The organism is Curtobacterium sp. WHRI 8282 (assembly GCF_040223925.2).
GTDB lineage: Bacteria > Actinomycetota > Actinomycetes > Actinomycetales > Microbacteriaceae > Curtobacterium > Curtobacterium flaccumfaciens.
Window position 1 is genome coordinate 1,180,905 of sequence record NZ_JBEHCD020000001.1, and the last position, 106,579, is coordinate 1,287,483.

Here is a 106,579-nt window from a genome sequence, read left to right on the forward strand (position 1 = left end):
TGGAGCGCGACGCCCAGGGCGAACCGCGTCACGGGCACTGACCGGGGACGCGTAGTCTTGTCGGATCGAGCTCGGATCGAGCTCTCGGACCGAGTCCTGGGAGGCGCATCATGACGGACACCCGCGAAGAGCCGTCCGCGCCGAGCCGCCCGGGTTCCGCTCCGCGGCCCTCGAGCCCGATCGGTCCGAACACCACCGGCAACCTCGGTTCCCTCCGCTCGCTGCTGCCGCGCCTGTTCTCGCGCGCCCAACCGGCCGGCGCGGTGGACACGCTGATCCGCACGGTCCGCTCGCACCATCCCAAGGCCGACGTGACGCTCATCGAGCGTGCGTACTCGGTCGCCGAGCGCGCGCACGACGGTCAGAAGCGCAAGTCCGGTGAGCCGTACATCACGCACCCGGTCGCGGTCGCGCAGATCCTGGCCGACCTCGGCATCGGCACGATCACGATCGCGGCGGCGCTCCTGCACGACACCGTCGAGGACACCGACTACCAGCTCGACCAGCTGCGGGCCGACTTCGGCGACGAGATCGCGATGCTCGTCGACGGCGTCACCAAGCTCGACAAGGTCAAGTACGGCGACAGCGCGCAGGCCGAGACCGTCCGCAAGATGGTCATCGCCATGTCGAAGGACATCCGTGTCCTCGTCATCAAGCTCGCCGACCGCCTGCACAACGCCCGCACGTGGGGCTTCGTCGAGTCCGCCTCCGCCACGCGCAAGGCGAAGGAGACGCTCGAGATCTACGCGCCGCTCGCGCACCGGCTCGGCATCCAGATGATCAAGCTCGAGCTCGAGGACCTGTCGTTCGCGGTCCTGCACCCGAAGCTCTACGTCGAGATCGACAGCCTGGTCAAGGAACGCCAGCCGAAGCGCGAGCAGTTCGTCCAGAACGTCATCGGCACCCTGAAGAAGGACCTGAAGGCCGCCAAGGTCCGCGGCGACGTCATGGGCCGGCCGAAGCAGTACTACTCGATCTACCAGAAGATGATCGTGCGGGGTCGTGAGTTCGACGAGATCTACGACCTCGTCGGCATCCGCGTCCTCGTGCCGACCGTCCGCGACTGCTACGCCATGCTCGGCTCGGTGCACGCCCGCTGGACCCCGCTGCCCGGTCGCTTCAAGGACTACATCGCGACCCCCAAGTTCAACCTGTACCAGTCGCTGCACACCACGGTGCTCGGACCGCAGGGTCGTGCGGTCGAGATCCAGATCCGCACGCACGAGATGCACCAGCGCGCCGAGTTCGGTGTCGCCGCCCACTGGAAGTACAAGCAGCGGGCTGCCGGCCGTGACGCCGGGACCTCGTCGACCACGGACGACCAGGACATGGCGTGGCTCGCCCACATCACCGACTGGCAGGCCGAGACCAGCGACCCGGGCGAGTTCCTCGACTCGCTGCGCTACGAGATCGGCGCCAAGGAGACCTACGTCTTCACGCCGCAGGGCAAGGTCATCGGTCTCCCCGCCGGAGCCACCCCGGTCGACTTCGCCTACGCGGTGCACACCGAGATCGGCCACCGCACGATGGGTGCGAAGGTCAACGGCCGCCTCGTCCCGCTCGAGAGCCAGCTGTCCAGCGGCGACGTCGTCGAGATCTTCACGTCGAAGAACCCCGACTCCGGCCCCTCGCAGGACTGGCTGCAGTTCGTCCGCAGTCCCCGCGCGCGCAACAAGATCAAGCAGTGGTTCACCAAGGAGCGCCGCGAAGAGGCGATCGAGCAGGGGCGTGACGCCATCGCCCGGGCGATGCGCAAGCAGAACCTGCCGCTCCAGCGCATCATGAGCCAGGACAGCATCGCCGAGGTCGCCTCGTCGATGCGGTACGAGGACGTCTCCGCCCTGTACGCCGCCATCGGCGAAGGCCACGTGTCGACGCAGTCGGTCATCGAGAAGGTCCTCGGGAACGTCCAGACCGAAACCGAGACGGACGAGCCCGAACTCGCGTTCCCGCGCCAGGTCACCAGTCGTCAGCTGCGCACGAGCGACAGCGGCGTGCTGGTCCGCGGTGCGCCCGACATCCTCGTGAAGCTCGCGAAGTGCTGCACGCCGGTGCCGGGCGACCAGATCGTGGGCTTCATCACCCGTGGCCAGGGCGTGTCCGTGCACCAGTCGTCGTGCACCAACGTGAAGTCCCTCATGAACGAACCCGACCGGATGATCGAGGTCGAGTGGGCCCCGTCGTCGAAGTCGGTGTTCCTGGTGCAGATCCAGATCGAGGCGCTCGATCGGTCGGGCCTGCTCAGCGACGTCACCCGGGTGCTGACCGACCACCACGTGAACATCCTGTCCGCGACGGTGTCGACCTCGTCCGACCGTCTCGCGCTCAGCCGGTTCGTGTTCGAGATGGGCGACACCATCCACCTCGACCGCGTGCTGAACGCGGTGCGACGCATCGACGCCGTCTACGACGTCTACCGCGTCAGCGCCGGCTAGCGGCAGGGCCCCGCGCGGCTCGTCCGTCGACCGGTCGCTGACCGTCGGCCGCGGCCCGGCCAACCGACAGTTCGTGACCACTCGCCGAACGCGAGCGGGGTGTCCTGACCGCCCGCACGCGCCGGACCGCAGGCCCGTGGCAGCCCCGCCCGCGCCTCCCGTGCCTCCAGCCCGTCCACCGGTCACGACTCGTCGAACCGGCACCGTCGACCGGTCACGAACCGTCGGCCGCGGCCCGGCCAACCGACAGTCCGCGACCACTCGGCGGACGCGAGCGGGGTGTCTTGACCGCCGCTACGCCCGCACGCGCCGGACCGGAGGCCCGTGGCAGCCCCGCCCCGCGCCGACCTGCGCCTCCAGCCCGTCCACAGGTCAGGACTCGTCGCACGAGCACCGCCGACAGGTCACGAACCGTCGGCCGCGGCCCTGCCAACCGGCAGTTCGCGACCACTCGGCGGACGCGAGCGGGGTGTCCTGACCGCCCCCACGCGCCCGACCGGAGGCCCACGGCAGCCCCGCCCCGCGCCTCCCGTGCCTCAGCCCCGTCCACCGGTCACGACTCGTCGCACGGGCACCGCCGACCGGTCACGAACCGTCGGCCGCGGCCCTGCGAACCGACAGTCCGCGACCACTCGGCGGAAGCGAGCGGGGTGTCCTGACCGCTCGGCGAACACGCCGGCGACGCCCTAGCGGACAGCGCCCGCAGCGCCCCCAGCCGCATCCGGCAATTCAGGCAACCCCGGCAGCCCCCACAACCGCCGCTCGGCCTGCCGCACCATGGGGATCGTCCCGAGCGACCTCAGCCGCGCCTGCAGCTCGGCAGCCGTGACCGCCCCGATCGCGAGCAGCCCGTGCACGGCCGTCGCCTCGGCAGCCCCGAACGCACCGGCCGTCGGCCCCGGCGTCCGGAGCAGGTCGACCGCGGTCCGCGCCGGCAGCGTGACCCGCAGCCGCGAGAGCTCGACGGTGTCGGCGACGTCGATCCGGACCTCTCGCAAGCGGACGTCCGGCCCGACGTGCACCCGCACCTGCGGCGGGATGCAGGCCTCGAGCGGCGCCGGCGGCCGGGACACCGCACCCCAGATCCACGCGGCGGTCAGGGTACAGGCGATCAGGCGCGCGTCCCGCAGGACCCAGGCTGCAGCGGCGGCGCGCAACCACGGCGTCTGCGGTTCGGCGGGGGAGGCCCAGCAGGGACCGACGGCGACCAGCTCGCCGGCCAGGACCGCCGCACGCAGCTCGGGTTCCGGCCAGTCGTCACTGGTCAGCAGTCGCGGGCGGGGCACCCGCACATCCTGCCCGACCTGCGCGGGCGACCGACAGGCCTGTGGACAAGCCACCGACCGGCCGGGAGGCTCGTAGCGGGCCCGCACCGCGCCTCCAGGCCGTCGCCGGTCACGTCCACGGCGTGGGCCGCGTCGACGACGCGACCAGCCGCGCCCACGCGCCGGATCGGGCCCGGACGGAGGGGACGCGCGCGCTCAGCGCAGGACGTCGGCGCGGTGCACGAGCGCAGCGGCACCGATGAGCGGACCGTCCTGGGACAACCCGGTCGGCACGATCTGCACCTTCGTGACGAACCCGAACTCGACACGCTCCGCCACGGCCTGACGGGCGTACTCGAACAGGTCCGGCGTGACGTGCGAGAACCCGCCGCCGATGGCGACGATCTCGAGGTCGACCAGGCTCGTGGCGGCGGCGATGGCCTGCCCGAGGGCGTGGCCGCTCCGCTGGACCGCGGCGACGGCGATCTCGTCGCCGGCGGCGTAGGCGGCCGAGAGCTCCTCGCCCGTCGTGCCCGCGAAACCCTGACGACGTGCCCAGGCCACGGTCTTCGGGCCGCTGGCGATCGCCTCGAGGCAACCGGTGCCCCCGCAGGCGCAGGGGTCGTCGTAACCGCCGCACTCGACATGCCCGATGTGGCCGGCGTTGCCCGTCGGTCCGCTGACGGTGCGACCGTGCAGGATGAGCCCGCCGCCGACGCCGGTGGAGACGATCATGCCCATGACGTGTTCGTACCCCTGGGCCGCGCCGACCCAGTGCTCGGCAAGGGTGATCGCCAGGCCGTCCATCCGGAGCGTCACCGGGACGTCGCCCGGCACGAGCGCCGCGATCCGGTCGCGCAGCGGGTGGCCACGCCAGACCGGCATGTTGAGCGGCGAGACGAGGCCGTGCTCCTCGTCGACGGGCCCGGCGGAACCGACGCCGACACCCACGAGCGTCGCGTCGGCCGGCAGCGCGCCGAGCGCGGCCGTGACGACCTCGTCGACGGCGGCCTGCAGCTCGTCCGAGGTGCGCTGCGGCCCCGTGGGGCTGCGGAACCGGGTCGCCGGCAGCACGACGCCCTGGTCGGTGACGAGCGCGGCCTCGACCTTCGTGCCGCCGAGGTCGACGGCCAGGGCGAGGGCGGGGGACTGGGGTGCGGTGCTGGACATGCGCGCTCCGATGCGGCGGTCTGGAGGCACGGTGCGGGTCGCCGACGCGTCGTCGCGTCCGGTGGGCACCGGCCTCGTCGTGGTGGGTCGTGCTGGGCGCGTGGGCTCAGCCCGGTGGGCTCAGCCAGGTCGGCTCAGCCCGTGGGTTCAGTAGGACGTCGTGTCGTCGCCGAGCGCCGAGGCGGCACCCGTCTCGGCGCGGTGCGCGACCTCGTCGAGGATGCGGGCCGAGGCGCTCGTGCCGATGCGGTTCGCGCCCGCCTGGACCATCTCGAGCAGGGTGTCGAGCCCGCGGACGCCGCCGGAGGCCTTCACGCCGGTGTCGGCACCGACCGTGCGGCGCATGAGGGCGATGTGCTCGGCCGTCGCGCCGCCGCCGGCGAACCCGGTCGAGGTCTTCACGAAGGCCGCGCCGGCGGTCTGTGCCGCACGCGAGGCCGCGACGATTTCGTCGTCGGTCAGGAACGCGGTCTCGAGGATCACCTTGACGACGGTGTCGCCGGCGGCGTCGACGACCGCGCGGACGTCCTGCTCGACGCGCTGCCAGTCGCCCGACTTCGCGGCGCCGATGTTCTGCACCATGTCGAGCTCGAACGCGCCGTCGGCCAGGGCCTGCAGCGACTCGGCGACCTTCGCCGCGGTGGACGTGGTGCCGTGCGGGAAGCCGATCACGGTGCCGACGCCGACACCGGTGCCCGTGAGGCGCTCGACGGCGTGGGCGACGTCGCTCGGACGGACGCAGACGCTGAAGACGCGGTGGGCGGCGGCTTCGTCGAGCTGGGCGTCGACGTCCGCACGGGTGAGTTCGGGCTTCAGGATCGCGTGGTCGATGAGGCCGCGGACGGCATCGACGGTGACGGGGAAGGCTGCGTTGTCCACCCGGCAAGCCTACCCGTCAGGCGTGCCGCGTAGCGTGCAGGGCATGCAGGTCCTCGTCACCGGCGCCACCGGGTACATCGGTGGTCGTCTCGTCCCTCGTCTCCTCGAAGCCGGCCACTCCGTCCGGGTGTTCGTACGCAACCCCCGGAAGCTCCAGGACGTCCCGTGGAGCAGTGAGGTCGACGTCGCGGAGGGCGACCTCCAGGTCGCCGAGGCGGTGCGCGCCGCGGTCGACGGGGTCGAGGCGGTCTACTACCTGGCCCACGCGATGGGGGCCGACGGCGACTTCGAGTCGGCCGAGCGCGAGGCCGCCGAGACCATGGCGCGCGAGGCGAAGGCGGCCGGGGTCAGCCGGTTCGTCTACCTGGGCGGGCTGCACCCGGACGGCGAGCTGTCGAAGCACCTCCGCAGCCGCAAGGAGGTGGGGGAGATCCTCCTCGGCTCGGGCGTGCCGACGGTGGCGTACCAGGCCGGGGTCGTGATCGGCTCGGGCAGCACCTCGTTCGAGATGATCCGGCACCTGACCGACGTCCTGCCGTGGATGCCCGCGCCCCGCTGGGTCCGCAACCACATCCAGCCGATCGCGGTCCGCGACGTCCTGTACTACCTGGTGGCCGCGCTCGACGTCCCCGCCGACGTCAACCGCACCTTCGACATCGGCGGGCCCGACGTCCTGCGGTACGGCCAGATGCTGAACGGCTACGCGGTCGAGGCGAAGCTGCCCCAGCGCCCGATCACGGTCCTGCCGGTGCTCACCCCGCGCCTCGCCGCACACTGGTTCAACGCCGTCACCCCGATCCCACGCAAGCTCGCGACGCCGATCATCGAGTCGCTGCAGTTCGAGTGCGTGCAGCGCGAGCACGACATCGACGACGTCGTGCCGCAGCCCGAGGGCGGGCTCACCTCGTACCGTCGGGCCGTCCGCCTCGCGCTGAACAAGATGCGCAGCGGTCAGGTCCAGACGAGCTGGCGGAGCGCGACGCTCTCGAGCGCCTCGGCCGACCCGATGCCGAACGACCCCGACTGGGCCGGGCACACGGTCTACGTCGACGACCGGAAGCGGCACTCCAGTGCCTCCGCCGAGGACGTCTGGCGCGTCGTCGAGTCGATCGGCGGCGACAACGGCTGGTACTCGTTCCCGCTCGCCTGGGTCGCCCGCGGCTGGATGGACAAGATCGCCGGCGGCGTCGGCCTGAACCGCGGGCGTCGTGACCAGCAGCGCCTGGAGCAGGGCGACGCGCTCGACTGGTGGCGCGTCGAACGGCTGGAGCGCGGCCGGTACCTGCGGCTCCGCGCCGAGTTCAAGTCGCCCGGTCGTGCGTGGCTCGAGATGACCGTCACACCGAACCCCGACGGCGGCAGCGACTACCACCAGCGGGCGATCTACTTCCCGCAGGGACTCGCCGGCCGGCTGTACTGGTACGGCATCCTCCCGTTCCACGGCATCATCTTCCCCGGTATGGTCGAGCGCATCACCGCCGCCGCCGAGCGGGAGTCCGACCACACCGGGTCCACGCAGCGCAACCGGACGCAGCAGACCGAGACCCCCGAGCCGGCGCACGAGGAGGCAGCATGACCGACGACCGCAGCCCCGTCCTCTTCCTGGGGGACAGCATCACCGAACAGGGTGACTGGGACACGTGGCTCCCCGACGAGCACACCCTGAACCAGGGCATCGGCGGCGACACGACCGACGGCGTGCTGACGCGCCTCGACGCCGTCGTCGCCGAGCAGCCCGAGGTGATCGTGCTGCTCATCGGCACGAACGACTTCGGCAACCACCGCGCCAGCGCCGAGCACGTGGTCCGCAACGTCGAGACCATCCTCGTCACCCTCCGCCGCGAGCTGCCGGGCGTACGTCTGCTGCTCGTGTCGATCCTGCCCCGGCAGGCCGAGTACGCCACGAAGATCGAGCAGGCCAACCGGCACCTCCGGCAGTTCGTCGCCACCTGCCACGCGCAGTACCTCGACGCCTGGCCCGCCCTGGCCGACGGCGACCACCTGGACGCGCGCTTCACCGAGGACGGCCTGCACCTGACCGAAGAGGGCTACCGCGCGCTGGTCGGTGAACTGGTGCCGGCGCTCGAGCGCGTCCGCGACCTGCCGCCGATGTCGCGGTCGATCCAGGCGATCGACCTCGACGGTTCCTCGGACTGATGGCCGCACGCAAGGGGCGGCCCCCGGTGGGGTCGTCCCAGCACGGCGTGCCCGCAGGGGCCCCTCGACCCGCACCGGCCGCACCGGCCAGCGGTGCCCGTGCCACGCCGCCCTTCACCCGCCCCGCACTGGCACCGTCGATGATCGCGGCGATCGTGCTGCTGGCCTGCGTCGCCATCGTCGACTCGTCGGGCTTCGTCTTCGCCCGCTGGGGCGTCACGGTGCTCGCGCTGATCGTGCTCGTCTTCAGCGTGCGCGGGAAGGTCTGGTGGGCAGCCCTCCTCATGGCCGCCGTCGCCGTCTGCTGGAACCCGCTCGTCACGGTGCCGATCCCCGGACAGGTGTGGGCGGCCCTGCAGCTGGTCGCCGCCGCGCTCTTCATCGTGGTGGGCATCGTCGTCAAGGTGCCCCGCGAGTCGGACGGACGGTAGGATCGGCAGGTCGGGTACAGGACCCGACCGCACGACCCGAAGGGCATGGATGAACGACGAGACCGAGCCGGTGACCGAGAGTCCTCTGCTGAACCCTCGACCGTCCTCCGGCGGTCTCGACCGATCCGACGTCGTCGTCCGCAAGGGGCGACTGACCCTGATCAACGGACACCTCACGCCGCAGCAGTCGATGATCGAGGACCTGCTGTTCCTCGACGACGCGCTCACTGCGGCTGACGTCGACCACCTGCTCATCCGCGGCAACGACCAGCGCCCGGTGATCGCCCTCGACGAGCGGGACCGCCAGCGCGCGGAGAGCGCCGTGATGTCCGCGGCCGTCAACGAGCCCTTCTACGCAAAGCCCCCGGGCAAGCCGGCGGTGCTGGTGCAGGACGACGGACTCGGCTCCGTCGAGGAACCGGTGCTCCGCGTGTTCCGCCCGCGGCTCGAGCCGCTCGGACGCCTGCGCTACGGCGCCGAGACGAGCGTCCAGCTCGAGTTCTGGCGCGTCACCGACATCGAGGTCCTCGCTCCCGTCGAGAACGCCCTGATGCGTCGCAGCCTGCCGATCGACGAGTTCGTGCTCGTCGACATCGAACGCTACGGCCGCACCTGGCGAACCGTCGAGCACATGTTCGACGACCACGTCTCGGATATCCGGTTCCCGATCGACATCGTCTTCTCGTGGGTCGACGGCAACGCCATCGAGTACCAGCGCGCTCGCCAGGCCGCACAGTCGAACGCCGTCCTGGGCGAGGGCGACGACGCCCCGGCCCGGTTCCGCCAGATCGACGAGCTGAAGTACGCGCTCCGCTCGGTGCACACCTTCGCGCCGTGGATCCGCAAGATCTACATCGCGACGGACTCCCCGGCACCGCACTGGCTCGCCGAGCACCCGAAGGTCCGGATCGTCCGCAGCGAGGAGTTCTTCGCCGACCCGTCCGTGCTGCCGACCCACAACTCGCAAGCCGTCGAGTCGCAGCTGCACCACATCCCGGGCATCAGCGAGCACTTCATCTACTCGAACGACGACATGTTCTTCGGGCGCCTCGTCGACCCCTCGGCGTTCTACAGCCCGGGATCGGTCACGAAGTTCATTCTCGCGTCGACCCGGATCGGCCTCGGCTCCAACAACCCGGCACGCAGCGGTTTCGAGAACTCCGCCCGGGTCAACCGCAAGCTGCTGCAGCAGCGCTTCGGTGCGGTGACGACCCGGCACCTCGAGCACGCCCCGACGCCCCTGCGCGCCTCGATCATGACCGAGATGGAGCACGAGTTCGCCGACGAGTTCGCGGCCACTGCGGCGTCACGCTTTCGCGCCGCCGACAACATCTCGGTGACGAACTCGCTGTACCACTACTACTCGCTGCTCACCGGTCGGGCGATCATCCAGGAGAACGCGGCCGTCGGGTACATCGACACGACCATGGTCTCCGGACTCAAGGCCCTCGACGAGCTGCTGAAGAAGCGGAACGTGGACTTCTTCTGCCTCAACGACGGCAGCTTCCCGGAGGTCAGCGACGAGGAGCGCACGCAGCGCGTGACGGACTTCCTCGAGCGCTACTTCCCGTTCCCCGCGCCGTGGGAGCGTCCCAGCGCATAGGACGCGCCAGCGGCCTGCTGGGGCGCTCCGGGCGAGCCTGCGAGCCCGGTCCCACGGGGCGCTTAGCACGCGCCAGCGGCCTGCTGGGGCGCTCCGGGCGAGCCTGCGAGCCCGGCGCCACGGGGCGCCTAGGACGCGCCAGCGGCCTGCTGGGGCGCTCCGGGCGAGCCTGCGAGCCCGGTCCCGGAACCCAGCCCCCGGTTCGGACCCTCCACCGGTCACGACTCCCCGCCAGCCACACACCGAGCGGTCGCAGCCCGTCGGCTGCGCCGCCCGCAAACGACGGAACACGACCACGCGACGCAGCACCGGCGGTGTGTCGCGACCACTCCGCGGGCCGGGAGGCGCGAGTCGGGCCCGCCACGGGCCTCCCGGCCGTCGGGCCGACCGTCGGGCGTACCGTCGGGACGTACACGACGCCGCTCGGTCACGACACCCCGTTGGCTGCCCGCCGAGCGGTCACGAACTGTTGATTGCCGAGCCGCCAGCCGACGGAACGTGACCACTCGCCGCGCACTGACGGGGAGTCGCGACCGCACGCGCCAACACCACTTGGTGAGCAGAAGAGGTCGGGTCCGCATGTCGGACCCGACCTCTTCTGCACGCGAAGTGCGCGGCGCTACCGGTGGACGGGGGAGACGGGCACCGAGTCGAGCGTGAACACCGGGATGCTCGAGGTGACCGGTGCCGGCTCGACGGCCGCGGGGATCGTCACGCCGTGTGCGGCGAGCTTCGCCTCGGTCTCGAGCGCGGAGACGGGCTGCCCGACGGTGGCGTAGTGCCCGATCGGCACCACCGAGTGGACGACGTTGTGGCCGTAGACGTGCACGAGGTTGAACGACTGCGCACCGTCACGGCCGCGGGTGCCGCCCTGGTACTCGGTGAGGTCCTGGGTGTAGCAGGTGGCGCTGGCGACGGACACCGGGATGCCGGCGAACACGGCACTGGTCGAGTAGTGCAGGTGACCGGCGATGATGGCGAGGACGTCGCTGCCCTCGACGACCTCGGCCAGGGCCTGCTGGTCGCGCAGCTCGACGAGGACGGTGAGGTCCTGGACGCTCGGCACGGGCGGGTGGTGCATCGCCAGGATGGTGCCGTGCGGAGCCGCCTCGGAGAGAACCTCGGCGAGCCAGTCGAGCTGCTCGGGGGAGACCTCGCCGTGGTGGTGCCCTGGCACGCTGGTGTCGAGGGTGATCACGCGGAGACCGTTGACGTCGTAGACGAAGTCGACCGGGCGATCGGTGGGCTGCAGGCCGAAGAGCTCCTGGCGGAAGGCGCCGCGCTCGTCGTGGTTGCCCATCGCCCAGATGACCTGCGCGCCGATGCGCTGCGCGGCCGGCTCGAGGATCTCGCGGACACGGGCGTACGCGCCCGGCTCGCCCTTGTCGGCCACGTCGCCGGTGACGACGATCGCTTCGGGACGGGTGCCCGAGGCTTCGATGTCAGCGACGATCTGCGAGAGCCGAGCGGCGGAGTCGACATCGCCGTACAGGTCGCGGTCCCCGGAGACGAGGTGCGTGTCGCTGAGGTGGAGGAGGAAGTGGTTCGGCCTGGGGTGTTCGGCCGTCCGGCTGTCCATCGGGGTCTCATTCCGTTGGCGGATGCGTGGTGCAACACGTTGCCACACCGTCCTGGACGAGTCCAGCACGCGGGAGTGAACCAGCCGTGAACTGGGGGCGGCGTGTTGCCCCTCACACGAAGAAACCCCCGCCACATCGTGACGGGGGTTGCTTCGTGCTACCGATCAGTGATCGCCGGGGCCGACCTGGGGAGCCTGGTGGCCACCCTCGACGTTCGGGCCGTGGTGCGCGGCGTGCGCTGCCTCGAGCTCTGCCTTCGAAACCGGCTCGATGCGGTCCTCGAAGAAGAAGCGGGAGACGCCGGCGCGGACCTTCTGCAGACCCGTGATCTTCCCCTTGGCGTTCGGGCGGATCATCAGCGGCTTGTACTCGTTGAACTGCAGGAGCTTCCAGCGCTCGTACTCGTCGAGCTGCTCGTGCACCTCGATGTACTCGCCGTGGGGGAGTCGGACGATGCGACCCGACTCGTAGCCGTGCAGGACGATCTCGCGGTCCTTCTTCTGGAGGGCGAGGCAGACACGCTTCGTGATCCAGAAGGCGATGAACGGACCGAGGACCGTCGTCGCCTGGATCACGTGGATCACGTGTTCGATCGACACCAGGAAGTGCGTCGCGATGATGTCCGACGAAGCTGCCGCCCAGAGGCTGGCGTAGAGCGTGATGCCAGCGGCACCGAACGCCGTGCGCGTCGGGGCGTTGCGCGGACGGTCGAGGATGTGGTGCTCACGCTTGTCGCCCGTGACCCACGCCTCAATGAAGGGGTAGAGCAGAATCGCCAGGATGAGCAGCACCAGGACCGCGATCGGCGCCAGGATGTTGAACGACACCGTGTAGCCGAACCACACGACCTCCCAGTGCGGCGGGACCAGTCGGAGGGCGCCGTCGGCGAAGCCGATGTACCAGTCGGGCTGGGTACCGGCGGACACCGGGGAGGGGTCGTACGGGCCGTAGTTCCAGATCGGGTTGATCGTGAACAGCGACGCGATGAGGGCCAGGATGCCGGCGACGATGAAGAAGAACCCACCGGCCTTCGCGGCGAACGCCGGGAGGATCGGGACACCGACGACGTTCTCGTTGGTCTTGCCCGGACCGGCGAACTGCGTGTGCTTGTTGATCACGACGAGCACGAGGTGGACACCGAGCACCGCGACGAGGATCGCCGGCAGCAGCAGGATGTGCAGCGTGTACAGGCGGCCGACGATGTCGGTCCCCGGGAACTCGCCACCGAACAGCAGGTAGGCGATCCAGACACCGATGACCGGGACACCCTCGATCATGCCGACGATGATCCGCAGACCGTTTCCGGAGAGCAGGTCGTCGGGGAGCGAGTAGCCGGTGAAGCCCTCGGCCATGGCGAGGACCCAGAGCAGGAAGCCGAAGACCCAGTTGAGCTCACGCGGCTTGCGGAAGGCACCGGTGAAGAACACGCGGGCCATGTGCAGCATGATCGACGCCACGAACAGCAGGGCCGCCCAGTGGTGGACCTGACGGACGAAGAGCCCGCCGCGGATGTCGAACGAGATGTCGAGCGTGGACTGCAGGGCCGTCGACATCGCCACGCCCTTGAGCGGGACGTACGAGCCGTTGTAGACGACCTCGGTCATGGACGCCTGGAAGAAGAACGTCAGGAAGGTCCCGGAGAGCAGCACGACGACGAAGCTGTACAGCGCCACCTCGCCGAGCATGAAGCTCCAGTGGTCCGGGAAGATCTTCCGGCCGACTTCCTTGACGAGGCCCGAGATGCTGGTGCGCTCGTCGATGTAGTTGGCGACCCCGCCGATGATGCGGGATCCGCGCTCCGGCGCCGGCTTGTTCGTCGACGTGTTCGGTGCGGTGGTGGTGGTGCTGGTCATCAGCGTTCACGCTCCCAGAAGGACGGTCCGACCGGCTCGTGGAAGTCGCTCTGGGCAACCAGGTAGCCGTCGTCGTCGATCGCGATCGGAAGTTGGGGGAGGGGGCGTGCGGCCGGACCGAAGATGACCTCGCAGTTGTTCGAGACATCGAAGGTGGACTGGTGGCACGGGCACAGCAGGTGGTGCGTCTGCTGTTCGTAGAGCGCGACGGGGCAACCGACGTGGGTGCAGATCTTGGAGTACGCGACGATGCCGTCGTAGCCCCAGTTCTCGTGGCCCTTGGACGGGTTGAGGTCCTTCGGGTCCAGACGCATCAGGAGGACGGAGGCCTTCGCCTTCTCCTCCAGCATGTGCTCGGACTCGAGCATGCCCTCGGGGATGACGTGGAACACCGAACCGATGGTGACGTCAGAGGCCTTGATCGGCAGACCCGTCGGGTCCTTCGTCAGGCGCAGGCCCTGCTTCCAGAAGGTGTGGCGGAGCAGCTCGTTGGGGTCCTCGGCCGGAGCGAGGTCACGGACCAGGACGATGCCGGGGAGCGGGAACGCGGCCAGGGCACCGATCATCGAGTTGCGGATCAGCTTGCGACGGCTGAAGCCGGACTCCTTGTCGGCGAGCTGGAACGCCTCGACCGCCTTGGCACGGGTCGCGTCGGTGCCGCGGGTGCCGTGGCGGAGCTCGGTGATCTCGCGGTCGACGACGAGCGACTTCGACCAGTAGACGGCACCGAGGCCGAGGGCGAGGAGCGCGAGGGCGATCGACAGGCCCAGGAAGAGGTTCGCGGTGCGGACCGTCCCGAAGTCGCTCGGGTCGATCGGGAAGGCGACGTACGCCGCGATCGACAGGACGCTGCCGACGATCGACAGGTAGAAGTAGGCGGCGACCTGGCGCTCGGCCAGACGCTGCTTCTTCGGGTCGACATCGGTGCGACGCGGGCGGTGCGGCGGCTCGCCCGGGTTCTCGAACGGGTCGACGGGGAGGACCGCGATCCCGGGGGAGGTGGTCGTACCGTGCTTCTCGACAGCCGAGGACGAGTTCAGCGTCTCGTCGTCGTGCTCTGCCATGGTGTTCCCTTCAGTGTCGTTCGACACGGACGATCAGTTGGACTTCGCGGTCAGCCAGACGGTCATCGCGACGACCGCGCCGAGTCCGAAGATCCAGATGAACAGACCCTCGGCGACCGGCCCCAGGGAGCCGAGTGCGAAGCCACCGGGGGACTTGTTGTCCTGCACGTACTTGAGGTACGTGATGATGTCGGCCTTCTGCTCCGGCGTCAGGTTCAGGTCGTTGAAGACCGGCATGTTCTGCGGGCCGGTGAGCATGGCCTCGTAGATGTGCTTGCCGGAGACCGTCTCGAGGCTCGGGGCGTACTTGCCCTCGGTCAGTGCACCACCGGCGCCGGCCACGTTGTGGCACATGGCGCAGTTGATGCGGAACAGCTCGGCGCCTTCGGCAGCGTCGCCGTCCTCACCGTTGGTGAGCTCGGTGGACGGGACCGACGGGCCGGGGCCGAGGGAGGCGACGTACTGCGCGAGTGCGTCGACCTGCTCGTCCGTGAACTGCGCGGGCTTCTCTTCGGCCTGGGGGCCCTGGGCAGCCATCGGCATGCGGCCGGTGCCGACCTGGAAGTCGACCGACGCGGCACCGACACCGATGAGGGACGGGCCCTCGCTCGTGCCCTGCGCGGAGAGACCGTGGCAGGTGGCGCAGTTTGAGGCGAAGAGCTTCTCGCCCTCGTTCACCTGCGACTGGCTCGAGGCGGCGACGGTGTTCGTGCTGTCGTCGGCGTTCGCCGTGGAGCTGAACAGTGCGTACGCGCCACCGGTGGTCATGAGACCCACGACGATGAGCGACACGGTCGCCATCGGTGAACGGCGGCCCTTCTTGGACTTGGTTCTGTTGAACATGTGCTGGGGGGTGTCCAGTTCCTACTTGAGAAGGTAGATGACGGCGAAGAGGAAGATCCACACGACGTCAACGAAGTGCCAGTAGTACGACACGACGATGGCGGTGGTCGCTTCCTTGTGGCCGAAGTTCTTGGCGGCGAAACCGCGGCCGAGCGTCAGCAGGAAGGCGATGAGGCCACCGGTCACGTGGAGCCCGTGGAACCCGGTGGTCATGTAGAACGCCGAGCCGTAGGCGCTGGAGGAGAGCGTCACGCCCTCGTGCCAGAGGTTGGCGTACTCGAAGATCTGGCCGCAGACGAAGATCGCACCCATCGCGTAGGTGACGAAGAACCACTCCGTCATGCCCCAGTGGCGCGGGTTCCAGCTCGTCCGGTGCACCTGGAAGCGCTCCGCAGCGAACACGGCGAACTGGCAGGCGAAGCTGGACAGCACCAGGATGATCGTGTTCACGGAGGCGAAGGGCACCTCGAGCTTCGCGGTCTCGGTCGCCCAGAGCTCAGGGGACGTGCTGCGGAGCGTGAAGTAGATCGCGAACAGGCCGGCGAAGAACATGACCTCGCTGCCCAGCCACACGATCGTCCCCACGGCCACGGCGTTCGGCCTGTTGAGGGCCGGACCGCTGGCTGATCTGGAGAGAGAGGTGCTAGTCACGTCCTCCATTATGGCCGAAACCCCCGACAGTGTTTTCGCAGGAGACTGGCGGGTCTCTCGAATTCACTACGATCGAGCCATGCCTGACGCACTTTCTTGGCCAGCGGTGATCAGCGCGCTCATGGCGCGCGAGGACCTGACGATCAGGCAATCCACATGGGCCATGGAGGAGATCGTGCACGGGCGCGCCACCCAGGCACAGATCGCAGCCTTCGCCGTGACGCTCCGCGCGAAGGGCGAGACGGTCGACGAGGTCGTCGGGTTCCGCGACGCGATCCTGGACGCCGCGGTTCCGCTCGACGTCGACCCGATGGCGCTCGACATCGTCGGGACCGGCGGCGACGTGGTCGGCACCGTGAACATCTCGACCATGGCGGCCATCGTGATCGCGGCCGCCGGTGTCCCCGTCGTGAAGCACGGCAACAAGGCCAGCTCGTCGAAGTCCGGGTCGAGCGACGTGCTCGCCGCCCTCGGACTCGATCTCGCGATGGACGCCGCGCGTGTCGCGGACACCTTCCGGCGTGTCGGGCTGACCTTCGCCTTCGCCAACGCGTTCCACCCCGGTTTCGCCCACGCTGGCCCGGTCCGGCGCGAGATCGGCGTGCCGACGGTGTTCAACTTCCTCGGCCCGCTCGTCAACCCCGCGCGGTGCGAGGCGAACGCCGTGGGTGTCGCCCAGCTCGAGCTCGTCCCGATCATCACGGGCGTGTTCCAGACGCGCGGCGCGACGGCGCTCGTGTTCCGCGGCGACGACGGACTCGACGAGCTGACCACCACCGGGCACAGTCACATCTGGGAGGTCACCGGCGGCCGCGTGACCGAGCACGACCTCGACCCGCGGGACCTCGGCATCGCCCGGGCACGCACGGACGACCTGCTCGGCGGCGACCCCGAGCACAACGCCGGCGTCGTCCACCGGGTGCTCGCGGGGGAGACCGGACCCGTCCGCGACATCGTCCTGCTGAACGCCGCGGCCGGCCTCGTCTCGTTCCGCCTGGCGCAGGACCCGAACGAGTCCGACCGGCCGATCCTGCAGCGCTTCCGCGAGCAGCTGGTCGTCGCCGCCGAGGCGATCGACTCCGGCGCCGGTGCGCGCAAACTGGCTGATTGGGTCGGCGCAGCTCCCGCTGTGTAGTCCACGCCGCTTCCGCTCGAGCCGGACCGTGCCGGCAACCAGCCGACCACCCGACGACCCGACGACTGGCCGCGCCCGACGCGCAGGAGACGCAACGCACAGGAGGCCCGGTGCCGGTTCCTGGAACCGGCACCGGGCCTCCCGTCGGTGCGTTCAGTGCACGCGGTCAGCGTGCGCGTGCTTCGTTACTGCACGTCGTCGTCGACCCAGTCGAAGGTCTTCGTGACGGCCTTCTTCCACAGGCGGAGCGTGCGCTCGCGCTCGGCGGCGTCGAGCTGGGGCTCCCAGCGCTTGTCCTCCTGCCAGTTGGCACGGAGCTCGTCGAGGTTGGCCCAGAAGCCGACCGCGAGACCAGCGGCGTAGGCCGCACCGAGCGCCGTCGTCTCCGCGACGACCGGCCGGACGACCGGCACGTTGAGCATGTCGGCCTGGAACTGCATGAGCTCGCTGTTCGCGGTCATGCCACCGTCGACCTTGAGCTCGGTCAGGTCCACGCCGGAGTCGGCGTTGACCGCGTCGAGGACCTCGCGGGTCTGCAGCGCCGTCGCCTCGAGGGCGGCACGCGCGATGTGCCCCTTGTTGACGAAGCGGGTGAGGCCGACGATCGCACCGCGGGCGTCCGGACGCCAGTACGGCGCGAAGAGCCCGGAGAACGCCGGCACGAAGTACACGCCACCGTTGTCCTCGACGGTCTTGGCCAGGGCCTCGACCTCCGGGGCGCTGCCGATCAGACCGAGGTTGTCGCGGAGCCACTGGATGAGCGAGCCCGTGACGGCGATCGAACCTTCGAGGGCGTAGTGCGTCTCCTGGTCGCCGAGCTTGTAGCCGACGGTGGTGAGCAGGCCGTTCTCGGAGCGGACGATCTCGGTACCGGTGTTGAAGATCAGGAAGTTGCCGGTGCCGTAGGTGTTCTTCGACTCGCCCTGGTCGAACGCGGCCTGACCGAAGGTCGCGGCCTGCTGGTCACCGAGGATGCCTGCGATCGGGACCTCGCGCAGCAGGCTCGAGGACTCGACGTGGCCGTAGACCTCGGAGGAGCTGACGATCTCGGGGAGCATCGACTTCGGGACGCCGAAGTCGGCGAGGATGTCGTCGCGCCACTGCAGCGTCTCGAGGTCCATGAACAGCGTGCGGGACGCGTTCGTGACGTCGGTCTTGTGGACGCCGCCGTCGACGCCACCGGTCAGGTTCCAGAGGACCCAGGTGTCGGTGGTGCCGAAGAGCAGGTCGCCCGCCTCGGCCTTCTCACGAGCACCCTCGACGTTCTCGAGGATCCACATGATCTTGGTCCCGGCGAAGTACGTCGCGAGCGGCAGGCCGACGATGGCCTTGTACTTGTCGGTGTCGCCGTCGGCGAGCTTGTCGACGAGTGCCTGCGTGCGGGTGTCCTGCCAGACGATGGCGTTGTAGATCGGCTTACCGGTGGTCTTGTCCCAGACGACGGCGGTCTCGCGCTGGTTGGTGATGCCGACGGCTGCGACGTCGTGGCGCGTGATGTCGGCACGCGACAGTGCCTGACCGATCACCTCGCGGGTGTTGTCCCAGATCTCGGCGGGGTCGTGCTCGACCCACCCGGCGCGCGGGAAGATCTGCTCGTGTTCCTTCTGCCCGGTCGAGATGATCGAACCGGAGTGGTCGAACACGATTGCTCGGGTCGAGGTCGTGCCCTGGTCGATGGCGACGATGTAGTCGGCCATTGGTGCTCCTTACGGGTGTTCGGTGCGGTGCGTGGTCGGTCGTGCGGAACGGCCGGTCACGCCTTCGGGGTGGGGTGGGTCAGCTGACGATGGGCAGCAGGGCGACGGACAGGCCGGCGGCGAGGGCGCCACCGATCAGCGGTCCGACGACCGGCACCCAGGCGTAGGCCCAGTCGCTCGAGCCCTTGCCCTTGATGGGCAGGATGGCGTGCGCGATGCGGGGGCCGAGGTCACGGGCGGGGTTGATGGCGTAGCCGGTGGGGCCACCGAGGCTGACACCGATCGCGATCACGAGGAAGGCGACGGGGATCGCGCCGAGCGATGCCGGCGTCTGACCGTTCGAGAACGCGATGACGACGAAGACCAGCACGAAGGTGCCGATGATCTCCGTGACGAGGTTCCAGCCGTACGACCGGATCGCGGGGCCGGTCGAGAAGACGCCGAGCTTGGCGGCCGCGTCGGGCTCCTCGTCGAAGTGCTGCTTGTAGGCGAGCCAGACGATGACCGCGCCGATGATCGCGCCGATGAGCTGGGCGAGCCAGTAGAGGAACATCTCGCCGACGGTGATCTTGCCGAGCAGGGCGAGCCCGAGGCTGACCGCGGGGTTGAGCTGACCGCCCGAGCTGTACGAGACGGTGACACCGGCGAAGACCGCGAAGCCCCAGCCGATGGTGACCATCAGGAACCCGGCTCCGAAGCCCTTGGACTTCGCGAGCGAGACAGCGGCGACGACGCCGCCACCCAGGATGATGAGCATCGCCGTACCGACGAGCTCGGACAGGAAATTGACGCCGATGCCGTCCATCGGTGACCTCCAGTGCGTGAGGGTGGGGGTCCGGCCGTGCTGCGCCGCACTCCCCGTTGAGTGATTGAGGCCAACCATAGTGATGCGGTTGACGGCCCGGCGATGAATTCGTGAGCGAAGTGCGGCATCGTGCACGAACGTGCAGGACGAGTGTCCCCTGCACGATCCTGAGCCGGTGACGCGTCCTCGGCGCACTGCACGAACGTGCATCGGGAGCGGACGGCTGCCCGTGCCGTCGATGTAGATTGGGCGCACTCCGGTCGACGACGCGCGGTGTGACCGCCACGGTTCGACCCCGTACCCGTGGAGGCACCGCATGAAGAAGCTCATCAACGACCCGCAGGCCGTGGTCGAGGAGACCGTCCGGGGCTTCGCCCGGGCACACGCCGGACACGTCGTCCTGGTCGAGGACCCGATCCACCTGCACCGCGCTGACGCACCCGTCGCCGGCAAGGTCGGGATCGTCAGCGGCGGTGGCAGCGGCCACGAACCGCTGCACGCCGGTTTCGTCGGGTACGGCATGCTCGACGCCGCGGTGCCCGGCCCGGTGTTCACGAGCCCGACGCCCGACCCGATCGTCGCCGCGACGAAGGCCGTCGACGGCGGTGCGGGCGTGCTGCACATCGTGAAGAACTACACCGGCGACGTGCTCAACTTCGAGACGGCGGCCGAGCTCGCGGCGATGGACGACGTCCGCGTCGAGTCCGTCGTGGTGGACGACGACGTCGCGGTGCAGGACTCCCTGTTCACCGCCGGCCGTCGCGGTGTCGCCGGGACCGTCGTGGTGGAGAAGTGCGCCGGCGCCGCCGCCGAGCGCGGGGACGACCTGGACGCCGTCGCCGCCGTGGCCCGGCACGTCAACGACGTCACGCGGTCGATGGGGCTCGCGCTGGCGTCGGGCACCGTCCCGCACGCCGGGGAGCCGTCGTTCGTGCTGGCCGACGACGAGGTCGAGCTCGGCATCGGCATCCACGGCGAGCCGGGCCGTGAGCGGATCGCGATGGCACCGGCGGACGAGCTGGTCGACCGCGTGCTCGAGCCGATCCTGACCGACCTCAACGCCCCGGCCGGTTCGTCGCTGCTGCTCCTGGTGAACGGCATGGGCGGCACCCCGCTGTCCGAGCTCTACATCGCGTACCGACGCGCCGCCGAGGTCCTCTCCGACCGCGGCTACCAGGTCACGCGTAGTTTGGTCGGCGACTACGTCACGTCCCTCGAGATGCAGGGGTTCTCGCTCACCGTCACGGTGCTCGACGACGAACTGACTGCCCTCTGGGACGCCCCGGTGGAGACCCCGGCCCTGCGCTGGGGACGCTGAGCGACCGCAACCGCGACCGCAACCGCGGCTGCAACCGCGACCGCAACCGCGGCTGCAACCGCGACCGCAACCGACCACGACCGCTCGACCACCGGACCACGACACCGGGCCCACCGGGCCGGACACACGAAGGGAACCGCATTGGCGCTCGACACCGCATGGGCCATCGACTGGGTCCGTCGCACCGCCGCGACGATCGACGAACACCGCGCCGAGCTCGTCACGCTCGACCGTGAGATCGGGGACGGCGACCACGGCGAGAACCTCGACCGCGGGTTCCGGGCCGTGCTCGAGGCCGTCGACTCCGGGTCCTTCGACACCCCGGGTGCCGTGCTCAAGACGGTTGCGACGAAGCTCATCTCGACCGTGGGCGGAGCGGCCGGGCCGCTCTTCGGCACCGCCTACCTGAAGGCGGCGCAGGCTGCCGGTGACGCGGCCGAACTCGACGCGGACACCCTCGTCGCCGTCCTCACCGCCGCCCGCGACGGGGTCGTCTCCCGCGGCAAGGCCGCGGTCGGCGACAAGACGATGGTCGACGCGTGGAGCCCCGCGGTCGACGCCGCAGCAGCGGCTGCCGGTGCCGGCGACGACCCGAAGGCCGTGCTCACCGCAGCAGCCGACGCCGCCGCGCAGGGTGCGGCCGACACCGAGCCGCTCGTCGCCCACAAGGGCCGCGCGAGCTACCTCGGCGACCGCGCGATCGGGTACCGCGACCCGGGTGCGCAGTCGACCGCGTACATCCTGCGCGCAGCGGTGGACGCAGCGTGACCGTCGGCATCCTGGTCGTCTCGCACAGCGCGGCGATCGCGACGGGCACCGTCGAGCTGGCACGGCAGATGGCTGCGGACGTTCCGCTCGTCGCCGCGGGCGGCACGGACGACGGCGGCATCGGCACGTCGTTCGAGGCGATCACCGCCGGCATCGAGGAACTCGCCCAGGCGGATGCCGTCGTGGTCCTGTGCGACCTCGGCTCCGCCTACCTGACGACCGACACCGCGCTCGACTTCCTGGACGACGACGTCCGAGCCCGCGTCCACGTGTCGCAGGCCCCGTTGGTCGAGGGCACGGTGGCGGCTGCGGTCGCCGCCCAGACGGGCGGTGACGCCGACGCGGTCCTGGCTGCCGCGGCATCGGCCGTGGGTTCCGAGGCGGACGCGAGCAGCGCCTCCCGTCCGTCCGGTGACCAGCCTGGAGGCACGGGGCCGGCCGACGGGGCTGCCCCCGTCGACGACGCGGCCGGGTCCGACCGCGTCAGCGCGTCGGTCGAGCTGGTCAACGAGACCGGGCTGCACGCTCGGCCCGCCGCGGAGTTCGTGAAGACGGCGGCGAAGTACGACGCGAGCGTGCACGTCAACGGCGTGGACGCGAAGAGCCTGCTGGCGATCATGGCCCTGGCGCTGCCGAAGGGTGCGACGGTGTCGATCGACGCGACCGGGCAGGACGCGCAGGCCGCAGTCGACGCCCTGGTGGAACTGGTCCGGTCCGGCTTCGGCGAGTGACACCGCTGCCGGGGGAGCCCCCGGCGGCGGTGCCCGCTCCGGTCAACGGATCGAGATCGTCCCAGCCAGGTCGAGGTCCGAGGGGCCTCCGGTGACCCCGGCGTCCGCGAGCAGGGTGGCACCGAACACGGCGCTCCAGAACGTGCGGGCGTCCCGGGCGACACCGCTGGGGCTCGTCCAGCCCTGGTCGCCGACGACGCGCTCCAGATAGCGCTCGGACTGCCGGAACAGCACGGCGAGCAGCAGCCGCACGCGCTCACGCTGCGCCGGGTCGTCCCCGGCTGCCCCGAGCGCGCGGACCACGAGCGGGGTCGACGGCATCGCGAGGGCGGTGCGGGCGAGGACCTGTCGGAACGACTCCGGCGAGCGGGCGCGCCGGCCGGCCGCCTGCAGTCGCGTGGTGTCGCGGAGGAACAGCGCGAACGCGGCGTCGAGCACCAGGCGGTCCTTCGAGCCGTAGTGGTGCGTGATCTGGTTCGGGTAGACACCCGCGGCCCGGGCGACCTCGCTGACGGTGACGCTCCGAGCACCCGCGCTGAGCAGTCCGGCCGTCGCGGCGAGGATCTTCGCCCGTGTCGCCGCGCCGCGAGCCGTGCCGGAGCCGTCCACCGTGGTTGCCATGTCGGAATTGTACGTGGTACAACTCAACTTGTTCAACGTACAAGAGGAGTTCCCGTGGACATCGTCATCACCGGCTACGGCGCGGTCTCACCCTTCGGTCACGGCGTCACGCCGCTCTGGGACGCCCTGGTGGCCGGTCGCTCCGGCGTCCGAGCCCTGCACCGCGACGGACCGCTCTGGGAACAGGTGCCGATCCGGGTCGGCGCCGATGCCGCGCTCGACGCCGAGGGGTCGCTCGGGCGGGTCCGTGCGAACCGTCTCGACCGCAGTCAGCAGCTGGCACTCGTCGCCGCGGACGAGGCCTGGGCCGACGCCGGTGCCCCCGCGGTGGAGGGCGACCGCCTCGCCGTGGTGATCGGCACCGGGATCGGGGGAGTGGAGACACTCCTCGACGCCCATGACGTGCTCGGTGCGTCCGGTGCTCGACGGGTCTCACCGCGCACGGTGCCGATGCTCATGGCGAACGGTGCCGCCGCGCAGATCAGCATCGCGTACGGGGCGCGGGGCGGTGCGTACACGACGGTGTCGGCCTGCGCCTCGGGCGCCGAGGCCGTCGCCACCGCCGCGCGGCTCATCGCCACCGGTGAGGCCGACGTCGTCATCACCGGCGGGACCGAGGCCGCGGTCACCCCGGTGACGATGGCGTCGTTCGCCCAGTCGCAGGCCCTCGCGAATCCCGACGGCGACGACCCGACGACCCTGTCCCGTCCGTTCGACGCCGACCGCCGCGGCTTCGTCCTCGGCGAGGGCGCCGGCATCGTCGTGCTCGAGCGCGCCGACCACGCCGCCGCCCGAGGGCAGCGGTCGCACGGCACGCTCGCCGGGTGGGGGATCACCTCGGACGCGCACCACATCACCGCACCGCTGGCGGACGGCAGCGAGCAGGAGCGGGCGATGCGCGCCGCGATCCGGATGGCGGGCCTCACCGGTGCGGACGTCGACCACGTGAACGCGCACGCAACGGGTACGCCGGTCGGCGACGTCGGCGAGGCAGCAGCCATCAGCCGTGCGGTGGGGACCGGAGCGCTGGTCACCGCTCCGAAGAGCGCCATCGGGCACATGTTCGGCGCTGCCGGCGCGGTCGAGGCGATCCTGACCCTGCGGGCGCTGGAGACCGGGACCGTGCCACCGACCCTGAACCTCGACCGGCTCGACCCCACGGTGGACCTCGACGTCGTCTCCGGCACCGCCCGGACCGCGCAGCTCCGTGCCGCGTTGAACAACTCGTTCGGGTTCGGCGGTCAGAACGCGTCGCTGGTGTTCACCGCGGCGTGAGCTCCTGCAGACCGGTGACCCGGAGCAGGTCGAGCTTCGCGGCGTCCTCGGAACCCGGCGCGACCGTGTAGACGACGATCCGCAGGTCACCGCCGGGGACGCTCAGCACGTCGCAGTCGATCTCCACCGGCCCGACGGGCGTGTGCACGACCTTGCGGCTCGCACGGTGCTCGGCGATCCGGCCGGTCTCCCAGCGGCGGGCGAACTCGGGGGACTCCCGCAGCAGCCGTTCGACCAGGTCCGCCAGGTCACGGTCCGCCGGGTAGCGGCCGTAGGCCTGCCGCAGGTCGGCGGCGAGGTCGCTCGAGAACTCCTCCTGGTGCTCGTCGTCCCAGTCCACCCCGTCGCGCTCCTGCGTGAAGTGCCGCCAGACCAGGTTGCGATCGAGCCCGACGTACCGCGAGGGGTCGCCGTTCACCGCGGCCCACAGCTCGTTCCAGAGCACGATGTCGTGGGTCGCCGTGAACACCGCGAGCGGCACGTCGCCGAGCCGGTCGACCAGCCGTTGCACGCCGGGCGTGATGTGCCGCGGCACCACCTGACGCGACGGCGGGGCGACGCCGGCCACCCGGCACAGGTGGTCCCGCTCCTCGGACGACAGCCGGAGCGCCGTCGCGAGGGCCGCGAGCAGCTGCGGCGACGGGTTCGTCGCCCGGCCCTGCTCGAGGCGGACGACGTAGTCGACGCTCACGCCCGCCAGCGCGGCGAGCTCCTCGCGGCGGAGGCCCGGGGTCCGTCTGCCGGGACCGGCCGGCAGGCCGACCGCCTCGGGACGCACCCGGTCACGCCAGGAACGCAACACGTTCGCGAACTCGCTCATGTCCACCATCATCGCCCCGCGCCTCCTGTCCGTCCTGGTACTGCCGGTCCCACCGTCGCACCGTGCCTGGGGGAGCCGGGCCGGCGGGGGCAGGCTGGGCACATGACAACGACACTGATCACCGGGGCCAACCGCAGCCTCGGACTCGAGACCGCACGCCGACTGATCGAAGCCGGCCACGCCGTCCACGCCGGCATGCGCGACCCGGCCAGCGGCGACGACGCCCGCGCACTCGGCGCCCACGTCGTGCGGCTGGACGTCACCGACCAGGCCAGCATCGACGCGGCGATCGCGACGATCCCCGAACTCGACGTCCTCGTCAACAACGCCGGGATCCTCGGCACCTCGTTCGGGGTCGACGACCTCGACGCGAGCGCGATGGCGACCGTGCTCGACACCAACGTCACCGGCATCGTCCGGGTGACCCAGGCCGCGCTGCCACTGCTGCGACGCTCGGCAGCACCCGTCATCGTGAACGTCTCGTCGGGGGTGGGCTTCCCGCGCTGGCTGACGACGCCGGGGCACGACGAGTACGGGGTGCCGGCGGTGCCGTACGCGGCGTCGAAGGCGGCCGTGATCGCGTTGACCGTGCAGTACGCGAAGAACCTGCCGGGGTTCCGGGTGAACGCGAGCGACCCGGGCTACACCGCGACGGAGTTCAACGGGTTCGGCGGACACCAGACCATCACCGAGGGCACCGACGCCACGGTCATGCTCGCGACGATCGGCACCGACGGGCCGACGGGGGAGTTCCACAACCGCGAGGGCCGCATCGAGTACTGAGGGGCAACGCTCCGTCAGTCGTGCACGTCGGCACCGAACCCCGGCCCGGGGCGCATCATCCAGCCGTCCGGGTCGGGCAGCGGGCGGAACCCGAACCGCTCGTACAGCCCGTGGGCGTCCGCGGTGAACAGGGCGAAGCGCTTCAGGCCGAGCGGCTCGACCGCCTCGGTCACGCCGCGCACGAGTGCGACCCCGACACCGCGGCCCCGGGCGTCTGGGTCCACGAACACGTCGGCGAGCCACCCGAACGTCACGCCGTCGGTGATCACCCGCGCGTAGCCGAGCTGCGCGCCGGTCGTCGCGTCGTACACGCCGAAGTTCCGGGAGCCGGCGATGATCGCCTCCTGCGTCGCCCGGTCACGCCCGCGGGCCCAGTACGACTCCTCGCTCAGCCAGCGGTGCACGCGGTCGACGTCGAGGTCGGCGGGGTCGGCGGAGAAGCGCAGATCGGTCACGTGACGAGTCAACCGGCGGACGCGCCTGCGGCGCAACGGCCGATCGGGTCGCGGTGGACCGCTCCCGTGGTCGGGTGGCCGGGTGGCCGTCCGCCTGGAGGCCCGTGGGGACCCCGACGCGCGGGTCGCGTCTGTCAGGATGGCCGCATGCGCGCCGTCCAGTACTCCCAGTTCGGTTCCGTCCCCTCGATCGTCGACCTGCCGGAACCGGTCGCGCCCGAGCACGGCGTCGTCGTCCGGGTGGCTGCCACCGGTGTCTGCCGCAGCGACTGGCACGCGTGGAAGGGGCACGACGACTCCGTCCGGCTGCCGCACGTGCCCGGCCACGAGTTCGCCGGCGTCGTCGCGGCGATCGGAGCGGGCGTCCAGCGCTTCGCCGTCGGCGACCGGGTCACGGCCCCGTTCGTGTTCGCCTGCGGGACCTGCGCCGAATGCCTCGACGGCGCCACCCAGGTGTGCACCGCCCAGCAGCAGCCCGGGTTCGACCTGCAGGGCTCGTACGCGGACTCCCTGGTCGTCCCGCACGCCGACCTCAACCTCGTCGCACTGCCGGACGCCGTGGACTTCGCGGTGGCGGCAGCACTGGGCTGCCGGTTCGGCACCGCGTTCCACGCCCTGCACGCCCGGGGGCGCGTCGCAGCAGGGGAGTGGGTCGTGGTCTACGGCTGCGGCGGAGTCGGGCTCTCCGCGGTCATGGTCGCCGTGGCCGCCGGCGCGCACGTCGTCGCCGTCGACGTCTCCACGGCCGCACTCGAGCGCGCCGCCGCCCTGGGCGCCGACACCGTGCTGATGGACGCCGATGCCGTCACGACGGTCCGATCCCGCACGGGTGGCGGAGCGCACGTCTCGCTCGACGCCTACGGCAGCCGTGCCACCTCCGTCGCCGCCGTGGCGTCCCTGCGTCCGCGCGGCCGGCACGTGCAGGTCGGGCTGCTCCTCGACGACGAAGCCACTCCGGCGATCCCGATGGGCCGGGTCATCGCCGACGAACTCGAACTGCTCGGCAGCCACGGCGCAGCGGTCGGGGAGTACGGCGCGATGCTCGACGCCGTCGTGGCGGGGCGACTGCGTCCGGAGCAGACGATCGGCAGCACGATCGGCTTCGACGACCTGCCCGAGGCGCTCGTCGCGATGGACCGACCCGCGACGTCGTCGGGCATGACCGTCGCGGTGTTCTGAGGCTCGGGCGTTCCCGTCAGCCCTCGGTCCGCGCGTCCGCGCCTCGGCGGATGCGCAGCACGACCGCGCCGATGACCAGCACCGCCAGTATCCCGACGACCCCGAACAGGAGCGTCTGGCCGCCGTGCCCGTGCGCGTGCGTACCGTCGCCCGCGCTCGATGCGGCTGCCGCTGCGGTGGGATCCGCGGACGCCGTGGCCGCGGCCGTCGGGCTCGTCGTGGGCGGGGGAACGGACTGCGATGCGGCCGGTTCCACCGTGAACGCGAGCTGCCCCTCGATGGGATGGCCGTCGGGGGAGACGTAGCGCCAGACGACGGTGTGCGGGCCGGGGGAGAGCGACACCGCCTTCGACATCGAGGTGTCCTCGACGGTCACCGCTCCCGAGGACTCGTCGGTGCCGCCGTCGTCGCGGACCTCGACGCGCAGACCGGCTTCGAGCCCGGCCAGCGGTGCCTCGCTGAAGGTGAGGTTCACTCGCTCAAGGTCGGCAGTCACCGTGGCGCCGTCCGCCGGATCACTCGAGGTCAGTGCCGCGTGCGCCGATGCGGGTGTCGTGCCGATCAGCACGAGGAACGCGGACAGGGCGACGGCAAACAGGACCCGGGGTGTCACGGTTCGGGAGCGGCGTTGGGCATCTCGGTGATCGTGCACACGTCCACGCTAGGGAAGCGATGTCGAGCGTGCCGGCAGCCGAGCGGACCGGGTGGTAACACCTGAGTCGACATGAGCCTGAGTTGACATAATATGCATTATCGGCGCTTGGTGAGGAGTCCGGCGTGAGCGCTTCGTGAGCAGAAGAGGTCGAGTCCGTACTCCAGACTCGACCTCTTCTGCTCACTGGATGACGACGGCGTCAGTCGGCGGGCTTCGTCGGGACGTCGTCGGCGTCGATCTCGAGCGCTGCCGGCTCGCCGCCCTGTTCCTCCAGGGTGTCCTGGTCGGTGTCGGGCTGCTCCGGCGACTCGCTCTGGGTGGTCTCTTCGGCTGGGTCAGGCTGGCTGTAGCTCATGCGCCGGACGGTACGCCCGGGTTCCTGAACAGCTGCAAGCTCGGCGCCGGAGACACCTGGTGAGCAGCATTGGTCGAGTCCATCCGCAGGACTCGACCATTGCTGCTCACGATGCGAAGCGCACCACTCACATGTTCCCCCGGCTCAGTCTCCGACGTACGCCGCCAGGTGCTGCCCGGTCAGCGTCGACCGTGCCGCCACGAGCTCGGCGGGCGTCCCCTCGAACACGATCCGCCCGCCGTCGTGACCGGCACCCGGCCCGAGGTCGATGATCCAGTCGGCGTGCGCCATCACGGCCTGGTGGTGCTCGATCACGACGACCGTCCGACCGGCGTCGACGAGCCGGTCGAGCAGGCCGAGCAGCTGGTCGACGTCGGCCAGGTGCAGGCCGGTGGTCGGCTCGTCGAGCACCACGACGCCGCCGCGGTCGCCGAGGTGCGTCGCGAGCTTGAGCCGCTGCCGCTCTCCCCCGGACAACGTGGTGAGCGGCTGTCCGATCGTCAGGTACCCGAGCCCCACGTCGGCGAGCCGGGCGAGGATCGTGTGGGCCGCCGGCAGTGCGGACTCCCCCGCCGCGAAGAACGCCAGCGCGTCGGCGACGGACATGCCGAGCACCTCGCTGATGTCCTTCCCGCCCAGGTGGTACACGAGCACGGACTGGTCGAACCGCTTGCCGTCGCACTCGACGCAGGGGCTCGCGACGCCCGCCATCATGCCGAGGTCGGTGTACACGACACCGGCACCGTTGCACGCCGGGCAGGCGCCCTCGGAGTTGGCGCTGAACAGTGCGGGCTTCACGCCGTTGGCCTTCGCGAAGGCCTTCCGGATCGGCTCGAGCAGGCCGGTGTACGTCGCCGGGTTGCTCCGCCGTGAGCCACGGATCCCGCTCTGGTCGATGGCGACCACGTCGTCGCGCCGGGCCAGCGACCCGTGGATGAGCGTGCTCTTGCCCGAGCCGGCGACCCCCGTGACGACGGTGAGCACCCCCGTGGGGACGTCCACGTCGACGTCGTGCAGGTTGTGGGCCGAGGCGCCGCGGATCGCGATCGCCCCGTCCGGACGACGCACCGCGGACTTCACGGTGACGCGGTCGTCCAGGTGCCGACCGGTCACGGTCCCGCTGGCACGCAGCCCGTCGACGGGCCCCTGGTAGCAGAGCGTCCCACCGCCGGATCCGGCACCGGGCCCGAGGTCGACGACGTGGTCGGCGATCGCGACGACCTCGGGCTTGTGCTCGACGACGAGGACGGTGTTGCCCTTGTCGCGCAACCGGACGAGCAGTTCGTTCATCCGCTCGATGTCGTGCGGGTGCAGCCCCGTGCTCGGCTCGTCGAAGACGTAGGTGACGTCGCTGAGCGAGGAGCCGAGGTGCTTCACCATCTTCACGCGCTGGCCCTCTCCCCCGGACAACGTGCCGGTGGGGCGGTCGAGCGACAGGTACCCGAGTCCGATCTCGACGAAGGACTCGAGCAGGTCGCGGAGCCCCTCGAGCAACGGCCCGGCCCCGGGGTCGTCGAGCCCCCGCAGCCAGGTGACGGCATCGGTGACCTGCATCGCGCAGACGTCGGCGATGCTGCGGCCCGCGATCTTGGACGAGCGGGCGGTGTCGTTCAACCGGGTGCCGTCGCAGGCCGGACACGTCGTGAAGGTCACCGCACGGTCGACGAAGGCCCGGATGTGCGGCTGCATCGCCTCGCGGTCCTTCTGCAGGAACGAGCGCCGGACCCGGTGTACGAGCCCCTCGTAGGTCATGTTGATGCCTGCGATCTTCTGCTTCGTCGGCTCGCGGTACAGGAAGTCCTGCCGCTCCTGCTCGGTGAAGTCACGGATCGGGGTGTCCCGGTCGAAGTAGCCCGACTCGGCGTACAGCCGCACGTTCCACCCGTCGGTCCCGTACCCGGGGATCGTGAGCGCGCCGTCCCCGAGCGACTTCGTGTCGTCGAACAGCTGCGTCAGGTCGATGTCGTTGACCAGCCCCCGACCCTCGCAGTCGGCGCACATGCCGCCGAGCCGGGTGAACGAGACCTTCTGGGCCTTCGCGTCCGCACCCTTCTGCACCGTGATCGCTCCCCCGGCCGTCACGGTGGCGAGGTTGAACGAGAACGCGTTCGGCCCCCCGATGTGCGGTCGACCGAGTCTGCTGAACAGCACGCGCAGCATCGCCTTCGCGTCCGTCGCGGTACCGACGGTGGAGCGCGGGTCGGCACCGATGCGCTCCTGGTCGACGACGATCGCGGTGGTCAGGCCGTCGAGCAGGTCGACGTCCGGACGTGCGAGCGAGGGCATGAACCCCTGCACGAACGCGCTGTAGGTCTCGTTGATCATCCGCTGCGACTCGGCGGCGACGGTGCCGAACACGAGCGAGCTCTTGCCCGAGCCGGAGACCCCGGTGAACACCGTGAGCCGCCGCTTCGGCAGGTCCACGTCGACGTCGCGCAGGTTGTTCGCGCGGGCACCGCGCACCCGGATCCGGTCGTGCCGGTCGGCAGGGTGCGCGTCGGCGCCGGTGGGGTCGTCGTCGACCGGATCGGTGTGCATGCGGGTCAGCGTACCGACGGGAGGCCCGCGGCGGGGCCGCCACGGGCCTCCTGTCCGGTCCTGGGTCGGCCCTCAGGCCGTGGTGCGGTACTCAGGCGCCGTGACGGCGCACCAGGTCCGGCAGCTCGGCGGGTTCGAACTCCTCGTCGGTCGCCTCGAGTTCGTCGGCGGTCCACCACCGCGAGGCGAGGATGTCGACGCGCTCGTCGTCGGTCCACTCGGCGTCGGACAGCTCGAAGCCCGGCGTGCGGACGACGTAGAACTCGGCGTGCCCGCGGTCGTGGTCGGCGAGGTCCCACTCGACCGTGAAGTCCCAGGACCACACCGGCTCGCCGGGTTCGTCGATGACGATCCCGGTCTCCTCGCGCAGCTCGCGGATCGCGGCGTCGCGGTGGGACTCCCCCGGGTCGACCCCGCCACCCGGCGTGATCCAGCGGTGGGCACCGTCCGACGAAGGCGACTTCGTGTCCATCAGGAACACGCGGCCCTCGGGGTCGAGCAGCAGGATGCGGGAAGTGCGGCGCAGGCCGGGCTTGGCGGTCACCCGCCCGACGTTAGCCGACGAAGCCGCTGACGTCGCCGACCAGCTTGGTGTGGTCGGCGGGGATCGGCTCGACGGCGGCCAGGGCGATCTCGGCCGCGAACTCGGACACGCTGTAGAGCTTGCCGACCTCCTGCCGACGACCCTCGATCGCGCCGGGGTTCAGGCGGTTCAGCAGCGTCGCGGTGATCGTGCCCTCGATCATGTCGCCGGAGACGACGACGAACTCGATGCCGGCGGCCTCGAGCTGCGGGATGAGCTCACGGAGGGCGAGTTCTCCGGCGCGCTTGCTCTTGGCGACCGGGACGTACTCGTCCATCGTCTCGGCGGTCTCGACGAAGTGGGCCTGGTGGCTCGTGACGAACACCACGCGGGACCCGGCGGGCATGTGCGGCACGGCCGTCTGCAGCATGTCGACCTGCGCGTCGCGGTTCAGGCGGAGCGCGTAGTCCTCGCCGACGCCCGATTCCATGCCGCCGGAGGCGTTGAGCACGAGCAGGTCGATGCCGCCCCACTCCTGGACGACGGTGTCGACGAGGGCCTGCACGGAGGCGTGCTCGGTGAGGTCGGCGCCGACGGCCAGGGCGGAACCGCCTGCCTCGACGATCTTCTCGGCGATCTGCTCCGCGCGCTTGGCCTTGTTGCGGTAGTTCACGACGACCTTCGCACCGGCCTCGGCGAGGTACCCGACGGTGTCGGCGCCGATGCCACGGGACGAACCGGTGACGACGGCGCGCTTGTCGGTGAGGGATCCGGGGGCGAGGGGGTTGCTCACAGTCGTGTTCTCCAGGTCTGGTTCCGGCCGGTCGGGCGCACCGAGCCTACCAATCGCCTGCACGGCCGTCGGACGGCCCTGATATGTTGAACGGAGTTGTACCGGCTGTCGCGACGCAGCGAGCCGCCGCGCGCGACCGAGGGAGGGAGATCGCGTGAACGGAATCGATTGGATCCAGAGCACCGTCTGGATCGGCCTGGTGTTGCTCCTGGGCGTGGTCGAGATCTTCACCCTCGACTTCATCTTCATCATGCTCGCGGCGGGTGCCGCCGGCGGGTTGATCGCCGCGTTGCTCGGCGCCCCGTGGTGGCTGTCCGCCATCGTCGCCGCGGTCGCCGCCCTCGTGCTGCTGTCGCTCGTCCGGCCGCGCCTGCTCGTGGCGCTCGGCCGCGGTGCCGACCCGCACCGCACCAACGTCGAGGGGCTCATCGGGCTCGCCGGCACGGTCGCGGTCGCCTTCACCTCCTCCAGTCCTGGTCAGGTGCGCCTGGCCAACGGCGAGACCTGGAGTGCGCGGTTCGCCGCGGACTCCGTCGACCGCACACCGCCACTCGGGACCCCCGTGGTCGTCGAGTCGATCGAGGGGTCGACCGCGGTCGTGCGCCTCGCAGAAAGGGCCACCTCGTGACCAGCATCTCCCCGGGGACGATCGCACTGCTCGTGCTCATCCTCGTCGTCGTCATCTTCGTGATCGTCGTCCTGGCGAAGGCGATCCGGATCGTTCCCCAGGCCACCGCGGGGATCGTCGAGCGACTCGGCAAGTACCACAAGACCCTCAACCCGGGCCTGAACCTCCTGGTGCCGTTCATCGACCGCCTGCGGCCGCTGCTCGACATGCGTGAGCAGGTCGTCTCGTTCCCGCCGCAGCCCGTGATCACCGAGGACAACCTGGTGGTCTCGATCGACACCGTCGTCTACTTCCAGGTGACCGACGCCCGTGCCGCGACGTACGAGATCGCGAACTACCTCGGCGCCGTCGAGCAGCTCACCACCACCACGCTCCGCAACGTCGTCGGTGGCCTGAACCTCGAAGAGGCGCTGACCAGCCGCGACAACATCAACGGCCAGCTCCGCGTCGTCCTCGACGAGGCGACGGGCAAGTGGGGCATCCGTGTCGGCCGAGTCGAGCTCAAGGCGATCGAGCCGCCCGTGTCCATCCAGGACGCCATGGAACAGCAGCTCCGTGCCGAGCGCAGCCGTCGTGCCGCGATCCTGCAGGCCGAGGGCACCAAGCAGTCCCAGATCCTCGAGGCCGAGGGGCAGCGGCAGGCCGCGATCCTGGCCGCCGAGGGTGACGCCAAGGCACAGGTGCTCCGCGCCGAGGGTGAAGCCCAGGCCATCGCGACCGTGTTCGAGGCCATCCACACCGGTGACCCGGACGAGAAGCTGCTCTCCTACCAGTACCTGCAGACCCTGCCGAAGATCGCCGAGGGCACGTCGAACAAGCTCTGGATGATCCCGAGCGAGTTCACCGAGGCCCTGTCCGGCATCGCGAAGGGCTTCAGTGCCAGCCGCGGTGGCGGTGGTGCCGGTCCGATCGGCGGCGCTGCCGGCGGGACGGACTTCCTGTCCCGGATCTCGAAGCTCGCGAACGAGAGCCTGGCGAACACCGCAGCCGCGGACACCACGATGCCGCGCGCGGATGCCACCGCCGCGGACATCGTCCCCGAGTCCGACCTCGACGCACGCCTGGCCGAGTCGAACCGCAGTGTCGACGCACACCTGGCGGCCGCCGACGACGCGACCGCCGAGCAGGTCGAGGAGACTCCGCCCACGCCGGGCGACGACGCCTCCGGTCACCGGACCAGCGACGGCTCCGGTCGGCGCTGACGCTCCGGGCACGGACGAACGACGACGCCCGCCCCGGGGAACCGGGGCGGGCGTCGTCGTGTGTTCGGTGGGGTCAGGCGCCGCGTCGTGCGCGGAGGACCTGCAGGCGCTCTTCGAGGAGCTCCTCGAGTTCCTCGCGCGAGCGGCGCTCGAGCAGCATGTCCCAGTGGGTGCGGGGTGCCTTCACGTCCTCTTCGGCAACCTCGACGGGGATCCCGTCGTCACCGAGCAGCCGGCCCTCACGGCCGGAGCGGGGCTCGGACCACGTCTGGGGGACGTCCGCGTCAGCGGAGAAGACGATGTCGAACGTCTCACCCGAATCCGTCTGGTAGACCGCACGCTTGCGATCCGAGAGCTCGACGCCCTCTTCGCTCTGGAGACTCTGGCTCCCGAGCCGCATGCCGCGGAGACTCCGATCAGCCATGTGTGTGCTCCTCTCGCTCGTCTGCCCTCCACAACACTGTCCCACGCCCCATCAATCCCGTACCGGCGCATTCACAGTCCGTTCCCAGTGGCTGGGCGCGGCGAGTCCGATCAGGAGCGGGTTCGACGACCCCAGGGAGCGCAGGCGAGGAGCACGAGGAGTCCGCCGAGGGAGAGCAGGAGCGTGATCGAGCCGGACAGGATCGACGCGGGCGTGGTGGAGGTGCCGAGCGGCACATCGGTCACCATCGAGGTCGCGGTGTACTCCGGCACCCGGTCGATCGTGCGGCCGCTCGGGTCGATGACCTGCGACGCTCCCACGGTCGAGATGTTCACGAGCGACCGACCGGTCTCGATGGCCCGCATCCGTGCGATCTCGAGCTGCTGCAGGTTCTCGTCGGTGCCGGAGAAGTCGGCGTTGTTCGTCTGCGCCAGGATCACCTGCGCTCCCCCGCGCACCATGTCGGCGGTCAGCCCGTCGTCGACGATGTCGAAGCAGATCGAGATGCCGGCACGGATCCCCGCGACCGACAGGACGTTCGGCTTCGTCCCCGGCGTGTAGTCGCGCTGCAGCAGTCCGATCAGGGACGGCGCGAGCTTGGAGAAGAACCAGCGGTCGGGCACGTACTCACCGAACGGCACCGGGCGCTTCTTGTCGTACGACGACTGCCAGCCGTCGGCGGTCCACACGAACGACGTGTTGTGCAACACCCCCGACGGGGTCTGCGTGATGGCACCCGCCACGATCGGGGCGTCGAGCGAGTCGACGACCGAGTCGAGGGCGGACGCGATGACCGGCTGCTGACGCGGGTCGTACTCCGCACCGGCCTCGGGCCACACGACCAGGTCGACACCCTTCGCGTCCACGTCCGTCGCCGCGACCTGCGCGGCCAGGACGTCGCCGGGCTCCGCACGGTCGAAGTACCCCGCGGGACCGTTGCCCTGTACCGACTCGACGCGGATCGTGCCGTTCGTCGCGGTCGGCCACGCCGGCACGGCCAGGACCGCAGCGATGAGCAGCCCCGCCGTGGCCACCCGCACGGGCAGCCGGAGCGTGACGCCCGGCTCACGGGGTGCCACGAGCGCGAGCGACACCACGACCGCGACGCAGTACACGACGACGAACGTCAGGCCGAGGACACCGACGTACGCGGCCAGGTGTGTGAACGGCCCCTGCGACTGCGACAGGCCGACGCGCCCCCAGGCGAAACCACCGTACGGCCAGCTCCCCGAGAACCACTCGCGTCCGGTCCAGAGTGCGGCGACGACGGCCGGGAGGCCCCACACGCGTCCGGCGGTCGAGGGTACGACGCGCGCGACCCAGCGGTACGCCAGGGCGATGGCGACGCTGCCGAGTGCGAAGAACGCGGCTTCGAGCAGGGCGAGAGCGAACCACGGGACCGGGCCCAGGTAACGACCGGCCCACGAGATGGCCGGGATCCAGAACGCCGCGCCGGCGAGGTAGCCGATCCACGCCGCGCGCCGCGCCCGCTGTCCCATCACCGCGAGCAGCATGCAGGCGAGTGCCGGGTAGGCGAGGAACCACCACCCGGGCGACGGGAACGCGAGGGCGAAGAGGATCCCGCCGATGACGGCCAACGGCAGCGCGGTGCCGAGCGGCAACGCGGCGAACGGGCCGGTCGCGACCGCCCCGCGGCCGACGCGCGCGGGCAGCCCGCGCACACTGGTCTCCGGAACCCGCACCGTGCCTCCTGTCAGACCGCCGCGTAGGCGACGATGCCGCGGCGAACCGCGTCCGTCGCCCGTCGGGCGGTCTGGGCGAGCTCGTCGTCGCCGGCGTTCCGGATCTGGTCGAGCAGGTCGATGACCTGCTTCGACCAGCGCACGAAGTCGCCGGCCGGCAGGTCGAGGGTGCGGAGGACGTCGTCGAGAGCCGAGCCCGAGGCCCAGCGGAACATGCCGACCGCCATCGCCGGGGTCGGCGGCTGTGAACCGGCCAGACGCGCCGCACGCTCGATGTCGTCGAGGCGCGACCAGATGGTCAGTGTCTCGTCGAGCGCGGGGCGGAACGCGCCGCGGGGCAGGGCGTGCTCCGTGCCGGGAGCGTCCTCGCGGCGGGGCTGGTAGATGATCGTCGCGGCCATGGCGGCGAGCTGTGCCGGGGTGAGGTCCTTCCAGACCCCCGCCTCGAGGCACTCGGCGACGAGCAGGTCGCGGTCACCGTAGATGCGCTGCAGGCGACGGCCACCCGCGGCCACCGTGGCTTCGCCGTTGCCGGCGTCCACCAGGTAGCCGAGCTCGAGCAGGACCTCGGTGACGCGGTCGAACGTCGTCGCGACGGCACCCGTGCGGGACCGGATCTGCTGGACGAGCTTGTCGTTGGCGCGCTTGAGCTTCCACCAGCGCTCGGACCAGCGGGCGTGCGCCTCGCGTTCGGGGCAGGCGTGGCAGGGGTGGCGCTGCAGCTGGCGGCGGACCGCCGTGATCGCGGCCTGGCGTTCCTGGCGGGCGCCGTGCGACGCCTCGCGACCGCCGGGCACGTTCGTGCGCTCGAGGTCGGAGAGCTCACGACGGAGCGCCGAGTACTCGGTGAAGTCGCCGAGGTGGCACTGCATCGCCTCACGGTAGCCGTCGAGGGACTCCTGCTGCGAGCGGACCTTGCGGGCGAGGTCGACCACCGACCGGTCGGCCTGGAACTGGGCGAACGACGTCTCGAGGACCTCGCGCGTGCGCTGCCGACCGAACTGGTCGATCAGGTTGACGGCCATGTTGTAGGTCGGCTTGAACGACGAGTTGAGCGGGTACGTTCGACGGCTGGCCAGCGACGCGACGGCCTGCGGGTCGAGCCCGTCGGTCCACTGGATGACCGAGTGCCCCTCGACGTCGATGCCACGACGACCGGCACGACCGGTGAGCTGCGTGTACTCCCCCGGGGTGATCGGCACACGGGCTTCGCCGTTGAACTTCTCGAGCTTCTCGAGCACGACGGTGCGCGCCGGCATGTTCACCCCGAGCGCCAGGGTCTCGGTGGCGAAGACGACCTTGAGGAGCTTGCGCTGGAAGAGGTTCTCGACGACCTCCTTGAAGGCAGGGAGCAGGCCGGCGTGGTGCGCCGCGACCCCGCGCTCGAGCCCTTCGAGCCACTCCCAGTAGCCGAGGACGGCCAGGTCTTCGTCGAGCAGGGTGCGGCAGTGGTACTCCGCCGTCTCGCGGATCTCGTTGCGCTCCTGCACCGTCGTCAGGGACAGGCCCGAGCGCAGGACGTTGCGGACGCCCTGGTCGCAGCCGTTGCGGCTGAACACGAAGAAGATCGCGGGCAGCAGCATCCGCTCGTCGAGCATGTGCGCGATCTGTTCGCGGTGCACCTTCTCGGTGCGGGGCCCGCGACGCTCGGGGTAGCCACCACGACCGCGCCGACCGCGGTGGCCGCCGCCGTTCCGCTCGCTCCGGGAACCGCCGCCGACCATGCGGAGCAGTTCCGGGTTCACGCGGTTCGTCGCCGCGGCACCGCTCGAGTCGAACAGGTCGACCATCTTCGAACCGACCAGGACGTGCTGCTCGAGCGGCACCGGGCGGTCTTCGGAGACGATGACGTCGGTGTCGCCGCGGACGGTCTGCAGCCAGTCGCCGAACTCCTCGGCGTTGGACACCGTCGCGCTGAGCGAGACCAGGCGGACCTCGGTCGGCAGGTGCAGGATGACCTCTTCCCACACGGCACCGCGGAACCGGTCGGCGAGGTAGTGCACCTCGTCGAGGACCACCCAGGCGAGGTCGTCGAGCAGGTCCGAGTCGGCGTAGATCATGTTCCGGAGCACCTCGGTCGTCATCACGACGACGCGGGCGCGGGGGTTCACGTTCGTGTCGCCGGTGAGCAGCCCGACCTCGGACTCGCCGTAGACGTCGACGAGCTCGGCGTACTTCTGGTTGCTGAGCGCCTTCATCGGCGTCGTGTAGAAGACCTTCGCCGTCGGCTGGCGCATGGCGAGCCAGATGGCGAACTCGGCCACGATGGTCTTGCCGGCTCCGGTCGGGGCGGCGACCAGGACGCTGCGCCCCTGGTCGAGCGAGTCGCATGCGGCGAACTGGAACGGGTCGAGGTCGAACCGCAGGTCCGTCCGGAAGAGCTCGAGGTTTCGCGACCGGTTGCGCACCTTTGCCGCGGCGAACCGCTCGGCCGCACTCGTGCCGCTCACAAGCCGTACTCCTCGTCGAGCTTCGCCTGGCGCTTGGCCACACGGCGGTCGTGGAGCCACGCGATGAAGCAGGCCGCGATGTAGAGAACCACCATCGGGACGGCGAGCAGGAACATCGAGATGACGTCGGCGCTCGGGGTCACGATGGCGCAGAAGACGAGGATGCAGAGGATCGCGACGCGCCAGCTCTTGATGATCGCGGACGCCGACAGGACGCCGACGAAGTTCAGCAGGACGAGGAAGACCGGCAGGACGAAGGCGATGCCCACCGCGACGATGAGCTTGATGACGAAGTCGTAGTACGCCTTCGCATCGACGATCGAGGTGTCCTGGCTCGACACGAAGCTGCCGAGGATGCCGACCACGTGCGGCAGGATGTACCACCCGAAGTAGCACCCGGCGAAGAACAGCGGGATCGCGGTGCCGAGGAAGCCCCAGACGTACTGCCGCTCACGCCGGACGAGCGCGGGCACGATGAACGCCCAGATCTGGTACAGCCAGACGGGGCTGGCGATGACGATGCCGATGGTGATCGCGATCTGCAGCTTGAGGTCGAACGCCCCGGTGATCATCGGGAAGTTCAGCTCGGCCGTGTGTCCGCCGACCTTGGCGAGCTCGGTCACCGGTGCCCGCAGCGAGTCGAGCACCCACGGGGTGAGGAACCAGCCGCCGATCGCGCCGACGACGATCGCCACGACTGCGCGGAAGAGCCGGTTGCGCAGCTCGATGAGGTGCTGCCCGAGCGACATGCGGCCTTCGGCGTCGGTCTTCTGGCGCCCCTGCCGCTTCGCTCGCCCGCGCGCGGTCGTCGAAGCCATGTGGTCGATCTTACGGGGTCGGGACCGACAGTCCGCCGGGGGTCGGCGCGGCCGCGTGGCGGGTGGGCGGGGGTGGGCGGGGGTGGGCGGGGTTGGGCGGGGTTGGGCGGTGCCTCGGGATGTCCCTGGCGAGTTCGGGCGTACCTGGCGGGATCGGGCATACCGGGTCGAATCAACACACCAGGTACGCCCGGAACAACCAGGTACCCGAAGTCCACCGTGCGAGGTCGGGTGTGCCAGGCGGAAGCGGGCGTATCGGGTGAGATCGGGCGTACCTGGCGAGATCGGGCATACCTGGTCAGAGCAACACACCAGGTACGCCCGGAACGACCAGGTACCCGAAGCCCACCGTCCATGATCGGGCGTACCCGGCGGGATCGGGCATACATGGCGAGATCGGGCATACCTGGCGGGATCGGGCATACCTGGCGAGATCGGGCATACCTGGCGAGATCAGGCATACCTGGTCAGAGCAAAACACCAGGTACGCCCGGAACGACCAGGTACCCCAGCCCCACCGTGCGGGAGCGGGCGTACCCGGCGAGATCGGGCGTACCTAGCGAGATCGGGCATACCTGGTCAGAGCAACACACCAGGGACGCCCGGAACGACCAGGTACCCGAAGCCCACCGTGCAGGATCGGGCGTACCTGGTCGGAACGTGCAGCGCTCGGACGGGCCGCAGCGGCAGACCTCAGCCCGCAGCGAGGGCCGCGGCTGCGAAGTCGCGCACGGCGTCACGGGCCGCGGGCGGGTCGAGCACCACGGCACGACCCGGCAACCCCGCGACGAGCCGGACCACGCCGTCGAACCCGTGCGACGCCGCGAGCCGGATGCGCACACGACCGTCACCGTCGGGCGCGTCGGCGGTGTCGGACAGGAAGTCGGCGACCAGGGGCAGCGACGTCGAATCGAGTTCCACCGTGACGATGACGTCGTCGGCGGCCTGCTGGAACAGCGTGTCCGGGATCACGACCTGGTCGATGGTCTTCTCGGCCGGGCGGTCGTCGACGCGCGCCTCCGACATCCGGTCGAGCCGGAACGTCCGGAGCGCCTGCCGGTCGAGGTCCCACGCGCGCAGGTACCAGTCGGTGTCGATGGACTCGACCCGGAGCGGATCGACCCGTCGGGTGCCGCCCTGGGTCCGCGGTCCGGCGTACTCGAAGACCAGGCCGCGGCCGTCGGACATCGCCCGGCGGATGGTGGCGAGGGCGACGTCGTGCAGGTCCTGCCCGACGGCGACGGTCGACGCCGCTCCCCCGGCACCGCGGGACAGCTTGGCCATGAGCGCGCGGATGGCGTCACGGTCGGCGGCCTCGGGCAGCGCGGACAGGTACTGCAGGCCGGCGATGAGCGCCGATGCCTCACGAGCCGACAGGCGCGGTGAGTCGTCGATCGCCACCAGGTTGGTCAGCACGATCATGTCGTTCTGGTCGAAGTCGTCCCAGGCGATGTCGAACAGGTCGCCGTGCTGGTACTGCATCGTCTCGCCGGGCACCCCGGACACCGCGATGAGTTCGACGGCGCGCCGGATCCGGGCCTCGGGCACACCGAAGTGCCGAGCGGCCTCGGCCACCGAGACCCGCTCGCGGTCGATCAGGTACGGCACCAGGGCGAGCAGGAACGCGAGCTTGTCCTGCGCCTGCAGGGGTTGGGCGTCAGCCACGAACGGGGTCCTCTCCGGGGGCTGCGGCACGATCGTCGTCGGTGTGGTCGCGCACGAGTGCACGGAGGCGCTCGTCGACCCGTGCCCGCAGGTCGTCGGGCTCGAGCACCCGGACCTCGGGCCCGAAGGCGGCGAGTTCCTCGGCGAGGATCTGCGGGTCGACGTGGTGCAGCACGAGCGCGCCGTCGGCGTCGGTCTCGGTGTCGCGGCGACGGGTCAGTCGGCGTTCGGCGTCGGAACCCGGCGTCACGGCGATGCGCGCGGTGCGCTCGGCCCAGATCCGCTCGAGCTCGGCGAGGGTGCGCTCCCCCGCGCCGACGGGAGCGGTGTGCTGCCCGACCTCGTACTGGGTGACGGGTCCGACGATGCGGGCCAGCAGGTAGTTCTTGTCCGAGTCCGTCGCGAACTCGTGGGCGGCGAGCATCCACCGGCCGCCGTGCTGCACCAGGGCGAGTGGAGCCACTTCGCGCCGACGGGCGTCGTGCTGCCCCGGCGTGATGTAGTCGAAGCGGACGGCAGCACCGCGGTCGAGCGCGGAACGGAGCGGCTCGAACGAGGCATCACGGGCGCGGAGCCGCGGAGCGTACGCGTCGACCCCGAGTTGCAGGGCACCGTCGTCGTCCTCGGCACCGGCCGAGCGGACCTTCAGCAGGCCACGACGGGAGTCGGCGGACAGTGCGCCTTCGCGCCAGGCCATCGCGGCCAGGGAGAGCAACGCGGATTCGTCCGGGGTGAAGCGGACGTCGACGGGCAGGTCGTACTCGCCCTTCGGGATCCGGTACCGGAGCGTCTGGTTGTTGCCCGCGGCACCCGGGGTCTCGATGGTCTCGAGGGGGATGCCGAGCTCGCGGACGTCGTCCTTGTCGCGTTCGAACTGGCGCTCGAGCGAGGCGTTGTCGCCACCGGTCGAGAACCGCTGCCGGTACCCCTGCACGTTGGCCAGGATCTCGGCCTTGGTCAGCCCGGACTCCGTCGAGAGCAGCGCGAGCACGAGGCTGAACAGCCGCTCCTCGGCGGGCACACGGGGCACACGGGTCGCTGGCACGAGCCGATCCTACGGCAGCGCGGGTGCACCGGAGTGCACCCGCGCCGCGGTCCGTGGACGGTCCGCCCGGGTCAGTTCGAGATCGCCCCGAGGACGTCGATCACGTACGCGTACGCGGTCCCCTGCTGGTTGACGATGGCCAGGACCTGGTCGCCGACGTGGTGCCCGACGATCGCGGTCCGGACGCCTTCGTCGACCTGGCCCTTGGTGAGCGGGATGGCCTGCGCGCCGGAACCGTCGGTCCAGCTGGAGCCGGCGACGGACGGGTCGGCACCCCAGGTGACGGCGGTGTACTTGATGACCGCGGTGTCCTTCGCGGTGAGCTCGCGACCGTCGCCCTTGCGGAGCAGGTGCGTCTCGTTCGACTTCGGCGCGCTCCACGACGGGATCGTGATGCCGGGGGCGCCGGAGGGTGCGAGCACCACGGCCGGCATCTTGTCGCCGGCGAGCTGCGGGGTGCCGGTGGCGCGGGCGTCGAACGCGCGCTTGACGTCGATGACGGCGATCACAGCGTCCTCGGTCTTCTTCGACGAGGAGCTGCCGCCGGTTCCGTCGGTGCTGCTCAGGGCGCTCTTTGGCAGGGCCACCGCCAGGCGGTCGCCCACGTGGGCGCACTGCAGCGAGGCACCGAGGGCCCCGTAGTTGCTCGCACCGGCGGTGATCGGTGCCGTCTGGCCCGAGTAGCCGCTCGTCTGGGCGACCTCGCCCGTGGAGCCGTCGACCAGGGTGTACTCGACCAGGACGGGGGTGCCGTCGTCGATCGTGCGACCGCTGCCCTGCTTCAGCACGGACACCTGCGTGCCCTTGGTGGTCAGGCCCTTCGGCACGTTGACCTTCGGCTCCGAGCCGAACTTGCCGGTGGCGGTCACCGCTTCGGACGCGGCGCCGGGAGCGGCACAGCTCGAGGGCGTGGTGCCGGCACCGTTCGAGGCGCAGGCGGTGAGCGACACCGCGAGACCGATGGTGACCAGGAGTGCGGGGATGGTGCGCACGGACCCTCTTTCCGTTCGATGCAGGACGGGCACGCCGTCAGCCTACCGTTCGTCCTCGACGGCCCCGGACGGAGCTGCAGCGGCATCCGACGGAGCCGCAGCAGCGCCCGACGGAGCCGCAGCAGCGTCCGACGGAGCCTCGACGGCCCCGGACGGCGCCGCAGCACCATCCACCGCCGACGACGCCTCGGCCGCTGCGACCTTGCGCGCCTGCGCCGCCGACTGCCGAGCCACCTTGCGGAGCTTCTTGTCACTCGTCGCCCGCTCGCCCACGGCGCCCGGGGTCCAGGCCTCGATGTCCTCGTCCGAGAACTCCGCCTTGCCCGCGCGGCGCTTCAGGTTCGGCAGCACGGTGCCGTCCGCCAGGCGTCGTGCCGTGATGAGGAACCCGGTGTGCCCGACCATGCGGTGGTCCGGGCGGACGGCGAGGCCCTCGACGTGCCAGGTGCGCACCAGGGTCTCGCTCGGCATCGGGTCGGTGAAGCGTCCGGTGTCACGCAGGGCCTCGGCCGTGCGGGACAGCTGCGTGACGGTCGCGACGTAGCAGACGATGAGCCCGCCGGGCACGAGGGCGTCGGCGGCGGCGTCCACGCACTCCCACGGCGCGAGCATGTCGAGCACGACGCGGTCGACGCTCTGCGGCTCGGTCGCGTCGGGCAGCGACTCGACGAGGTCACCGACGGTGACGGCCCAGTTGTCCGGGACGGCGCCGAGGAACGTGCCGACGTTGCCCTTCGCGATCGCCGCGAACTCCTCGCGGCGCTCGAACGACTGCAGCTGCCCGGTCGGGCCGATCGCGCGGAGCAGGAACAGCGACAGCGCCCCCGAGCCGACGCCGGCCTCGACCACGCGGGCCCCGGGGAAGACGTCCGCGAAGGCCACGATCTGCGCCGCGTCCTTCGGGTAGACGATCGCGGCGCCACGCGGCATCGACATCACGTAGTCGTTGAGCAGCGGGCGGAGTGCGAGGTACTCGTCACCGGTGCTCGCCCGGATGACCGAGCCGTCGGGCTGCCCGATGACGTCGTCGTGCCGGAGCACCCCGCGGTGCGTGTGGTACTCACCCGCGGTCTCGAGCGACAGCGTCGTGAGCTTGCCCTTGGGACCGGTCAGCTGGACGCGGTCGCCGGCCCGGAACGGGCCGCGCGGCGGCGTGTGCGGTGCGCCGCCCGCGGTGTGCGGGAGCGCTGCGGTCGGGTCCGCGGTCGGACTGGAGGCGCGGCCCGCGTCCGCCTCGTCGCGTGCGTCGTCGGTGTGGCTCATCGGGTGACCCCTTCGGTGTCCGCAGCGTGCGCCGGGTCCGGCACCGCGCCTCCAGTCCGTGCGGCCAGTGCCGGCGTCGTCAACTCGACCAGCCGGTCGACATCGACCCCCGCCAGGGTGGTCAGGTGCACGTCGCCGCCGGCGATCTCGGACAGCGGGACGATGTGCTCGACGGCGACCGTGACGGCGCCGGACGCGACGGCCGACGCGACGCCGGTGGCGGAGTCCTCGATCGCGACGCACGCGGTGGGCTCGACGCCGAGCTGCGCGGCGGCGGACAGGTACGCGTCCGGGAACGGCTTCGGGCGGTCGACGTCGTCGCCGGCCACGACGACGCGGAAGCCGCGCTCGCCCAGGGCCTCGGCGGCGACGAGCGCCATCTTGCGACGGGACATGGTGACCAGGGCGGTCGGGATGCCGCGGGCGTGGAGCTCCTCGACGAGCTCACGGGCACCCGGCCGCCACGGCAGTTCACCGGCGCGCAGGTGCTCCATCACGTAGTCGGTCATCCACTGGATGATCTCCTCGACCTCCATGTCGACGCCCTTGGCACGCAGGAGCTCACCGGAGCGCTCGAGACCGCTGCCCACCAGGGACAGCCCGTCCTCGTGGGTCCACTCGGCGCCGTAGCGGTTCGTCAGGTAGACCTGGGACCGCTGCCAGATCGGCTCGGTGTCGATGATCGTGCCGTCCATGTCCCACAGCACGGCTGCGGGCGGGACGAGGGCAGGAGGATGCGCGGTCACGGGCGACGAGTCTACCGGGGCCGTTCCGCTGGGCGCGGACGCGCACGTGCGCCGACACCCCCTGGGCCTACAGTGGATGCCTGAATCGTGTCCGGCCGGGGGCATCGCTCCCGCCCCGCTCCGCTCCACCACCAGGAGGTCCGCTCCGTGCCACAGCACTCCCCCTTCAGCGACGGTCGCTTGCTCGTCGTCGCCTTCGAGGGCTGGAACGACGCCGGCGAGGCCGCGAGCGGTCTGGCGCGTCGCATCGTCGAGTCCCTCGGGCTCGACGAGCTGCGCGAACTCGACGGCGAGCGGTACGTCGACTACCAGTTCAACCGGCCCACCGTCGGCACCGACGACAACGGCGACCGCGGCGTGCAGTGGCCCCGGATCGTGCTGCACGGCCCCGGAGCCGAGGGGCGTCCGGTCATCGGTGCCACCGGCTCCCCCACCGACCGTGACGTCTTCGTGCTCGTCGGTCCGGAACCCTCGCGCACCTGGCGGGGCTTCTGCTCGGAGATCATCGACCTGGCGGACGTCTACTCGATCGACGCAGTCGTCTTCGTCGGCGCCATGCTCGCCGACGTCCCGCACACCCGACCGATCTCGGTCTTCGTGTCGAGCGAGAACGCCGGGGTCCGCGCCGCGTTCGACGTCGACAAGTCCTCGTACGAGGGCCCGACCGGCATCCTCGGGGTCCTCGCCGACGCGATGGACAAGGCCGGGCTGACCACGCTGTCCCTGTGGGCCTCGGTGCCGCACTACGTGCACAACTCGCCCTCGCCGAAGGCCACGCTGTCGCTGCTCGACAAGATCGAGGAGCTCACGGACGTCACGGTGCCGCGCGGGTCGCTGCTCGACGACGCCACCGAGTGGGAAGAGGGCATCGACGCCCTCGCCGCCGACGACGAGGACATGGCGTCCTACATCGGGCAGCTCGAGCAGGCGCGCGACACGGTCGATTCCCCCGAGGCCTCGGGCGACGCCATCGCGCAGGAGTTCGAGCAGTACCTCCGTCGCCGTGAGCGCAAGGACGGCAAGGACGGCGGCACCGCCGGTGGCGAGGGCCCGTGGCGGCCCCAGCAGTAGCCGTCACCCACTGACGGCCTCCCGTCCGTGGGGGCGTGCGGTCAAGACGCCCCGCTCACGTCCGGCGAGTGGTCACGAACTGTCGGCTGCGGCCCGCCCGAGCGACAGTTCCTGACCCCTCGGCCGCACGCACGCGACGCGTCGCGACCACTCCGCGGACGGGAGGCACGGGGCAGGACCGCCACGGGCCTCCTGTCCGGCCAACGCGAACGGTCAAGACGCCCCGCTCACGTCCGGCGAGTGGTCACGAACTGTCGGCTGCAGCCCGCCCAGGCGACAGTTCCTGACCCGTCGGCAGCGTGCACGCGGCGTGTCGCGGCCACTCGCCGCGCGGCCAGGACACCCCGCTCACCTCCGGCAAGTGGTCACGAACTGTCGGCTGCGGCCCGGCCGGACGACAGTTCTTGACCCCTCGGCGGCACGCACGCGACGTGTCGCGACCACTCCGCGGACGGGAGGCGCGGGGCCGGCCTGCCTCGGGCCTCCCGTCCGGCGGACGCGAACGGTCACGACACACCGGTCACCTCCGGCGAGTGGTCGCGAACTGTCGGCTGCGGCCCGCCCGGACGACAGTTCCTGACCCCTGGGCAGCACGCACGCGACGTGTCACGACCACTCCGCGGACGGTCGCAGCACAGGCGCGACGGCCGGTGCACCGAGGTCAGGCCAGGCGGATGCCGAGCAGCGCGTCGATCAGGTCGAGGAGCTCCGCCGTGCACGCCGTACCGCCCGCGATCGCCGTGTCGACGGCGGCGACGGCACCGGGGGTGTCGAGGTCGTCGGAGACCCGTGCGCGGATTCGTGCCGCGACGTCCGCTGCGTCGTCGGCGTGCCCGGCGGAGGCTCCCGAGGCCCAGGCATCCCAGCCGGCGAGCCGTGTCTGGGCACTCGTCAGCTCGGTGTCGAACCATTCCCAGTCGTCGGAGTACTTGTGCGACAGCAGTGCGAGCCGGATCGCCCGGGGGTCGGCGCCGTCGTCGAGCAGCCCGCGCACGGTGACGAGGTTGCCGAGCGACTTCGAGATCTTCGTGCCCTGGTAGGCGATCATCCCGGTGTGCACGAAGGCGTTCGCGAGGGGCTGGTGCGCGAGGGCGGCTGCGTGCCCGGCGCTCATCTCGTGGTGCGGGAAGACCAGGTCGCTCCCGCCGCCCTGCACGCTGATCGGCAGCCCGAGACGGTCACCGGCGATGACGCTGCACTCGATGTGCCAGCCGGGGCGACCGGGGCCGATCTCGGTGTCCCAGGCCGGTTCGCCGTCGCGCGCGGCGCGCCACAGCAGCGGGTCGAGCGGATCCCGCTTGCCCGGACGTCCCGGGTCGCCGCCGCGTTCGGCAGCGAGGGCGAGCATCGTCTCGCGGTCCAGGCCGCTCTCGTCACCGAGGGTCCACGCGTCGGTGGGGCGGTTCACGTCGAAGTACAGGTCGTCGCCCTCGGCGCCGTCGGTCGGGACCTCGTACGCGTAGCCGGACTCCTGCAGGAACGAGACCGCCTCGGCGACGCGCTCGACCTCGTCGGTGACGGCCACGAAGTCGTCCGGCGGCAGGATCCGCAGCGACTCCATGTCGCGGCGGAACAGGTCGACCTGCTCAGCCGCCAGGGCACGCCAGTCGACGCCGTCGCGGGCGGCACGCTCGAGCAGCGGGTCGTCCACGTCGGTGACGTTCTGCGCGTACTCGACGTCGAGCCCCGCGTCACGCCAGGCGCGGCCGAGCGTGTCGAACGCCAGGTAGGTCGCCGCGTGGCCGAGGTGCGTGGCGTCGTACGGCGTGATGCCGCAGACGTACAGCGCAGCGCGGTCCTCGTCGCGGGCGGGGTCCACCGGCTTGCCCGTTGCGGTGTCGTGGACGACCGGTCGGGGCGCGGCGCCGGGGACGTCGGGGACGGATGGGGCCTGCCAGGCCCTCACGGCTGGATCACTCCGAGCGACAACAACACGATGAGCACGATACCGAGTGCGATCCGGTAGACGACGAAGGGCATGAAGCTGCGCTTGCTGATGTAGTTCATGAACGCCGCGATCACGACGAACCCGACCACGAACGCGACGACGGTGGCGATGAGCGTGTCGGCGAGTCCGAACGGCGAACCGTGGTCGCCGAGGCTCGTCGCGGCCTCGTAGAACCCGGACAGGAACACCGCCGGGATCGCCAGCAGGAACGCGAAGCGCGCAGCGGCGGGTCGGGTGTACCCGAGGGCGAGCCCCATCGACACGGTCGCACCGGAACGGGACACACCGGGCACCAGGGCGAGCATCTGCGCCAGGCCGATGAGCAGACCACCGCGGAACGTCATCTGCTCGATGCGCCGCTCCTTGCGGCCGACACGGTCGAGCACCCCGAGCACGACACCGAAGACGATGAGGACGATCGCGACGATCCAGAGGGACCGGAAGGTGGTCTCGATCGAGTCCTTGAGCAGCAGCCCGGCGACCCCGATCGGGATCGTGCCGAGGATCACGAGCCAGCCGAGGCGGACGTCGGGGTCGCCCTTCGGCACGTCACGCTTGACCACCGACCGGAACCACCGCCCGATGATCCGGGTGATGTCCTTCCAGAAGTAGATGAGCACCGCGGTCTCGGTGCCGAGCTGCGTCACGGCGGTGAAGGCCGCACCGGGGTCCTTCGCGTCGGGCAGGAAGAGCCCCACGATGCGCAGGTGCGCGCTGGAGGACACCGGCAGGAACTCGGTGAGCCCCTGGACGAAGCCGAGGAAGATCGCCTCGAGGATGTGCATCGCACGGGCCTTTCAGGGGGAGGTCGGTCAGGGCACCGCCACGACGGCGACCACGAACAATATCAGTACGTGGCGAGCAGGTCGGCCAGCACCCGCCGACCGAACGCCAGCGAGTCGAGCGGCACCCGCTCGTCCACGCCGTGGAACATCGCGGGGAAGTCGACACCGGCCGGCAGCTGCAGCGGCACGAACCCGTACCCCGCGATGCCGAGCGTCGAGAGCGCCTTGTTGTCGGTGCCGCCGGACAGCAGGTACGGCAGGACCGGTGCGCCCGGGTCGTGCCGATCGAGGACGTCGCGGACGGCGTCGACCAGCGGGCCGCCGAAGTCCTGCTCGAGGCCGATGTCGCGGAACGACATGACCACCTCGACGTCGGGCCCGGCGAGCTCCCGCACCCGCTCGAGCACGGTCTCCTCGTCACCCGGCAGGCAGCGGATGTCGACCAGGGCCTCGGCGGTGTCCGGGATCACGTTGTGCTTGTAGCCGGCGGTCAGCACCGTCGGGTTCGACGTGGTGTGCAGCGCGGCGTGGATGAACCGCGATGCCGAGCCGGTGGCCAGGGCGACCTCGTCCGGGCCGGTGACCGTCGGGTCGACCCCGAGGAACCGCGCCACCTCGGCGACCATCGCGTCCGTCGTGGCCGAGAGCCGGACGGGCCACTCCTCGCTGCCGATCCGGGCGACCGCCGCCGCGAGCTTCGTGACAGCGTTGTCGCGGATCACGTGCGAGCCGTGGGCGGCGGTGCCGCGCGCGATCAGCTTCACCCACATCAGCGCCTTCTCGCCGGTCTGCAGCAGGTAGGCGCGACGGTCACCGAGCGTGATCGAGTACCCGCCGACCTCGCTGATCGCCGCCGACGCCCCCGCGAAGACCTCGGGGTGCTGGTCGACCACGTGGTGGGACCCCAGGACTCCCCCGGCCTCTTCGTCGGCGAAGTACGCGATCACCAGGTCACGCTCCGGCGCACCGTGCTGCTCGATGACGTCGGCCAGCGACGTGAGCATCATCGCGTCCATGTTCTTCATGTCGACGGCGCCCCGACCCCACAGCGATCCGTCCTTGACCACGCCACCGAACGGGTCGACCGACCAGTTCGCCGGGTCGGCCGGCACGACGTCGAGGTGCCCGTGCACCACGAGCGCCGGCTTGTCACGGTTCCGGCCGGGCACCCGCGCCACGACGCTCACCCGGTCCGGCTCGGACTCGAACAACTGCGGCTCGAGACCCAGCGCGCGGAGCTTGTCCTCGACGTAGTGGGCCGCCTCGGTCTCCCCACGGGACTTCCCCTCGCCCCAGTTCGTCGTGTCGATGCGGATGAGGTCGCGGGCGATCGCCGCGGTGGCCTCGAGCTCGGGCACGGACTGCGGCTCGGAGGGCTCCGGGTTCGTCATGGCTCCACGGTATCGGTCGGCACCGACCCCGACGCCGAAGCCCGACACGCAGGACTCGCCCGGGATGCGCGACCGTGTTCATCGCGCGTTCAGACCCGTGCTAGTGTCTTCTCTCGGCAGGAACGCCGGGTTCAACCCGGGAAACAGACACCAGACACCCTGTCCGGGTGGCGGAATTGGTAGACGCGCTAGCTTGAGGTGCTAGTGCCCGTATTAGGGCGTAGGGGTTCAAGTCCCCTCTCGGACACAGGAAATGCGTGCCCCCTGACCTTTCGGTCGGGGGGCATTTTCTGTTGTGTCTTCCCGGCGAGTGCCGCCATCGCTGCGCTCAGGGCGTCACCGCCTCTGGGGCGCCACTTCGCTGCGCTCAGGGCGATCTCCGCGCCACTTCGCTGCGCTCAGGGCGATCTCCGCGCCACCTCGCTGCGCTCAGGGCCATTGAGGCCGCCGCCCTGCTGCGCTCGGGGCGGCGAGACCGGGGGCAGGAGGGCGGGCGGTGGACGCGGGACGTGCGGACTGGAGGCGCGGGGCGGGGCCGCAACGCGCCTCCAGGCCGGAACGTGCGCACGTCACGGGCCGGTGCGACGTTGCGCACTCCGTGTGACGGAACAAGGTCGCACCGAGTGGGCAACGCCGCACCATGGTGCAAGCCCGGCGGCCCGGCGGCGCGCACGGTCAGCGCGAGCGGCGCACCCGCCGCACCACCAGCACCACGGCACCGAGCGCCGCGAGCCATCCCCAGTTCGCGACCACCGGGTCGAGCACCTGGTGCCGCCAGTCCGACCGACTCGACCCCAGGCGCGACGCAACGGGGTGGTTCCCACGCTCCGCCGCGACGCCGGTCTCGCTGATCATCCGGTCCGGCCGACCCCGGAGCGCATCGGTCACCCGGTGCGTCGCGACGTCCAGGCGGTCCCCGACGACGAGCAGCATCCAGTGCGCCAGGCGCCCCTCGCTGAACCTCGCGTACGCCAGGCGCCGCACCGCTCCCGGCACCCCTCGGAGGGGCTGCGCGGTGCCGAACACCGGCGTCACGTGGGCGTGCTCGATCGATCGCTCCCGGCCGTGCGCACCGTCCTGCTGCGGCGGGAGGTCCCAGTGGGCACCGGTCGCGGCGCCGGCCGAGCGCGAGAGCTTCGGCACGGACGGCCGGTCTGCCGGGTCGAGGTCGCTCCCCCACCCCGGGATGCGGGCACGGAGCTCCTCGGCGGACGGCACCCGTCGGGGTGGATCGGCGATGTACGGGGTGTGGTCGGACATGTCGGGCCTCCTCACGGCACGACGACGGTCTTGATGCAACCGTCGAGCTTGGACGAGAACAGGTGGTAGCCCTCGGCGATGTGCTCGAGGGGGATGCGGTGCGTGATGATGTCGCTGGGCTTGAAGTGCCCGGCCTGGATGTGCTCGAGCAACCGCGGCCACTGGCGCTTCACGTGCGCCTGGTTCGTGTGGATCGTGACGCCCTTGTTCATCGCGTCCCCGAACTTCACCGCGCTCGGGATCGGCCCGTACGCACCGACCGCCGAGACCGTGCCGCCCTTGCGGACGCCGTCGATCGCCCAGTTGAGCGCCGTCGGGGAACCGCCCTGCAGCTTCAGCTTCGAGGCGGTGACCTGCTGGGTGAAGTTGCCGTCCGCCTCGGCTCCGACGGCGTCGATCACGCTGTCCGCCCCCAGGAAGTCGGTCTGCTTCTTCATCTCGAGCACGACGTCGTCGACCTCGGCGAAGTTGATCGTCTCGGCGTGCGCGAAGCTCCGGGCCTTCTCGAGCCGGTACTCGAGCTGGTCGACGACGATCACCCGGCCGGCTCCCATGAACCACGCCGACGCCGCGGAGAACAGTCCGACCGGCCCGGCACCGAGCACCACGACGGTGTCGCCCTCTCGGATCGACGCCAGCTGCGCCCCGAAGTACCCGGTGCTCAGTGCGTCCGTCATGAGGAGGGCGTCGTCGTCGTCGAGCCAGTCCGGGATCACCTGCGGTCCGACGTCGGCGAACGGCACCCGCACGCGCTCCGCCTGCCCGCCGTCGTACCCGCCGGTGGTGTGCGAGTACCCGTAGATCCCGCCGACCGCGGTCGCGTTCGGGTTCACGTTGTGGCAGTTCGCGAAGAGTCCGCGGGCGCAGAACCAGCACGTCCCGCAGAAGATGTTGAACGGGACCATCACGCGGTCCCCGACCGACAGGGTCTCGACGGACGAGCCGATCTGCTCGACGACCCCGATGAACTCGTGGCCGAACGTGTGCCCGACGCGGGTGTCGGGCATCATGCCGTGGTACAGGTGCAGGTCCGACCCGCAGATCGCCGCCCGTTCCACCCTGACGATCGCGTCGTTCGGGTGTTCGATCCGGGGGTCCGGTTTTTCCTCGACGCGGACCCGGTAGGGGCCGCGGTACGTCATGGCGCGCATGGACGCTCCTCTCGTTCGTCGCGTCCACGCTGGCGCGCGCCACGTTGGAACGGACACAGGACCGCAGATGGCGGACAGGCGGTGGACGTCCGCACAGACGGACGGGAGGCGCGGTGCCAGCTGGCACCGCGCCTCCCGCCCGATCTGTGGGTGCGTCTAGCTCTTGGACGCCTCGACGAAGTTGCGTCGCGGATCGGTTTCCTTGATGAGCGAGGTCGCGTCGCGACCCGACACGGCACCGGTGATCCAGCCGATGATGATGCGGGCCTTCCGGTTCAGGGTCGGCATCGCGTACACGTGGTACGCGCGGTGCGCGAGCCATGCGAGCAAGTTGGTCATCTTGATGCCCTTGATGTTCGCGGCACCCTTGCCGACACCGTACGACGCGACGGTGCCGATGGAGGGGTGGCGGTACTCCTCGAGCGGCTTGCCGGTGATGGTCGCGACGATGTTGTCGGCGGCGACCACGGCCTGACGCACGGCGTTCTGCGCGTTCGGCGGGTAGAACGCCGGCTGCTTGTCGGCGGTCAGGTCGGGCACCTGCGCGACGTCACCGAGACCCCAGACGCCCTCGACGACCTGGTGGGTGTCCTCGGCCTCGACCTGGAGCTTCGCGTTCGCGGCGAGGTGGCCCTTCGGCCCGCGCGGCAGGTCGGAGGCGTCGAGGAGCGGGTTCGGCTTGACGCCCGCAGTCCAGACGAGCAGACCGGTGGCGAACTCGTCGCCGTCGGAGAACTTGACGACACCGCCTTCAGCGCTCGGCATGGTGGTCTTCAGGCGGACGTCGATGCCCCGGGCACGGAGCGACTCGAGCGTCCACTTGGACAGCTCGGGGCCGACCTCGGGCGCGACGCGGTCGAGGGCGTCGATGAGCACCCAGCGGGGCTGCTCGCCGGCGAGCGACGGGTAGGTCTTGATGGCGGCCTGCGACACGTCGAACAGCTCACCGATCGCCTCGACGCCGGTGTAGCCACCGCCGACGAAGACGCTGGTCAGCAGACGGCGACGCTCGTCCTCGTCGCGGGTGGCGGCGGCCTTCGCGATGTTGTCGAGGAGCTTGGCGCGCACGTACGCGGCCTCTTCGACGCTCTTGAAGCCGACGCCGTACTCCTCGAGCCCGGGGGTCGGGAAGGTGCGGGTGACGGAACCGAGGGCGACGACGAGGTGGTCGTAGCCGAGGGTGCGGTCGTCGCCGCCGGCGGTCGCGATCGAGACGGTCTTTTCCGCCGAGGAGATCGCGGTGACCTTGCCCTGGATCACCCGGGTCTTGCGCAGTGCACGGCGCAGCTCGACGGTGACGTCCTTCGGCGCGATGTGGCCACCGGCGACCTCGGGCAGGAACGGCAGGTACGTGTAGTAGGTGTTCTGGTCCACGAGCGTGATGCGCATGGGCACCGTGGCCGCGTGCTTCTGGAGCTGCTTGACCGTGGTGTAGCCAGCGGAGCCGCCGCCGAGGACGAGGACGTGAGGGATCGAGTCTGCCATTCCTCCGGTCTACCGGACTTTGGCTTGGCGCGTCATGAGTTCCGCGGCCTGTCGCGGAGCCGCCACCACGCGGTCTCGGCCAGTTCGGGCCCCGTGAACACCCCGTGCGGGGTGCGGCGGGACTCGGTGAGCGAGAAGCGGCGCAGTCGGTAGCCGCCGCCGAAGCGGTCGATGATCGCCTCGGGTGACGCCTCGGGGTCGCGCTTGACGTACCAGGTGCGGTCGTCGACCGGCTCGATCACGCCGCGGTCACCGTCGCCCGCCGATGCGGGAGCGCAGGATGTCGATGCGCTTCTGGATCTGCTCGATGCTCGCCTGCGCCACGGCCGGGCCACCGCTGATCCGCCGGAGTTCGGCGTGGATCGCACCGTGCGGTTCGTTCGAGTGCCGGGACCAGATCGACACGAGCCGGGCGAGCTCGGTGCGCTGCTCCTTGATCGTCATGTACATCGGGCGGTCGGGCTCGGGCGCCTTCGGCATGCCGTCCTTGGCCGTGCGGCCCTTGGACCGCTTGGCCTGGGTGGCCTGCCGGGCGCGCAGGAGGTCGCGCACCTGGTCGGGTTCGAGCAGCCCGGGGATGCCGATGAAGTCGAGCTCCTCGAGGGAACCGACCTCGCCGCCGGTGCCGAACTCACCGCCGTCGTAGAGGACGCGGTCGAACGACGCCTGCGAGTCGAGCGCCTCGAACGGCTGGACCTCGAGCAGGCTCTCGGACGCGCGGTCTTCCTTGTTGGCCTCGGCGACCATCGCGTCTTCGGGGTTGTACATGCCGTCGTCGGCGTCCTTCGGGCGGTCGAGGGCGTGATCGCGCTCGAGCTCGAGGGTGGCGGCGAGGGCCATCAGGCCGGGGACGCTCGGCAGGAAGACACTCGCGGTCTCACCGCGGCGACGGGCACGCACGAAGCGGCCGATCACCTGGGCGAAGAACAGCGGCGTGCTCGCGCTCGTGGCGTACACGCCGACGCAGAGCCGCGGGACGTCGACGCCCTCGGAGACCATGCGGACGGCGACCATCCAGCGCGAAGTGTCCTCGGCGAACGCGCTGATGCGGCTCGACCCGGCGGCTTCGTCGGACAGCACCACGGTGGGACGCTCCCCCGTGATCTGCTGCAGGATCCGGGCGTAGGCGCGCGCCGTGGTGGTGTCGGTGGCGATGACGAGGCCGCCGGCGTCGGGCACACCGCGACGTACCTCGGTCAGGCGCTTGTCGGCGGCGGAGAGCACGGCCGGCATCCACTCGCCCTCGGGTGACAGCGCGGTGCGCCAGGCCTGGGCCGTGATGTCCTTCGTGACCTGCTCACCCAGGGAGGCCGACATCTCGTCGCCCATCCGGGTCTTCCAGCGCATCTGTCCGGCGTAGGCCATGAACAGCACCGGGCGGACGACGCCGTCCTTCAGGGCTCGGCCGTAGCCGTAGTTGTAGTCGGAGATCGAGGTGCGGATGCCCTGCTCGTCGGGGGCGTACTGCACGAACGGGATCGGTGCGGTGTCGGACCGGAACGGGGTTCCCGACAGCGAGAGCCGCCGGGTGGCGCCGGAGAACGCCTCTCTGATGCCGTCGCCCCACGTCAGGGCGTCGCCACCGTGGTGGACCTCGTCGAGGACGACCAGGGTGCGGCCACCCTCGGTGATGCGCTTGTGCACCTCGGGGTTCATGCCGACCTGGGCGTACGTGATCGCGACGCCCTGGTAGTGCCGGCCGAACATGCCGTCGCCGTTCTTGAACATCGGGTCGATCCGGATGCCCACACGGTCGGCGGAGTCGGCCCACTGGCGCTTCAAGTGCTCGGTCGGGGCCACGACGACGATGCGGTCGACGGTGCCGCGGGCAAGGAGCTCGGTCGCCAGCCGCAGCGCGAAGGTGGTCTTGCCGGCGCCGGGGGTAGCGGCCGTGAGGAAGTCGCGGGGTTCCTTCTCGAAGTACTTCGTGAGCGCTTCGATCTGCCAGGCGCGGAGCTTCGACGCCGTGCCCCAGGCGGCCCGGTCCGGGAACGCCGGCGACAGGTGCTGGACGGCCGAGTTGCCGGCCGCTTCGGCCAGGGCTGCGGCGTCGGCTTCGTCACGGGCGGCGTCACCCTGCGCCTGGGTTTGATGTGCCGGGCTGCCGTCGTGCGTCGACGACGATCCGCCTGCGCCGGACTGGTCGTCACCCGACTCCGCCCACAGCGTGGCGGGCTGCTGGTCTTCGTACTCCGCTGCGCTCACTGAACCCGATTCTACCGCCACCGTCAGTCCTGCCGAGCGTGCGGGACGCCGCCGTCAGGGGTCCGGCGGACCAGGGATGCCGGTCGCAGCACGCCGGCGCCGAAGCGTGCGGCGACCGCGTCGACCGTGGTCTCGGTGTCACGCCACGGCGCGTCGTCGTCCCACAGGGCGTTGCTGGCGGCCGCGGGCACGAGGTTCTCGCCACGCACCCCGATCAGCCGGATCTGGTTGCCCGGTCGGTGCAGCACGTCGTACAGCTCGACGGCTTCGCGGTGCAGGCGCTTCGCGACGTCGGTGGGCTCCGCCAGGGTGCGCGACCGGGTCAGGGTGGTGAAGTCGGTGTAGCGGACCTTGAGTGCCACGGTCCGGGCCTGCACGTCGGCCTGGCGCAGGCGGACGGCGACCTTGTCGGCCAGGCGCAGGAGTTCGCGGGCGACGTCGTCGCGCTCGGTCAGGTCGCGGCCGAACGTGACCTCGTGCCCGATCGACTTCTCGCCGACGCCGGTGTCGACCACGCGGGGGTCGCGACCCCAGGACAGGTCGTGCAGCCGCTGCCCGCCGGCCGGGCCGAGTGCCGACACCAGCGACCCGAGCGGGGTGTTCGCCAGGTCGCCGACCGTGCGGATGCCCCGGCGTTCGAGCGTCTCCTGCGTCTTGCCGCCGACGCCCCAGAGCGCGGACACCGGCTGCGGGTGCAGGAACGCCACGGTGTCGGCGGCGGGGACCACGAGCAGGCCGTCGGGCTTCGACCGGCTGGAGGCGAGCTTCGCGACGAACTTGGTCGACGCCGCGCCGACGGAGCAGTGCAGACCGGTCTCGGCGAGGACCGTGCGGCGGATGGCCTGGCCGATCTGCCACGGGGTGCCGTACAGCCGGAGGGCGCCGGCGACGTCGAGGAACGCCTCGTCGATGCCGAGGCGCTCGACCCGCGGGGTGAACCGGTCGAAGATCGCCATCACCGCGGCGGACTGCGCCCGGTACTTCTCGAAGTGCGGTTCGACGATGACGGCGTTCGGGCAGCGCCGCTTGGCGACGGCCATCGGCATCGCCGAGTTGACGCCGTAGCGACGCGCTTCGTAGGTGGCGGCGGTGACGACGGAGCGGTCGGAGTCGTGCCCGACGATGACCGGCAGGCCCACGAGATCGGGGCGGTCGAGCAGTTCGACGGAGGCGAAGAAGGCGTCCATGTCGACGTGCAGCACGGTCGCCGAGACGTCGTCCACCGGTGCGTCGGAGACGAGGCGGTTCCGTCCGTCCTGCTTGCTCACACCGAGATGATGCCAGGCACCGCCGACATCGCTGTGCCCGGGGCCGATCGCGATCGGACGGTGCGAGGTTCCGGACGTGGTGCGAGGGGGCGCGGGTACCACCACGTGCGGAACCTCGCACCGGAGTGAACCGGAGTGCGCCGGAGTGCGCCGGAGCGCAGCGCCTTGCACGGTGCGAGCGCAGCGCTCAGTCGAGCGGGCCGAGCACCGACGCGGCGATCGTCCGGGCCGCGGAGTCCCGCGACGACGGGTGGTACTGCCCCGCCCGGACGTCACGCGCCAGCCGCGCCAGCTCGCTCGACGACCGGAACGCCGAGCCGCCGACGACGCGCATGGCCTCGTCCACGACGTGCTGCGCGGTGTCCACGGCCCGGGCCTTGGTGCCGACGAGCAGCGGGAACCAGCGGGCTCCGAGGTCGTCGAGCTCGTCGACCGACCGCGCCAGCGAGTCGACCTGCAGCGTGATCGCGTCGACCGCACCGCGCAGGTCGGCGATCGCCCGGCGCACGTCGGGGTCCTGCGACCGCCTGGTGCCGTCGGCCGCGGTGCGACCCGCCACGGCGGCCGTCGCGAGCGTGATCGCGCGCTCCGCGACCCCGGCGTACACCGACGCGATGAGGAGCTCGAACGACGCGAAGATCCCGAACACGAGCGGGTCCTGGTTCGGCCCGACCGGCAGCGACCGGACGATGCGGTCGACGGGGACGTGCACGCCGTGCAGCTTCGTGGTGCGGCTCTGCGTCGCGCGCATCCCGAGCGTGTCCCAGTCGTCCAGGTGCTCGACGGCGCCGTCGGACCGCAGGACGAACCCGTGCACGAGCCGTGGCTCCGGCCCCGAGCTGTCCTTGCCGAAGACGCTCATGACGTCCCACGCCGGTGCGAGGGACGTGGACACCTTCGTGCCGGTGAACCGGTACCCGCCGTCGCCGTCCGGCTCCGCCGTCGTCGACGAGTCGAACAGCACGGCGTCGTTGCCGGGTTCGCTCACCCCGAAGGCGAGCAGGTGGTCGTCCGCAGCGTGGTCGGTGACGGCCTGGAGGAACGACTCGCCTCGCGCACGCACGGCGCGGGCCGCCTGCACCCACACCTGGTGCATGCCGAGGCCGAGTGCCGTCGCCGGCGCGGCCTGGGCGAGGGCGCGCTGCACCCGCGCGGTGCCACGGAGGCCGAGGCCCGCCCCGCCCTGCTCGACGGGCACGCCGATCCGCAGGTAGCCGGCGGCGCGGAGCTCGTCGAGGTCCTCGGTGCAGAACGCGTTCGCGGCGTCGTAGCCGGGGGCGCGCTCGGCGATGCGGTCGAGCGTCTCGTCCGGCACCGACCAGCCGACGGCGTCCGTGTTGGCCTTCGTCATGCCACGAGACTAGGGTCCGGAACGTGTCAGATCGTCATCCTTGGACCAGGTACGTCGCGATCGGTGACTCGTTCACCGAGGGGATCGGGGATCCCGACCCCACCGTCCCGGGCGGCAACCGCGGCTGGGCGGACCGCGTCGCCGAGGTGCTCGCACACCAGACTGACGACTTCGCCTACGCGAACCTCGCGATCCGCGGGCGGCTGCTGCAGCAGATCATCGACGAGCAGGCCGAGGCCGCCGTCGCCCTGCACCCGGACCTCATCACGGTGTCCGCCGGCGGCAACGACATCATCCGCCCCGGCTCGGACCCGGACGAGCTCGCCGAGCGCGTGGACCGCCTCGTCGCCGACCTGCGCCGCGACGGAGCCACCGTCGTGCTGTTCACCGGCCCGGACGTCGGGATGACCCCGGTGCTCGGCATGGTCCGCGGCAAGACGGCGATCTACAACGAGAACCTGCACGCCATCGCCCTGAAGCACGGCGCCCTGGTGGCGAACATGTGGGCACTCCGGGTGCTCCGGGACCCGCGGATGTGGGCTCCGGACCGCCTGCACCACTCCCCGATGGGCCACTCGACGATCGCCGCGGCGGTGCTCGACACCCTCGGTGTGCCGCACGGGCTCGAACCGTTCAACCCGGACCCGCTCGAGGCGCGGCCGTGGCGCGAGGCCCGCGCCGAGGACCTCGGCTGGGCCCGGGAGTACCTGGTGCCGTGGGTGGTCCGGCGCATCAAGCACACCTCGTCCGGCGACGGGGTGTCGGCGAAGCGACCCGAGCTGCAGATCGTCACCGAGCACCCCTCCGACACCCCGTAGACGCGGCGCGACGCGACGCGACGCGACGCGACGCGGCGCGGGGCCGAGGGACGAGAGGCCGCGGGGCCGAGGGCCCTCAGTCCGCGGGGCGCCGCAGCGTGAGCGGTCCGTCGTGCAGCGGCTCGGTCTGCCAGCTCGTCGTCGTCGATCCCGTGGCGGGGTCGATCCGGACGTGCGCCAGGTGCGGGGTCTCGACGAACCGCACGTCGACACGGACCGTCCCGTCGTCCGCGACGGCACCGCTCGCGGCGAGCGGGCCCTCGACGGCCCACTCCCCCTGCCCGACCGGCACCGACAGGGAGCCGCCGTCGACGTCGAGCGTGAGCCGCCACCCGTCGCCGTCGCGGGCCAGCGGACCGACGTCGGCGAGGCCCTGCAGCGGACCACCGTCCACGGCGGGCAGTCCCAGGGAGGCGAGCCGGGCCTCCAGGGCGGATGCCGAGGCCGCGTCGGGCGTGCGGTCGACGGCGGGCAGCAGGTGCTCCCAGACCGCGTCGAGGACGGCCTGCATGTCGAGGCTCTGGCCGGTCATCGCGAGCACGACGTCCTGCTCCGGCAGGACGACGCAGAACTGACCGTAGGCGCCGTCGCCGCGGAAGCCGTGACGGGCCATCCAGAACTGGAAGCCGTAGCCCTGGGACCAGTCGGGGTTGGCCTCATCCGGGTTGGCGACCTGCGTGCTGGTCGCCTGCTCGACCCAGTCGGCGTCGAGGATCCGCTCGCCGTCCCAGACGCCGCCCTGCAGGTACAGCTGGCCGAGCTTGGCGACCGCGTCGGTCGGGGCGTAGCACCCGCTGTACCCGAGTTCCGCACCGCTGTCGTCGCGGCGCCAGGCGAGGTCGTCGATGCCGAGCGGGTCGAGCAGGTGCGGGCGGAGCCACGCGACGAGGGAACCGCCGGTCACCCGCCGGACGATCTCGGCGAGGGTGTAGGTGCACGGCTGGTTGTAGGCGAAGACCGTGCCGGGCTCCGCGTCCGGCGGGAGCAGCAGGAACCCGCGCACGGTGTTCGTCGGGTCGAGGGCCCGGGCGCGGTCGATCGTCTCCTCGCGGTGGCCGCTCGCCATCGCGAGCAGGTGCCGGACGCGGATGCGGCGGCTGCGTTCGTCCGTGACGTCGGCGTCGAGCTCCGGGAAGTAGGACAGCACGGTCGCGTCGAGGTCGATCAGGCCCGCCCGGACGGCGATGCCGACCCCCGCGGCGGCGAAGCTCTTGCTCAACGAGTAGAGCAGGTGCACGCGGTCGGCGGCGTAGGGCTGCCACCAGCCCTCGGCCGCCACCTGGCCGTGCCGGAGCAGCATGATGCTGTGCGGCTCCACGTCGGGCGTCGACTCGAGGGCGTCGAGCAGGTCGGCCACGCCGCCGGGGTCGATGCCGAGGGCTGCGGGGGTGGTCCCGGGGAACGTCGTCATCGTCGTCACCCGACCGACTCTACGGTCGGCGGACGACGGGCGTCACGCCCCCTGGAACGGGTTCGTCCAGCGCCACCAGACGCCGGGGTCGTCGATCGTGCGCTCGAGCGCGAGCGGCACCGTGACCGGGTCGTGGTCGGAGATGCGGAACCGGACCTGCCCGACCCGTTCGCCCTTCGTGCCGAAGGTCACCTGCTGCAGCTTCGCCTTCGCGGTGACGGTGGTCTTGCCCCACACGAGCACCTCGGCGGCCTTCGTCGTGACCGCGTCGGCCTCGTCCTGCCACGGGGTCGAGAAGGTGCCGAAGGTCTGCCCCTGGTGGGTGAGCGTCACCACCTGGAAGTTGTCCGCCACGGACCGCAGCAACCGCTGCACGTCGACGTCGAGGGAGTCGTGGTCGACACCGCCGAGCATCACACCGACGACGGTGACGTCCCTGCCACCGCGCTCGTACGTCGCCGCGAACAGCAGACAGGCACCGGCCTCGTCGAGGGTGCCGGTCTTGATCCCCTCGATGCCGTCGAGGCCGAGGAGCTTGTTCGAGTTCTCGATCTGCCCCGCACCGGGCACGGTCACCTGCTTCGTCCCGACGACCTGCTGCACGACCGGGTTCGCGAGCGCGAGCTGACCGAGCGCCACCAGGTCGGTCGCGGTGGACCGGTTGTCCGCGTCGAGGCCGGTCGGCTCCTCGATCGTGGTGTCGTCGAGGCCCTGCCGGTCGAGCCACGCGTCCGCGGCACGGTCGTACGCCTCCAGCGACCCGAACGCCCAGATGGCGAGGGCCCCTGCGTAGTTGTTCGCCGACTTCATCAGCATGACCTGCAGGGTCTGGTACTCGGACAGCTTCAGTCCGGCTGGCATCGGCGCGACCTCGCCGTTCACCGCCGCGTACTTGGCGTACAACCCCTGCATCTCCGGGTTGAACGCGATCGAGGGCCCCGGCTCGCCCCGCTCGAGGGGCTTCGCGTCGAGGACGACGAGAGCGGTGACGATCTTCGAGATGCTCGCGATCGGCCGGGGCTTCGTGTCGCCGCTGGTGCGGAGGCTCTCCGGGAAGTCGGTCGCCTCGACCGCCGTGGCACCGTAGCCGGGGAACCGCAGGTCCGGCACGCTCGTCGTGGGTGCCGAGTAGGTGGTGGTGCTCGCGCTCGCGGGGGCGAACGGCACGACCGCCGCAGCGACGAGGTAGCCGGCGACGAGGAGCAGGACGGCGACCACCGAGATCGTGACCGGCCTCCGGACGGCGGAGCGGGGGCGGCGGACGACTGGTGACACGGGACCCGAGCGTACCGGTCCGCTCCTAGGCCGAGGCTGCGACGGGCTGGTCGGGCTGGCGTTCTGGAGCCGGGGCCGGGGCCGGGGCCACTGCGCCGGTGGCCACTGCGCCGCTGGCCGCGACGACGGCGTCGGCCTCGACGACGGTGCCGGCCGGCTCGGGCCGGGCGAAGGTCAGGCGGCGGGACAGGTACGCGAACACCGGACCGAGCGCGTTCATCAGCACGACCGACACCCAGGCTGCCCAGGCGTTCCCCGGGTCGAAGCCGAAGCCGCCGAAGCACGTCGCGAAGAACGAGGCGAACCCGAGGAACATCCCGGGGACGAGCCCGAACAGCTTCGTCCGACCCGTGTACATCAGGGCGCAGTTCACGACGAGGATGAGCAGCGCCAGCACGGTGTTCTGCGCCGCCTGCCCCTCGCCGAAAAGGGTGCCGAACCGCTGGTCGAGCAGGACGATGACCAGGCCGAACGCCGACCCGATCGGCATCGCGGCCCACAGGCGGGTGGCGTTCCGCAGCGTCGGCTTGCCGCCGAGCAGGAACATCCCCGCCCAGCTGATGAAGATCGCCCAGGTCGGCAGGTGCAGGGCGTTGCCGCCGATGAACGCCGTGGCACCGGCCAGGACGGAGGCGACGATCTCGTGCGGGATCCGTTCACGCATGGCTGAGTTCCTTCGATCGGTTCGTGGTGCGGCTGGTGGTGAGACGGACGGTCCGGGTGGTCTCGGCGACGACCCGGCCGCGCTTGAGGACGAGGGCGCGGTCCGGCCGGTCGAGCAGGACGCCGTCCGGGTCGGTGGTGGAGAGCACGACGAGGTCGGCGGCGGCGCCGGGCCGGATGCCGTGGGTGTCCGCGACGCCGACGACCTCGGCCGCCCCGGTGGTGGCCATGGCGAGCACCCGTCGCAGGTCGTCCGGGCCGGACAGGTGCCCGGTCTGCGCCAGGAGCAGCCCGACGTCGAGCAGGTCGGCGTTGCCGAACGGGGTGAAGGCGTTCCGGACGTTGTTCGACGCGTAGGCGCTCGTGACCCCGGCGTCCCAGAGTTCGCGGACCGGCACGACCCCGCGCCGCACGTCGTGGTCGTCGGACCGTCCCCCCAGGTGCAGGTCGGTCGCGGGCAGCGGCACGACGGCGACCCCGGCGGCAGCGAGGCGGTCGAACAGCACCCGGCGCTCGCCGCGGGGCAGGCTCGCGACCGAGGTCACGTGGCCGAGCGCCACCCGTCCCTGCAGCCCGCGGACGGTCACGCGGTCGGCGATGTGCCCGGCGAGGGCGTACCGCGGGTCGGAGGTGTCGTCGGCGAAGTCGGCGTGCAGGTCGGCCGGCACCCCGAACTCCTCGGCGAGGTCCAGGACCGTCTCGACGTGTTCGTGGCAGGCGGCCAGGGTGTGCTCGTTGTAGGTGCATCCCCCGATGACGTCCGCCCCCGCGGCGAGCGCCTGACGGAGCAGCGCGAGGGTGCCCGGTGCCTTGGCGATGCCCTCCTGGGGGAACGCGACGATCTGCAGGTCGAGGGCGTCCCGGTACTCGTCGCGCAGGTCGAGCAGCACCTCGACGCCGGTGAGCCCGACGATCGGGTCGACGTCGGGGTGTGCGCGGACGAGCGTCGTGCCGTTCGTGATGGCCTGGTCGAGCAGGGTGCGGGCGCGGTCGCGGACGGTGGCGTGGGTGAAGCCGCGCTTGAGCTCCCCCGTGACGGCGATGGCGCCGGCGAGGGTGCCGTCGGGGTTCGGGCGTTCCCGGTCGAGCAGGGCCTTGTCGACGTGCAGGTGTGCCTCGATGAGCCCGGGGATGACCACGCGCCCGGCGCAGTCGACCACGCGGGTGGGAGCAGCACCGGTGTCGGTGCCGTGCGCCGAGCCCGGACCGGGCAGCGCGTCGGTCACGCTGACGATCACGCCGTCGGCGATCGCGACGTCGACGGATCGGCCGTCGGTGAGCCGTGCGTTGGTGAGGACCAGGTCCACGTCGAACCCTCTTCCGGTCGGTGCGGGTGGGGACGTGGTCCACCATTCGCCCGCCGTGTTTCGGGTTCCGACGCCGCGTGTGACGGCCGTGTAAAAGATGGTCGTACCAATGAACCAAGCAGACCAACCGGCCCTACGGTCGATGGCATGCACCGTGGACGGACCCTGAGCGCGGCGACCGCCGCCCACCTCGGCACGCTCGTGCTCGACGACCTGCAGCCCGGCGACAAGCTGCCGCCGGAACGCACCCTCGCCGAGGACCTCGCCGTGTCCCGCACGACTATCCGCGAGGCGCTGCAGGAACTCGAGCGCCGGCACCTGGTCTCCCGGACCCCCGGCCGTGGCACCGTCGTGCTGCCGCGACCGGAGGAGGCGTCCGCCCTGCTCGACCACCACCGCGACGACCTGGACCACCGGGCCGAGCACGTCGCCGAGTTCCGGACCGTCGTCGAGCCGCAGGTCGCCGGACTCGCGGCGGCGCGGGCTGGCGAGGCCGACCTGCTGACCCTGGAACGCATCCTCGCCGCGACGCACGCTGGTCTGAGCCCGGAGGAGTCGCTCGCCCAGGACGTCGCCTTCCACGTGCAGGTCGCCCGCACCTCGGGCAACCCCCTGCTCGTGTCGTTGTGCGAGCTCAGCAGCGGTTGGGTGCAGGACGTGCGTGCCCGCTCGCACAGCACCAGCGAGGGGCGCCGGTCGTCGTTCGAGTGGCACGAGCGGATCCTCCGGCGGATCCGGGAGCACGACGTCGAGGGCGCGACGCAGGCGATGGCCGACCACCTCGCCGACGTGGCCCACCTGGTCGAACGGAGGACGGACCGATGACCACCGCACACGAGACCACCGCCCCGGCGGTGGCGACCCTGCAGCCCGGCGCCGGACCCGTCCGCGGCGACCACTTCCTGCCCGTCGACCCGGAGACCGTCCTGTGGGGTCGCCTGCCGGGCGAGGGCGACACCCCGGCCCTGACGATCGCCCCCGGCGCGTCGGTCACCATCGACACGGTCAGCCACGAGGGGATCCTCCCCGACCAGGGCAGCGACCCCGTTGCCTGGTTCGGCGACCACGGCGTCGCACCGGAGCACGTCCTCGCCGACGCCGTCGCGATCGCCCGCTCCGGCCACCGCGACCCCGCGGCGGACGGTCCACACGTGGTGTCCGGGCCGATCGCGGTGCGCGGTGCCCGTCCCGGGGACGTGCTGACGATGACGGTCCTCGAGACCCTGCCCCGGGTGCACTACGGCGTCGTGTCGAACCGGCACGGCCGCGGTGCCCTGCACGGTGAGTTCCCGGTCGACGGCACGACGGTGAGCGTCTTCGCCGACGTCGTGGACACCGACCTGGGCCGGCGGGGCCGCATCCCGCTCACCGCCGCCCGCGACCGCTTCGCGCACTTCCCCCTCGCCCCGTTCCTCGGGATCATGGGCGTCGCCACCCCCGGGGAGCGGCTGCACTCCGTCCCGCCCGGTCGCCACGGCGGCAACATCGACGTCAACCTGCTGCAGGCCGGCTCGCAGCTGCACCTGCCGGTGCTCGTCCCCGGCGCGCTCGCCCACGTCGGTGACCCGCACTTCGCCCAGGGCGACGGCGAGGTGGCGCTCACCGCGATGGAGGCCTCGCTCCGCGCCACGATCCGCTTCGACCTGACCCCGGCTTCCGAGGCGACCGCGCGCTTCGGGGACCTGGTCTGGCCCGTCGCCGAGACGCAGGAGTTCCTCGTGCCCACCGGCATGGACCCCGACCTCGACGAGGCCGTCCGGCAGTGCGTCCGGCACGCCGTCGCGATCCTCGGCGCGCGCTGGGGCATGGAACGCCACCTGGCGTACGCGTACCTGTCCGCGGCGACCGACTTCAACATCTCGCAGGTGGTGGACCTGGTCACCGGTGTCCACGCCCGCATCCGCAAGGCCGACTTCGAGGAGCCCGTCCGATGACCACGCCCCCCACGTCGACGGCACCCGACGGGCTGCTCGAGGCGCTCGATGCCTACGAGACCGCCCTGCTGGCCAACGACCTCGACGCCCTCGACGCCGCCTTTGTCGACTCCCCCGGAACGATGCGCGGCGACGACCGTGGCCTGCTCGTCGGGCACGACGCGATCAGCGCGTTCCGCGGGGCGCGGGGTGGGGTCGCCACCCGGTCGCTGACGCACGTCGAGGTCCGCCCCCTGACCGAGGACCGCGCCCTCGTCGTGTCGGTGTCCCGGTTCGCCGCGGGCGGGCAGGGCCTCCAGACCCAGCTCTGGCGCCGCGACGGGGGCACCGGCTGGCGCATCGAAGCGGCCCACGTCACCGGCCGCCCCAAGGCCGTCGACACCACCGTCTGGCGGGCCGTCGGCGACCCGCTCGTCGCCCCCACCGCCTCCGGATCGCTCGACGGCCTGACCGTCGCCGTCAAGGACCTCTACGCCGTCCCCGGCCAGCCGGTCGGCGCGGGCAACCCGACGTACCTGCGCGAAGCACCGGTCGAGACCGCGCCCGCCGCAGCGGTCGCCGCGCTCCTCGCCGCCGGTGCCTCGATCCGCGGGATCGCGCGCACCGACGAGTTCGCGTACAACCTGACGGGCCGGAACGCGCACCACGGCACGCCGCCGAACAGCGCGGCTCCCACCCGACTGCCCGGAGGCTCGTCCAGCGGATCCGCATCGGCCGTCGGCCTCGGCACGGCCGAGATCGGGATCGGCACGGACACCGCGGGATCGGTCCGGGTCCCCGCCTCGTACCAGGGGCTCTGGGGCCTCCGAACGACCCACGGCACGGTGTCCCGCGACGGGCTGCTCCCGCTCGCGCCGTCGTTCGACACCGTCGGGTGGCTCACGCGGAGCCCCGTGGTGCTGCTCGCCGCACTCGACGCCACCGTCCCGCCACCGTCGGCGCCGGGCGGGGCACTCGATGCGACCGTGCTCGTCGTCCCCGAGGAACTCGTCGCACTCGTCGAACCGGCCGTCGCCCGGGCCTTCGCCGCCTTCGTCGAAGCGCTCGACGAACCCGTCGCGACCGTCCGACTGCGCGACCTCGGCATCCCGGACCCCGCAGCGCTGCAGGAGCAGATGCGGCTCGTCCAGGCCGCCGAGGCCCTCGCGGCCCACGGCTCCTGGATCGACGCGCACCCCGGCGCCCTGAGCACCGTCGTCGGTGACCGGTTCCGTGCGGCACGGGCGAACGATCCCGACGCCACCGCGGACGCCGTGGCACGTCTCGACGAGGTCCGTGCGACGATCCGCCGTGCCCTGGACGGTCGGACCCTGCTGTTCCCGACCGTCCCCGGACCCGCACCCCTGCTCCACTCGGACGCCGCGGCGCTCGAGCGCACCCGGACCGCCACCACGGCGATGACCGCGCTCGCGAGCGTCGGTGGGCTGCCCGCGGTGAGCGCACCGGCGCTGACCGTGGACGGCGCGCCCGTCGGCGTCTGCCTGGTCGGTGGCCCGGCGAGCGACCGTGCCCTGGTGATCCGCGCCGGGGGCATGCTGTCAGACCAGGCCGCCCCGGGCCTCCCGACGGTCTCGGTGGTGCGCTAGGAGGCGAGCCGCCGGGCGTGGGTGACCGCCCACAGACCGACGGCGCTCGCCGCGGCCACGTTGAGAGAGTCGACGCCGTGCGCCATCGGGATCCGGACGGTCGTGTCGGCCGACGCGATCGCGGCCGGCGTCAGCCCCTGCCCCTCGGTGCCCATCACGAGCGCGACCCGGTCGGGCAGGTCCGCCACGAAGGCGTCCAGGTCGACGGACTCGTCGGTCAGTGCCATCGCGGCCAGGTGGAAGCCCTGCGCGCGGAGTTCCTCGCCCGCTGCGGGCCAGTCGCCGATGCGGGTCCACGGCACCTGCAGCACCGTGCCCATGCTCACGCGGACACTCCGGCGGTACAGCGGGTCGGCGCACCGCGGGCTGACGAGCACCGCGTCGGCGCCCAGGCCGGCGACGCTGCGGAACACCGCGCCGACGTTCGTGTGATCGACGATGTCCTCGAGCACGACGACGACCTTCGCGTCCCGCACCACGTCGGCGACGCTCGGCAGCTCGGGGCGCTCCATCGCGGCGATCGCACCGCGGTGCATGCGGAAGCCGGTGAGCTCCTCGAGCAGGGCGTCGGCACCGACGAATACCGGGCCGTCGTGCTCCGCGACCAGGGGCAGGACGCTGTCGAGCCACTTCTCCTGCACCAGGATGCTCCGCGGCACGTGACCCGCGCGGACCGCACGCTCGATGACCGTGTTCGACTCGGCGATGTACAGGCCACCCTCGGGCTCGGAGACCCGGCGGAGCGCCACGTCGGTGAGCCGGGCGAAGTCGTCGAGACGGGGATCGTCGAGGGAGTCGATGCGGACGGGGTGCACGGGGCTCGTTTCGGTGTGGTGCGGGGGGGGTGTGGGTGGTGTGGGGCGCGGCGTGGGTCGCAGCGTGGGTCCGGTGGGCGGCGCTGGCGCGGGTCCGCCGACGGTCCGATCCGCCTGGGAAGCGACCGGGACGGTCGGGTGTTGAGGGTACCGTGAACAGGGTGCTGGATGATGCTGCGTCGACGACCGGACCGACCACCGGACCGACCACCGGGGCGGCCGCCGGGTCGGTGACCGCCGACGACCTGGACCGCGTCGTCGAGGTGCTCGGCGGCAAGCGCATCGCCGTGCTCTCCGGCGCCGGTCTGAGCACCGACTCCGGCATCCCCGACTACCGCGGCGCCGGGCGGGTGGTGCGCAAGCCGATGACGTTCCAGGAGTTCCTGGCCGACCCCGCGAAGCGCCAGCGCTACTGGGCCGGATCGCACCTGGGCTGGCGGAGCTTCGCGGCCGCCGTGCCGAACGACGGGCACCGGGCGCTCGCCGCACTCGAGGACGCCGGGATCGTCGCCGGGGTCATCACGCAGAACGTCGACGGCCTGCACCTGCGCGCCGGGTCCCGCCGCGTCGTCGAGATCCACGGCTCGATGGACCGCGCCGTGTGCCTGCGGTGCGGCCAGGTGTTCTCCCGTTCCGACCTCGCCGCCACCATCGACCGGGCGAACCCCTGGATCGACGAGCCCGGGTCCGTGCAGCTGCAGCCGGACGGTGACGTCGAGATCACCGACGTCGAGCGGTTCGTCGTCCCCGCGTGCTCCGTGTGCGGCGGCGACCTGAAGCCCGACGTCGTCTTCTTCGGCGAGTTCGTGCCGGCCGAGAAGTTCCGCGAGGCCGTGTCGATCGTCGCCGACGCCGACGCGCTGCTCGTCGTCGGTTCCTCCCTCACCGTGAACTCGGGCGTGCGGCTGGTCGACCACGCTGCACGCCGCAAGAACCCGGTGGTCATCGTGAACCGCGGCGAGACCCGCAGTGACCGCCGTGCGGCGGTGAAGCTCGACGCCGGCACCACCGAGACGCTCGTGCACCTGGCGGAGCGGCTCAGCGCAGCGGCTTCGACCGACTAGCGCGGTCGCGGTCGCCGGACGGGCCTGCCGGTCGCGGTCGCCGGACGGGCCTGCCGGTCGCGGTCGCCGGAGGGGCCTGCCGGGTGCGTCTGCGAAGATCGACGGGTGACGACCCTCCTGTACCTCGTCCGGCACGGCGAGACCGACTGGAACGCGCAACGCCGCATCCAGGGCTCCACCGACATCCCGCTCAACGACACCGGACGACGGCAGGCCGCCGAGGCGGCCGAGCTCCTGACCCGCCGGCCGTTCGACGCCGTCGTCGCGTCCCCGCTGTCGCGCGCGGCCGAGACGGGCGCGATCATCGCCGACCGCCTGAGCCTCGACGCACCGACGACGTACCCGGGCCTGGCCGAGCGCTCCTACGGAGAAGCCGAGGGCCTGACCGACGACGAGGTGTCGGCACGGTACCCGCACGACGACATCCCCGGCCGGGAGTCCCGCTCCGCGCTGCTCGCCCGCGTCACCGAGACCCTCGGCGAGATCGCGGTCCGGTTCGACGCCGGCGTCGTCGTGGTCGCGACCCACGGGGCGGTGATCCGCAGCGTCGTGAACGCCGCAGCCCCCGGCACCGCCGACCGCCGCCACACCCCGATCCGGAACGGGTCCATCCACTCGTTCCGGTGGGACCCCGAGCGCTTCCACGCCGAACTCGTCCGGTTCGACGACCCGATCGACGACGTGTCCGACGCCACCGGTGGGTCGGCGTTCGAGTACCAGAACCCCTTGGAACGCCGGGGCTGACCGGGGACTAGGCTCCGACGCACCCGCACACCGGGGTGAGGGGAGCCACATGTCCGACGACGGGACCAGCCGACACGGCCAGCACGCCCTCGACCAACAGGACGACGACCTCGACCGGGTGTTCGGTCCCGAGACGGCGAGCGTCCCGACCCGCACCCGGGCGCGCACCTGGTTCATCATCGGCGGGAGTGTCCTGGCGGTCGCCGCGGTCATCGCCGTGGTGCTCGGCTCGATCATCGGCAGTGTCCAGAACGGCATCGGTGGGGTCTTCCCGCGGCCGGACGTCGCGCTCGACCGGTTCGACGAGCGGGTGAGTGCCCTGCCCGGCGTCACCGACGTGCGGCACCACACGCCGTCGAAGACCGCGTTCGCCAGCTACGACGCCGTCGCCACCGTCCGCGCCGACCCCACGCTCGACACCGCGGCGCGGGGTGACCTGGTGGCCGCCATCAGTCGGGCTGCCGACGAGTCGGGCGGCAACGGCGTCCGGGTCGTCGTGATCGCCGACCTCGGCAACCTGGAGATCGGCGTCACCGGTGCCGGCGAGGTCGCGGCGAAGCGCCTGGCGCTGGCGGACACGCTCGACCACATCGGCGGTGTCACCGAGGTCCGCTGCTCGTGGGAGCGCGGTGGTGACCCGTCCGACACCGCGGGCGACCAGTCCGTCGTCGTCCGGACCCCGGGTCGGGGTGCCGCGGTGCCGCCGATCGTGGCGCGGGCGACCCAGGAAACGCAGAAGGTGTTCCCCGGGGCGGACGTGCAGGTCATCGCGGCGAAGTGATCGGCGGAGGTCGCGGGGTGGGGCGCGGGCGACGTGGAACGACACCGTCGACGTCGTACGACATCGACATCGTCGTTCCGCATCGTCACCAACCGCGAGACCACCAACCGCGAGACCACACCAGCGCCAGCGCCAGCGCCATCCCTCAGCCCCGCCGGTCCCCCACGGCCCGCTCGACGGCCCGGACGACCTGCTCCGCCGAGTCCTGCCACCGGAACCGGCCGGCACGCTCGATCGACTGCCGCGAGGCCTCGTCCCACCGTTCCTCGACCCGCCGGACGGCCGCGGCGACGGCGGACGGCGACGCCGGGTCGAAGTACTCCGCAGCGGAGCCGCCGATCTCCCGGAAGATGGGGATGTCGCTGACGACGACCGGGGTCCCGACGCCCATCGCCTCGACGAGCGGGATGCCGAACCCCTCGTCGTACGACGCGGTCGCCAGCGCCGTGGCCGAACGGAGCACGGACAGGTACTCCTCGTCGGTGGCGCCGTCGTGGAACACGATCGCCCCAGCGGGCGCGAGCCCCTCGAGCCGTGCCCGGTCGGCGTCGGACACCCGCGACATGCAGTGCAGCGTCCAGCCCGCCCCCAGGAGCGGCAGCGCCGCCGCCAGGGTCTCGACGTTCTTGTACGGCATGAACGAGCCCATGTAGACGAGCGAGCGTCGACGTGGTGCTCCGGTCGACCGCGGTGTCGCCGGGTCGGCTGCGTTGTAGGCGACCGTCACGGGTCGCTTCGTCAGCCGGTGCTCCGTGATCAGCCCGGCGGTCGTCTCCGACACCGTCACCACCCCGTCCGCGCCGTTCAGCAGGAACCGCTGCGGTGCCCAGGACAGGTGGAACGCCCGCCAGCCGAGCCGCAGCGGCCACGAGAACTCCCGCGGGGGCGTGCGGTTGCGGTAGTAGATCAGGTCGTGCAGCGTCAGGACGAGCGCGTACCGACGGCCCCGCGACCCCATCGTCTGCATCGGCGAGAACACCGCGTCGAGCCCGAGCCGGTTGACACGCCGGGCGACGAGCGGCTCCCCCGCGTCCGTCGGTGCGGGCAGCAGCTCCCACGGCAGGTCGCTCGGCAGCGACTCGAGCTGGCGCTCGTCACTGACGAGCAGCACGTACTCGTGCCGGTCCGGCAGGTGCGCGACGACCCCGGCGGTGAACCGGCTGATGCCGTCGTGCCGACCGATCCGCACGTACCGGCAGTCGATGCCGATGCGCAGGCGCGTCACGACGCGTCCGCCGTCCGGGAGGCCCGCCCCGCCCCCGACGGTCGGCTGTCCGTCGTGGCCGCGCCGCGTCCAGGGCGTCCCTGGCGTCCGGTACGTCGGGTCGTGTCCGCCATCCGGCGGAGCACCGCCGCCGCGGCCGGAGCCGGCGTCTCGTAGTGCACCAGGTGGCCGACACCCGGGATCACGACGAGCTCGGCGTCACGCAGGCGCTCGGCGAGTGCGCGCTGTTCGGGGACGGCGGTGATGTCGTCGTGCTCGGCCGCGACGAGCAGCACGGGCACCTCGATCCGGTCCGCGTACTCGGAGACGTCGTGGGTGACCGAGGTGCGGAACGCTTCGAGCACGCTCGTGCGGTTCGCGAAGGCCGAGAAGTACCGGTCGTGCTGGTCGTGCACCCACCGGCGGACCGCGGGGTCGTGGGACTTCAGCATCGCGATGCTCATCGCCCGGACGATCGCGCCGTTCCGCAGGATCCCGAGCCCGATCGGCTTCGGCAGCACCGCGCCGGCGCGGTAGTACCCGATCGCGATCGCGGTCCCCACGGCACGTGGACCCTGCAGGGCCGGGGCGGCGATGGGGTTGACGAGGACGAGCAGTCGGGTGTCGAGCCCGGCGGCGACGGTGGCCGACACCACGATCGACCCGAACGAGTGCCCGAGCACCACGGTGTCGCGGCCGAGCCCGAGCGCGGCGTGGAACCCGACCAGCCAGGCCACGTACGCGTCGACGTCCGACACCGGCAGCGGATCGGACACGCCGAAGCCGGGCAGGTCGGGCACGATCACCCGCACACCCTGCAGGTGCGCCGCGATGGTCTCGAGGCCGTGGTGGTCCCCGCGGAACCCGTGCACGGCGAGCACGGTGCGATCCGCGTCCTCGGGCCCGTAGACCCAGTAGTGCGTGGTCCGGCCGTCGACCTGGACGGCCCGGTGCACGACCGGGGTGGCGGCCATCAACGACTGGTACGGGGAGAGCACGGGCGGTTGCATCCGCGCCAGTCTAGGGAGCGAACCGCACGAAACCCCGGACACCCGCAGCATCTCGCGCCTATCGTGTCCGGGGTGGGCCGTCGACCGGTCCGTCGATGACGACGAGGAGCACGGTGACCTTCACAGCCCCGATCCAGCTGCCCGGCCTGACGCTCGACCCGCAGTGGTACAAGCGCTCGGTCTTCTACGAGTGCATGATCCGGTCGTTCGTCGACTCCAACGGAGACGGCATCGGCGACATCCAGGGCGTGATCGGCAAGCTCGACTACCTGCAGTGGCTCGGCGTGGACGCCCTGTGGCTGCCGCCGTTCTTCCAGTCGCCGATGCGCGACGGCGGGTACGACATCGCCGACTACCGGGCGATCCTGCCGGAGTTCGGCACGCTCGACGACTTCCGCGAGCTCGTCACGAAGTCGCACGAGCGGAACATGCGCATCGTGATCGACATGGTGATCAACCACACCAGCGACCAGCACGAGTGGTTCCAGCAGTCCCGGGAGGACCCGGACGGCCCCTACGGCGACTTCTACGTCTGGCGGGACACCGACGAGGACTACTCGAACATCCGCATCATCTTCGTCGACACCGAGGAGTCCAACTGGACCTTCGACCCGGTCCGACGCCAGTTCTTCTTCCACCGCTTCTTCTCGCACCAGCCCGACCTGAACTTCGAGAACCCCGCGGTCATCGAGGCGATCTACGACGTCGTCCGGCACTGGCTCGACATGGGCGTCGACGGGCTCCGGCTCGACGCGATCCCCTACCTGTTCGAGTCCGAGGAGGGCAACGGCGAGGGCGAGCCGGAGACCCACGAGTTCATCAAGAAGCTCCGCGCCATGGTCGACGACGAGTACCCCGGCCGCGTGCTCCTGGCCGAGGCGAACCAGTGGCCGCGCGAGACGGCGGCGTTCTTCGGGACCGACGAGGAGCCCGAGTGCCACATGGCGTTCGACTTCCCGGTGATGCCGCGCATCTTCTACTCGCTCCGTGCCCAGCACGCCGCCGAGCTCAAGGCGATCCTGTCCGAGACCCTCGACGTGCCGGCCAGCGCGGCGTGGGGTGTCTTCCTCCGCAACCACGACGAGCTCACGCTCGAGATGGTGAGCGAGGAGTACCGGCAGGCGATGTACGGCTGGTACGGCTACGACCCGCGGATGCGCTCGAACATCGGTATCCGCCGACGCCTCGCTCCCCTGCTCGACAACTCGCGCGCGGAGCTCGAGCTCATCCACGCGCTGCTGTTCTCGCTGCCCGGATCGCCGTTCCTGTACTACGGCGACGAGATCGGGATGGGCGACAACATCTGGCTGCCGGACCGCGACTCCTCGCGCACGCCGATGCAGTGGACGCCGGACCGCAACGCCGGCTTCTCCACCGCCGACCCGGGCAAGCTCTACCTGCCCGTCGTCCAGTCGCTCGTGTACAACTACGCGCAGGTCAACGTCGAGGCGCAGCTCGCCCAGTCGCGCTCGCTGCTGCACTGGGTCCGGAACGTCATCCACACGCGCAAGGCCCACCCGGTGTTCGGCCTCGGGTCCCTGCACGTGCAGGAGACCTCAAACGACTCGGTCCTCGCCTTCGTCCGCTCGTGGGAGGGCTCCGGCCAGCAGTTCGGCCCGTCCGCCGAGGACGTCCTCTGCGTGTTCTCGTTCGCGACGAACCCGACCTCGGTCACGGTGTCCGCTCCGGAGTTCGCGGGGCGTCCGCTCTACGACCTGTTCGGCGGCGGTTCGTTCCCGTCCTTCGACGAGGACGGCAACGTGACGCTGACCATGGGCACGCAGTCGTTCTACTGGCTGCACGTCGGCGCGCCGACCCGGTAGTCGGGGGTGTCGGTGCGTCCCGTTAGCCTGACCGCGTGACGTTCCCCACAGCACAGCTCGACGCGCCCGCTCCGTCCCAGGACCTCACGGGTCGCCCCTGGTGGCACGCGCTGGGCGTCTTCGACCTCGAGACCACCGGGGTCGACGTCGAGACGGCCCGCATCGTCACCGCCCACGTCGGCCTCATCGACATGACCGGGGCCTCCATCGTCGAGGGTGCGTGGATCGCCGACCCCGGCGTGCCGATCCCCGAGGGCGCTGCCGCCGTGCACGGGTACACCACCGAGCGTGCCCAGGCCGAGGGTCGTCCCGCGGCCGAGGTCGTGGCCGAGATCATCGCCGCGATCGAGGCCGTGTTCGCCCGGGGCATCCCCCTGGTGATCTACAACGCCCCGTACGACCTCACCGTCCTCGACCGCGAGGCGAAGCGGCACGGGTTCGCCTCCCCCGTCATCGGCAACGTCGTCGACCCGCTGGTGATCGACAAGGCGCTCGACACCTTCCGCAAGGGCAAGCGCACGCTCGAAGCCGCCTCCGAGCTCTACGGCGTCACGCTCGACGACGCCCACGACGCCGGAGCCGACGCGATCGCTGCCGGGCGTGTCGCCCAGGCCATCGCGGGCAAGTACCCGGACGAGCTCGGCATCTCCGCCGAGGAACTCCACCGCAAGCAGGTCGGCTGGTGTGCCGAGCAGGCCACCTCGTTCCAGGACTACATGCGCAAGAAGCGCGACCCGAACTTCACCGCCGACGGCCGCTGGCCGCACCGCAACGGCGCCTGACCCCGCACAGCCCCCGCAAGACACCGGTGTTCGCGCGCCGAACACCCGCAGAACGCGGCGTGACGCGCGAACACCGGTGTCTTGCGTCCAGGGCCCACGACCGCACAACGCGAACGGGCGGCCCTCCCGGAGGAGGACCGCCCGTGGGCGTTGCGTGGGGGCTGCTTACTTGCTGAAGCCCTTGAAGCGCTGGTTGAACTTCTCGACGCGACCGGCCGAGTCGAGGATGCGCTGCTTGCCCGTGTAGAACGGGTGCGAAGCGGACGAGATCTCGACGTCGATGACCGGGTAGGTCGCACCGTCGAGCTCGATGGTCTTGTCGCTGTTCGCGGTCGAACGCGTCAGGAACGTCTCACCGGAGGCCAGGTCGCGGAAGACGATGGCGCGGTACTCGGGGTGGGTGTCGGTCTTCATGGAGATTCCTCGATAGCGGTGATGGGATTGCGCGAACTGCGCGGGAAGTCGTCGGCTTGCGCCAGCCGTCCACGATACCAGAGAGACGGCGGGATCGCAGCGCTACGCGGCGCGTGCCGTGTAGCGACCGGCGTCCTTGGTGACCGAGAGGTCGACGCCGAACGCCTCGGTCAGGGTCTGGTCCGTCAGGACCTCGTCGATGGGGCCGGCGGCCTGCACGTGGCCGTCGGCGAGGACGAGCGCGTGGGTGAAGCCCGCCGGGATCTCCTCGACGTGGTGGGTCACGATGACGATGGCCGGCGAGTCCGCGCTCTGGGCGTAGCCGCCGAGGGTGCGGACGAGGCTCTCGCGGGCGCCGAGGTCGAGTGACGCGGCCGGTTCGTCGAGGAACAGGATCTCCGGGTCGGTCATCACGGCACGGGCGATCTGCACGCGCTTCTGCTCGCCGTCGCTGAGGTCGCCGAACGTGCGGTCGGTGAAGGACCCCAGGCCCCACTCCTCGAGCACGCGCTGCGCACGGCGGACGTCGAGCTCCTCGTACTCCTCGTTCCAGCGACCCGTCACCGAGTACGCCGCCGTGAGCACGACGTCGATGACCTTCTCGGTCACCGGGATGCGACGTGCCAGCGCGGTCGACGCGAAGCCGATGCGCGGGCGGAGCTCGAACAGGTCGGCCCCGCCGAGTTCGGTGCCGAGCACCTCGACGTCGCCCGAGGTCGGGAACGTCTGGGCGCCGGCGACCTGCAGCAGCGTGGTCTTGCCGGCACCGTTCGCGCCGAGCACGACCCAGCGTTCGTCGTCCTGCACCTCCCACGAGATCGCGTCGAGGATGGTGGCCCCGTTGCGGACCACGGAGACGTCTGACAAGCGCACGACCGAGGGCATGCGACCAGCCTACGGGTTCTGGCCGAGCACCTGGTCGTAGACCTGCCGTGTCCTGGTGGCGATCGCGTCCCAGGTGAACTCGGTCTCGACACGGAGCCGTCCGGCGCGTCCCATGAGCTTCGCCAGCCCCTCGTCGGCGAGCACCTCGGTGAGGGTCGCGGCGAGGTCGGCCACGAAGCGGTCCGGGTCGGTCGGGGTCCCGGTGCCGTCCTGCACCTGGTCGATCGGGACGATGCGGCCGGTGAGCCCGTCGGCGACGACCTCGGGGATGCCGCCGGTGCCGGTGCCGACGACCGGGATGCCGCACGCCATCGCCTCGAGGTTCACGATGCCGAGCGGCTCGTAGACCGACGGGCACACGAACACGGTGCCCGAGGACAGCACGTTCACGATCTCCTGGTGCGCGAGCATCCGGTCGATCCAGACGACGCCCTCGCGGTCGGCCCGGAGCCCGTCGACGAGCTCGGTGACCTCGGCCAGGATCTCGGGGGTGTCCGGCGCGCCGGCGCACAGCACGATCTGCACGTCCGACGGCAGCGACGCCACGGCACGGAGCAGGTACGGCAGGCCCTTCTGCCGGGTGATGCGTCCGACGAACACGACGCTCGGGCGCGTCGGGTCGATGCCGAGGGCGCGCACGGCGTCCTCGTCGACGGTCGGCTTCCAGGCGTCGATGTCGATGCCGTTGTAGACGACGTGCACCTTCGCCGGGTCGATCGACGGGTACGAGCGCAGGATGTCCGCACGCATGGCCCTCGAGACCGCGATGACGCCGTCGGCGTGTTCGAACGCCTCGCGCTCCATCCAGCTGGACAGGCGGTAGCCGCCGCCGAGCTGCTCGGCCTTCCACGGGCGGAGCGGCTCGAGGCTGTGGGCGGTGACGATGTGGGGGATGCCGTAGGTCAGCTGCGCGATCCGGCCTGCGGAGTTCGCGTACCAGGTGTGCGAGTGCACGAGGTCGGCACCCTCGACGTCGGCCGCGATGGCCACGTCGGTACCGAGGGCCTGCAGCGCACCGTTCGCCTGGCCGAGGCCGTCCGGGGTCCGGTAGCCCCACACGTCGGGTTCGTCACGGAAGGCCCCGAAGGCCCGGACACGGACTTCCGTGTCCGTCCCCGACCGCAACGCGGCGGTGAGTTCGGACACGTGGACACCCGCTCCGCCGTAGACCTCCGGCGGATACTCCCTGGTCAGCAGATCGACTCGCACTGGTTCAACGTAACCGGTTCCCAGTGCTGACGCCTACTGTGAGCGGCATGGCACCAAAGAAGGTCTTCGGCATCGTGCTCGCCGGCGGCGAGGGCAAACGACTCATGCCGCTCACGGCCGATCGCGCGAAGCCCGCCGTCCCGTTCGGCGGCAACTTCCGTCTCATCGACTTCGCACTGTCGAACCTGGTCAACTCCGGTCTGCAGAAGATCGTCGTCCTGACCCAGTACAAGTCGCACAGTCTCGACCGGCACGTCGCGGAGACGTGGCGCATGGAGGGGCTGCTCGGCTCCTACGTCGCGTCCGTCCCCGCGCAGCAGCGGCTCGGCAAGCGCTGGTTCGCCGGCTCGGCCGACGCGATCCTGCAGTCGCTCAACCTGCTGCGCGACGAACGCCCCGACATCGTCGTCGTCGTCGGTGCTGACCACGTGTACCGGATGGACTTCCACCAGATGGTCGAGGCGCACATCGCCTCCGGCCGCAGTGCCACGGTGGCGGCGATCCGTCAGCCGATCGGGCTCGCCGACCAGTTCGGCGTGATCCAGGTGGCCGACGACGACCCGTCGAAGATCGAGGCGTTCCTCGAGAAGCCGAAGGACGCCGTCGGACTGGCCGACTCCCCCGGCGAGATCCTGGCCTCGATGGGCAACTACGTGTTCAACGCGGACGCCCTCGTCGACGCGGTCCTGCGCGACGGCCAGCTCGAGACCTCGGCCCACGACATGGGCGGCGACATCGTCCCCGACTTCGTCAACCGCGGCGACGCTGGCGTGTACGACCTGCAGCGCAACGAGGTGCCCGGTTCCACCGACCGCGACAAGTACTACTGGCGCGACGTGGGCACCATCGACTCGTTCTTCGACGCCCACATGGACCTCATCGCGCCGGTCCCGGTCTTCAACCTGTACAACCAGGACTGGCCGATCTTCAACCAGCAGACGAACCTGCCGCCGGCGAAGTTCGTCCGCGACGCGAACGGCAACACCGGGTCCACGGTGGACTCGCTCGTGTCCCTCGGTTGCCTGGTGTCGGGTGCGCAGGTCGAACGCAGCATGATCGGGCCCTGGTGCTCGATCGACTCCGGCGCGAAGGTCCTCGACTCGATCGTGTTCGAGCGCGCCACCATCGGCGCGGGGGCGGTCGTCAACCGCGCCATCCTCGACAAGGACGTCGTCCTCGCGCCGGGTGCGCAGGTCGGCGTCGACCGAGAGGCCGACGAGGCACGCGGGTTCACCGTCACCGAGTCGGGCATCACCGTGGTCGGCAAGGGCGTCCGCGTCGACGCGTAGGCACGACGCGTAGGCACGACGAACAGGGCAAGCACCCGGGGCGCAGCCCCGGACGGACGGCCTGGAGGCACGGCTCGCGTCACGGACGCGGCCGTGCCCCCGTCAGTCGGTACCGTTGGTGCGTGCCCCGCTTCCTCGTCGTCCTCGATGCCGATTCCACCCTCCTCGAGGACGAGGTGATCGAACTGCTCGCCGACAGCGCCGGGACCCGGCCACAGGTGGCGGCGATCACGGAGCGCGCCATGCGCGGGGAACTCGACTTCGCCGAGAGCCTCCGGGAGCGGGTCGCGACCCTGGCGGGCCTCCAGGCAGACGTCTTCTCCCGCGCACAGCAGGCGGTCCGTGTGACGCGGGGCGCCGACCAGCTCGTCCGCGGGGTGCAGGCCGCCGGCGGCACCGTCGGCGTGGTGTCCGGCGGGTTCCACGAGGTGCTCGACCCGTTCGCCGAGCAGCTCGGTCTCGACCACTGCCGGGCGAACCGCCTCGAGGTCACCGACGGCGTGCTCACCGGCCGCGTGCTCGGCGACGTGGTCGACGCACACGCCAAGGCCGTCGCGCTCCGCGAGTGGGCGGACGCGGCCGGGGTCGACCCGGCACGGACGATCGCGATCGGCGACGGCGCGAACGACCTCGAGATGATGCGCGTCGCGGCGCTGTCGGTCGCGTTCGACGCGAAGCCGCGCGTGCGGGAGCAGGCGGACGTCGCGGTCGTCGACCGTGACCTGTCCGCCGTGCTCGCGACGCTCGGCCTGCGCGGCTGATCAGCCCGAGGGCTAGTGGCCCATCCCGAGGCCGCCGTCGACGGGGATGATCGCACCGGAGACGTACCCGGCGCCGTCGCTCGCCAGGAACAGCGTGGCGTCGGCGACGTCGTCGACCGTGCCGTAGCGGGCGGCCGGGATCGCCTTCTTGAACTCGGCCTGCAGCTCGTCGGAGAGCGCGGCGGTCATGTCCGTCTGGATGAAGCCGGGCGCCACGACGTTGGCGGTGATGCCGCGCGAGCCGAGCTCACGCGTGATCGACCGGGCCATGCCGACCAGTGCGGCCTTCGAGGACGCGTAGTTGACCTGGCCGATCTGGCCGTAGGCGCCCACGACGCTCGACATCAGCACGATGCGGCCGAACTTGGCCTTCATCATGCCCTTCGTGGCGCGCTTGACGACGCGGAAGGTGCCCGTGAGGTTCGTGTCGACCACGCTGGTGAAGTCGTCCTCGGACATGCGGAGGAGCAGCTGGTCGTTCGTGATGCCGGCGTTCGCGACGAGGACCTCGATCGGACCGAGCTCGGCCTCGACCTGCGTGAACGCGGCGTCGACGGAGGCCGTGTCGGTGATGTCGGCCTGCACCGTCAGCGCGCCCTCGGGACCACCCTGACCGCTGCGCGACGTCACGGCGACCCGGTGGCCGGCGGCGACGAACCGCTCGGCCAGCGCGTGGCCGATGCCGCGGTTGCCGCCGGTGATGAGGACGGTACGGGGGGTGCTCATGGTCGCTCCGTTCGGTGGGATCTGCTCGGCACGCGGTGCCGGGGACCCGGCGGACACGCCCGGACGAGCGTACCGGAGCGGACCACCCCGCCGGTTCGCGCGCGGCGCACCCACGATCGGTCCGGCGGGATTAGGCTTGACCACGGGTAGACGGAGACCATCTGTATGAAGAGCACGCACACGAGCATCACGTCGCTGCCGGACACACCGGAGCAGGACCGGGCGCACCGCCTGTCCCGCTACGTCTGGCAGATGGCCATCCGAGTGGTCCTCTTCATCTCCGCGGTGCTCGTGTACTCGATCTGGCACTCCTGGCTGGCGGTCATCCCGATCGTCCTGGCCGCGGTGATCCCCTGGGTCGCCGTCGTCATCGCGAACGCCGGCAGCCGGACCGAGAGCGACATGATCTCCCCCGCCGGGTCCATCGAGCTCTACGACGCCGTCGACCCGCGTCTCCGCGAACAGCAGGAGGACGCCCGGGCCCAGGCCTACCGCGACGAGCAGGACCGCCTCCGCCAGCAGGCGCAGCACGCGCAGGACGAGTGGCAGCGCAACGGCGACCGATCGAAGATGTGGGGACCCCGCTGATGGGTGCGACGTTCGACCTGCAGACCGAACCCGGTTCCACCCCGGTCTGCTCCCGCGCCGGCTGCGTGTCGACCGCCGGGTGGCGTGTGAACTGGCGCAACCCCCGGATCCACGCGATCGACCGCGTGAAGATCTGGGCCGCGTGCGAGGAGCACCGCGACTTCCTCGCCGACTACCTGCGCTCCCGCTCGTTCCCGGTGCGCGTCACCGGCATGCACGAGGACGTCGACCACCTCGACGACGAGCGCGAGTCGACCGCGGCGCCGAAGAACGACGTCGGGGTGCGCTCCACCGGCACCTCGCGATGACCGACGGCTTCGACCCGCAGTCCCGGTACGGCCGCAAGCACGCCGCCAAGCTGCAGCGCGCGTCCGCCGAGTCGGGTGCCGCGGCGCAGCAGCACGACCCCCGCGAACCGTTCGTCGGCTGGCGCTTCGTCCGGAGCCGCCGCTGGCTCGGCTACTTCGCGATCGCCGTCGCCTTCGCCGTCGTCTGCGCGCTGTTCGGCATGTGGCAGTGGGACCGCCGCAACGAGGCCGTCCGGCAGAACGAGCAGGTCGCGCAGAACTACGACCACACCCCCGTCCCCCTCGACCGGGCGCTGCCGAAGGCCTCGAGCTGGCAGGACGAGCAGGAGTGGCTCCGGGTCTCCGTGACCGGCCGCTACGACGTCGACGCGCAGCTGCTCGTGCGCAACCGCGTGCACAACGGGCAGCCCGGGTTCGAGGTCCTGACCCCCCTGGTCACGTCCGAGGGCCGCGCCTTCATCGTCGACCGCGGGTGGGTGCCGACCGGCAACGCCCAGGACGCGCCCGACCACGTGCCCGCTCCCCCGTCCGGCGAGGTCACCGCGATCGTCCGCCTGCAGCAGAGCGAACCGCGCATCCCCGGCCGCTCCGACCCGAAGGACACCGACCAGGTGCAGTCGGTCACGCTGGCCGACGTGGCGAACAAGGTCGAGGACCCGATCTGGACCGGCGCGTACGGGCAACTCGCCTCCGAGTCCCCCGCCCCGACCGAGGCCCGCCCGCTCGGCTGGGAGCGTCCGACCGCCGACACCGGGCTGCACCTGAGCTACTTCATCCAGTGGTTCCTGTTCGCCGCCGGCGGCTTCGGCTTCCTGGCGTACGTGATGGTGCAGGAGTACCGGAACCTCAACCAGGACGACCCCGAGGAGCGCGAGCGCGCCCTCGAGCGCGAACGCCGCAAGAACGCGAAGCCGAAGACCGACGCCGAGATCGAGGACGAGCTCATCGCGTCACGTCGCTGACGCGCTGGTGCTGTTCCGCAAGACGCCGTCGTCATCGCAACACGCCGCCGAACACGGCGGCGTCGCGCCGCTTTCGGGGCGTCTCGCCGACACGACGGCCTCTGACGTGCACGCGAACGCGACCCCACAGCGGACGGGAGGCCCGTGGCGGCGTCGCCACGGGCCTCCCGTCCGCCGGTCCCCACGGCGAGTGCGCAAGACGCCGTCTCCCAGGCAGCTAGGCGAGCTCGATGAGCTCGCGTAGTCCTTGTTCCAGTGGTCCTCGGTGCCGTCCGGCAGCAGCAGCACACGCTCGGGGTTGAGCGCCTCGACCGCGCCGGCGTCGTGGGACACCAGGACGACCGCACCCTCGAAGCCGGCGAGGGCATTGAGGATCTCCTCGCGCGACGCCGGGTCCAGGTTGTTCGTCGGCTCGTCGAGCAGCAGGACGTTCGCGCCGGAGACCACGATCATCGCGAGCGACAGACGCGTCTTCTCACCGCCGGACAGGACTCCGGCCTTCTTGTAGCCGTCGTCGCCGGTGAACAGGAACGACCCGAGCACCCGACGGGCCTCGGTCTCGTTGAGGTCGGTCGACGCCGAAACCATGTTCTCGATCACCGTGCGGTTGATGTCGATGTTCTCGTGCTCCTGCGCGTAGTAGCCGATGCGCAGACCGTGGCCGGGCTGGATCTCACCCGTGTCCGGCTGGTCCGCACCCGCCAGGATGCGCAGCAGCGTCGTCTTGCCCGCACCGTTGAAGCCGAGGATGACCACGCGCGAACCGCGGTCGATCGCCAGGTCGACACCCGCGAAGATCTCGAGCGACCCGTAGGACTTCGACAGTCCCTCGGCCATCAACGGGGTGCGGCCGCACGGCGCCGGGGTGGGGAAACGGATCTTCGCGACCCGGTCGGCGACGCGCTCGTCCTCGAGGCCGGCGAGCAGCTTGTCGGCTCGCGCGACCATCTGGTGGGCTGCCGCGGCCTTCGAGGCCTTGGCGCCGAACCGGGCGGCCTGGTCCTTGAGCGTGGCGGCCTTCTTCTCGGCGCCCGCGCGCTCCTTGCGGCGACGCTCCTCGTCGGCGACGCGCTGCCGCTGGTACAGCTTCCAGCCCATGTTGTAGATGTCGATGGTCTGGCGGTTGGCGTCCAGGTAGAAGACGCGGTTCACGACCTCGTCGACAAGCTCGACGTCGTGGGAGATGATGATGACGCCACCGGGGTAGGTCTTCAGGTGCTCGCGGAGCCACACGACGGAGTCGGCGTCGAGGTGGTTGGTCGGCTCGTCGAGGATCATCGTCTCGGCGTCCGAGAACAGGATCCGGGCGAGCTCGATGCGCCGGCGCTGACCACCCGAGAGCGTCTTGAGTTGCTGGTCGAGGATGCGGTCCGGCAGCTTCAGGTTCGACGCGATCGAGGCAGCCTCGGCCTCGGCCGCGTAGCCACCGAGCGCGTTGAACTGGTCGTCGAGGCGGCTGTAGCGCCGCATCGCCTTCTCGGCCACGGCCACGTCGTCGCTCGCCATGTCGAGGGTCGCGAGGCGGATGCCCTCCACGAGCTCGCCGAGCCCACGGGCGTCGAGGATGCGCTTCCGCGCGGTCTCCTCCGGGTCGCCCGAGCGGGGGTCCTGCGGCAGGTAGCCGATCTCCCCACCGCGCTCGATCTTGCCGCCGGTGGGCTGCGTCTCGCCCGCGAGGGCCTTGGTCATCGTCGTCTTCCCCGCGCCGTTGCGGCCGACGAGTCCGATCTTGTCGCCCTTCTCGACACGGAAGGACACTTCTTCCATGAGGAGACGAGCTCCGACGCGGATCTCGAGTTCGTGCACGGCAAGCACAGTGGACGTCCAATCAGTTGGTGGGTTTGCACAACGGTGTGTGCGTGAGGTGCACCGCTACGCTGACGGGACCGATGGTTCCGAACGGAACCAGCAGTCCATTCTAGGAGAATCCATGACGAACGCCACCGGGTTCGCTCCCCGCGCAGTCCTCGCCGATCGTCTGCGCACGCACGGGCTGGCCACCGACGCCGCCCTCGTCGCCGGCGGAGCCCTGTTCACCGCCGCGATGGCGCAGCTCGAGGTCCCGATGTGGCCGGTCCCGATCACCGGGCAGACGCTCGCCGTCGTGCTCGTCGGCGCGACCCTCGGCGCACGTCGCGGCATGCTCTCGCTGCTCGTCTACGCCGTCGCCGGACTCGCGGGTGCGCCGTTCTTCGCCGACATGCAAGGCGGCCTGCAGGCGCTGGCACTGCCGAGCTTCGGGTACGTCATCGGCTTCATCCCGGCCGCCGGGCTCGTCGGCTGGCTCGCGCGCCGCAACTGGGACCGCAACGTGGGTCGCGCGGCAGTCGCGATGCTGCTCGCGAGTGCCATCCCGTTCGTGACCGGCCTGCCGTACCTGGCCGTCGCGCTCGGCCAGCTCGGTGCGCCGAACGACGTCCAGTCGGTGCTCGCCGCCGGCCTGTACCCGTTCATCGTCGGTGGCGTCGCCAAGGCGCTCATCGCCGCCGGCATCCTGCCGCTCGCCTGGAAGGCCGTCGGCCGCCGCTGACGTCTCGCACGAGAACGGCCCCGCACCGATCGGTGCGGGGCCGTTCTGCGTTCGGTGCGGGTGCAGGCCGGGCGTCGGTCGGTGCGGGGCCATGCCGGGCCGGGGCGTCGGTCGGTCACGACTCCCCGCCGGCCGGACACCGAGTGGTCGCATTCCGTCGCCTGGAGCACCGTCAGCCGACAGAACGCGACCACCCGGCGAACGTGAGCGGGCGGTCACGACCGATCGGCGGCGCGCCCCGCGCGTGGCGTGCGCACAGACAGACGGGAGGCGCGGTGCCAGCTGGCACCGCGCCTCCCGTCCGTGGTGGGTCGCGACTAGATCGCGAACCCGAGGGCGCGCATCATCTCGCGTCCGTCGTCGGTGATCCGTTCCGGACCCCACGGCGGCATCCAGACCCAGTTGATCCGAAAAGCGTCCACGATGCCGTCGAGGGCGTTCGCGGTGTCACCCTCGATGACGTCGGTCAGGGGGCATCCGGCGCTGGTGAGCGTCATGCTGATGACGAGCGCGTTGGCGTCGTCGTCCCAGGCGAGGTCGTAGATCAGGCCGAGGTCGACGATGTTCACGCCGAGCTCCGGGTCCTGGACCTCCTTCAGGCCCTCGACGACCTCGTCGAACTTGTCGGGAGCGAGTGCGGCGATCATCAGGCCTGCGCCTCGGCGGCAGCGGCCTGCACGTAGCGGTCGTAGCCCTCGTTCTCGAGGCGGTCGGCGAGCTCGGGGCCGCCCTGCTCCGCGACCTTGCCAGCGACGAACACGTGCACGAAGTCCGGCTTGATGTAGCGGAGGATGCGCGTGTAGTGCGTGATGAGCAGCACACCGAGGCCGGTCGCGGCCTTGGCGCGGTTGACACCCTCGGAGACGATCTTCAGCGCGTCGACGTCGAGGCCGGAGTCGGTCTCGTCGAGGACGGCGAACTTCGGCTTGAGGAGCTCGAGCTGCATGATCTCGTGGCGCTTCTTCTCGCCACCGGAGAAGCCCTCGTTGACGTTGCGCTCGGCGAACGACGAGTCCATCTTCAGGTCGGCCATCGACTGGCGGAGTTCCTTGATCCAGCCACGGAGCGCCGGAGCCTCACCGTCGATCGCCGTCTTGGCGGTGCGGAGGAAGTTCGACACCGTCACGCCGGGGATCTCGACCGGGTACTGCATCGCCAGGAACATGCCGGCACGGGCGCGCTCGTCGACGCTCATCGCGAGGACGTCCTCGCCGTCGAGGGTGATCGTGCCACCGACGACGTTGTACCGGGGGTGCCCGGCGATCGTGTACGCCAGGGTGGACTTGCCGGAGCCGTTCGGCCCCATGATCGCGTGGATCTCGCCCTCGTTGATGGTGAGGTCGACACCCTTCAGGATCTCCTTGGTGCCCTGATCGGTGTCGATCGAGACCTTGAGGTCACGGATTTCCAGAGTGGACATTGCGTTCCTTCGGTTGCAGCTGTGGTGCGGCGTCAGCCGCGGGAAGTGTTGGAGGTGCTCAGTCGACCGGGACGACGTCCTGCACGTCGACGTAGACGTCGCCGTCGCGGACCTCGACCCGGAAGACCGGGACGGGCTCGTAGGCCGGGAAGTTCTGCGGCTTGCCGGTGGTCAGCGAGAAGCGGGACCCGTGGGCCCAGCACTCCAGCGAGTCACCCTCGATGAAGCCCTCGGCCAGCGAGATGTCGCCGTGCGTGCAGGTGTCGCCGATGGCGTGGACCGTGCCGGACGAGTCCTTCACGATCGCGACCGCCGTGCCGCCGACGACCACCCGCATCGGGCTGTCCACCGCGATGTCGGCTTCGGCGCAGACCTTCTCGGCCATCAGGCGTCGGCCTCCGCGCCGTCGGATTGCGCGGCGCCCGCTTCGGCCGGTGCGGCGATGACCGAACGGCCCTCGGCCAGCTCCTGCTCGACCGCGGCGATGAGGCGCTCCTCGAGCTCGGGTGCACCGATCTTCTGGATGACCTCGACCAGGAAGCCGAGCACGACGAGGCGCCGGGCTTCTTCTTCCGGGACGCCGCGGGACTGCAGGTAGAACAGCTGCTCGTCGTCGAAGCGACCGGTCGCACTCGCGTGTCCGGCGCCCTCGATGTTGCCCGTCTCGATCTCGAGGTTCGGGATGCTGTCGGCACGGGTGCCGTCCGTCAGCACGAGGTTGCGGTTCTGCTCGTACGAGTCGGTGCCGTCGCCGGCGCGGCCGATCAGGACGTCACCGATCCAGACGGTGTGCGCGCCCTGGCCCTGCAGCGCGCCCTTGTAGTTGACCCGACCGCGCGTGTTCGGCGCGTCGTGGTTCACGTAGACCTGCTGCTCGATGTACTGGCCGGCGTCGGCGAAGTACACGCCGTACATCTCGGTGTCGGCGCCCTGCGCACCGAGGTGCGTCGAGGGGTTGACCCGGATGACGTCGCCGCCGAGCGAGACCACGACGTGCTTGAGGAACGCGTCACGACCGACCTCGGCGAAGTGCGTCGCGACGTGCACGGCGTCGTCGTCCCAGTCCTGCAGGCTGACGACGGTCAGTCGCGAGTTCTGCTGCGCGACGATCTCGACGTTCTCGCTGAGCAGGGCGCTGCCGCGGTTGTCGAGCACGACGATGCCCTGCGCGTTCGGCTCGGCCGTGATGACCGTGTGCGCGGCGCGGGGCTGCGACCCGAAGTCGGAGCGCGTAACGGTGATGAACTCGTGTGCCTCGGTGGCCTTGATCGTGATCGCCAGCACGGCGTCGCGCGCGGTCCAGGCCGCGGCCGAGGCGCGGTCCTCGGGCAGCCCGGCGGAGCCGACGCGGGGGTCGTCGCTGCGACCCCACTCGACGTCGGCACCCTCGGACTGGCGGGCGAGGTACGGGTAGGCGGATCCGTCGAGTCCGCCGTCCAGCAGCGGCTGGAGCTTGGCGAGCGGCGCGAACTTCCAGTTGACCTCTCGGCCGGTGACCTTCGGGAACGCCTCGACGTCGCCGGACTGGAACCGCTCGGAGCGGGTCTGGACCGGCACCTTCTTGTCGGGGGCGTCCCAGCCGCCGTCGGAGTGGGCTCCGGCGCCGTGCTGGGTGCCGCCCTGCGCTGCGGCAGCGGGCTCGATCGGCTGGTCGATGTGGGGAGGGGTGGTGCTGGACATCTAGCCGACGGATCCTTCCATGCTCATCTCGATGAGCTTGTTGAGTTCGAGTGCGTACTCCATCGGGAGTTCGCGGGCGATCGGCTCGATGAAGCCACGGACGATCATCGCCATCGCCTCGTCCTCGGCCATGCCGCGGGACATGAGGTAGAAGAGCTGCTCCTCGCTGACACGCGAGACCGTGGCCTCGTGCCCCAGCTGCACGTCGTCGACACGGATGTCGATCGCCGGGTAGGTGTCGCTCCGGCTGATCGTGTCGACCAGCAGGGCGTCGCAGCGCACGGTGTTGGCGGCGTGGTGCGCGGCCGGGTCGACCCGGACCTCACCGCGGTAGCCCGCACGACCGCCACCACGGGCGATCGACTTCGAGACGATCGACGACGTCGTGTACGGCGCCATGTGGATCATCTTCGCGCCGGCGTCCTGGTGCTGACCGGGGCCCGCGAAGGCGACGGAGAGCGTCTCGCCCTTGGCGTGCTCGCCGGCGAGGTAGATCGACGGGTACTTCATCGTGACCTTGGACCCGATGTTGCCGTCGATCCACTCCATCGTCGCGCCCTCGTGTGCGATCGCACGCTTGGTGACGAGGTTGTAGACGTTGTTCGACCAGTTCTGGATCGTCGTGTACCGAACGCGGGCGTTCTTCTTCACGATGATCTCGACGACGGCCGAGTGCAGCGAGTCGGACTTGTAGATCGGGGCGGTGCAGCCCTCGATGTAGTGGACGTACGAGTCCTCGTCCGCGATGATCAGCGTCCGCTCGAACTGGCCCATGTTCTCGGTGTTGATCCGGAAGTACGCCTGCAGCGGGATCTCGACGTGGACGCCCTTGGGGACGTAGACGAACGAGCCACCGGACCAGACGGCCGTGTTCAGCGCGGCGAACTTGTTGTCGCCGGCCGGGATCACGGTGCCGAAGTACTCCTCGAACAGCTCCGGGTGCTCACGGAGCGCCGTGTCGGTGTCCATGAAGATGACGCCCTGCTGCTCCAGGTCCTCGCGGATCTGGTGGTACACGACCTCGGACTCGTACTGCGCGGCGACGCCGGCGACGAGGCGCTGACGCTCGGCCTCGGGGATGCCGAGCTTCTCGTAGGTCGCACGGATGTCCTCGGGGAGGTCTTCCCACGACTGCGCCTGCTTCTCGGTGGAGCGCACGAAGTACTTGATGTTGTCGAAGTCGATGCCCGTCAGGTCGGCACCCCACGTCGGCATCGGCTTGCGGCCGAAGAGCGACAGCCCCTTGAGGCGGTTCTTCAGCATCCACTCGGGCTCGTTCTTGAGGTTCGAGATGTCGGTGACGACCTCTTCCGAGATCCCACGACGGGCGGAGGACCCTGCCGAGTCGGAGTCGGACCAGCCGAACTCGTATTGGCCGAGCCCTTCGAGCTCGGGACGGTCGATGAGCACGTCGGACATGGTCTCCTCGTTTCCTTCTCGCGGGACAGCGTTACAGGTGTGAACCCGTGGCGTCTGGACGCCATTCCACCGCGGACCGCTGACATGCGGACCCGGTGCTGCTCCCTCGCAACGACAATGGTTCCACGCAGTCCGTGGAGTGATCGGCGATCTCGGCCCATTCGGAGCCGGCGCCTGCCTAGACTTGACTGCTGCTGAACCCTCGAATCCTACAGGTTCACCGCACGGAACAACAGGAAGGCACCACCCTCGTGACACGCGTCGGATCCCCCGTCGAGCAGGATCTCCGGACCGGACGGTGGTGGTCGCTCCCCCGCGTGGTCGACCGTCGCGTGGTCGCACTGGCCTGGGCGTCCTTCGTGGTCGAGGTCGTGCTGATCGGCACCGGAGGCCTGGTGCGCCTCACCGCCTCGGGCCTCGGATGCCCCACCTGGCCCAAGTGCACGGCGGATTCGCTCGTCTCCACGCCGGAGATGGGCATCCACGGCATCATCGAGTTCGGCAACCGTCTGCTCACCTTCGTGCTCGTGATCGTGGCCGTCGCGATGTTCCTCGCGGTCGTCCGGATGCTCCGCACGCGCCCCGAACTCTTCTGGCTGGCGTTCGCTCAGGGCGTCGCGATCCCCGTGCAGGCCGTCATCGGCGGAATGAGCGTCTGGACGAACCTGAACCCCTTCGTGGTCGGGCTGCACTTCGTCGTCTCCGCCGCCCTCACCTCGGTGACCGCTGCGCTGGTCTACCGCACCACGCACGGTCCGCGCACCGCCCAGCGGCTCGTCCCCGGCTGGTACACGGGTGTCGTCCGCGGCACCGTCGCCGCCGTCGTCGTGACCGTCCTCGTCGGCATCCTGACCACCGGCAGCGGCCCGCACGCCGGAGCCGACGCCGCCGTCGACGGTGGCCGCCTGCACCGCACCGGGTTCGACCCGGCGGTCATGGAGCACGTGCACGCCTGGCCCGCGTACGCCCTCTTCGCCCTGACCCTGGTGCTCGTCATCGGAGCCGTCCGCCTGGGCCGACCGAGCAAGTGGCCGCTGCTGCTGCTCGTCGTCGAGTTCCTGCAGATCGCCGTCGGCCTCACGCAGGCGCGCACGGGTCTGCCCGTCGGGCTCGTCGGCACGCACATGGTGCTCGCCGGGCTGCTCGTCGGTGCGGTGACCGCCGTGGTGCTGTCGACACGGGCCTCGGCCGGCCGAGACGCCGTCCGGGAACCCATTGACGCCTGACGCCCGGGCGCGTCGCGCGCTCGACACCCGTTCTCCGACACCCCACGAGTCATTCGACTCGTGGGGTGTCGCGTTCGTGGTGGGCCTGTACGTGCGGGCGCTGCGGTCCGCGCCACGCGTCCGCCCCGCGGCCGACACCGGCGAGACCGGACGGGAGGCCCGTGGCGGGCCCGCACCGTGCCTCCAGGCCGCCCCGCGCCCGACGCAGGACGCCGGTGCCCTGCCGATACGCCGCCGAACGCGCGAGACGCCCCCGGATTCGGCGGCGTCTCGGCGGGTGGGCGGCATCGTACCCACACAACGGCGTCAACAGGACACGACAGCGTCTACAGAGCACGACGGCGTCAACAGGACACGACGGCGTCGTGCGGACCGAGCGCGCGCGGGCGCGCGCTCGACCGCCTAGAAGGTGAAGACCTGCGGCAGCAGCGGGTCGATGCCCACGGCGATGAAGAGCAGCGTCAGGTACGTGATCGAGCTGTGGAAGACCCGCATCGGCTGCACGTGCTCGACGTGCTGGATGGCCCGCGAGTACAGGCGGTGGGACTCGAGGACGAACCAGATGCCGCCGGCCAGCGCGACGACCGTGTAGAGCGGCCCCATGTGCCCGACCGGGATGAGCAGGAGCGAGCAGACGAGCGTCGCCCAGGCGTACAGCACGACCTGCAGGCCGACGACGGTGCGGCCGCGGACCACGGCGAGCATCGGCACGTCGGCCGCGTCGTAGTCGTCGCGGTACTTCATCGACAGCGGCCAGTAGTGCGGCGGCGTCCACAGGAAGATCACCATGAACAGGATGACCGGGGTCCAGGTCAGCGACCCGGTGACGCCCGCCCAGCCGATGAGCACGGGCATGCAGCCGGCCGAACCGCCCCAGACGATGTTCTGCGGGGTGCGGCGCTTGAGCCACAGCGTGTAGACGAACACGTAGATGAGGATCGCGATGACGCTCAGCGCAGCGGCCAGCCAGTTCACCAGGAACCCGAGCACCGCGGTCGACAGGATGCCGAGCACCCACGAGAACACGAGGGCCTCGCGGTCCGACAGTTCACCGGTGACGAGCGGGCGGGTGCTGGTCCGCTTCATCAGCCGGTCGATGTCGCGGTCGATGTAGCAGTTGAAGGCCGACGCCGAACCGGCCGACATCGCTCCGCCGAGCATCGTCCAGAAGACGAGCCACAGGTCGGGGACGCCACGTTCGGCGAGGAACATCGTCGGCGCCGTGGTGACGAGCAGCAGCTCCATCACGCGCGGCTTCGTCAACGAGACGTACGCACGGACCTTGCGGGACAGCGGCGATCGGGGCCGATCGGTGTCGGGCCTGGTCACGGTGGCAGTCGGCAAGAGAACCTCAGTCTGTTCGCATCAGCTCGCACACTCGGTGGACGACTGCGACGGCGTCCGGGCATGCGCTGACCCGGAATGTCCACGGGTCCCGACCAGTTTACGGGATGGAAGCGCCGCGACGGTGCCCCGCTCCGACATCCCGGCGTGATCCGGACGCGCTCGACACGCCCGGATCGACCGTCGGCGGCCACCCCGGTGTGAACATCGGGGGTCACCTGAACCCCTTCTGAGTACCGGGTCACTATGCTGGACACGCCCTCCCGCAGTGCGCGCCCCGATGACGTCGGCCGCGATGAGCCGGTCGGCCGCCGCTAGACGGCGACACGACTCGGCCCCGGGATGGCCACATGTCCGTGCGATGGCACGAGCCCTCGCACATGTCGCATCAAGAAGGGTCAACATCCAAGTGGCTGAATTCACCTGGGACGCCATCGACCGGAAGGCCGTCGACACGGCCCGCGTTCTCGCCGCCGACTCGGTCGAGGCCGCCGGCAACGGTCACCCCGGCACCGCGATGAGCCTCGCTCCGCTCGCCCACCTGCTCTTCCAGAAGGTGATGCGTCGCGACCCGAGCGACTCCACCTGGATCGGCCGCGACCGCTTCATCCTCTCCGCCGGTCACGCCTCGATCCTCCAGTACGTGCAGTTCTACCTGCACGGCTACGGGCTCGAGATCGACGACCTGCAGCACCTGCGCAAGTGGGGCTCGAAGACCCCGGGTCACCCGGAGTACGGCCACACCGACGGTGTCGAGATCACCACGGGCCCGCTCGGCCAGGGCCTCGCGTCCTCGGTCGGCTTCGCCTACGCCCAGCGCTTCGAGCGCGGCCTGTTCGACCCGGAGACCCCGGCCGGCCAGTCGCCGTTCGACCACTACACCTACGTGATCGCCGGCGACGGTGACATGCAGGAGGGCGTGACGAACGAGTCCGGCTCGCTCGCCGGCCGCCAGCAGCTCGGCAACCTCATCGCGTTCTACGACTCGAACCAGATCTCGATCGAGGACAACACCGACATCGCGTTCTCCGAGAGCGTCGCCGACCGCTACGAGGCGCTCGGCTGGCACGTCCAGATCGTCGACTGGAAGAAGACCGGCGAGTACTCCGAGGACGTCGAGGAGCTCCACGCCGCGATCGAGGCCGCCAAGCAGGTCACCGACAAGCCGTCGCTCATCGTCCTCAAGACGATCATCGGCTGGCCGTCGCCGACCAAGCAGAACTCGGGCAAGATCCACGGTTCGGCGCTCGGCGCCGACGAGATCAAGGGCCTCAAGGAGGTCCTCGGCTTCGACACCGACAAGACCTTCGAGGTCGCCCCCGAGGTCCTCGAGTACACCCGCGGCGCCGTCGCCAAGGGCCAGGCCGAGCACGCCGAGTGGCAGAAGTCCTTCGACGCGTGGGCCGCGGCCAACGCCGACAAGAAGGCGCTGTTCGACCGCGTCCAGTCGAAGGAGCTCCCGGAGGGCCTCGAAGCAGCGCTCCCGGTCTTCCCGACCGACAAGGCCGTCTCGACCCGTGCCGCCTCCGGCAAGGTCATCAACGCCATCGCGCCGCTGATGCCCGAGTTCTGGGGCGGTTCCGCCGACCTCGCCGAGTCGAACCTCACCACGATCGAGGGCGCCAAGTCCTTCGGTCCGGCCGAGGCCTCGACGTCGACGTGGAGCACCGACCCGTACGGCCGCGTGCTGCACTTCGGCATCCGCGAGCACGCCATGGGCTCGATCCTGAACGGCATCGTCCTGCACGGGAACACCCGCCCCTTCGGTGGCACGTTCCTCATCTTCAGCGACTACATGCGTCCGGCGGTCCGTCTCGCCGCGCTCATGCAGGCGCCGGCGATCTACGTCTGGACCCACGACTCCATCGCCCTCGGCGAGGACGGCCCGACGCACCAGCCGATCGAGCAGGTCTCCTCGCTCCGTGCGATCCCCGGTCTCGACGTCGTCCGCCCGGCCGACGCCAACGAGGTCGCGTACGCGTGGCTCGAGATGCTCAAGCACACCGACCGCCCGGCCGGCATCGCGCTGAGCCGTCAGAACCTCCCCGTGTTCGAGCGTGGCGAGGGTGACGCCTCCGGTGAGGTCTTCGCCTCGGCGAAGAACGTCGCCAAGGGTGCGTACATCCTGGCCGAGGCGCCCAACGGCACCCCGGACGTCATCCTCATCGCGACCGGTTCCGAGGTCCAGATCGCGGTCGAGGCACGCGAGCAGCTCAAGGCCGAGGGCATCAACGCCCGCGTCGTGAGCGCCCCGTCGATCGAGTGGTTCCGCGCCCAGTCCGAGAACTACCAGGACCAGGTGCTCCCGAAGGACGTCACCGCTCGCGTGTCGGTCGAGGCCGGCATCGCCATGAGCTGGCGCGACATCGTCGGCGACAAGGGCCGCAGCGTCTCGATCGAGCACTTCGGTGCCTCGGCCGACTACCAGACGCTCTTCAAGGAGTTCGGCTTCACGACGGAGCACGTCGTGGCCGCCGCGAAGGAATCGATCGCAGCTTCCTGACCTGCAAGGGCCGGGTCCGGTTTCCGGATCCGGCCCTTCTTCCGGGAGGCCCGGCTCGGTTCCGCCACGGGCCTCCCGTCCCCGAAACCCCGACTCACGGTCCTCACGGACCCGTCGATGAAAGAAGAAGAGAAACACATGGCTGAGAACACCCCCACCGCCGCCCTCTCCGCGGTCGGCGTGAGCATCTGGCTCGACGACCTCTCCCGCGAGCTCCTCGAGACCGGCAAGCTCACCGAGCTCATCGAGCAGAAGAACGTCGTCGGTGTGACGACCAACCCGACGATCTTCGCGTCGGCCCTCGCCAAGGGCGAGCGCTACGACTCGCAGGTCAAGGAGCTCGCCGCTGCGGGCACCGACGTCACCGACGCGATCTTCGAGATCACCACGCAGGACGTCGCGAACGCCTCCGACGTCTTCAAGCCGATCTACGACGAGACCAAGGGCTTCGACGGCCGCGTCTCGATCGAGGTCGAGCCGGGCCTCGCGCACGACACCGCCAAGACCATCGAGCAGGCCAAGTTCCTGTTCGAGAAGGTCGGCAAGGAGAACGTCCTCATCAAGATCCCGGCGACGCTCGAGGGTCTCGAGGCGATCACCGAGGTCATCGGCGCCGGCATCTCCGTCAACGTCACCCTGATCTTCTCGCTCGAGCGCTACCGCGCCGTCATCGACGCCTACCTCGGTGGGCTCGAGAAGGCCAAGGCCGCCGGCCACGACCTCTCCAAGATCCACTCGGTCGCGTCCTTCTTCGTGTCGCGCGTCGACTCCGAGATCGACAAGCGCCTGGACGCCGTCGGCACCGACGAGGCCAAGGCCCTCAAGTCGAAGGCCGGCATCGCCAACGCGCAGCTCGCGTACCAGGTCTGGACCGAGGCGTTCGCCTCCGAGCGTGCCCTCGGCCTGCTCGAGTCCGGTGCCAACACGCAGCGTCCGCTCTGGGCCTCGACCGGTGTCAAGGACCCGTCGCTCCCCGACACGCTCTACGTGACCGAGCTCGCCGCCCCGAACACCGTCAACACGATGCCGGGCAAGACGCTCGACGCCACGTTCGACCACGGTGAGATCCACGGCGACGCCATCGCCGGCACGTTCGACCAGGCGCAGCAGGTCCTCGACCAGCTCGCCGCACAGGGCGTCGACTACGACGAGGTCGTCGCACTGCTCGAGAAGGAGGGCGTGGACAAGTTCATCGTCTCCTGGGGCGAGCTCGTCGACACCGTCAAGGCAGCGCTCGAGGGCGCCAAGTAGTGACGGTTTCCATCGCAGCCAGCGGCGACGCCGCGCGGGCCATCGAACAGGTGGTCCCGCGGCTCGTCGCTGACCTGGTGGCCTCGGGCATCACCGCCCAGGACGCCGATCTGTGGGGAACCACCGCCGAGGCCGAGGCGTCGAAGCGCCTCGGCTGGGTGGAGGCCGTCTCGGTCTCCCGCCCGCTCGTCGCCGAGGTGACCGCGCTGCGCGAGTCGCTCCGTGCCGAAGGGGTCGACCACGTCGTCCTCGCCGGCATGGGCGGCTCGTCCCTCGCACCCGAGGTCATCACGCGCACCGCCGGCGTGCCCCTCACGGTCCTCGACTCGACCGACCCCGCACAGGTCCGCGCGGCCGTGACGACCGACCTCGAGCGCACGGTGCTCGTGGTCTCGTCGAAGTCCGGCTCGACCCTCGAGACCGATTCGCAGCGTCGTGTGTACGAGCAGGCCTTCCGCGACGCCGGCATCGACCCCGCCCGCCGCATCGTCGTCGTCACCGACCCGGGCTCCGCGCTCGAGGCCGCTGCGATCGACGCCGGGTACCGCGTCTTCACCGCCGACCCCACGGTCGGCGGACGCTACTCCGCGCTCACCGCCTTCGGCCTCGTGCCGTCCGGGCTCGCGGGAGCGGACATCGCCGAGCTCCTCGACGAGGCCGACGCGATCTCCGCGCTGCTCTCGGTCGACCTGGACGAGAACCCCGGGCTCGTGCTCGGTGCGGTCCTCGCCGGCACCGAGCCGCTGCGCGACAAGATCGCCATCGTGCCCGACGGCACGCACATCGTCGGTTTCGGAGACTGGGTCGAACAGCTGATCGCGGAGTCGACCGGCAAGGACGGCCGCGGCCTGCTGCCCGTCGTGCTGCACACGGACTCCCCCGAGGTCACCGCCGGCCTGCCCGACGTCCAGGTCATCCGCCTGGTCGGTTCGCGCGAGGACGAGCGTCACGTGGCCGAGGGCGAGGTCGAGATCACCGGCACGCTCGGTGGCCAGATCCTCGTCTGGGAGTACGCCGTCGCGGTCGCCGGTCGCCTGCTCGGCATCAACCCGTTCGACCAGCCCGACGTCGAGGCCGCCAAGGTCGCGACCCGCGCGCTGCTCGACGACCGCCCCGCTCCGGCGGAGCCGGCGTTCTCCGAGGACGGCATCGCCGTCCGCGCGACGCCCGGACTCGCGGTCGGTGCGACGCTCTCGGAAGCCGTGTCGGGCCTCCTGTCCGCACTCGACCCGACCGGCTACGTGTCGGTGCAGGCGTACGTCGACCGCACCACGAACAGCGGCCTCGAGTCGCTGCGTGACGCGATCGCGGCGCGCACGGAGCGCCCTGTCACCTTCGGGTACGGTCCGCGGTTCCTGCACTCGACCGGCCAGTACCACAAGGGCGGCCCCGCCACGGGAGTGTTCCTGCAGATCGTGGCCGACGAAACAGACGACCTGGCGATCCCGGGTCGGCCGTTCACGTTCGGGCAGCTCCTCCGGGCCCAGGCAGCCGGCGACGCGAGTGTCCTCGCCGAGCACGGCCGGCCGGTCCTCACCCTCACCACGTCGGACGTCCACGCCGCCACCGCGGCGATCGCGTCCGCCGTCTCCCACTGACTCGTAAGGAGTTCACCGACTCATGTCACCGGTGGCAATCACCCCGGAGCACAACCCGCTCCGGCTGCCGACGGATCGTCGACTGAACCGGATCGCGGGACCGAGCACGCTCATCATCTTCGGCGTGACGGGCGACCTGTCACGCAAGAAGCTGATGCCCGCGGTCTACGACCTGGCCAACCGGGGGCTCCTGCCCCCGGGGTTCGCGCTCGTCGGGTTCGCTCGTCGCGACTGGGAGGACCAAGACTTCTCCCAGCTCGTGCACGACGCCGTCAAGGAACACTCCCGCACCCCGTTCGACGAGGACGTCTGGCGTCAGCTCGAACAGGGCATCCGCTTCGTGCAGGGCTCGTTCGACGACCCCGAGGCGTTCCGCGAGCTCAAGCGCACCGTCGACGACCTCGACGCCGAGCGCGGGACGCTGGGCAACCACGCGTTCTACCTGTCGATCCCGCCGAAGATGTTCCCGGTCGTCACCGAGCAGCTGAAGCTGTCCGGGCTGACCGAGAAGCGCGAGGGCTCCTGGAGCCGCGTGGTCGTCGAGAAGCCGTTCGGCTCCGACCTCCGCACCGCGCGCGAGCTCAACGCAATCGTCGAGAGCGTCTTCGCGCCCGACGACGTGTTCCGCATCGACCACTACCTCGGCAAGGAGACCGTCCAGAACCTCCTGACGCTCCGGTTCGCGAACCAGATGTACGAACCCATCTGGAACTCGAACTACGTCGACCACGTGCAGATCACGATGGCCGAGGACATCGGCGTCGCCGGGCGTGCCGCGTACTACGACGGCATCGGTGCGGCGCGCGACGTCATCCAGAACCACCTGCTGCAGCTCCTCGCGCTCACCGCGATGGAGGAGCCCGTCTCGTTCAAGGCCGCCGACCTGCGTGCCGAGAAGGAGAAGGTGCTCTCCGCCGTGCGCCTGCCCGAGGACCTGTCGACCGCCACCGCCCGCGGGCAGTACGACGGCGGCTGGCAGGGCGGCGAGAAGGTACTCGGCTTCCTCGAAGAGGCCGGGATGAACCCCGAGTCCGGCACCGAGACCTACGCGGCGATCAAGCTCGACATCGCCACGCGCCGCTGGCAGGGCGTGCCGTTCTACCTGCGCGCCGGCAAGCGTCTCGGTCGTCGTGTGACCGAGATCGCGATCGTGTTCAAGCGCGTCCCCGAGGACGTCTACGGCAACACGCAGTCCCCGCTCGGTCAGAACGCGCTCGTGATCCGTGTCCAGCCGGACGAGGGCGTCACGCTCCGCTTCGGCTCGAAGGTCCCCGGCGTCGGCACCCAGGTGCGCGACGTGACGATGGACTTCGGCTACGGCCACGCGTTCACCGAAGCATCCCCCGAGGCGTACGAGCGACTCATCCTCGACGTGCTCCTCGGTGACCCGCCGCTGTTCCCGCGGCACCAGGAGGTCGAGCTGTCCTGGAAGATCCTCGACCCCATCGAGGAGTTCTGGGCCACGCAGGGCCAGCCCGAGCAGTACCGTCCCGGCACGTGGGGCCCGGCATCCGCCGACGCCCTGCTCGCCCGCGACGGTCGGACCTGGAGGCGTCCGTGAAGATCGACATGCCCGACACCACGGTGTCGAAGATCCAGAAGAAGCTCGTCCGCATCCGCGAAGAGGGTGGTGCCGTCGCCCTCGGCCGTGTGCTGACCCTCATCATCTCGACGGCCCTCGGCCACGAGGAAGAGGCGATCGAGGCGGCGAACGAGGCGTCCCGCGAGCACCCGATGCGCGTGATCATCGTCTCGAAGAACAGCGGTGACACGAAGTCCCCCGGCCGCCTCGACGCGCAGATCCGCGTCGGCAGCGACGCGGGCGCGAGCGAGGTCATCGTCCTCCGCGCGTACGGCGAGACCGCGACCGACGAGGAGAGCCTGGTCACCGGCCTCCTGCTGCCGGACGCACCCGTCGTCGCCTGGTGGCCGCAGACCGCTCCCGAGCAGCCCGCGGCGTCGGCCCTCGGCCGCATCGCGCAGCGACGGATCACCGACGCGGCCGCGCAGAAGGACCCGAACGGCGCGATCGAGGCGCTCGGTGCGTCCTACGTGCCGGGTGACACCGACTTCGCGTGGACCCGGCTGACCCTGTGGCGGAACCAGCTCGCCGCGGCGCTCGACCAGCCGCCGTACGAGCCGATCACCGCGGTCGAGGTCTCCGGAGCGTCCGACAGCCCGTCGACGATCCTCCTCGCCGCCTGGCTCCAGCTGCAGCTGCAGGTACCGGTGTCCGTCGTCACGTCGCCGCGCGCGACCGGGTCGAGCGGCATCCACGGTGTGAAGCTCGTGCGCGAGTCCGGCACCATCGAGCTCGAGCGGTCCCTGGTGGACGTCGCCACGCTCTCGATGCCCGGGCAGCCGACGCACGACCTGTCGCTGCCACGCCGCAACCTGCGCGACTGCCTGGCCGAGGAACTCCGTAGACTCGACCCGGACGTCCTCTTCGGAGACGTCGTCAAGCACGGGGTGCCCCAGCTGCGCGAGACCATCGCCCGCTGATCAACACCCCACACGGTCGGGCCGCCTGTCTGGTGCAGGCGGCCCGACCGGACCGAAGGCGGTCGGACGACCGGTCGGCCGCCACGAACACGGGAGTCACGTGACCAACGAACGGCGGGTGCTCGTGCACCCGGACAAGCAGGCCCTCGGCGCTTCGGTCGCCGCACGCTTCATCACCAAGATCATCGACGTGCTCGACGAGCAGGAGCGTGCCGACATCGCGATCAGCGGTGGCTCGGTGTCCTCCCTGGTCCTCGCCGCGATCGGCCAGTCGCCGGCGCGCGAGAGCGTCGACTGGTCGAAGGTGCACGTCTGGTGGGTCGACGAGCGCTGGGTTCCGGCAGACGACGCCGACCGCAACACGATCGGCACGCAGACCGACTTCTTCGACCACGTCGACATCCCCGCGTCGAACATCCACCCCATGCCGGCGTCGGACGGCGGGCTCGACATCGAGGCCGCTGCCACCCAGTACGAGCGCGAGCTGCAGGACGCCGCGCCCGAGGGTGCCGTCGCTCCGCGCTTCGACATCACGCTGCTCGGCGTCGGTCCCGACGGACACACCGCCTCGCTCTTCCCGGAGTTCCCGCAGCTCACCGTCACCGACCGTGCCGTCGTGTCGGTCGACGACTCCCCCAAGCCGCCGCCGCAGCGTCTGACCGTCACCTTCCCGGTGATCAACGCCTCGCAGCGCGTCTGGGTGATCCTCTCCGGTGCCGAGAAGGCCTCGGTCCTCGGGCTGGCCCTCGCGGGTGCGTCGATCGAAGACGTCCCCGTCGGTGGCGTGCAGGGTCGCAAGCGCACGGTCTTCTTCGTGGACCAGGACGCCGCGCGCGACGTCCCCGAGAACCTGATCGCGTCGACGTACTAGACGCGCGCTCCTGACGGACGGGAGGCCCGGTGCCAGCTGGCACCGGGCCTCCCGTCCGTCTGTGGTCGCGCCCACTGCCAGCGCCGAACGGTCGCGACATCCCGCCAGCGTGACGCCGAGTGGTCACGAACTGTCGGCTGCGGGCGCCCCAGGCGACAGTTGGTGACCACTCGGCGCACCACACACGGCGTGTCGTGACCACTCGGCAAACCAGCACTCCGCGCGGCACTCCTGCGCCGGGACCCCTGCGCCGAGCGGTCGCGACACCCCGGCTGCGCGACGCCGAGGGGTCACGAACCGTCGGCCGCGGACGCCCCAGGCGACAGAACGTGCCACCACGGCGCACCGCACGCAGCGTGTCGTGACCACTCGGCGAACCGGCACTCCGCGCGGCACCCCGGCGCTCAAGGGTCGCGGCACTCCTGCGCCGGGCGGTCGCGACGCCCCGCCGGCGCGACGCCGAGTGGTCACGAACCGTCGGCAGCGGGCGCCGCAGGCGACAGAACGCGCCACCACGGCGCACCACACGCGGCGTGTCGTGACCACTCGACGAACCAGGCAACCTCGAGCAGAGCGCTGCCGGCACTCCCCCGGACGCACGAAGGCCCCCGCACCATGGGTGCAGGGGCCTTCGTCAGCGTGAGTGCGCTAGGCCTTCTTCGCCGCGGTGCCGCGACGCTCTCGGAGCTGCTGGAGCGCGTCCTCGAGGAGCTGAGCTGCCTCTTCCTCGGTGCGGCGTTCCTTCACGTACGCGAGGTGGGTCTTGTAGGGCTCCGTCTTGGAGACCACGGGAGGGTTCTCCTTGTCGCGCCCAGCCGGCAGACCACTCGACGGCGAGTCCACCGTCTCGGGGATCTCTTCGTCGGGCAGGTTCGCGGCGAAGTACCGCACGACCTCGTTGCCCAGGGCGTCCCAGTACGAGATCGCCACGCGCTCGGCCTGGACCCCGCGGTCCTGTTCGCCCATCGGGCCCGCACCGACGCGAGACCCTCGGATTGCACTGCCTCCGCTTGCCATGGATCAGACCCCCGCCGTGAACTTGTTGATGAGACCGAGCACGATGATGGAGACGATCCAGACCAGACCGAGGATCACCGTGATGCGGTTGAGGTTGCGCTCGGCCACGCCGGACGCACCGAGGTTGCTCGTGACCCCACCGCCGAACATGTCGGAGAGGCCACCACCGCGGCCCTTGTGCAGCAGGATGAGGAGCGTGAGCAGGAGGCTCGTGATTGCGAGCAGGACCTGCAGCACGACGGAGAGTATCGCCACGACGTACCTTTCGTGTCAGTCAGCCGTACCAGTGTACCGGCCGCGCGGAGCACGGCCGGTACCTGGACGGGAGTGGTGCGGACGACTGCCCGCGACGAGGTCGCCTGTGGACTACAGCCCGACGTGCTGACGGAACCGCGCGATGGCCGCGAACTCCTGCACGTCGAGCGAAGCGCCACCGACGAGCGCGCCGTCGATGTCGGGTTCGCGGAGGAATCCCGCGATGTTGCCCGACTTGACCGAGCCGCCGTAGAGCACCCGGGTGTCGGCAGCAGCCTGGTCGCCCCAGGCCGCGGCGATGCCACGACGGATGGCCGCACACTCGTCCTGCGCCTGCTCGGCCGTGGCCGCCTGGCCGGAGCCGATGGCCCAGACGGGCTCGTAGGCCACGACGATGTCGGCGGGCTTCACCGCGTCGAGCACGACGCGGAGCTGCTCGACCGGCACGACGCCGGCGCCGCGCTCCTCGCGCTGCTCGCCGGTCTCGCCGACGCACACGACGGGGACGAGACCGTGCTTGACGGCCGCTGCGGTCTTCGCTGCGACGACCTCGTCGGTCTCACCGTGCAGCGTGCGCCGCTCGGAGTGGCCGACGATGACGTACTGGGCGTCGAGTGCCGCGAGGAACGCGCCGGAGACGTCACCGGTGTAGGCGCCGGAGTCGAACTGCGACAGGTCCTGCGCACCGAAGTGGATCGGCAGCTTGTCGGCCGAGATGAGCGTCTGCACGCTCCGCAGGTCGGTGTACGGCGGGAACACCGCGACCTCGACGTCGTCGAAGTCGTGCCGGGCATCCTTGAGCGTCCACGCGAGCTTCTGCACGGTGGCGATGGCCTGGAGGTGGTCCAGATTCATCTTCCAGTTGCCCGCGATCAGGGGGACGCGGTTCATGCTGCGTCTCCCAACGCGCGACGGGCGATCAGTGGCGTCCGGGTCATGCGGTCCACCCCAGTGCTTCGAGACCGGGCAGCGACTTGCCCTCGAGGAACTCGAGGCTCGCGCCGCCACCGGTCGAGATGTGGCCGAACTGGTCGTCCGAGAAGCCGAGCGACCGCACGGCGGCAGCGGAGTCGCCACCACCGACGACACCGAGGCCGTCGACCTCAGTCAGCGCCTGCGCGACGGTCTTCGTGCCGGCGGCGAAGGCCGGGAACTCGAACACGCCCATCGGGCCGTTCCAGAACACGGTCTTCGAACCCGAGACGGCCGAGGCGAACCGCGCTGCGGTCTCCGGGCCGATGTCGAGGCCGATGCCGTCCGTGCCGAACGACGAGGACTCGATGGCGTCGGCCGCCACCGTCTCGTGGTCGGCGTCGGCCGCGAAGCCGGAGGCCACCACGACGTCGGTCGGCAGGTCGATGGTGACACCGAGCTCCTTCGCCCGCGAGAGGTACTCGCGGACGACGTCGAGCTGGTCGGCCTCGAGCAGCGACTTCGCGACGCCGTGGCCCTGGGCCGCGAGGAACGTGAAGAGCATGCCGCCACCGATGCAGAGGGTGTCGACCTTCGGCAGGATGTGGTCGATGACTCCGAGCTTGTCGCTGACCTTCGAGCCGCCGAGCACCACCGTGTAGGGGCGCTCCGGGTCCTTGGTCAGTCGCTCGAGCACGCGGAGCTCGGTCTCGATGAGCGAACCGGCTGCACTGGGCAGTGCGGACGCGAGCTCGTAGACCGAGGCCTGCTTGCGGTGCACGACACCGAAGCCGTCGGAGACGAAGGCGTCACCGAGGGCGGCGATGCGGTCCGCGAAGGCACCGCGCGTGGCGGCGTCCTTCGAGGTCTCCTCCGGGTTGAAGCGGAGGTTCTCGAGCAGCAGGACGTCGCCGTCCTCGAGGGCCTCGGCCGCGGCGGTCGCTTCGTCGCCGACGGTCTCGCCGACGAACGTGACCTCTTTGCCGAGCAGCTCGGAGAGCCGCTGGGCCACCGGTGCGAGCGAGAACTCGGGCTTGGGCTCCCCGTCGGGGCGGCCCAGGTGCGAGATCACGATGACGCGTGCGCCGGCGTTGACGAGGGTGTTCAGCGTGGTCAGCGACGCGCGGACGCGGCCGTCGTCCGTGATGGTGCCGTCCTTGAGCGGGACGTTCAGGTCACAACGGACGACGACGCGCTTGCCGGCGAGGTCGCCGAGGTCCTCGAGGGTGCGGAGGGCCATGTGTTACAGACGCTCGCCGACGTACTCGGTGAGGTCGACGAGGCGATTCGAGTAGCCCCACTCGTTGTCGTACCACGAGGTGATCTTCACGAGGCCGCCGATGACCTTGGTCAGGCCGGAGTCGTAGATCGAGGAGTGCGGGTCCGTGGTGATGTCGGTCGACACCAGCGGGTCCTCGCTGTAGAGCAGGATGCCCTTGAGGGGGCCCTCTGCGGCCTCCTTGTAGGCGGCGTTGATCTCGTCGACGGTGACCTCGGACTTGGTCTCGAGGGTGAGGTCGGTGATCGACCCGGTGGGGACCGGGACGCGCAGCGCGAAGCCGTCCAGCTTGCCGGCGAGCTCGGGGAGCACGAGGCCGATGGCCTTCGCAGCACCGGTCGAGGTCGGCACGATGTTCAGCGCGGCGGCACGGGCACGACGGGGGTCCTTGTGCGGGCCGTCCTGCAGGTTCTGGTCGGCGGTGTAGGCGTGCACCGTCGTCATGAGGCCACGCTCGATGCCGAACTTGTCGTGGAACACCTTGGCGAGCGGCGCGAGGCTGTTCGTGGTGCAGGACGCGTTCGAGATGATGTGGTGGTTCGCGGGGTCGTACTGACCCTCGTTCACGCCGAGCACGATGGTGACGTCGTCACCCGAGGCCGGGGCGGAGATGATGACCTTCTTGGCACCGGCGTCGATGTGCTTCTGCGCATCGGCGGCCTTGGTGAAGAAACCGGTCGACTCGATGACGATGTCGACGCCCAGCTCGCCCCAGGGGAGGTTGGCGGGGTCGCGCTCGGCGAGGACCTTGATGGCCTTGCCGTCGACGACGATGTTGTCGCCGTCGAGCTCGACGGTCGCGGGGAGCTTCCCCGTGATGGAGTCGAACTTCAGCAGGTTGGCGAGCGACGCGTTGTCGGTGAGGTCGTTCACCGCCACGATCTCGAGGTCGGAGCCCTTCGCGAGGGCGGCCCGGAAGAAGTTACGGCCGATGCGGCCGAAGCCGTTGATACCGATCTTGACGGTCAATGGATCTCCTGGTGAGTGTGGAGCGCCCAGGGGGCGCTGCTTTCGGGAGTCGCGCACCCTGGCGGGCCCGCGTGTGGTGGACGATACGCCCCGTAACGTCGCCGTAACGACCCTAGCAGTCGGACACTGCGTGCCCGAGCGAGATGACGGTCCGTCCGGACGGTCGCCGACCAGGCCGGGAACGGGTCCGAGAACGGGTCCGCAAACGGAC

General features: G+C 70.8%; 97 protein-coding genes, 1 tRNA gene and 1 pseudogene (1 of these 99 running past the window's edge). 39 read left to right on the forward strand and 60 right to left on the reverse strand.

Annotated elements, in window-relative coordinates; all coding sequences use genetic code 11:
- Together ABRP24_RS05885 and ABRP24_RS05890 are read left to right on the forward strand one after the other, a co-directional pair.
- Window positions 1-41, forward strand: the end of a protein-coding gene (locus tag ABRP24_RS05885; RefSeq protein WP_027465606.1) for a rhodanese-like domain-containing protein. 307 nt of this gene lie to the left of the window's left edge; only the last 41 of its 348 coding nucleotides appear in the window; its start codon lies beyond the left edge, outside the window; its stop codon occupies window positions 39-41.
- 69 nt (window positions 42-110) lie between these two features.
- Complete coding sequence (locus ABRP24_RS05890; protein ID WP_231495664.1) at window positions 111-2,435, forward strand: bifunctional (p)ppGpp synthetase/guanosine-3',5'-bis(diphosphate) 3'-pyrophosphohydrolase; 2,325 nt, start codon at window positions 111-113, stop codon at window positions 2,433-2,435.
- Window positions 2,436-3,121: 686 nt separating this feature from the next.
- Here ABRP24_RS05890 and ABRP24_RS05895 read toward each other — a convergent pair.
- The 3 genes from ABRP24_RS05895 to deoC all read right to left on the reverse strand — a co-directional run bounded on the left by ABRP24_RS05895 (window position 3,122) and on the right by deoC (window position 5,749).
- Window positions 3,122-3,721 carry a hypothetical protein gene (locus ABRP24_RS05895; RefSeq protein WP_349849193.1) on the reverse strand — a complete coding sequence of 200 codons (600 nt, stop codon included), beginning with the start codon at window positions 3,719-3,721 and terminating at the stop codon, window positions 3,122-3,124.
- Between the two features lie 195 nt (window positions 3,722-3,916).
- Window positions 3,917-4,870: an ROK family protein gene (locus ABRP24_RS05900; RefSeq protein WP_349849191.1), complete on the reverse strand. Its 954-nt coding sequence runs from the start codon at window positions 4,868-4,870 to the stop codon at window positions 3,917-3,919.
- A 147-nt stretch (window positions 4,871-5,017) separates the two neighbouring features.
- Entirely contained in the window at window positions 5,018-5,749 is a 732-nt protein-coding gene (gene deoC, locus ABRP24_RS05905) for a deoxyribose-phosphate aldolase (protein WP_027465609.1), read from the reverse strand.
- Window positions 5,750-5,792: 43 nt separating this feature from the next.
- On the opposite strand from deoC, the gene ABRP24_RS05910 reads away from it, so the two are divergent.
- The 4 genes from ABRP24_RS05910 to ABRP24_RS05925 are packed head-to-tail and all read left to right on the forward strand — an operon-like array spanning window position 5,793 to window position 9,940.
- Window positions 5,793-7,325, forward strand: coding sequence for an SDR family oxidoreductase (locus ABRP24_RS05910; protein ID WP_301600747.1), 1,533 nt, complete (start codon window positions 5,793-5,795; stop codon window positions 7,323-7,325).
- Entirely contained in the window at window positions 7,322-7,906 is a 585-nt protein-coding gene (locus ABRP24_RS05915) for a GDSL-type esterase/lipase family protein (protein WP_071244688.1), read from the forward strand. The genes ABRP24_RS05910 and ABRP24_RS05915 overlap by 4 nt, the downstream gene beginning before the upstream one ends.
- On the forward strand, window positions 7,906-8,337 hold the full coding sequence (locus ABRP24_RS05920; protein WP_301600746.1) for a DUF6804 family protein: 432 nt from the start codon (window positions 7,906-7,908) through the stop codon (window positions 8,335-8,337). The genes ABRP24_RS05915 and ABRP24_RS05920 overlap by 1 nt, the downstream gene beginning before the upstream one ends.
- 49 nt (window positions 8,338-8,386) lie before the next feature.
- Window positions 8,387-9,940 (forward strand): stealth conserved region 3 domain-containing protein, encoded by a 1,554-nt coding sequence (locus tag ABRP24_RS05925; RefSeq protein WP_027465612.1) that lies wholly within the window; start codon window positions 8,387-8,389, stop codon window positions 9,938-9,940.
- A gap of 619 nt (window positions 9,941-10,559) precedes the next feature.
- Here ABRP24_RS05925 and ABRP24_RS05930 read toward each other — a convergent pair.
- From ABRP24_RS05930 to ABRP24_RS05950, 5 genes are all read right to left on the reverse strand, one after another.
- A complete protein-coding gene (locus ABRP24_RS05930; RefSeq protein WP_111057113.1) occupies window positions 10,560-11,519 on the reverse strand; it encodes a phosphodiesterase in 960 nt (319 codons plus the stop codon).
- Between the two features lie 165 nt (window positions 11,520-11,684).
- Window positions 11,685-13,373, reverse strand: a complete 1,689-nt coding sequence (locus tag ABRP24_RS05935; RefSeq protein ID WP_301600745.1) for a ubiquinol-cytochrome c reductase cytochrome b subunit — start codon at window positions 13,371-13,373, stop codon at window positions 11,685-11,687.
- A complete protein-coding gene (locus ABRP24_RS05940; protein WP_027465615.1) occupies window positions 13,373-14,437 on the reverse strand; it encodes a ubiquinol-cytochrome c reductase iron-sulfur subunit in 1,065 nt (354 codons plus the stop codon). The genes ABRP24_RS05935 and ABRP24_RS05940 overlap by 1 nt, the downstream gene beginning before the upstream one ends.
- A 33-nt stretch (window positions 14,438-14,470) precedes the next feature.
- Entirely contained in the window at window positions 14,471-15,280 is an 810-nt protein-coding gene (locus ABRP24_RS05945) for a cytochrome c (protein ID WP_027465616.1), read from the reverse strand.
- 21 nt (window positions 15,281-15,301) lie between these two features.
- Window positions 15,302-15,940 (reverse strand): heme-copper oxidase subunit III, encoded by a 639-nt coding sequence (locus tag ABRP24_RS05950; protein ID WP_027465617.1) that lies wholly within the window; start codon window positions 15,938-15,940, stop codon window positions 15,302-15,304.
- 70 nt (window positions 15,941-16,010) lie between these two features.
- Here ABRP24_RS05950 and trpD point away from each other — a divergent pair, with 70 nt between their 5' ends.
- Window positions 16,011-17,066 carry an anthranilate phosphoribosyltransferase gene (trpD, locus tag ABRP24_RS05955; protein ID WP_301600744.1) on the forward strand — a complete coding sequence of 352 codons (1,056 nt, stop codon included), beginning with the start codon at window positions 16,011-16,013 and terminating at the stop codon, window positions 17,064-17,066.
- Window positions 17,067-17,251: 185 nt separating this feature from the next.
- Here trpD and glpK read toward each other — a convergent pair whose 3' ends face one another.
- On the reverse strand, window positions 17,252-18,763 hold the full coding sequence (gene glpK, locus ABRP24_RS05960; RefSeq protein ID WP_349849185.1) for a glycerol kinase GlpK: 1,512 nt from the start codon (window positions 18,761-18,763) through the stop codon (window positions 17,252-17,254).
- Window positions 18,764-18,842: 79 nt separating this feature from the next.
- Window positions 18,843-19,568: an MIP/aquaporin family protein gene (locus tag ABRP24_RS05965; RefSeq protein WP_071244695.1), complete on the reverse strand. Its 726-nt coding sequence runs from the start codon at window positions 19,566-19,568 to the stop codon at window positions 18,843-18,845.
- A gap of 316 nt (window positions 19,569-19,884) precedes the next feature.
- Here ABRP24_RS05965 and dhaK point away from each other — a divergent pair, with 316 nt between their 5' ends.
- From dhaK to dhaM, 3 genes are all read left to right on the forward strand, one after another.
- Window positions 19,885-20,886 carry a dihydroxyacetone kinase subunit DhaK gene (gene dhaK, locus ABRP24_RS05970; protein ID WP_301601389.1) on the forward strand — a complete coding sequence of 334 codons (1,002 nt, stop codon included), beginning with the start codon at window positions 19,885-19,887 and terminating at the stop codon, window positions 20,884-20,886.
- 141 nt (window positions 20,887-21,027) lie between these two features.
- On the forward strand, window positions 21,028-21,654 hold the full coding sequence (gene dhaL / locus ABRP24_RS05975; protein ID WP_111030104.1) for a dihydroxyacetone kinase subunit DhaL: 627 nt from the start codon (window positions 21,028-21,030) through the stop codon (window positions 21,652-21,654).
- The gene (dhaM, locus tag ABRP24_RS05980) at window positions 21,651-22,385 is read left to right on the forward strand and encodes a dihydroxyacetone kinase phosphoryl donor subunit DhaM (RefSeq protein ID WP_349849182.1); all 735 of its coding nucleotides are present in this window, start codon (window positions 21,651-21,653) and stop codon (window positions 22,383-22,385) included. The genes dhaL and dhaM overlap by 4 nt, the downstream gene beginning before the upstream one ends.
- Window positions 22,386-22,427: 42 nt before the next feature.
- Here the strand turns inward: dhaM and ABRP24_RS05985 are convergent, their stop codons facing one another.
- A complete protein-coding gene (locus tag ABRP24_RS05985; RefSeq protein WP_027465623.1) occupies window positions 22,428-23,006 on the reverse strand; it encodes a TetR/AcrR family transcriptional regulator C-terminal domain-containing protein in 579 nt (192 codons plus the stop codon).
- Between the two features lie 54 nt (window positions 23,007-23,060).
- Between ABRP24_RS05985 and ABRP24_RS05990 the strand changes: the two genes are divergently transcribed.
- Complete coding sequence (locus ABRP24_RS05990; RefSeq protein ID WP_301601387.1) at window positions 23,061-24,281, forward strand: beta-ketoacyl-[acyl-carrier-protein] synthase family protein; 1,221 nt, start codon at window positions 23,061-23,063, stop codon at window positions 24,279-24,281.
- On the opposite strand, the gene ABRP24_RS05995 is transcribed toward ABRP24_RS05990, so the two are convergent.
- Complete coding sequence (locus ABRP24_RS05995) at window positions 24,268-25,101, reverse strand: helix-turn-helix domain-containing protein (protein ID WP_214522141.1); 834 nt, start codon at window positions 25,099-25,101, stop codon at window positions 24,268-24,270. The two genes, ABRP24_RS05990 and ABRP24_RS05995, sit on opposite strands and share 14 nt — an antisense overlap.
- A 102-nt stretch (window positions 25,102-25,203) precedes the next feature.
- On the opposite strand from ABRP24_RS05995, the gene ABRP24_RS06000 reads away from it, so the two are divergent.
- Window positions 25,204-25,884 carry an SDR family NAD(P)-dependent oxidoreductase gene (locus ABRP24_RS06000; protein ID WP_349849178.1) on the forward strand — a complete coding sequence of 227 codons (681 nt, stop codon included), beginning with the start codon at window positions 25,204-25,206 and terminating at the stop codon, window positions 25,882-25,884.
- A gap of 14 nt (window positions 25,885-25,898) precedes the next feature.
- On the opposite strand, the gene ABRP24_RS06005 is transcribed toward ABRP24_RS06000, so the two are convergent.
- Window positions 25,899-26,339, reverse strand: a complete 441-nt coding sequence (locus ABRP24_RS06005; protein ID WP_027465627.1) for a GNAT family N-acetyltransferase — start codon at window positions 26,337-26,339, stop codon at window positions 25,899-25,901.
- Window positions 26,340-26,486: 147 nt separating this feature from the next.
- Between ABRP24_RS06005 and ABRP24_RS06010 the strand changes: the two genes are divergently transcribed.
- Window positions 26,487-27,518 carry an alcohol dehydrogenase catalytic domain-containing protein gene (locus ABRP24_RS06010; protein WP_301601386.1) on the forward strand — a complete coding sequence of 344 codons (1,032 nt, stop codon included), beginning with the start codon at window positions 26,487-26,489 and terminating at the stop codon, window positions 27,516-27,518.
- 16 nt (window positions 27,519-27,534) lie between these two features.
- On the opposite strand, the gene ABRP24_RS06015 is transcribed toward ABRP24_RS06010, so the two are convergent.
- The 5 genes from ABRP24_RS06015 to ABRP24_RS06035 form a co-directional block, all read right to left on the reverse strand.
- Window positions 27,535-28,170: a copper resistance protein CopC gene (locus ABRP24_RS06015; RefSeq protein ID WP_371836720.1), complete on the reverse strand. Its 636-nt coding sequence runs from the start codon at window positions 28,168-28,170 to the stop codon at window positions 27,535-27,537.
- 202 nt (window positions 28,171-28,372) lie between these two features.
- Window positions 28,373-28,528 (reverse strand): hypothetical protein, encoded by a 156-nt coding sequence (locus tag ABRP24_RS06020; protein WP_163343611.1) that lies wholly within the window; start codon window positions 28,526-28,528, stop codon window positions 28,373-28,375.
- A 144-nt stretch (window positions 28,529-28,672) separates the two neighbouring features.
- Window positions 28,673-31,066 carry an excinuclease ABC subunit UvrA gene (locus tag ABRP24_RS06025; RefSeq protein ID WP_349849175.1) on the reverse strand — a complete coding sequence of 798 codons (2,394 nt, stop codon included), beginning with the start codon at window positions 31,064-31,066 and terminating at the stop codon, window positions 28,673-28,675.
- Window positions 31,067-31,157: 91 nt separating this feature from the next.
- A complete protein-coding gene (locus ABRP24_RS06030) occupies window positions 31,158-31,610 on the reverse strand; it encodes an NUDIX hydrolase (protein ID WP_163343610.1) in 453 nt (150 codons plus the stop codon).
- Between the two features lie 10 nt (window positions 31,611-31,620).
- Entirely contained in the window at window positions 31,621-32,382 is a 762-nt protein-coding gene (locus ABRP24_RS06035; RefSeq protein ID WP_027465633.1) for an SDR family oxidoreductase, read from the reverse strand.
- A 154-nt stretch (window positions 32,383-32,536) separates the two neighbouring features.
- Here ABRP24_RS06035 and ABRP24_RS06040 point away from each other — a divergent pair, with 154 nt between their 5' ends.
- Window positions 32,537-33,010 carry an NfeD family protein gene (locus ABRP24_RS06040; protein WP_071244706.1) on the forward strand — a complete coding sequence of 158 codons (474 nt, stop codon included), beginning with the start codon at window positions 32,537-32,539 and terminating at the stop codon, window positions 33,008-33,010.
- Window positions 33,007-34,212 carry an SPFH domain-containing protein gene (locus tag ABRP24_RS06045; protein ID WP_232750086.1) on the forward strand — a complete coding sequence of 402 codons (1,206 nt, stop codon included), beginning with the start codon at window positions 33,007-33,009 and terminating at the stop codon, window positions 34,210-34,212. The genes ABRP24_RS06040 and ABRP24_RS06045 overlap by 4 nt, the downstream gene beginning before the upstream one ends.
- 73 nt (window positions 34,213-34,285) lie before the next feature.
- Here ABRP24_RS06045 and ABRP24_RS06050 read toward each other — a convergent pair whose 3' ends face one another.
- From ABRP24_RS06050 to ABRP24_RS06090, 9 genes are all read right to left on the reverse strand, one after another.
- Window positions 34,286-34,636 (reverse strand): RNA polymerase-binding protein RbpA, encoded by a 351-nt coding sequence (locus ABRP24_RS06050; protein ID WP_027465636.1) that lies wholly within the window; start codon window positions 34,634-34,636, stop codon window positions 34,286-34,288.
- A 110-nt stretch (window positions 34,637-34,746) separates the two neighbouring features.
- Entirely contained in the window at window positions 34,747-36,339 is a 1,593-nt protein-coding gene (lnt, locus tag ABRP24_RS06055) for an apolipoprotein N-acyltransferase (protein WP_301601202.1), read from the reverse strand.
- 11 nt (window positions 36,340-36,350) lie between these two features.
- Complete coding sequence (locus tag ABRP24_RS06060; protein WP_071244709.1) at window positions 36,351-38,789, reverse strand: RNA helicase; 2,439 nt, start codon at window positions 38,787-38,789, stop codon at window positions 36,351-36,353.
- Window positions 38,786-39,538, reverse strand: coding sequence for a twin-arginine translocase subunit TatC (gene tatC / locus ABRP24_RS06065; RefSeq protein ID WP_138803527.1), 753 nt, complete (start codon window positions 39,536-39,538; stop codon window positions 38,786-38,788). Before tatC ends, ABRP24_RS06060 begins: the two co-directional genes overlap by 4 nt.
- 762 nt (window positions 39,539-40,300) lie before the next feature.
- The gene (locus tag ABRP24_RS06070; RefSeq protein WP_071244904.1) at window positions 40,301-41,272 is read right to left on the reverse strand and encodes a YafY family protein; all 972 of its coding nucleotides are present in this window, start codon (window positions 41,270-41,272) and stop codon (window positions 40,301-40,303) included.
- Window positions 41,265-42,317 (reverse strand): YafY family protein, encoded by a 1,053-nt coding sequence (locus tag ABRP24_RS06075; protein WP_035808308.1) that lies wholly within the window; start codon window positions 42,315-42,317, stop codon window positions 41,265-41,267. Before ABRP24_RS06075 ends, ABRP24_RS06070 begins: the two co-directional genes overlap by 8 nt.
- Before the next feature lie 71 nt (window positions 42,318-42,388).
- Window positions 42,389-43,309 carry an FKBP-type peptidyl-prolyl cis-trans isomerase gene (locus ABRP24_RS06080; protein ID WP_111056444.1) on the reverse strand — a complete coding sequence of 307 codons (921 nt, stop codon included), beginning with the start codon at window positions 43,307-43,309 and terminating at the stop codon, window positions 42,389-42,391.
- 42 nt (window positions 43,310-43,351) lie between these two features.
- Window positions 43,352-44,572, reverse strand: a complete 1,221-nt coding sequence (locus tag ABRP24_RS06085) for a tRNA (adenine-N1)-methyltransferase (protein ID WP_349849169.1) — start codon at window positions 44,570-44,572, stop codon at window positions 43,352-43,354.
- Entirely contained in the window at window positions 44,569-45,318 is a 750-nt protein-coding gene (locus tag ABRP24_RS06090; protein WP_349849167.1) for an HAD family phosphatase, read from the reverse strand. Before ABRP24_RS06090 ends, ABRP24_RS06085 begins: the two co-directional genes overlap by 4 nt.
- A gap of 147 nt (window positions 45,319-45,465) precedes the next feature.
- Here ABRP24_RS06090 and ABRP24_RS06095 point away from each other — a divergent pair, with 147 nt between their 5' ends.
- Entirely contained in the window at window positions 45,466-46,389 is a 924-nt protein-coding gene (locus ABRP24_RS06095) for a proteasome assembly chaperone family protein (RefSeq protein ID WP_027465645.1), read from the forward strand.
- Window positions 46,390-47,050: 661 nt separating this feature from the next.
- Here the strand turns inward: ABRP24_RS06095 and mshC are convergent.
- The 3 genes from mshC to ABRP24_RS06110 all read right to left on the reverse strand — a co-directional run bounded on the left by mshC (window position 47,051) and on the right by ABRP24_RS06110 (window position 50,513).
- The gene (mshC, locus tag ABRP24_RS06100) at window positions 47,051-48,295 is read right to left on the reverse strand and encodes a cysteine--1-D-myo-inosityl 2-amino-2-deoxy-alpha-D-glucopyranoside ligase (protein ID WP_349849165.1); all 1,245 of its coding nucleotides are present in this window, start codon (window positions 48,293-48,295) and stop codon (window positions 47,051-47,053) included.
- Window positions 48,292-49,122, reverse strand: a complete 831-nt coding sequence (locus tag ABRP24_RS06105; protein WP_027465647.1) for an undecaprenyl-diphosphate phosphatase — start codon at window positions 49,120-49,122, stop codon at window positions 48,292-48,294. The genes mshC and ABRP24_RS06105 overlap by 4 nt, the downstream gene beginning before the upstream one ends.
- A gap of 62 nt (window positions 49,123-49,184) precedes the next feature.
- Window positions 49,185-50,513, reverse strand: a complete 1,329-nt coding sequence (locus ABRP24_RS06110; protein ID WP_301567119.1) for a M20/M25/M40 family metallo-hydrolase — start codon at window positions 50,511-50,513, stop codon at window positions 49,185-49,187.
- A 161-nt stretch (window positions 50,514-50,674) separates the two neighbouring features.
- On the opposite strand from ABRP24_RS06110, the gene ABRP24_RS06115 reads away from it, so the two are divergent.
- Window positions 50,675-50,760, forward strand: a tRNA-Leu gene (locus tag ABRP24_RS06115).
- A gap of 428 nt (window positions 50,761-51,188) precedes the next feature.
- On the opposite strand, the gene ABRP24_RS06120 is transcribed toward ABRP24_RS06115, so the two are convergent.
- The 7 genes from ABRP24_RS06120 to ABRP24_RS06150 all read right to left on the reverse strand — a co-directional run bounded on the left by ABRP24_RS06120 (window position 51,189) and on the right by ABRP24_RS06150 (window position 59,233).
- Window positions 51,189-51,773, reverse strand: coding sequence for a hypothetical protein (locus ABRP24_RS06120; protein WP_349849162.1), 585 nt, complete (start codon window positions 51,771-51,773; stop codon window positions 51,189-51,191).
- A gap of 11 nt (window positions 51,774-51,784) precedes the next feature.
- Window positions 51,785-52,924, reverse strand: a complete 1,140-nt coding sequence (locus tag ABRP24_RS06125; RefSeq protein WP_349849160.1) for a zinc-dependent alcohol dehydrogenase — start codon at window positions 52,922-52,924, stop codon at window positions 51,785-51,787.
- Window positions 52,925-53,080: 156 nt separating this feature from the next.
- A complete protein-coding gene (locus ABRP24_RS06130) occupies window positions 53,081-54,409 on the reverse strand; it encodes an NAD(P)/FAD-dependent oxidoreductase (protein WP_232750097.1) in 1,329 nt (442 codons plus the stop codon).
- A 32-nt stretch (window positions 54,410-54,441) separates the two neighbouring features.
- On the reverse strand, window positions 54,442-54,651 hold the full coding sequence (locus ABRP24_RS06135) for a hypothetical protein (RefSeq protein ID WP_017887301.1): 210 nt from the start codon (window positions 54,649-54,651) through the stop codon (window positions 54,442-54,444).
- A 7-nt stretch (window positions 54,652-54,658) separates the two neighbouring features.
- The gene (locus ABRP24_RS06140; RefSeq protein WP_027465652.1) at window positions 54,659-56,449 is read right to left on the reverse strand and encodes a DEAD/DEAH box helicase; all 1,791 of its coding nucleotides are present in this window, start codon (window positions 56,447-56,449) and stop codon (window positions 54,659-54,661) included.
- Window positions 56,450-56,637: 188 nt separating this feature from the next.
- Complete coding sequence (gene dinB, locus ABRP24_RS06145; RefSeq protein ID WP_027465653.1) at window positions 56,638-57,882, reverse strand: DNA polymerase IV; 1,245 nt, start codon at window positions 57,880-57,882, stop codon at window positions 56,638-56,640.
- A 187-nt stretch (window positions 57,883-58,069) separates the two neighbouring features.
- Window positions 58,070-59,233, reverse strand: a complete 1,164-nt coding sequence (locus ABRP24_RS06150; RefSeq protein ID WP_301581469.1) for an acyl-CoA dehydrogenase family protein — start codon at window positions 59,231-59,233, stop codon at window positions 58,070-58,072.
- Between the two features lie 23 nt (window positions 59,234-59,256).
- Between ABRP24_RS06150 and ABRP24_RS06155 the strand changes: the two genes are divergently transcribed.
- Window positions 59,257-60,051, forward strand: coding sequence for an SGNH/GDSL hydrolase family protein (locus ABRP24_RS06155; protein WP_071244716.1), 795 nt, complete (start codon window positions 59,257-59,259; stop codon window positions 60,049-60,051).
- A 76-nt stretch (window positions 60,052-60,127) separates the two neighbouring features.
- On the opposite strand, the gene ABRP24_RS06160 is transcribed toward ABRP24_RS06155, so the two are convergent.
- From ABRP24_RS06160 to ABRP24_RS06175, 4 genes are read right to left on the reverse strand one after another with little or no spacing between them, the layout of a single operon-like run.
- Window positions 60,128-61,462, reverse strand: coding sequence for a serine hydrolase domain-containing protein (locus tag ABRP24_RS06160; protein WP_349849376.1), 1,335 nt, complete (start codon window positions 61,460-61,462; stop codon window positions 60,128-60,130).
- Between the two features lie 42 nt (window positions 61,463-61,504).
- On the reverse strand, window positions 61,505-62,737 hold the full coding sequence (locus ABRP24_RS06165) for a D-alanyl-D-alanine carboxypeptidase family protein (RefSeq protein WP_081827297.1): 1,233 nt from the start codon (window positions 62,735-62,737) through the stop codon (window positions 61,505-61,507).
- A gap of 25 nt (window positions 62,738-62,762) precedes the next feature.
- On the reverse strand, window positions 62,763-63,401 hold the full coding sequence (locus ABRP24_RS06170) for a DUF1097 domain-containing protein (protein WP_027465657.1): 639 nt from the start codon (window positions 63,399-63,401) through the stop codon (window positions 62,763-62,765).
- Complete coding sequence (locus ABRP24_RS06175) at window positions 63,394-64,707, reverse strand: amidohydrolase family protein (protein ID WP_301626247.1); 1,314 nt, start codon at window positions 64,705-64,707, stop codon at window positions 63,394-63,396. Before ABRP24_RS06175 ends, ABRP24_RS06170 begins: the two co-directional genes overlap by 8 nt.
- A 147-nt stretch (window positions 64,708-64,854) precedes the next feature.
- Here ABRP24_RS06175 and ABRP24_RS06180 point away from each other — a divergent pair, with 147 nt between their 5' ends.
- Genes ABRP24_RS06180 through ABRP24_RS06190 form a run of 3 tightly spaced genes read left to right on the forward strand, consistent with a single transcriptional unit; the run spans window position 64,855 to window position 68,227 of the window.
- The gene (locus ABRP24_RS06180) at window positions 64,855-65,532 is read left to right on the forward strand and encodes an FCD domain-containing protein (protein WP_349849155.1); all 678 of its coding nucleotides are present in this window, start codon (window positions 64,855-64,857) and stop codon (window positions 65,530-65,532) included.
- Window positions 65,529-66,641, forward strand: a complete 1,113-nt coding sequence (locus ABRP24_RS06185) for an acetamidase/formamidase family protein (protein ID WP_111056429.1) — start codon at window positions 65,529-65,531, stop codon at window positions 66,639-66,641. Before ABRP24_RS06180 ends, ABRP24_RS06185 begins: the two co-directional genes overlap by 4 nt.
- The gene (locus ABRP24_RS06190; RefSeq protein WP_349849153.1) at window positions 66,638-68,227 is read left to right on the forward strand and encodes an AtzH-like domain-containing protein; all 1,590 of its coding nucleotides are present in this window, start codon (window positions 66,638-66,640) and stop codon (window positions 68,225-68,227) included. The genes ABRP24_RS06185 and ABRP24_RS06190 overlap by 4 nt, the downstream gene beginning before the upstream one ends.
- Here ABRP24_RS06190 and ABRP24_RS06195 read toward each other — a convergent pair.
- Complete coding sequence (locus ABRP24_RS06195; RefSeq protein WP_301601675.1) at window positions 68,224-69,042, reverse strand: RNA methyltransferase; 819 nt, start codon at window positions 69,040-69,042, stop codon at window positions 68,224-68,226. The genes ABRP24_RS06190 and ABRP24_RS06195 overlap by 4 nt on opposite strands.
- Window positions 69,043-69,272: 230 nt before the next feature.
- Between ABRP24_RS06195 and ABRP24_RS06200 the strand changes: the two genes are divergently transcribed.
- From ABRP24_RS06200 to ABRP24_RS06210, 3 genes are all read left to right on the forward strand, one after another.
- Window positions 69,273-70,106 carry a Sir2 family NAD-dependent protein deacetylase gene (locus tag ABRP24_RS06200; protein ID WP_027465663.1) on the forward strand — a complete coding sequence of 278 codons (834 nt, stop codon included), beginning with the start codon at window positions 69,273-69,275 and terminating at the stop codon, window positions 70,104-70,106.
- A gap of 105 nt (window positions 70,107-70,211) precedes the next feature.
- On the forward strand, window positions 70,212-70,850 hold the full coding sequence (locus ABRP24_RS06205; protein ID WP_071244723.1) for a histidine phosphatase family protein: 639 nt from the start codon (window positions 70,212-70,214) through the stop codon (window positions 70,848-70,850).
- A 49-nt stretch (window positions 70,851-70,899) separates the two neighbouring features.
- Window positions 70,900-71,631, forward strand: a complete 732-nt coding sequence (locus ABRP24_RS06210; protein WP_349849151.1) for a hypothetical protein — start codon at window positions 70,900-70,902, stop codon at window positions 71,629-71,631.
- Window positions 71,632-71,776: 145 nt separating this feature from the next.
- On the opposite strand, the gene ABRP24_RS06215 is transcribed toward ABRP24_RS06210, so the two are convergent.
- Window positions 71,777-72,847, reverse strand: coding sequence for a glycosyltransferase family 1 protein (locus tag ABRP24_RS06215; RefSeq protein ID WP_349849374.1), 1,071 nt, complete (start codon window positions 72,845-72,847; stop codon window positions 71,777-71,779).
- Between the two features lie 5 nt (window positions 72,848-72,852).
- The gene (locus ABRP24_RS06220) at window positions 72,853-73,845 is read right to left on the reverse strand and encodes an alpha/beta hydrolase (protein ID WP_349849149.1); all 993 of its coding nucleotides are present in this window, start codon (window positions 73,843-73,845) and stop codon (window positions 72,853-72,855) included.
- Between the two features lie 113 nt (window positions 73,846-73,958).
- Here ABRP24_RS06220 and treS point away from each other — a divergent pair, with 113 nt between their 5' ends.
- Together treS and ABRP24_RS06230 are read left to right on the forward strand one after the other, a co-directional pair.
- Window positions 73,959-75,668 carry a maltose alpha-D-glucosyltransferase gene (gene treS, locus ABRP24_RS06225; protein WP_027465667.1) on the forward strand — a complete coding sequence of 570 codons (1,710 nt, stop codon included), beginning with the start codon at window positions 73,959-73,961 and terminating at the stop codon, window positions 75,666-75,668.
- Between the two features lie 35 nt (window positions 75,669-75,703).
- Window positions 75,704-76,450 carry a 3'-5' exonuclease gene (locus ABRP24_RS06230; RefSeq protein ID WP_027465668.1) on the forward strand — a complete coding sequence of 249 codons (747 nt, stop codon included), beginning with the start codon at window positions 75,704-75,706 and terminating at the stop codon, window positions 76,448-76,450.
- A gap of 165 nt (window positions 76,451-76,615) precedes the next feature.
- Here ABRP24_RS06230 and ABRP24_RS06235 read toward each other — a convergent pair whose 3' ends face one another.
- The 3 genes from ABRP24_RS06235 to glgA all read right to left on the reverse strand — a co-directional run bounded on the left by ABRP24_RS06235 (window position 76,616) and on the right by glgA (window position 78,958).
- Complete coding sequence (locus tag ABRP24_RS06235) at window positions 76,616-76,864, reverse strand: type B 50S ribosomal protein L31 (RefSeq protein ID WP_017887280.1); 249 nt, start codon at window positions 76,862-76,864, stop codon at window positions 76,616-76,618.
- A 102-nt stretch (window positions 76,865-76,966) separates the two neighbouring features.
- Window positions 76,967-77,749 carry an ABC transporter ATP-binding protein gene (locus ABRP24_RS06240; RefSeq protein ID WP_349849146.1) on the reverse strand — a complete coding sequence of 261 codons (783 nt, stop codon included), beginning with the start codon at window positions 77,747-77,749 and terminating at the stop codon, window positions 76,967-76,969.
- 9 nt (window positions 77,750-77,758) lie between these two features.
- Window positions 77,759-78,958: a glycogen synthase gene (gene glgA, locus ABRP24_RS06245; protein ID WP_259572467.1), complete on the reverse strand. Its 1,200-nt coding sequence runs from the start codon at window positions 78,956-78,958 to the stop codon at window positions 77,759-77,761.
- A gap of 47 nt (window positions 78,959-79,005) precedes the next feature.
- On the opposite strand from glgA, the gene ABRP24_RS06250 reads away from it, so the two are divergent.
- Both ABRP24_RS06250 and serB read left to right on the forward strand, forming a co-directional pair.
- Window positions 79,006-80,247 (forward strand): glucose-1-phosphate adenylyltransferase, encoded by a 1,242-nt coding sequence (locus tag ABRP24_RS06250; RefSeq protein ID WP_349849142.1) that lies wholly within the window; start codon window positions 79,006-79,008, stop codon window positions 80,245-80,247.
- Between the two features lie 122 nt (window positions 80,248-80,369).
- Window positions 80,370-81,008 (forward strand): phosphoserine phosphatase SerB, encoded by a 639-nt coding sequence (serB, locus tag ABRP24_RS06255; RefSeq protein WP_349849140.1) that lies wholly within the window; start codon window positions 80,370-80,372, stop codon window positions 81,006-81,008.
- A 12-nt stretch (window positions 81,009-81,020) separates the two neighbouring features.
- Here the strand turns inward: serB and fabG are convergent, their stop codons facing one another.
- Window positions 81,021-81,734 (reverse strand): 3-oxoacyl-ACP reductase FabG, encoded by a 714-nt coding sequence (gene fabG / locus ABRP24_RS06260; protein WP_027465673.1) that lies wholly within the window; start codon window positions 81,732-81,734, stop codon window positions 81,021-81,023.
- A 165-nt stretch (window positions 81,735-81,899) separates the two neighbouring features.
- On the opposite strand from fabG, the gene ABRP24_RS06265 reads away from it, so the two are divergent.
- Genes ABRP24_RS06265 through ABRP24_RS06275 form a run of 3 tightly spaced genes read left to right on the forward strand, consistent with a single transcriptional unit; the run spans window position 81,900 to window position 83,592 of the window.
- Window positions 81,900-82,322: a DUF3099 domain-containing protein gene (locus ABRP24_RS06265; protein WP_051596733.1), complete on the forward strand. Its 423-nt coding sequence runs from the start codon at window positions 81,900-81,902 to the stop codon at window positions 82,320-82,322.
- Window positions 82,322-82,630 carry a hypothetical protein gene (locus ABRP24_RS06270; protein WP_371830589.1) on the forward strand — a complete coding sequence of 103 codons (309 nt, stop codon included), beginning with the start codon at window positions 82,322-82,324 and terminating at the stop codon, window positions 82,628-82,630. The genes ABRP24_RS06265 and ABRP24_RS06270 overlap by 1 nt, the downstream gene beginning before the upstream one ends.
- Window positions 82,627-83,592, forward strand: coding sequence for an SURF1 family protein (locus ABRP24_RS06275; protein WP_214520329.1), 966 nt, complete (start codon window positions 82,627-82,629; stop codon window positions 83,590-83,592). The genes ABRP24_RS06270 and ABRP24_RS06275 overlap by 4 nt, the downstream gene beginning before the upstream one ends.
- A 217-nt stretch (window positions 83,593-83,809) precedes the next feature.
- Here ABRP24_RS06275 and ABRP24_RS06280 read toward each other — a convergent pair.
- A pseudogene (locus tag ABRP24_RS06280) lies at window positions 83,810-85,407 on the reverse strand (ABC-F family ATP-binding cassette domain-containing protein).
- 115 nt (window positions 85,408-85,522) lie between these two features.
- Here ABRP24_RS06280 and ABRP24_RS06285 point away from each other — a divergent pair.
- The gene (locus tag ABRP24_RS06285; protein ID WP_071244729.1) at window positions 85,523-86,122 is read left to right on the forward strand and encodes a biotin transporter BioY; all 600 of its coding nucleotides are present in this window, start codon (window positions 85,523-85,525) and stop codon (window positions 86,120-86,122) included.
- A gap of 317 nt (window positions 86,123-86,439) precedes the next feature.
- Here the strand turns inward: ABRP24_RS06285 and ABRP24_RS06290 are convergent, their stop codons facing one another.
- Genes ABRP24_RS06290 through sufB form a run of 5 tightly spaced genes read right to left on the reverse strand, consistent with a single transcriptional unit; the run spans window position 86,440 to window position 90,641 of the window.
- Window positions 86,440-86,769 (reverse strand): metal-sulfur cluster assembly factor, encoded by a 330-nt coding sequence (locus tag ABRP24_RS06290; RefSeq protein WP_017887270.1) that lies wholly within the window; start codon window positions 86,767-86,769, stop codon window positions 86,440-86,442.
- Entirely contained in the window at window positions 86,769-87,542 is a 774-nt protein-coding gene (gene sufC, locus ABRP24_RS06295; RefSeq protein WP_071244730.1) for a Fe-S cluster assembly ATPase SufC, read from the reverse strand. Before sufC ends, ABRP24_RS06290 begins: the two co-directional genes overlap by 1 nt.
- Before the next feature lie 58 nt (window positions 87,543-87,600).
- Entirely contained in the window at window positions 87,601-87,927 is a 327-nt protein-coding gene (locus tag ABRP24_RS06300; RefSeq protein WP_371836721.1) for a non-heme iron oxygenase ferredoxin subunit, read from the reverse strand.
- Window positions 87,927-89,222 (reverse strand): Fe-S cluster assembly protein SufD, encoded by a 1,296-nt coding sequence (gene sufD / locus ABRP24_RS06305; RefSeq protein ID WP_232536479.1) that lies wholly within the window; start codon window positions 89,220-89,222, stop codon window positions 87,927-87,929. The genes ABRP24_RS06300 and sufD overlap by 1 nt, the downstream gene beginning before the upstream one ends.
- Window positions 89,223-90,641 (reverse strand): Fe-S cluster assembly protein SufB, encoded by a 1,419-nt coding sequence (sufB, locus tag ABRP24_RS06310; protein ID WP_027465678.1) that lies wholly within the window; start codon window positions 90,639-90,641, stop codon window positions 89,223-89,225. It abuts the gene before it with no gap.
- A 251-nt stretch (window positions 90,642-90,892) separates the two neighbouring features.
- Here sufB and ABRP24_RS06315 point away from each other — a divergent pair, with 251 nt between their 5' ends.
- A complete protein-coding gene (locus ABRP24_RS06315; protein WP_051596734.1) occupies window positions 90,893-91,867 on the forward strand; it encodes a heme A synthase in 975 nt (324 codons plus the stop codon).
- Window positions 91,868-92,269: 402 nt separating this feature from the next.
- Here ABRP24_RS06315 and ABRP24_RS06320 read toward each other — a convergent pair whose 3' ends face one another.
- Window positions 92,270-93,196 carry a heme o synthase gene (locus tag ABRP24_RS06320; RefSeq protein ID WP_027465679.1) on the reverse strand — a complete coding sequence of 309 codons (927 nt, stop codon included), beginning with the start codon at window positions 93,194-93,196 and terminating at the stop codon, window positions 92,270-92,272.
- Between the two features lie 424 nt (window positions 93,197-93,620).
- On the opposite strand from ABRP24_RS06320, the gene tkt reads away from it, so the two are divergent.
- From tkt to pgl, 6 genes are all read left to right on the forward strand, one after another.
- Window positions 93,621-95,714, forward strand: a complete 2,094-nt coding sequence (tkt, locus tag ABRP24_RS06325) for a transketolase (protein WP_071244731.1) — start codon at window positions 93,621-93,623, stop codon at window positions 95,712-95,714.
- Window positions 95,715-95,852: 138 nt separating this feature from the next.
- Window positions 95,853-96,965, forward strand: coding sequence for a transaldolase (gene tal / locus ABRP24_RS06330; protein ID WP_027465681.1), 1,113 nt, complete (start codon window positions 95,853-95,855; stop codon window positions 96,963-96,965).
- Window positions 96,965-98,563 (forward strand): glucose-6-phosphate isomerase, encoded by a 1,599-nt coding sequence (locus ABRP24_RS06335; RefSeq protein ID WP_349848556.1) that lies wholly within the window; start codon window positions 96,965-96,967, stop codon window positions 98,561-98,563. The genes tal and ABRP24_RS06335 overlap by 1 nt, the downstream gene beginning before the upstream one ends.
- Window positions 98,564-98,585: 22 nt before the next feature.
- Entirely contained in the window at window positions 98,586-100,124 is a 1,539-nt protein-coding gene (zwf, locus tag ABRP24_RS06340; protein ID WP_027465683.1) for a glucose-6-phosphate dehydrogenase, read from the forward strand.
- The gene (locus ABRP24_RS06345) at window positions 100,121-101,065 is read left to right on the forward strand and encodes a glucose-6-phosphate dehydrogenase assembly protein OpcA (protein WP_027465684.1); all 945 of its coding nucleotides are present in this window, start codon (window positions 100,121-100,123) and stop codon (window positions 101,063-101,065) included. The genes zwf and ABRP24_RS06345 overlap by 4 nt, the downstream gene beginning before the upstream one ends.
- A gap of 100 nt (window positions 101,066-101,165) precedes the next feature.
- Window positions 101,166-101,936 carry a 6-phosphogluconolactonase gene (pgl, locus tag ABRP24_RS06350; RefSeq protein WP_027465685.1) on the forward strand — a complete coding sequence of 257 codons (771 nt, stop codon included), beginning with the start codon at window positions 101,166-101,168 and terminating at the stop codon, window positions 101,934-101,936.
- A gap of 648 nt (window positions 101,937-102,584) precedes the next feature.
- Here pgl and ABRP24_RS06355 read toward each other — a convergent pair.
- The 5 genes from ABRP24_RS06355 to gap form a co-directional block, all read right to left on the reverse strand.
- Window positions 102,585-102,953, reverse strand: coding sequence for an RNA polymerase-binding protein RbpA (locus tag ABRP24_RS06355; RefSeq protein ID WP_027465686.1), 369 nt, complete (start codon window positions 102,951-102,953; stop codon window positions 102,585-102,587).
- Window positions 102,954-102,956: 3 nt separating this feature from the next.
- The gene (secG, locus tag ABRP24_RS06360) at window positions 102,957-103,208 is read right to left on the reverse strand and encodes a preprotein translocase subunit SecG (RefSeq protein WP_017887256.1); all 252 of its coding nucleotides are present in this window, start codon (window positions 103,206-103,208) and stop codon (window positions 102,957-102,959) included.
- A gap of 111 nt (window positions 103,209-103,319) precedes the next feature.
- Window positions 103,320-104,099 (reverse strand): triose-phosphate isomerase, encoded by a 780-nt coding sequence (gene tpiA, locus ABRP24_RS06365; RefSeq protein ID WP_349848561.1) that lies wholly within the window; start codon window positions 104,097-104,099, stop codon window positions 103,320-103,322.
- A 43-nt stretch (window positions 104,100-104,142) separates the two neighbouring features.
- Window positions 104,143-105,360 (reverse strand): phosphoglycerate kinase, encoded by a 1,218-nt coding sequence (gene pgk / locus ABRP24_RS06370; protein ID WP_071244734.1) that lies wholly within the window; start codon window positions 105,358-105,360, stop codon window positions 104,143-104,145.
- Between the two features lie 3 nt (window positions 105,361-105,363).
- Window positions 105,364-106,368, reverse strand: coding sequence for a type I glyceraldehyde-3-phosphate dehydrogenase (gene gap, locus ABRP24_RS06375; protein ID WP_027465689.1), 1,005 nt, complete (start codon window positions 106,366-106,368; stop codon window positions 105,364-105,366).
- Between the last annotated feature and the right edge of the window lie 211 nt (window positions 106,369-106,579).

What these genes read in the sequence shown, in the direction of transcription:
- trpD (WP_301600744.1), top strand. Translation starts at nt 16,011, where the DNA reads ATGCCTGACGCACTTTCTTGGCCAGCGGTGATCAGCGCGCTCATGGCG.
- ABRP24_RS06105 (WP_027465647.1), bottom strand. Translation starts at nt 49,122, where the DNA reads ATGCACATCCTCGAGGCGATCTTCCTCGGCTTCGTCCAGGGGCTCACC.
- ABRP24_RS05940 (WP_027465615.1), bottom strand. Translation starts at nt 14,437, where the DNA reads ATGGCAGAGCACGACGACGAGACGCTGAACTCGTCCTCGGCTGTCGAG.
- ABRP24_RS06190 (WP_349849153.1), top strand. Translation starts at nt 66,638, where the DNA reads ATGACCACGCCCCCCACGTCGACGGCACCCGACGGGCTGCTCGAGGCG.
- ABRP24_RS05995 (WP_214522141.1), bottom strand. Translation starts at nt 25,101, where the DNA reads ATGAGCGAGTTCGCGAACGTGTTGCGTTCCTGGCGTGACCGGGTGCGT.
- ABRP24_RS06285 (WP_071244729.1), top strand. Translation starts at nt 85,523, where the DNA reads ATGACGAACGCCACCGGGTTCGCTCCCCGCGCAGTCCTCGCCGATCGT.
- sufC (WP_071244730.1), bottom strand. Translation starts at nt 87,542, where the DNA reads ATGTCCACTCTGGAAATCCGTGACCTCAAGGTCTCGATCGACACCGAT.
- ABRP24_RS06240 (WP_349849146.1), bottom strand. Translation starts at nt 77,749, where the DNA reads ATGCCCTCGGTCGTGCGCTTGTCAGACGTCTCCGTGGTCCGCAACGGG.
- ABRP24_RS06125 (WP_349849160.1), bottom strand. Translation starts at nt 52,924, where the DNA reads ATGCGCGCCATGACGTACCGCGGCCCCTACCGGGTCCGCGTCGAGGAA.
- ABRP24_RS05935 (WP_301600745.1), bottom strand. Translation starts at nt 13,373, where the DNA reads ATGACCAGCACCACCACCACCGCACCGAACACGTCGACGAACAAGCCG.
- ABRP24_RS06180 (WP_349849155.1), top strand. Translation starts at nt 64,855, where the DNA reads ATGCACCGTGGACGGACCCTGAGCGCGGCGACCGCCGCCCACCTCGGC.
- ABRP24_RS06050 (WP_027465636.1), bottom strand. Translation starts at nt 34,636, where the DNA reads ATGGCTGATCGGAGTCTCCGCGGCATGCGGCTCGGGAGCCAGAGTCTC.
- ABRP24_RS06250 (WP_349849142.1), top strand. Translation starts at nt 79,006, where the DNA reads ATGGCACCAAAGAAGGTCTTCGGCATCGTGCTCGCCGGCGGCGAGGGC.
- ABRP24_RS06290 (WP_017887270.1), bottom strand. Translation starts at nt 86,769, where the DNA reads ATGATCGCCGCACTCGCTCCCGACAAGTTCGACGAGGTCGTCGAGGGC.
- ABRP24_RS06220 (WP_349849149.1), bottom strand. Translation starts at nt 73,845, where the DNA reads ATGCAACCGCCCGTGCTCTCCCCGTACCAGTCGTTGATGGCCGCCACC.
- ABRP24_RS06150 (WP_301581469.1), bottom strand. Translation starts at nt 59,233, where the DNA reads ATGACGAAGGCCAACACGGACGCCGTCGGCTGGTCGGTGCCGGACGAG.
- ABRP24_RS05945 (WP_027465616.1), bottom strand. Translation starts at nt 15,280, where the DNA reads ATGTTCAACAGAACCAAGTCCAAGAAGGGCCGCCGTTCACCGATGGCG.
- tatC (WP_138803527.1), bottom strand. Translation starts at nt 39,538, where the DNA reads ATGTCGCTCGGGCAGCACCTCATCGAGCTGCGCAACCGGCTCTTCCGC.
- ABRP24_RS06265 (WP_051596733.1), top strand. Translation starts at nt 81,900, where the DNA reads ATGAAGAGCACGCACACGAGCATCACGTCGCTGCCGGACACACCGGAG.
- ABRP24_RS06120 (WP_349849162.1), bottom strand. Translation starts at nt 51,773, where the DNA reads ATGTCCGACCACACCCCGTACATCGCCGATCCACCCCGACGGGTGCCG.
- dhaK (WP_301601389.1), top strand. Translation starts at nt 19,885, where the DNA reads ATGAAGAAGCTCATCAACGACCCGCAGGCCGTGGTCGAGGAGACCGTC.
- ABRP24_RS05965 (WP_071244695.1), bottom strand. Translation starts at nt 19,568, where the DNA reads ATGGACGGCATCGGCGTCAATTTCCTGTCCGAGCTCGTCGGTACGGCG.
- ABRP24_RS06000 (WP_349849178.1), top strand. Translation starts at nt 25,204, where the DNA reads ATGACAACGACACTGATCACCGGGGCCAACCGCAGCCTCGGACTCGAG.
- pgk (WP_071244734.1), bottom strand. Translation starts at nt 105,360, where the DNA reads ATGGCCCTCCGCACCCTCGAGGACCTCGGCGACCTCGCCGGCAAGCGC.
- ABRP24_RS06185 (WP_111056429.1), top strand. Translation starts at nt 65,529, where the DNA reads ATGACCACCGCACACGAGACCACCGCCCCGGCGGTGGCGACCCTGCAG.
- ABRP24_RS05920 (WP_301600746.1), top strand. Translation starts at nt 7,906, where the DNA reads ATGGCCGCACGCAAGGGGCGGCCCCCGGTGGGGTCGTCCCAGCACGGC.
- ABRP24_RS05950 (WP_027465617.1), bottom strand. Translation starts at nt 15,940, where the DNA reads ATGGAGGACGTGACTAGCACCTCTCTCTCCAGATCAGCCAGCGGTCCG.
- fabG (WP_027465673.1), bottom strand. Translation starts at nt 81,734, where the DNA reads ATGAGCACCCCCCGTACCGTCCTCATCACCGGCGGCAACCGCGGCATC.
- sufB (WP_027465678.1), bottom strand. Translation starts at nt 90,641, where the DNA reads ATGTCCGACGTGCTCATCGACCGTCCCGAGCTCGAAGGGCTCGGCCAA.
- ABRP24_RS05910 (WP_301600747.1), top strand. Translation starts at nt 5,793, where the DNA reads ATGCAGGTCCTCGTCACCGGCGCCACCGGGTACATCGGTGGTCGTCTC.
- ABRP24_RS06130 (WP_232750097.1), bottom strand. Translation starts at nt 54,409, where the DNA reads ATGGCAGACTCGATCCCTCACGTCCTCGTCCTCGGCGGCGGCTCCGCT.
- ABRP24_RS06025 (WP_349849175.1), bottom strand. Translation starts at nt 31,066, where the DNA reads ATGCACACCGATCCGGTCGACGACGACCCCACCGGCGCCGACGCGCAC.
- ABRP24_RS06275 (WP_214520329.1), top strand. Translation starts at nt 82,627, where the DNA reads ATGACCGACGGCTTCGACCCGCAGTCCCGGTACGGCCGCAAGCACGCC.
- ABRP24_RS05925 (WP_027465612.1), top strand. Translation starts at nt 8,387, where the DNA reads ATGAACGACGAGACCGAGCCGGTGACCGAGAGTCCTCTGCTGAACCCT.
- ABRP24_RS06300 (WP_371836721.1), bottom strand. Translation starts at nt 87,927, where the DNA reads ATGGCCGAGAAGGTCTGCGCCGAAGCCGACATCGCGGTGGACAGCCCG.
- glpK (WP_349849185.1), bottom strand. Translation starts at nt 18,763, where the DNA reads ATGGCCGACTACATCGTCGCCATCGACCAGGGCACGACCTCGACCCGA.
- zwf (WP_027465683.1), top strand. Translation starts at nt 98,586, where the DNA reads ATGTCACCGGTGGCAATCACCCCGGAGCACAACCCGCTCCGGCTGCCG.
- ABRP24_RS06170 (WP_027465657.1), bottom strand. Translation starts at nt 63,401, where the DNA reads ATGCGTGAACGGATCCCGCACGAGATCGTCGCCTCCGTCCTGGCCGGT.
- ABRP24_RS06210 (WP_349849151.1), top strand. Translation starts at nt 70,900, where the DNA reads ATGTCCGACGACGGGACCAGCCGACACGGCCAGCACGCCCTCGACCAA.
- ABRP24_RS06085 (WP_349849169.1), bottom strand. Translation starts at nt 44,572, where the DNA reads ATGAGCCACACCGACGACGCACGCGACGAGGCGGACGCGGGCCGCGCC.
- ABRP24_RS05890 (WP_231495664.1), top strand. Translation starts at nt 111, where the DNA reads ATGACGGACACCCGCGAAGAGCCGTCCGCGCCGAGCCGCCCGGGTTCC.
- ABRP24_RS05930 (WP_111057113.1), bottom strand. Translation starts at nt 11,519, where the DNA reads ATGGACAGCCGGACGGCCGAACACCCCAGGCCGAACCACTTCCTCCTC.
- ABRP24_RS06110 (WP_301567119.1), bottom strand. Translation starts at nt 50,513, where the DNA reads ATGACGAACCCGGAGCCCTCCGAGCCGCAGTCCGTGCCCGAGCTCGAG.
- ABRP24_RS06270 (WP_371830589.1), top strand. Translation starts at nt 82,322, where the DNA reads ATGGGTGCGACGTTCGACCTGCAGACCGAACCCGGTTCCACCCCGGTC.
- ABRP24_RS06355 (WP_027465686.1), bottom strand. Translation starts at nt 102,953, where the DNA reads ATGGCAAGCGGAGGCAGTGCAATCCGAGGGTCTCGCGTCGGTGCGGGC.
- ABRP24_RS05915 (WP_071244688.1), top strand. Translation starts at nt 7,322, where the DNA reads ATGACCGACGACCGCAGCCCCGTCCTCTTCCTGGGGGACAGCATCACC.
- tal (WP_027465681.1), top strand. Translation starts at nt 95,853, where the DNA reads ATGGCTGAGAACACCCCCACCGCCGCCCTCTCCGCGGTCGGCGTGAGC.
- tpiA (WP_349848561.1), bottom strand. Translation starts at nt 104,099, where the DNA reads ATGAACCGCGTCCCCCTGATCGCGGGCAACTGGAAGATGAATCTGGAC.
- ABRP24_RS05900 (WP_349849191.1), bottom strand. Translation starts at nt 4,870, where the DNA reads ATGTCCAGCACCGCACCCCAGTCCCCCGCCCTCGCCCTGGCCGTCGAC.
- sufD (WP_232536479.1), bottom strand. Translation starts at nt 89,222, where the DNA reads ATGTCCAGCACCACCCCTCCCCACATCGACCAGCCGATCGAGCCCGCT.
- ABRP24_RS06010 (WP_301601386.1), top strand. Translation starts at nt 26,487, where the DNA reads ATGCGCGCCGTCCAGTACTCCCAGTTCGGTTCCGTCCCCTCGATCGTC.
- ABRP24_RS06235 (WP_017887280.1), bottom strand. Translation starts at nt 76,864, where the DNA reads ATGAAGACCGACACCCACCCCGAGTACCGCGCCATCGTCTTCCGCGAC.
- ABRP24_RS06020 (WP_163343611.1), bottom strand. Translation starts at nt 28,528, where the DNA reads ATGAGCTACAGCCAGCCTGACCCAGCCGAAGAGACCACCCAGAGCGAG.
- ABRP24_RS06160 (WP_349849376.1), bottom strand. Translation starts at nt 61,462, where the DNA reads ATGACGACGTTCCCCGGGACCACCCCCGCAGCCCTCGGCATCGACCCC.
- ABRP24_RS05985 (WP_027465623.1), bottom strand. Translation starts at nt 23,006, where the DNA reads ATGGCAACCACGGTGGACGGCTCCGGCACGGCTCGCGGCGCGGCGACA.